Source organism: Maribacter sp. UH1, assembly GCF_056839145.1.
Genome location: NZ_CM166387.1, coordinates 1180172 through 1295514, shown reverse-complemented (window position 1 = coordinate 1295514; position 115343 = coordinate 1180172). Strand labels below are relative to the sequence as shown.

At 33.4% G+C, this 115343-nt stretch carries 110 protein-coding genes and 2 tRNA genes (1 of these 112 cut by a window edge); 40 read left to right on the top strand and 72 right to left on the bottom strand.

The window, feature by feature from the left end; genetic code table 11:
• From UH1x_RS05675 to UH1x_RS05645, 7 genes are all read left to right on the top strand, one after another.
• On the top strand, nt 1-546 hold the 3' end of the coding sequence (locus UH1x_RS05675; RefSeq protein WP_482625700.1) for a PAS domain-containing sensor histidine kinase. The gene continues 1107 nt to the left of window position 1, outside the view; 546 of the gene's 1653 nt are visible here — the last part of the coding sequence; its start codon lies off the left edge, out of view; the stop codon is at nt 544-546.
• A 165-nt stretch (nt 547-711) separates the two neighbouring features.
• Entirely contained in the window at nt 712-2508 is a 1797-nt protein-coding gene (locus tag UH1x_RS05670; RefSeq protein WP_482625699.1) for an alpha-amylase family glycosyl hydrolase, read from the top strand.
• Nucleotides 2509-2686: 178 nt separating this feature from the next.
• Entirely contained in the window at nt 2687-3220 is a 534-nt protein-coding gene (locus tag UH1x_RS05665; RefSeq protein ID WP_482625698.1) for a helix-turn-helix domain-containing protein, read from the top strand.
• Between the two features lie 38 nt (nt 3221-3258).
• On the top strand, nt 3259-3699 hold the full coding sequence (locus tag UH1x_RS05660) for a response regulator (RefSeq protein WP_396633323.1): 441 nt from the start codon (nt 3259-3261) through the stop codon (nt 3697-3699).
• A 131-nt stretch (nt 3700-3830) separates the two neighbouring features.
• Nucleotides 3831-5762 carry a sensor histidine kinase gene (locus tag UH1x_RS05655; RefSeq protein ID WP_482625697.1) on the top strand — a complete coding sequence of 644 codons (1932 nt, stop codon included), beginning with the start codon at nt 3831-3833 and terminating at the stop codon, nt 5760-5762.
• A 123-nt stretch (nt 5763-5885) separates the two neighbouring features.
• Entirely contained in the window at nt 5886-6047 is a 162-nt protein-coding gene (locus tag UH1x_RS05650; protein WP_482625696.1) for a hypothetical protein, read from the top strand.
• The gene (locus tag UH1x_RS05645; RefSeq protein WP_482625695.1) at nt 6038-7033 is read left to right on the top strand and encodes a helix-turn-helix transcriptional regulator; all 996 of its coding nucleotides are present in this window, start codon (nt 6038-6040) and stop codon (nt 7031-7033) included. The genes UH1x_RS05650 and UH1x_RS05645 overlap by 10 nt, the downstream gene beginning before the upstream one ends.
• A gap of 171 nt (nt 7034-7204) precedes the next feature.
• Here UH1x_RS05645 and UH1x_RS05640 read toward each other — a convergent pair whose 3' ends face one another.
• The 4 genes from UH1x_RS05640 to UH1x_RS05625 form a co-directional block, all read right to left on the bottom strand.
• Nucleotides 7205-7648, bottom strand: coding sequence for a response regulator (locus UH1x_RS05640; RefSeq protein WP_482625694.1), 444 nt, complete (start codon nt 7646-7648; stop codon nt 7205-7207).
• A 200-nt stretch (nt 7649-7848) separates the two neighbouring features.
• On the bottom strand, nt 7849-8280 hold the full coding sequence (locus UH1x_RS05635) for a BLUF domain-containing protein (RefSeq protein ID WP_482625693.1): 432 nt from the start codon (nt 8278-8280) through the stop codon (nt 7849-7851).
• Between the two features lie 135 nt (nt 8281-8415).
• Nucleotides 8416-8489 (bottom strand) — tRNA-Arg (locus tag UH1x_RS05630).
• A gap of 104 nt (nt 8490-8593) precedes the next feature.
• Nucleotides 8594-9040: a MarR family winged helix-turn-helix transcriptional regulator gene (locus UH1x_RS05625; protein ID WP_396633328.1), complete on the bottom strand. Its 447-nt coding sequence runs from the start codon at nt 9038-9040 to the stop codon at nt 8594-8596.
• Between the two features lie 120 nt (nt 9041-9160).
• Here UH1x_RS05625 and UH1x_RS05620 point away from each other — a divergent pair, with 120 nt between their 5' ends.
• The 5 genes from UH1x_RS05620 (at nt 9161) to UH1x_RS05600 (ending at nt 14882) form a co-directional block, all read left to right on the top strand.
• Nucleotides 9161-10267 (top strand): pyridoxal phosphate-dependent aminotransferase, encoded by a 1107-nt coding sequence (locus UH1x_RS05620; protein ID WP_482625692.1) that lies wholly within the window; start codon nt 9161-9163, stop codon nt 10265-10267.
• A gap of 64 nt (nt 10268-10331) precedes the next feature.
• Complete coding sequence (hppD, locus tag UH1x_RS05615; protein WP_482625691.1) at nt 10332-11471, top strand: 4-hydroxyphenylpyruvate dioxygenase; 1140 nt, start codon at nt 10332-10334, stop codon at nt 11469-11471.
• A gap of 75 nt (nt 11472-11546) precedes the next feature.
• Nucleotides 11547-12707 (top strand): homogentisate 1,2-dioxygenase, encoded by a 1161-nt coding sequence (locus tag UH1x_RS05610; protein ID WP_482625690.1) that lies wholly within the window; start codon nt 11547-11549, stop codon nt 12705-12707.
• 12 nt (nt 12708-12719) lie between these two features.
• Nucleotides 12720-13955, top strand: a complete 1236-nt coding sequence (gene fahA / locus UH1x_RS05605; RefSeq protein ID WP_482625689.1) for a fumarylacetoacetase — start codon at nt 12720-12722, stop codon at nt 13953-13955.
• Nucleotides 13956-13985: 30 nt separating this feature from the next.
• Nucleotides 13986-14882, top strand: a complete 897-nt coding sequence (locus tag UH1x_RS05600) for a flavin reductase family protein (RefSeq protein WP_482625688.1) — start codon at nt 13986-13988, stop codon at nt 14880-14882.
• 2 nt (nt 14883-14884) lie between these two features.
• On the opposite strand, the gene UH1x_RS05595 is transcribed toward UH1x_RS05600, so the two are convergent.
• Nucleotides 14885-15427, bottom strand: coding sequence for a DUF5655 domain-containing protein (locus UH1x_RS05595; RefSeq protein WP_482625687.1), 543 nt, complete (start codon nt 15425-15427; stop codon nt 14885-14887).
• A 250-nt stretch (nt 15428-15677) separates the two neighbouring features.
• Between UH1x_RS05595 and UH1x_RS05590 the strand changes: the two genes are divergently transcribed.
• The 3 genes from UH1x_RS05590 to UH1x_RS05580 are packed head-to-tail and all read left to right on the top strand — an operon-like array spanning nt 15678 to nt 22467.
• Entirely contained in the window at nt 15678-19001 is a 3324-nt protein-coding gene (locus UH1x_RS05590; protein ID WP_482625686.1) for a transglutaminase family protein, read from the top strand.
• An 11-nt stretch (nt 19002-19012) separates the two neighbouring features.
• Complete coding sequence (locus UH1x_RS05585) at nt 19013-21574, top strand: circularly permuted type 2 ATP-grasp protein (protein WP_482625685.1); 2562 nt, start codon at nt 19013-19015, stop codon at nt 21572-21574.
• 2 nt (nt 21575-21576) lie between these two features.
• Nucleotides 21577-22467: a transglutaminase family protein gene (locus UH1x_RS05580; protein ID WP_482625684.1), complete on the top strand. Its 891-nt coding sequence runs from the start codon at nt 21577-21579 to the stop codon at nt 22465-22467.
• A 191-nt stretch (nt 22468-22658) separates the two neighbouring features.
• Here the strand turns inward: UH1x_RS05580 and UH1x_RS05575 are convergent, their stop codons facing one another.
• From UH1x_RS05575 to UH1x_RS05555, 5 genes are all read right to left on the bottom strand, one after another.
• Nucleotides 22659-23324, bottom strand: coding sequence for a helix-turn-helix transcriptional regulator (locus UH1x_RS05575; RefSeq protein ID WP_482625683.1), 666 nt, complete (start codon nt 23322-23324; stop codon nt 22659-22661).
• A gap of 3 nt (nt 23325-23327) precedes the next feature.
• Nucleotides 23328-24989 carry a tetratricopeptide repeat-containing sensor histidine kinase gene (locus tag UH1x_RS05570; RefSeq protein WP_482625682.1) on the bottom strand — a complete coding sequence of 554 codons (1662 nt, stop codon included), beginning with the start codon at nt 24987-24989 and terminating at the stop codon, nt 23328-23330.
• Nucleotides 24990-25300: 311 nt separating this feature from the next.
• Nucleotides 25301-25969: a bifunctional 4-hydroxy-2-oxoglutarate aldolase/2-dehydro-3-deoxy-phosphogluconate aldolase gene (locus UH1x_RS05565; RefSeq protein WP_036156644.1), complete on the bottom strand. Its 669-nt coding sequence runs from the start codon at nt 25967-25969 to the stop codon at nt 25301-25303.
• A gap of 9 nt (nt 25970-25978) precedes the next feature.
• Nucleotides 25979-27199, bottom strand: coding sequence for a 6-phosphofructokinase (locus UH1x_RS05560; protein ID WP_482625681.1), 1221 nt, complete (start codon nt 27197-27199; stop codon nt 25979-25981).
• A 36-nt stretch (nt 27200-27235) separates the two neighbouring features.
• Complete coding sequence (locus tag UH1x_RS05555) at nt 27236-28282, bottom strand: PfkB family carbohydrate kinase (RefSeq protein ID WP_405400941.1); 1047 nt, start codon at nt 28280-28282, stop codon at nt 27236-27238.
• A gap of 150 nt (nt 28283-28432) precedes the next feature.
• On the opposite strand from UH1x_RS05555, the gene UH1x_RS05550 reads away from it, so the two are divergent.
• Nucleotides 28433-29449, top strand: coding sequence for a LacI family DNA-binding transcriptional regulator (locus tag UH1x_RS05550; protein ID WP_482625680.1), 1017 nt, complete (start codon nt 28433-28435; stop codon nt 29447-29449).
• 55 nt (nt 29450-29504) lie between these two features.
• Here the strand turns inward: UH1x_RS05550 and UH1x_RS05545 are convergent, their stop codons facing one another.
• The 5 genes from UH1x_RS05545 to UH1x_RS05525 all read right to left on the bottom strand — a co-directional run bounded on the left by UH1x_RS05545 (nt 29505) and on the right by UH1x_RS05525 (nt 37207).
• Nucleotides 29505-30266, bottom strand: coding sequence for an SDR family NAD(P)-dependent oxidoreductase (locus tag UH1x_RS05545; RefSeq protein ID WP_482625679.1), 762 nt, complete (start codon nt 30264-30266; stop codon nt 29505-29507).
• A 33-nt stretch (nt 30267-30299) separates the two neighbouring features.
• Complete coding sequence (locus UH1x_RS05540) at nt 30300-31601, bottom strand: MFS transporter (protein ID WP_036156635.1); 1302 nt, start codon at nt 31599-31601, stop codon at nt 30300-30302.
• A gap of 113 nt (nt 31602-31714) precedes the next feature.
• On the bottom strand, nt 31715-32416 hold the full coding sequence (locus tag UH1x_RS05535; protein WP_036156633.1) for a FadR/GntR family transcriptional regulator: 702 nt from the start codon (nt 32414-32416) through the stop codon (nt 31715-31717).
• Nucleotides 32417-32613: 197 nt separating this feature from the next.
• Nucleotides 32614-34143, bottom strand: coding sequence for a RagB/SusD family nutrient uptake outer membrane protein (locus UH1x_RS05530; protein ID WP_482625678.1), 1530 nt, complete (start codon nt 34141-34143; stop codon nt 32614-32616).
• 28 nt (nt 34144-34171) lie between these two features.
• Entirely contained in the window at nt 34172-37207 is a 3036-nt protein-coding gene (locus UH1x_RS05525) for a SusC/RagA family TonB-linked outer membrane protein (protein ID WP_036156632.1), read from the bottom strand.
• Between the two features lie 635 nt (nt 37208-37842).
• Between UH1x_RS05525 and UH1x_RS05520 the strand changes: the two genes are divergently transcribed.
• Nucleotides 37843-38937: a type I phosphomannose isomerase catalytic subunit gene (locus UH1x_RS05520; protein WP_482625677.1), complete on the top strand. Its 1095-nt coding sequence runs from the start codon at nt 37843-37845 to the stop codon at nt 38935-38937.
• Between the two features lie 104 nt (nt 38938-39041).
• Here the strand turns inward: UH1x_RS05520 and UH1x_RS05515 are convergent, their stop codons facing one another.
• From UH1x_RS05515 to UH1x_RS05470, 10 genes are all read right to left on the bottom strand, one after another.
• On the bottom strand, nt 39042-40292 hold the full coding sequence (locus UH1x_RS05515) for an Nramp family divalent metal transporter (RefSeq protein WP_482625676.1): 1251 nt from the start codon (nt 40290-40292) through the stop codon (nt 39042-39044).
• Between the two features lie 90 nt (nt 40293-40382).
• Complete coding sequence (locus UH1x_RS05510; protein ID WP_036156630.1) at nt 40383-40757, bottom strand: cupin domain-containing protein; 375 nt, start codon at nt 40755-40757, stop codon at nt 40383-40385.
• 19 nt (nt 40758-40776) lie between these two features.
• Nucleotides 40777-43005, bottom strand: a complete 2229-nt coding sequence (locus UH1x_RS05505; RefSeq protein ID WP_482625675.1) for an alginate lyase family protein — start codon at nt 43003-43005, stop codon at nt 40777-40779.
• Between the two features lie 5 nt (nt 43006-43010).
• Nucleotides 43011-45347, bottom strand: coding sequence for a chondroitinase-B domain-containing protein (locus UH1x_RS05500; RefSeq protein ID WP_482625674.1), 2337 nt, complete (start codon nt 45345-45347; stop codon nt 43011-43013).
• Nucleotides 45348-45597: 250 nt separating this feature from the next.
• Nucleotides 45598-46431: a hypothetical protein gene (locus UH1x_RS05495; protein ID WP_482625673.1), complete on the bottom strand. Its 834-nt coding sequence runs from the start codon at nt 46429-46431 to the stop codon at nt 45598-45600.
• 18 nt (nt 46432-46449) lie between these two features.
• Nucleotides 46450-48126 carry a sodium:solute symporter family transporter gene (locus UH1x_RS05490; protein ID WP_482625672.1) on the bottom strand — a complete coding sequence of 559 codons (1677 nt, stop codon included), beginning with the start codon at nt 48124-48126 and terminating at the stop codon, nt 46450-46452.
• 83 nt (nt 48127-48209) lie between these two features.
• The gene (locus UH1x_RS05485) at nt 48210-49349 is read right to left on the bottom strand and encodes a Gfo/Idh/MocA family protein (RefSeq protein ID WP_482625671.1); all 1140 of its coding nucleotides are present in this window, start codon (nt 49347-49349) and stop codon (nt 48210-48212) included.
• 38 nt (nt 49350-49387) lie between these two features.
• A complete protein-coding gene (gene manD / locus UH1x_RS05480; RefSeq protein WP_482625670.1) occupies nt 49388-50605 on the bottom strand; it encodes a D-mannonate dehydratase ManD in 1218 nt (405 codons plus the stop codon).
• A gap of 85 nt (nt 50606-50690) precedes the next feature.
• The gene (locus UH1x_RS05475; protein ID WP_482625669.1) at nt 50691-51743 is read right to left on the bottom strand and encodes a polysaccharide lyase family 7 protein; all 1053 of its coding nucleotides are present in this window, start codon (nt 51741-51743) and stop codon (nt 50691-50693) included.
• Nucleotides 51744-51766: 23 nt separating this feature from the next.
• Nucleotides 51767-54097, bottom strand: coding sequence for a chondroitinase-B domain-containing protein (locus tag UH1x_RS05470; protein ID WP_482625668.1), 2331 nt, complete (start codon nt 54095-54097; stop codon nt 51767-51769).
• Nucleotides 54098-54269: 172 nt separating this feature from the next.
• Here UH1x_RS05470 and UH1x_RS05465 point away from each other — a divergent pair, with 172 nt between their 5' ends.
• Complete coding sequence (locus UH1x_RS05465) at nt 54270-55238, top strand: sugar phosphate isomerase/epimerase family protein (protein ID WP_482625667.1); 969 nt, start codon at nt 54270-54272, stop codon at nt 55236-55238.
• 23 nt (nt 55239-55261) lie between these two features.
• Nucleotides 55262-55978 (top strand): ribonuclease activity regulator RraA, encoded by a 717-nt coding sequence (locus tag UH1x_RS05460; RefSeq protein WP_036156608.1) that lies wholly within the window; start codon nt 55262-55264, stop codon nt 55976-55978.
• An 82-nt stretch (nt 55979-56060) separates the two neighbouring features.
• Here UH1x_RS05460 and UH1x_RS05455 read toward each other — a convergent pair whose 3' ends face one another.
• Nucleotides 56061-56570, bottom strand: coding sequence for a peroxiredoxin-like family protein (locus UH1x_RS05455; protein WP_482625666.1), 510 nt, complete (start codon nt 56568-56570; stop codon nt 56061-56063).
• 202 nt (nt 56571-56772) lie between these two features.
• Complete coding sequence (locus UH1x_RS05450; RefSeq protein ID WP_482625665.1) at nt 56773-57069, bottom strand: hypothetical protein; 297 nt, start codon at nt 57067-57069, stop codon at nt 56773-56775.
• 232 nt (nt 57070-57301) lie between these two features.
• On the opposite strand from UH1x_RS05450, the gene UH1x_RS05445 reads away from it, so the two are divergent.
• Nucleotides 57302-57742 carry a BLUF domain-containing protein gene (locus UH1x_RS05445; RefSeq protein ID WP_482625664.1) on the top strand — a complete coding sequence of 147 codons (441 nt, stop codon included), beginning with the start codon at nt 57302-57304 and terminating at the stop codon, nt 57740-57742.
• A 69-nt stretch (nt 57743-57811) separates the two neighbouring features.
• Here UH1x_RS05445 and UH1x_RS05440 read toward each other — a convergent pair whose 3' ends face one another.
• Nucleotides 57812-58087 carry a hypothetical protein gene (locus UH1x_RS05440; protein WP_482625663.1) on the bottom strand — a complete coding sequence of 92 codons (276 nt, stop codon included), beginning with the start codon at nt 58085-58087 and terminating at the stop codon, nt 57812-57814.
• A 203-nt stretch (nt 58088-58290) separates the two neighbouring features.
• Between UH1x_RS05440 and UH1x_RS05435 the strand changes: the two genes are divergently transcribed.
• From UH1x_RS05435 to UH1x_RS05425, 3 genes are all read left to right on the top strand, one after another.
• A complete protein-coding gene (locus UH1x_RS05435; protein WP_482625662.1) occupies nt 58291-58728 on the top strand; it encodes a response regulator in 438 nt (145 codons plus the stop codon).
• Nucleotides 58729-58820: 92 nt separating this feature from the next.
• Nucleotides 58821-59261, top strand: coding sequence for a DsrE family protein (locus tag UH1x_RS05430; RefSeq protein ID WP_482625661.1), 441 nt, complete (start codon nt 58821-58823; stop codon nt 59259-59261).
• 205 nt (nt 59262-59466) lie between these two features.
• Nucleotides 59467-61767 (top strand): type IA DNA topoisomerase, encoded by a 2301-nt coding sequence (locus tag UH1x_RS05425; protein ID WP_482625660.1) that lies wholly within the window; start codon nt 59467-59469, stop codon nt 61765-61767.
• 73 nt (nt 61768-61840) lie between these two features.
• On the opposite strand, the gene UH1x_RS05420 is transcribed toward UH1x_RS05425, so the two are convergent.
• Together UH1x_RS05420 and UH1x_RS05415 are read right to left on the bottom strand one after the other, a co-directional pair.
• Nucleotides 61841-63238 (bottom strand): exonuclease domain-containing protein, encoded by a 1398-nt coding sequence (locus UH1x_RS05420; protein WP_482625659.1) that lies wholly within the window; start codon nt 63236-63238, stop codon nt 61841-61843.
• A gap of 9 nt (nt 63239-63247) precedes the next feature.
• Nucleotides 63248-65308 carry an ATP-dependent helicase gene (locus UH1x_RS05415; RefSeq protein WP_482625658.1) on the bottom strand — a complete coding sequence of 687 codons (2061 nt, stop codon included), beginning with the start codon at nt 65306-65308 and terminating at the stop codon, nt 63248-63250.
• Nucleotides 65309-65670: 362 nt separating this feature from the next.
• Here UH1x_RS05415 and UH1x_RS05410 point away from each other — a divergent pair, with 362 nt between their 5' ends.
• From UH1x_RS05410 to UH1x_RS05395, 4 genes are all read left to right on the top strand, one after another.
• Nucleotides 65671-65958, top strand: a complete 288-nt coding sequence (locus tag UH1x_RS05410; RefSeq protein WP_482625657.1) for a hypothetical protein — start codon at nt 65671-65673, stop codon at nt 65956-65958.
• A 4-nt stretch (nt 65959-65962) separates the two neighbouring features.
• Nucleotides 65963-66328: a S24 family peptidase gene (locus UH1x_RS05405; protein WP_482625656.1), complete on the top strand. Its 366-nt coding sequence runs from the start codon at nt 65963-65965 to the stop codon at nt 66326-66328.
• A complete protein-coding gene (locus UH1x_RS05400; protein WP_482625655.1) occupies nt 66325-67596 on the top strand; it encodes a Y-family DNA polymerase in 1272 nt (423 codons plus the stop codon). Before UH1x_RS05405 ends, UH1x_RS05400 begins: the two co-directional genes overlap by 4 nt.
• Before the next feature lie 84 nt (nt 67597-67680).
• On the top strand, nt 67681-68103 hold the full coding sequence (locus UH1x_RS05395) for a BLUF domain-containing protein (protein WP_482625654.1): 423 nt from the start codon (nt 67681-67683) through the stop codon (nt 68101-68103).
• A gap of 603 nt (nt 68104-68706) precedes the next feature.
• On the opposite strand, the gene UH1x_RS05390 is transcribed toward UH1x_RS05395, so the two are convergent.
• The 4 genes from UH1x_RS05390 to UH1x_RS05375 are packed head-to-tail and all read right to left on the bottom strand — an operon-like array spanning nt 68707 to nt 71540.
• A complete protein-coding gene (locus UH1x_RS05390) occupies nt 68707-69633 on the bottom strand; it encodes a helix-turn-helix domain-containing protein (RefSeq protein WP_482625653.1) in 927 nt (308 codons plus the stop codon).
• A 4-nt stretch (nt 69634-69637) separates the two neighbouring features.
• Nucleotides 69638-70111 carry a DUF1097 domain-containing protein gene (locus tag UH1x_RS05385; RefSeq protein WP_482625652.1) on the bottom strand — a complete coding sequence of 158 codons (474 nt, stop codon included), beginning with the start codon at nt 70109-70111 and terminating at the stop codon, nt 69638-69640.
• Nucleotides 70112-70129: 18 nt separating this feature from the next.
• Nucleotides 70130-70870 carry an SDR family oxidoreductase gene (locus tag UH1x_RS05380; protein WP_482625651.1) on the bottom strand — a complete coding sequence of 247 codons (741 nt, stop codon included), beginning with the start codon at nt 70868-70870 and terminating at the stop codon, nt 70130-70132.
• Nucleotides 70863-71540 carry a hypothetical protein gene (locus tag UH1x_RS05375; RefSeq protein WP_482625650.1) on the bottom strand — a complete coding sequence of 226 codons (678 nt, stop codon included), beginning with the start codon at nt 71538-71540 and terminating at the stop codon, nt 70863-70865. The genes UH1x_RS05380 and UH1x_RS05375 overlap by 8 nt, the downstream gene beginning before the upstream one ends.
• A gap of 828 nt (nt 71541-72368) precedes the next feature.
• Between UH1x_RS05375 and UH1x_RS05370 the strand changes: the two genes are divergently transcribed.
• The 7 genes from UH1x_RS05370 (at nt 72369) to UH1x_RS05340 (ending at nt 78151) form a co-directional block, all read left to right on the top strand.
• Nucleotides 72369-72524 (top strand): DUF4357 domain-containing protein, encoded by a 156-nt coding sequence (locus tag UH1x_RS05370; protein ID WP_482625649.1) that lies wholly within the window; start codon nt 72369-72371, stop codon nt 72522-72524.
• A 599-nt stretch (nt 72525-73123) separates the two neighbouring features.
• Complete coding sequence (locus tag UH1x_RS05365) at nt 73124-74122, top strand: SMP-30/gluconolactonase/LRE family protein (protein WP_482625648.1); 999 nt, start codon at nt 73124-73126, stop codon at nt 74120-74122.
• A 23-nt stretch (nt 74123-74145) separates the two neighbouring features.
• Complete coding sequence (locus tag UH1x_RS05360; RefSeq protein ID WP_482625647.1) at nt 74146-75168, top strand: hypothetical protein; 1023 nt, start codon at nt 74146-74148, stop codon at nt 75166-75168.
• A 35-nt stretch (nt 75169-75203) separates the two neighbouring features.
• The gene (locus tag UH1x_RS05355) at nt 75204-75503 is read left to right on the top strand and encodes a DUF1330 domain-containing protein (protein ID WP_482625645.1); all 300 of its coding nucleotides are present in this window, start codon (nt 75204-75206) and stop codon (nt 75501-75503) included.
• A gap of 69 nt (nt 75504-75572) precedes the next feature.
• Nucleotides 75573-76346 (top strand): SDR family NAD(P)-dependent oxidoreductase, encoded by a 774-nt coding sequence (locus UH1x_RS05350; RefSeq protein ID WP_482625643.1) that lies wholly within the window; start codon nt 75573-75575, stop codon nt 76344-76346.
• 89 nt (nt 76347-76435) lie between these two features.
• A complete protein-coding gene (locus UH1x_RS05345; RefSeq protein WP_482625641.1) occupies nt 76436-77314 on the top strand; it encodes a helix-turn-helix domain-containing protein in 879 nt (292 codons plus the stop codon).
• 33 nt (nt 77315-77347) lie between these two features.
• Nucleotides 77348-78151 (top strand): DUF6503 family protein, encoded by an 804-nt coding sequence (locus tag UH1x_RS05340; RefSeq protein ID WP_482625639.1) that lies wholly within the window; start codon nt 77348-77350, stop codon nt 78149-78151.
• A 78-nt stretch (nt 78152-78229) separates the two neighbouring features.
• Here the strand turns inward: UH1x_RS05340 and UH1x_RS05335 are convergent, their stop codons facing one another.
• From UH1x_RS05335 to xerA, 34 genes are all read right to left on the bottom strand, one after another.
• On the bottom strand, nt 78230-79306 hold the full coding sequence (locus tag UH1x_RS05335; RefSeq protein WP_482625637.1) for a 3-keto-alpha-glucoside-1,2-lyase-like domain-containing protein: 1077 nt from the start codon (nt 79304-79306) through the stop codon (nt 78230-78232).
• A 63-nt stretch (nt 79307-79369) separates the two neighbouring features.
• Nucleotides 79370-80245, bottom strand: coding sequence for an AraC family transcriptional regulator (locus UH1x_RS05330; protein ID WP_482625635.1), 876 nt, complete (start codon nt 80243-80245; stop codon nt 79370-79372).
• Between the two features lie 118 nt (nt 80246-80363).
• Nucleotides 80364-80816 carry a carboxymuconolactone decarboxylase family protein gene (locus UH1x_RS05325; RefSeq protein ID WP_482625633.1) on the bottom strand — a complete coding sequence of 151 codons (453 nt, stop codon included), beginning with the start codon at nt 80814-80816 and terminating at the stop codon, nt 80364-80366.
• Nucleotides 80817-80888: 72 nt separating this feature from the next.
• On the bottom strand, nt 80889-81455 hold the full coding sequence (locus tag UH1x_RS05320; RefSeq protein ID WP_482625631.1) for a Crp/Fnr family transcriptional regulator: 567 nt from the start codon (nt 81453-81455) through the stop codon (nt 80889-80891).
• Nucleotides 81456-81567: 112 nt separating this feature from the next.
• Nucleotides 81568-82392, bottom strand: coding sequence for an oxidoreductase (locus UH1x_RS05315; RefSeq protein ID WP_482625629.1), 825 nt, complete (start codon nt 82390-82392; stop codon nt 81568-81570).
• A gap of 4 nt (nt 82393-82396) precedes the next feature.
• On the bottom strand, nt 82397-82786 hold the full coding sequence (locus UH1x_RS05310; RefSeq protein WP_482625627.1) for a cupredoxin domain-containing protein: 390 nt from the start codon (nt 82784-82786) through the stop codon (nt 82397-82399).
• A 67-nt stretch (nt 82787-82853) separates the two neighbouring features.
• Nucleotides 82854-83441 carry a Crp/Fnr family transcriptional regulator gene (locus UH1x_RS05305; protein ID WP_482625625.1) on the bottom strand — a complete coding sequence of 196 codons (588 nt, stop codon included), beginning with the start codon at nt 83439-83441 and terminating at the stop codon, nt 82854-82856.
• A gap of 234 nt (nt 83442-83675) precedes the next feature.
• Nucleotides 83676-84143: a hypothetical protein gene (locus tag UH1x_RS05300; RefSeq protein ID WP_482625623.1), complete on the bottom strand. Its 468-nt coding sequence runs from the start codon at nt 84141-84143 to the stop codon at nt 83676-83678.
• 197 nt (nt 84144-84340) lie between these two features.
• A complete protein-coding gene (locus UH1x_RS05295; RefSeq protein ID WP_482625621.1) occupies nt 84341-85147 on the bottom strand; it encodes an RNA polymerase sigma factor in 807 nt (268 codons plus the stop codon).
• Nucleotides 85148-85202: 55 nt separating this feature from the next.
• Nucleotides 85203-85613, bottom strand: a complete 411-nt coding sequence (locus UH1x_RS05290; protein WP_482625619.1) for a hypothetical protein — start codon at nt 85611-85613, stop codon at nt 85203-85205.
• A gap of 95 nt (nt 85614-85708) precedes the next feature.
• Entirely contained in the window at nt 85709-86602 is an 894-nt protein-coding gene (locus UH1x_RS05285) for a helix-turn-helix domain-containing protein (RefSeq protein WP_482625617.1), read from the bottom strand.
• Between the two features lie 4 nt (nt 86603-86606).
• Nucleotides 86607-87629, bottom strand: coding sequence for an SDR family oxidoreductase (locus UH1x_RS05280; RefSeq protein WP_482625615.1), 1023 nt, complete (start codon nt 87627-87629; stop codon nt 86607-86609).
• A gap of 190 nt (nt 87630-87819) precedes the next feature.
• On the bottom strand, nt 87820-88107 hold the full coding sequence (locus tag UH1x_RS05275) for a hypothetical protein (protein ID WP_482625613.1): 288 nt from the start codon (nt 88105-88107) through the stop codon (nt 87820-87822).
• A gap of 225 nt (nt 88108-88332) precedes the next feature.
• The gene (locus tag UH1x_RS05270) at nt 88333-88566 is read right to left on the bottom strand and encodes a carboxymuconolactone decarboxylase family protein (RefSeq protein WP_482625611.1); all 234 of its coding nucleotides are present in this window, start codon (nt 88564-88566) and stop codon (nt 88333-88335) included.
• Nucleotides 88457-88690, bottom strand: coding sequence for a carboxymuconolactone decarboxylase family protein (locus UH1x_RS05265; protein ID WP_482626489.1), 234 nt, complete (start codon nt 88688-88690; stop codon nt 88457-88459). Before UH1x_RS05265 ends, UH1x_RS05270 begins: the two co-directional genes overlap by 110 nt.
• The gene (locus UH1x_RS05260; protein WP_482625609.1) at nt 88671-88880 is read right to left on the bottom strand and encodes a hypothetical protein; all 210 of its coding nucleotides are present in this window, start codon (nt 88878-88880) and stop codon (nt 88671-88673) included. The genes UH1x_RS05265 and UH1x_RS05260 overlap by 20 nt, the downstream gene beginning before the upstream one ends.
• A 290-nt stretch (nt 88881-89170) precedes the next feature.
• A complete protein-coding gene (locus tag UH1x_RS05255) occupies nt 89171-90184 on the bottom strand; it encodes an NAD-dependent epimerase/dehydratase family protein (protein WP_482625607.1) in 1014 nt (337 codons plus the stop codon).
• Nucleotides 90185-90245: 61 nt separating this feature from the next.
• Nucleotides 90246-90815, bottom strand: a complete 570-nt coding sequence (locus UH1x_RS05250) for a Crp/Fnr family transcriptional regulator (RefSeq protein ID WP_482625605.1) — start codon at nt 90813-90815, stop codon at nt 90246-90248.
• A gap of 884 nt (nt 90816-91699) precedes the next feature.
• Nucleotides 91700-92134 (bottom strand): hypothetical protein, encoded by a 435-nt coding sequence (locus UH1x_RS05245; RefSeq protein ID WP_482625603.1) that lies wholly within the window; start codon nt 92132-92134, stop codon nt 91700-91702.
• A 77-nt stretch (nt 92135-92211) separates the two neighbouring features.
• Nucleotides 92212-92946, bottom strand: a complete 735-nt coding sequence (locus UH1x_RS05240) for a GNAT family N-acetyltransferase (RefSeq protein ID WP_482625601.1) — start codon at nt 92944-92946, stop codon at nt 92212-92214.
• The gene (locus tag UH1x_RS05235) at nt 92943-93392 is read right to left on the bottom strand and encodes a DMT family transporter (RefSeq protein ID WP_482625599.1); all 450 of its coding nucleotides are present in this window, start codon (nt 93390-93392) and stop codon (nt 92943-92945) included. The genes UH1x_RS05240 and UH1x_RS05235 overlap by 4 nt, the downstream gene beginning before the upstream one ends.
• A 9-nt stretch (nt 93393-93401) precedes the next feature.
• Nucleotides 93402-93869 (bottom strand): DUF1097 domain-containing protein, encoded by a 468-nt coding sequence (locus UH1x_RS05230; RefSeq protein ID WP_482625597.1) that lies wholly within the window; start codon nt 93867-93869, stop codon nt 93402-93404.
• Complete coding sequence (locus UH1x_RS05225) at nt 93869-94492, bottom strand: NAD(P)H-dependent oxidoreductase (protein WP_482625595.1); 624 nt, start codon at nt 94490-94492, stop codon at nt 93869-93871. The genes UH1x_RS05230 and UH1x_RS05225 overlap by 1 nt, the downstream gene beginning before the upstream one ends.
• A gap of 73 nt (nt 94493-94565) precedes the next feature.
• The gene (locus UH1x_RS05220; protein ID WP_482625593.1) at nt 94566-95165 is read right to left on the bottom strand and encodes a Crp/Fnr family transcriptional regulator; all 600 of its coding nucleotides are present in this window, start codon (nt 95163-95165) and stop codon (nt 94566-94568) included.
• 1205 nt (nt 95166-96370) lie between these two features.
• Complete coding sequence (locus UH1x_RS05215) at nt 96371-97390, bottom strand: FAD:protein FMN transferase (protein WP_482625592.1); 1020 nt, start codon at nt 97388-97390, stop codon at nt 96371-96373.
• 50 nt (nt 97391-97440) lie between these two features.
• Nucleotides 97441-97893: a carboxymuconolactone decarboxylase family protein gene (locus tag UH1x_RS05210; RefSeq protein WP_482625590.1), complete on the bottom strand. Its 453-nt coding sequence runs from the start codon at nt 97891-97893 to the stop codon at nt 97441-97443.
• 79 nt (nt 97894-97972) lie between these two features.
• Nucleotides 97973-98542, bottom strand: coding sequence for a Crp/Fnr family transcriptional regulator (locus UH1x_RS05205; protein ID WP_482625588.1), 570 nt, complete (start codon nt 98540-98542; stop codon nt 97973-97975).
• 244 nt (nt 98543-98786) lie between these two features.
• Nucleotides 98787-99263: a cupin domain-containing protein gene (locus UH1x_RS05200; protein ID WP_482625586.1), complete on the bottom strand. Its 477-nt coding sequence runs from the start codon at nt 99261-99263 to the stop codon at nt 98787-98789.
• Nucleotides 99264-99516: 253 nt separating this feature from the next.
• Nucleotides 99517-100212 carry a hypothetical protein gene (locus UH1x_RS05195; RefSeq protein ID WP_482625585.1) on the bottom strand — a complete coding sequence of 232 codons (696 nt, stop codon included), beginning with the start codon at nt 100210-100212 and terminating at the stop codon, nt 99517-99519.
• A 214-nt stretch (nt 100213-100426) separates the two neighbouring features.
• On the bottom strand, nt 100427-101098 hold the full coding sequence (locus UH1x_RS05190; RefSeq protein ID WP_482625583.1) for a DUF4304 domain-containing protein: 672 nt from the start codon (nt 101096-101098) through the stop codon (nt 100427-100429).
• Between the two features lie 230 nt (nt 101099-101328).
• A complete protein-coding gene (locus tag UH1x_RS05185; protein ID WP_482625581.1) occupies nt 101329-101844 on the bottom strand; it encodes a VOC family protein in 516 nt (171 codons plus the stop codon).
• Between the two features lie 60 nt (nt 101845-101904).
• Nucleotides 101905-102630, bottom strand: a complete 726-nt coding sequence (locus tag UH1x_RS05180) for an AraC family transcriptional regulator (protein WP_482625579.1) — start codon at nt 102628-102630, stop codon at nt 101905-101907.
• 66 nt (nt 102631-102696) lie between these two features.
• Entirely contained in the window at nt 102697-103806 is a 1110-nt protein-coding gene (locus UH1x_RS05175; RefSeq protein ID WP_482625577.1) for a PIN domain-containing protein, read from the bottom strand.
• A gap of 62 nt (nt 103807-103868) precedes the next feature.
• Nucleotides 103869-104999: a site-specific tyrosine recombinase/integron integrase gene (xerA, locus tag UH1x_RS05170; protein WP_482625575.1), complete on the bottom strand. Its 1131-nt coding sequence runs from the start codon at nt 104997-104999 to the stop codon at nt 103869-103871.
• Between the two features lie 91 nt (nt 105000-105090).
• On the opposite strand from xerA, the gene UH1x_RS05165 reads away from it, so the two are divergent.
• Nucleotides 105091-105489: a hypothetical protein gene (locus UH1x_RS05165; protein ID WP_482625573.1), complete on the top strand. Its 399-nt coding sequence runs from the start codon at nt 105091-105093 to the stop codon at nt 105487-105489.
• Nucleotides 105490-105531: 42 nt separating this feature from the next.
• On the opposite strand, the gene UH1x_RS05160 is transcribed toward UH1x_RS05165, so the two are convergent.
• The 4 genes from UH1x_RS05160 to UH1x_RS05145 all read right to left on the bottom strand — a co-directional run bounded on the left by UH1x_RS05160 (nt 105532) and on the right by UH1x_RS05145 (nt 108174).
• Entirely contained in the window at nt 105532-105954 is a 423-nt protein-coding gene (locus UH1x_RS05160; RefSeq protein WP_482625572.1) for a hypothetical protein, read from the bottom strand.
• A gap of 37 nt (nt 105955-105991) precedes the next feature.
• Nucleotides 105992-106735 carry a hypothetical protein gene (locus UH1x_RS05155; protein WP_482625570.1) on the bottom strand — a complete coding sequence of 248 codons (744 nt, stop codon included), beginning with the start codon at nt 106733-106735 and terminating at the stop codon, nt 105992-105994.
• A complete protein-coding gene (locus UH1x_RS05150; protein ID WP_482625568.1) occupies nt 106728-108047 on the bottom strand; it encodes a tyrosine-type recombinase/integrase in 1320 nt (439 codons plus the stop codon). Before UH1x_RS05150 ends, UH1x_RS05155 begins: the two co-directional genes overlap by 8 nt.
• Nucleotides 108048-108101: 54 nt before the next feature.
• Nucleotides 108102-108174: transfer RNA gene (locus UH1x_RS05145), tRNA-Met, on the bottom strand.
• A gap of 195 nt (nt 108175-108369) precedes the next feature.
• Here UH1x_RS05145 and UH1x_RS05140 point away from each other — a divergent pair.
• From UH1x_RS05140 to UH1x_RS05120, 5 genes are all read left to right on the top strand, one after another.
• A complete protein-coding gene (locus tag UH1x_RS05140) occupies nt 108370-109734 on the top strand; it encodes an alanine/glycine:cation symporter family protein (RefSeq protein ID WP_482625566.1) in 1365 nt (454 codons plus the stop codon).
• Nucleotides 109721-110605, top strand: coding sequence for a GTPase Era (gene era / locus UH1x_RS05135; RefSeq protein ID WP_303600908.1), 885 nt, complete (start codon nt 109721-109723; stop codon nt 110603-110605). The genes UH1x_RS05140 and era overlap by 14 nt, the downstream gene beginning before the upstream one ends.
• A gap of 220 nt (nt 110606-110825) precedes the next feature.
• Nucleotides 110826-111545: a NeuD/PglB/VioB family sugar acetyltransferase gene (locus UH1x_RS05130; RefSeq protein ID WP_482625563.1), complete on the top strand. Its 720-nt coding sequence runs from the start codon at nt 110826-110828 to the stop codon at nt 111543-111545.
• 64 nt (nt 111546-111609) lie between these two features.
• Nucleotides 111610-112914 (top strand): ribosome biogenesis GTPase Der, encoded by a 1305-nt coding sequence (gene der, locus UH1x_RS05125; protein ID WP_036156478.1) that lies wholly within the window; start codon nt 111610-111612, stop codon nt 112912-112914.
• Nucleotides 112915-112951: 37 nt separating this feature from the next.
• On the top strand, nt 112952-115303 hold the full coding sequence (locus UH1x_RS05120) for a hypothetical protein (RefSeq protein WP_482625561.1): 2352 nt from the start codon (nt 112952-112954) through the stop codon (nt 115301-115303).
• Nucleotides 115304-115343 lie beyond the last annotated feature (40 nt).

Sequence of the window (115343 nt, the reverse complement as noted above, 5' to 3'; positions counted from 1 at the left end):
TCCCTCATTAATGATCTACTTTCCTATTCACGTACAGATACCGAAAAGAGAGTTTTTGAAGTCATAGATTTAAATGAACTTGTTGATGACGTTAAAAATGATCTAGCGGAGGAATTAAAAAAGAAACATGGTAAAATTACCTTATTACAATCATGTGAAATTGAAGTAGTACCATTTCAATTTAGACAGTTAATTTATAATTTGTTATCCAATTCGGTCAAGTATACCAAAAGTGATGTTGAACCAAATGTAACTATAGCAACAGAAATTATAACGAATGCAAAATCTATAGATAGTAGTTTAATTAATAAAAAGGAATACGTTAAAATTACCATTACCGATAATGGTATTGGTTTTGAAGAACAGTTTGCCGAAAAGATTTTTGAAGTATTTCAACGTTTACACTCCAAGCAAGAATACGTAGGTACCGGCATAGGCTTGGCAATTGTTAAAAAAATTGTACAGAATCATAATGGTATCATTAGTGCAAAGGGCAAATTAAATGAAGGTTCCGTTTTTGAAATTGTAATTCCAAAAGCGCAATAGAACTCTTTTAAGTGCTACCTATTTTTTTCATCTTTCAATACTATTTATTTACGTATACCTTATTCATTCATAGGGTTATAAACTTTTTATAAAAAAAATGTTTTAGAGTTAAAGCATCTTTTTTTGAGGATATTACTTACGCCATTTGCAGTCTACTTTTGGGTTATGAATACTACAATAACAAAATCGGCAGGTATGGGCGCTGTCTTAAGTGATGGTGCTGTGACCTTTAGAGTGTGGGCTCCGCATGCGGAAAAAGTTTTCGTTGGCGGAAGCTTTAACAACTGGTCTAAGAATGAAATTTCCCTTGAAATAGAGGATAATGGATATTGGTCCGTAATTACCGAAAAGGCATCTGAAGGAGCTGAATATAAATTCTTTATTGAATATGAAGGAGAAGTTTTGGCCAGAAATGATCCTTATGCTTTTGAAGTGACCAATAGCAATGGTAATTCTATCATAAGAACATTAGATTTTAAGTGGGATGATGAAGACTTTAAAATGCCTAGTTGGAATGAATTGGTTATTTATGAATTACATGTAGGTACTTTTAATCGTTCTACTCCAGATACCGTTGGTACATTTGAAGATGTTATTGCCAAACTAGATTATTTAAAAGAACTGGGTATTAATTGTATAGAGTTGTTGCCTGTGGCTGAGTTTGCAGGAGGAATTTCTTGGGGCTATAACCCTGCACATCCTTTTGCTATTGAACAAGATTATGGCGGTCCAGATGCTTTTGCAAAATTGGTCAATGAAGCACACAAAAAGGGTATTGCCGTGATTATGGATGTAGTTTATAATCACTTTGGACCTTCAGATGTTGATTTATGGCAATTTGATGGTTGGAGTGAAAACGATAAAGGAGGAATCTATTTTTATAATGACCATAGAAGCGATACTCCATGGGGAGATACCAGACCAGATTATGGACGGGAAGAAGTGCGTCAATATTTGCGAGACAATGCATTGATGTGGATAGAGAAATACCATTGCGATGGTTTACGTATGGACGCTACCTCATATATACGTTATGAAGGCGGCGGTTTAGGTTATGATACCGAAATTGAGGAAGGAAATATATTGATGCGCGATATCAATAGTGAGATAAGAGAGAAATATCCGCATGTATTAACAATAGCTGAGGATTTAAAAGGCGATAGTAGGGTTACCGATTCCATAGAGCATGATGGGCTGGCATATGGATCTCAATGGGATATGAATTTTGTACACCCGGTTAGAGAGGTAATAGAAGACACACATGATGATGGTAGAGACTTACAAAAAGTGGTTGATGCCCTTGAGTTTACATATAGCAATGATGCATTTAGCCGAATTGTATATACAGAGTCTCATGATGAGGTAGCCAATGGCAAGGCAAGAGTTCCAGAAGAAATACAGCCCGGAGATGCAGAAAGTGATTTTGCTAAAAAGAGAGCATTGTTGGGCATTGTTTTGACATTGACCGCACCAGGTATACCTATGCTTTTTCAGGGACAGGAATTTATTGAAGATGAATATTTTCAAGATACCGAGGCTTTGGATTGGGATAAGGAAAAGAAGCATAGAGGTATTGAAAAGCTGGTAAGTGATATCATTAAGCTAAGAACAGGGAATACAGAAGGTGGAAAAGGTTTAAGAAGTCAACATATTGAAATTTTACACTTAAATCACCAAACTAAAATACTAGCCTATAAAAGGTTTGATGCAGATGATACTACACAACCGGTGTTGATTGTTTTAAATTTTAGTAATCAAGATTTTGAAGACTATGGTATTGGTTTAAATGAAAACGAGTCTTTTAATCTTAGAATAAATGCAGGAAATAAAATATACGATCCGGCATTTTCGCAATTACCAGTAGATGATTTAGAGGTTGTTGAAGCCAATACTGATGAAAAGCAGTGGACTGGTAAGGTAAATATACCTGCTTACGGTGCTTTGGTATTTACCAAATCTTAAGAATATACCTGTAATTTACTGCTGTAGAGAACATTATTGTAAGTTAAAACTTACAATAATGTTGTTTTTTTTACTCAGGTTCAAAAGTGGTAATATTTTATTGTATTTTGTTATATAATGTATAGTTAAAATAATAATTTTACACGCTAAATGTGGCGAACTAATATTGATTTATTGAATGGAATATAGTTTCATATATAGCCCTGAAAAAATGGTTAATGAAGTATTTCAAAGAACAATGGTCGCTGCAGGTGTTGATTTTGAGATTTTGCAAGATAACACAGTTAAGTTGCCAGATGATTTAAGTGATGATAAGCTTCAATCTATAATAAAGGAACTTAAGTGTTTTGGTATAAAAGTTCAGACGAAGGAGAATCGTGATATCGTTGAGGAAATCAAGATGTATATCAAGAAAATGGTTTATGAGGGTGATATTAGAAATGTAAAAATATCAGAATTGCTATCTGATCAATTGGGTTTTAGTTATCCATATCTTTCTAATTTATTTTCAAGTAAAACATTCACCTCAATAGAGAATTTTTATATTTTAGTGCGCATAGAAAAAGTGAAAGAATTAGTGCTATTAGAGAATACAAGTCTAGGGGAGATTGCCCATAACTTAAACTTTAGCAGTGTTCCTCATTTATCTAATCAATTTAAAAAAGTAACGGGGTTAACCATCACCCAATATTTGAAATTTAGAAAAAAGTAAGAAGAAAGGTTCTTCTTTTCAATACATGAATAGTGAAAATGGATAAATTAAAAATACTTCTCGTTGACGACGATGAAGACGACAGACAATTTTTTGCAGATGCATTGGAAGGAGTTGAACTCAATACAGAGTTACGTCAGTTAGAGAACGGTAAAAGTTGTATGGAATTTTTACTTAGCGACACGGACAATACGCCAGATTTGGTTTTTCTAGATTTGAACATGCCTATTATGAATGGGTTTGAGTGTTTAGAAGCTATAAGACGTACACCTCATTTGAAAGATTTGTTAGTAGCGATCTACTCTACATCTTCTGCAGAAAGAGATATAGAAGAAACTTTTGAAAAAGGAGCCAATATCTATATTAAAAAGCCGTCTAGTTTTAATGAGCTTAAAAAGTCGTTGAAGCAAGTCGTAAAAATGAACTGGGCGTACCACTTAAATGATTTTAAGAAAGAGAATTTTTTATTGAAAATTTAAGCAGTTGTAAAAGCATATATAATTAAAGTTGTTTCGTTAGGAACAACTTTTTTTGTTTTAGCACCAAGTTAATAACATTTTAATTGGTTATTTCGCTGTATCTTAACTTAAGATGTTTAATACAAAATAGTATGACAAATAATTTAGCGGATGATTTTTTTAAAACAATGATAGATGATGCCGATACTGCTATTTTATATGCCGAACCATCAGCTTCAAATTCTATAAACGTCAAAGGATATAGACCTAAATATGCGAACAAAAAAGGGCAACGCTTTTTTGGGATTACTCTAGATAATTGTGAAAGTGAAACCTTAGATGAGCTTGTTCATTATGATGAGGTACTAATTTTGGCAAATAAGGTATTGGAAACCGGCGAAGATGAAAATTTTAATATTATAGTAAGGGAAGAAGCTAGTATTCTAAATTATCATATAAGAATTAGAATTTTTAACAAGGGGCTGTTATTCGCACTAACCTTGGTAAAACCAAAGTTTATTTCAGATAAAGATTCTAAACTTCCGTTAGGTAATCTAGAATCAAGAAATAGAGAACTAGAAATTTCCAATCTTTTTGGAATAAGAGTTTTGGATAGTAACGATAGTATTATTTCATATTTAAAACCCGTGTTTGACAATAAAGGAAAGATAGAAGATTTTCGTATTGTCTATATTAACAATAGAATGGGTGAAATTGCCAATCAAGAAACGGCATTTATCGAAGGTAAAACAATACTAGAATATTACCCTAAAAATGATGAGAATGGAGTTTTAGAGATTCTGACTGATAGTTATGTTTCTGGTGAAAATAAAGAATATACCAAAGAATTCATTTTTAATGAAGAGTCGGTTTGGTTGACCACCAAAGCGGTGAAAATGAACGATGGTCTTATATTATTTTCTAAAGATGTTACACAAGAGAAAAAGTATGAAGCTCAATTATTTATTCAGAATAGGTTGTTGTCAGAAGCTGAGCGTGTGGCTAATATTGGTAGCTTTCGGTGGAATTTGAATGAGAATCACATCAAATATTCTGATAATGTTTATAGATTGTTTGGTTACGATCCAAATGAGTTCGATAATAAGTATGATCGTCTACTTACTTTTTTACACCCAAATGATTTTGAGAAAGTAAAATCTAGTTTTAAAGAGGCAAGAAAAAACAAATCAAAATCAGACCTTGTGTTTCGTATTTATACGAAATCTCAAGAATTACGCTATATGAATACCATAGGTGAATGCTACCAGAAAGAGGGTAATTGGTATATGGTTGGTGTTATTAGAGATGTTACCAAGCAGATAGAGGCAGAATCTATCTTACAAATAAAAAATACGGAGCTAAAACGAACCAATGCAGATTTGGAGGCATTTAACCGTGTTGCAAGTCATGATTTGCAAGAACCATTGCGTAAAATTCAAATGTTCGTTAGTCGTTTGGATGAAGAAGAGGAGGGGCGACTTAGTAACAGGTCCCAAGGCTATCTGTCTAAAATAAAGTACTCGTCGGACAGAATGCGTAAACTAATCAATAACCTACTTTCATATTCTAAAATAGATGAAGTTGGTGAGCAACCAAAACGGGTAGATTTAAATGATGTATTAAAAAATGTTCTTGAAGATTTAGGGGAACGTATTAATGATTTAGATGCCCAGATAGATTCGGTAAGCTTACCGGTAGTAAACGGAATTCAATTTCAGTTAGAACAATTGTTCGCCAATCTTATAGGTAACTCCCTCAAATATGTTAAAGAAGGTGTACAGCCTAATATTAAAATAGTAGGTAGTATAGTAAGCGGTGATAAATCATCTGTAGATAACTTATTGCCCAGTATAAATTATGTAAAGCTACAATTCATCGATAATGGTATTGGGTTTGAAAAAAAGTACGAGGAGAAAATTTTTGAAATCTTTCAGCGCTTACATGGCAAAACAGAATTTTCTGGAACCGGATTGGGATTGTCTATCTGTAAAAAAATAGTTCAATCACATAATGGAACCATCATGGCTAAGGGTGAAAAGGATATGGGAGCTGAATTTACTGTTTACCTTCCTACCTTACTATAAATTAAACTGTATTATAGTATTTTACTATCGCTTCTTAAAATTGTGTAACAGCTTCTAAAAATGTTGTAACACATTTACATGATATAGGCTGCATCTTTGTACCAACAAGAAATGTAAGCCTTTATGAACAATCTTCAATATGCTAGAGTAGGTGCCGTAAGAAGCAAAAACTCCCATAGTCAAGCTTCAAATGTAGAAGCAATTTCTTCTAGTTCATCAGATGCTATAGTAGCACAAGAGAATACATTAAACAATAACCATTTAAACAATATATCATGCAAGTAGTCCATAATCAGTTAAGTTATTTCAATAGTGTTTTAGGAGGTAGTATCTCAAGTTTTCAAGGAGATCGTATACTTCAATATGATAATGAAAAAGGAACAGGTAGAATACAAACCGTTTCTTTAGGATCAGGAATTTCTTATACGGAATATGACTTGGATTTAAATGAAGATTTCAACTTCGATTTAAAATTAGATGAAAACCCTAGTTTATACTTTATTTATTGTTTAGAAGGCAGTTTTAGATTTTCAAAAGGAAAAGAAAATAATAAGGTAGAAGCACTACAGACAGTAGTAGTAGGCGGTTCAAATGAAACTATCAATATAAAATTAAGAGAGGCGACTAAGTCTAACTTGTCTATTATTAAAGTAACAAAAGATAGCGAAGCGCTAACTAAGAATTCTAACAACAACGAGTTGTATGAGAAATTGTTTACTCAGTTCTTGAATGAAGATGGAAGTGCTCATATTGGTACCTTCAACCTTAAAATAAAAGAGCAGTTATTACAGATAAGATCAATAACCCAGGTAGGTTTAGTTAGAAAACTACTTATTGAAGGTATTGTGAACTTTACTTTGGCATTAGAGATTTTACACTGTAAGCAAGATATTGAGAACAGTGGTCAGGTTTCTACTATGTTGACCAAAAAAGAGCTTTTAAGAATAGAGGAAGCGGTTAACGCAATAAAGAGAAAGCCAGAGTTTCCTTATACGGTTACAGATCTAAGCAAGGAATATGGTCTTTCGCCAACAAAATTACAAGAAGGATTTAAAGTGATGGAAGGTACTACGGTAACCAACTTCATTAGAAATGAAAGATTGATACTTGCAGAAGAATTGATACAAACTTCTGACATGAATATATCTGAAATTGTATACTCTATAGGATTTACAAGTAGAAGTTATTTCTCTAAAATCTTTAGAAACAAATTTAAATGTACGCCAAAAGCATATTTAATGAACATTAGAAACGTATCGCTTTCAGCTTAAGAAAATTGTTATGAAAATGGTTGAGCCGGCTCTTTGAGCTGGCTTTTTGTTTTATATAATTAGGGTAATGGTATTTTAAGATGGACGGTGTAAATAAATGTAGAAGAAATAGATAGTCAACTATATAAACTAGTTAATAGCTTGGTACAAAATAGGTTGGTAAGTGATTGTTTAGATAGATATAACGAACTCTCTTTCTGGCTTATTATGTTCAGAATTGTCAACATAACGTAAGCACTTATGCAAAAGTGTTTTTAGCTGATTGTATGAAGAAGGTTTCTGTAAATATAAAGAAGCGCCCATTTCGTTTAAACGTGTAATTTCTTTAGGGTGATACGATGTAGAATAGATAATTACCGGCGTGTCTGCATATTTCTCTAAATCACGAATATCCGCTAGACATTCAAACCCGTCCATCATAGGCATTTTTAAATCCAAAAAGATAACATCTGGTTTTTGGGTATCATTTGCTAGCAAACTTGCCATAAGGTCTACGCCATTGTTAAATTCAGATATTTTGGTTTGTATTGGGATTTCTCTCAATGCATCGGAAAAGAATGTTCTGTCATCACTATCATCATCTGCTAGAAAGACATTAAGTACAGTTTTGCTCATGGCAATTAAATAATTTATAACTCTAAATATGTTTGTTCAAGATTATTTCAATTAAAAATTGAAGAACAATCTAAAAGCAAGTTAAATATTACGGAGCCGATGCTGTAATTCTATTAATTTAAAAAATAGCTCAATACCTAAATGTTAACGCATTAATCTGAACACATGGTATAATAAAAAGAAAAAAATGAATGGTAAAACTACATTGGTGGCTCGGCAATCATGGTTTTGATCTTTATCCAAAACTGTTTTGACGTAACATTTGTAGGTTCAATAAGGTCTGCCATTAAAATTAGGTTTCTCTTAAATTGCTCGTACTCATACTTATTGGTGTTGTTTTCGTCAATTGGGTAGTAAGCCATGCCCCAATTAGGGAAAGTTCTCTTACTAATTTCATCATCGGAAAATAGCGTAACATTTTTATGGCGAGGGTCCTTTTTAATCTTATCGTAAAGGGTTTCAATTTTTTCTTTACTACCCTCAAGTAATTGAACAAAGCCACCTTTGTAATAGATAAGGCAACCAGTTATATCATCACGTAAATTGTTAGCACGTGCCTTTTCAAGTAGCTCTTCCATTTCTGTGCCCGATATTTTATTGGTAGCAACAGATTCATAAGTTAATGTATACATCTAAAATGAAATTGGTCTTAATCGGCAAAATTAATAAAAATGTCAAAAAACGAAAAAGACATTAGAAATTTTTGAAAGGACGTAGAAATGAAAAATGTATATAAAACAAAAAAGCCCCTAAAAGGGGCTTTTGAGTGATCGCAGGAGGATTCGAACCTCCGACCGTCTGCTTAGAAGGCAGATGCTCTATCCAGCTGAGCTATGCGACCGACACCATTTTTTCAAATGTGGGTGCAAACTTAGTGATTTTTATAGACTGGTAAAACCAAAATCAATAAAATTTTAATTATTTCTTTTATATGCTAAAATACAGCTATGAACGACCTTCATATTGGTCAAAGTTTTCCCATAACTGATCAAGAACTTTATAGAAAATTTCAAATTCTTCTTCAGTGATACCCAGTGTACTAACTTTTCTTAAATCGGTAATAAAGGGCATTACTTGTTTTATGAGTGCCGAACCTTCTTCTGTTATAACAAGTTTGTATCTTTTTTGATCATCTCTAAATCTAGACTTTCGTAAGAAGCCTTTTTTGCATAATCCGCTAATAACTCTAGAAGTTGTTGCCCTATTTCTAAAGTTAGATTTGGCAATATCTGCCTGTGAGGCTTCTTTACCTTCTAAATGTACGCGTTGTAAAATTACCCATTGCTCAATGGTCAGATCAATATTATTCTCTGCAAACACTTGTAAAAAAGTACTTTGAACCTTTTTAAGCGTGCGATCAATGTATACTCCAAAGCCTTCCGTCCTGTCCATAATCCAATTGTTATTACTCCAAAAGTAACAGAGTTTATCGTTAATATTGTTGTTAATGCAACAATAATTAAAAAAAAGTGTATATTTACTACGGATAAATTGGTCAAAAGAAGTAGAAATATGCAACTAGGTTTCAAGAAATATATATTAGAGGATAGCACCTATAAAGGTGGCGGAAAGAAAATTGTAATGCCTGATGGTGTTACGGTACACAAGCTTTCTTCTAATGAAAATCCGTTAGGGTATTCCCCAAAAGTGAAAGAAGCATTAGCAAATACCTTAGATGATTTAAGTTTCTATCCGGACAATACGGATATAAGGTTACGTCAAGCTTTGGTAAAGGACTTTGATGGAGCTTTAGTTGCAGATAACTTTATCTCAGCAAATAGTGGTTCAGAAATTATAGATATGATTTCTAAGGCATTTTTGAATGAAGACGATGAGGTAATTGTTAGTCAACCATGTTTTTTGCCCTATACTGCTTTTACCCGTTGGATGGGAGCAAAGGCGATCAATGTGCCAATGACCGAGAATTACGATTATGATTTGGACGGAATTCTTGAAGCTATTTCAGATAACACAAAGCTGGTATTTCTTGCATCCCCTAATAACCCGTCAGGAAACTATATTCCAATGGCAGATTTAAGAAGCTTCATTGAAAAATTACCTGAGCATGTAGTTTTGGTATTAGATGAGGTGTATAGACATTTTGCCGAAGCAGAAGATTATACATCTGGCTTACCATTTGTAGTGGAAGGTAAGAATGTAATAGCAATCAATAGCTTTTCAAAAACATATGGTCTGGCCGGTTTACGAGTTGGGTATTGCTATGCTCCTTTGGAACTTAGTAATTACATGCGTAGAATTTGCAAGCCTTTTTTGTTGTCTACCATGGCTTTAGAAGGAGCAATTGCAGCTCTGGAAGATGTTGATTTTGTGAATAAGACCGTAGCGTTGGTAAAAGAAGAAAGAAGGTTTGTTTTGAACGGACTTGATGCCTTAAACATAAAATACTGGCCTGCACAAGGTAATTTTGTACTAATAGATCCACCTATCAATGATATGGAGTTCACGGCGTTCTTAGAACAGCGAGGTATTATGGTGCGCCCTGTAGGCAATTTTGGAGCTCCAGGAAAAGTTAGGATTTCATTTGGAGTAAGGGAAGCAAATAAAGCACTTTTGGCAACACTAGAGGTATTGATGAAATCTCAAACCACAACAGCATAAAAAAATTTAATATATATGTTGCAGAAGCAACAATAAACGAAATAAAAATATAAAACCCAGAACTATGTCAACAACAACAACAACAACAGTAGCACAAAACGATCATAAAGAGGCACAAGATTTTATGCCTATCAACGGTACGGATTATTTAGAGCTTTACGTAAGTAACTCTAAGCAAGCGGCACACTATTACAAAACTGCATTCGGATTTAAATCTTTGGCATATAAAGGTTTGGAAACCAGTAGTAGAGATTATGAATCTTATGTGGTAGAGCAAGATAAAATTAGATTGGTATTGACCTCCCCTTTAAAAAGTGGTACTGATGTAGGTAGGCATATAGATAAACATGGTGACGGTGTAAAAGTTACGGCGCTATGGGTAGATGATGCTACCTATGCGTATGAAGAGGCTATGAAAAGAGGTGCCAAAAGTTATATGGAGCCTAAAACCGAGAAAGATGATGACGGCGAAGTGGTAACATCTGGTATCTATTCTTACGGTGAGGTAGTTCACATTTTTGTGGAGCGTAAAAACTACAACGGTACATTTTTGCCAGGGTATAAAAAATGGGAAAGTGAGTATCAACCAACATCTACAGGATTAAAATTTGTAGATCATATGGTAGGTAATGTTGAAGAAGGTAGAATGAATTTTTGGGTAGATTTTTATGCCAATGTTATGGGCTTCAAGCAAATCATGTCTTTTGACGATAAAGATATTTCTACGGATTATACTGCTTTGATGAGTAAAGTGATGAGTAACGGTAACGGTCGTATTAAGTTCCCAATCAATGAGCCGGCTCCAGGTATGAAAAAATCTCAAGTAGATGAGTATTTAGAGTTCTATGAAGGTGAAGGAGTGCAGCATATTGCAGTTGCTACCGATGATATTGTAAAAACGGTATCTGATCTTAAAAGTAGAGGTGTCGAGTTTTTGACGATACCTACTACTTATTATGATGTATTGACGGATAGAGTTGGTGAAATTGACGAGGATATTGAGTCACTTAGAAAACTAGGTATTTTGGTAGATCGTGATGATGAAGGGTACTTGTTACAGATTTTTACAAAAACCGTACAGGCAAGACCAACCATGTTCTTTGAGATCATTCAACGTAAAGGAGCTACTTCTTTTGGAAAAGGAAATTTTAAAGCTTTGTTTGAAGCGATTGAGCGTGAGCAAGAATTAAGAGGGACTTTATAAGTTCAACAAATTTCTTAAGCATTTAAGAATAACGTATTTTTAAAAGTAGAGTATTAACTAGAATAACGAACGTATATGCCTATATATCATAAACAGGGAGCGTTGCCACCTAAAAGGCATACGCAATTTAGAAAACCGGATGGCGAATTGTACTCAGAACAATTGTTCGGTACTATTGGCTTTGACGGTATGTCCTCTTTACTATATCATCATAACCGACCAACAATGGTTAAGGAGATATTGAAAAGTACGGATGTTTCACCAAAAATAGCCTTGGAGAAGAATATACGTTCGTTAAAACTAGTGAGTTTTAATACGGCGCCAAAAGATGATTTTTTAGATGCTCGAGAACCACTTTTGGTCAATAGTGATATTATTATTGGGGTAGCTGCACCAAGAAAATCTCTACGCGAGTATTTTTATAAGAATACCGACGCAGATGAAATGCTCTTTATACATAAAGGCACAGGGGTATTAAGAACTATTTTTGGGCAGATTAAGTTTGAATATGGCGATTATCTAATTATTCCAAGAGGAACGATTTATCAAATAGATTTTGATGGTGAAGACAATCGTATTTTGTTTGCGGAATCGTACTCGCCTATATATACGCCAAAAAGATATCGTAATTGGTTTGGTCAATTATTGGAGCATTCTCCTTTTTGCGAGCGTGATTATAAATTACCAGAGAATTTAGAAACGTTTACAGATATCGATGAGCACTTGATAAAGGTGAAGAAACAAGGGGTTATACATGAAATGGTCTACATTGGGCATCCTTTTGATGTTGTAGGTTGGGATGGGTATAACTTTCCGTACGGATTCTCCATTCACAATTTTGAACCCATTACAGGTAGAATTCACCAGCCGCCACCAGTGCATCAGACTTTTGAAACTAATGCCTTTGTTATTTGTTCTTTTGTGCCAAGGTTGTATGATTATCACCCGCAGTCTATACCGGCACCATACAATCACTCTAATATTGATTCTGATGAAATGCTGTATTATGTAGACGGAGATTTTATGAGTAGAAATGGTGTGCAGCCAGGTAATATATCATTGCATCCCGCAGGTATACCCCACGGTCCGCACCCAGGGACCGCAGAACGTAGCATTGGTCAAAAAGGGTCAGAGGAATTAGCGGTAATGATAGATACCTTTAAACCTTTAATGGTTACTGAAAATGCCATGAAATTAGATGATGGCGATTATTACAAATCTTGGTTGGATAAATAAACAAATACAAACTTGACAACACTACATACATGGGTCTCTGTGCCCGAAAAATCTGATTTTTCAATCTATAATCTTCCTTTTGGCATCTTCTCCGTAAATGATGAAGCAGCAAAAGCAGGAGTAGCTATTGGGGAACAGATCCTTGACTTGGCAGCAATTTCAGAGCTGGGTCTAATAGAGGTAGGTGCTGCTTATTTTAGACAGAAAACGTTAAACGATTTTATCTCGTTAGGAAAAAAAATTACCAATAAGGTACGTTTAGATATTCAGAAGTTGTTGGTTATTGAGAATTCTCCGTTAAAGAATCATCCAGAAGTTTTTGTATTGCAGAAAGATGCCAAAATGCATATACCGGTACATGTAGGTGATTATACTGATTTCTATTCTAGTATAGAACACGCTACCAATGTAGGTAAAATGTTCCGTGATCCAGAGAATGCTTTGTTGCCTAATTGGCGACATATTCCGGTAGGGTATCATGGTCGTGCATCATCAATTGTAGTCAGTGGTACAACTATTTACAGACCTATGGGGCAAGTGAAAACTAACGAAATGGAAACTCCTGTTTTCAAAGCCTCTGGTAACTTGGATTTTGAATTGGAAATGGGTTTTGTAGTTGGTAAAAGTACAGCACTAGGCGAACGCGTTTCCACTAAAGACGCAGCTGAGCATATTTTTGGTTTGGTATTGTTCAATGACTGGTCGGCAAGAGACATTCAGAAGTGGGAGTATGTGCCTTTAGGTCCGTTTTTGGGAAAAAGTTTTGCATCATCTATGTCACCTTGGATTGTCACCTTGGAAGCCTTAGAACCATTTAAGGTTCAAGGTCCTGAGCAAACTCCAGAAGTGCTATCGTATTTAGAGTACGAGGGAGAAAAAAATTATGATATACAGTTAGAAGTAGGTATGTCTTCTGCAACTTCAGAAGAAACAACCATCAGCAAATCTAACTTCAAATATATGTATTGGAATATGATGCAGCAGTTGGCGCACCATACTGTAAACGGTTGTAATATAAATGTAGGTGATGTAATGGCATCGGGTACCATATCCGGAAAAGATGAAAGTTCGTTTGGATCATTGTTAGAAATTTCTTGGGGAGGTAAAAAACCGTTCGAGTTAAAAGATGGTAGCAAACGTACTTTTATTGAAGATAATGATACCGTGACCATGCGAGGTTTCGCAGAAAAAGAAGGTAAGCGTGTAGGATTCGGACAAGTAACCGGAACCATTTTACCTAGTAAATAATTAATACAATTCACACTAGAAGTTTATAGCATGTCAAAGAACGAAGAAATCAATTCTATAGATCCAAATAGCATTTCTCAACAAGAATTACATGGGTATTTATTGTCTGCCGTAGCGCCAAGACCTATATGTTTTGCCAGTACAATAGATAAAGATGGGAATATAAATTTGAGTCCGTTTAGTTATTTTAATCTATTCAGTGTTAATCCGCCAATGATGGTTTTTTCACCTTCAAGAAGAGGTCGTGATAATACCACCAAGCATACCTTAGAAAATGTGTTGGAGGTAAAGGAAACGGTCATCAATATCGTGAATTATGATATGGTAGAGCAAATGTCATTGTCAAGCACAGAGTATGGTGACGGAGTAAATGAATTTGTAAAAGCAGGATTTACGCAAGTACCTAGTGATAAAGTTCAGCCTCCAAGAGTGGGAGAGGCACCCGTAGCATTTGAGTGTGTTGTTGATCAAGTAATAGCCTTGGGTGACGGACCGGGAGCAGGTAATTTGGTGCTGGCCAAAGTAGTTCAGATTCACGTAAAAAAAGCATTTTTAGATGCCGAAGGAAAACTGGATACCCCGAAGTTAGATTTAGTGGCACGCATGGGTGGCAATTGGTATTGCAGAGCCAATGGCGATGCGCTATTTGAAATACCTAAGCCAATACGTACCAAAGGTATTGGCGTAGATATGCTACCGGAAACTGTACAGAACAGTACTATATTAACAGGTAATAATTTAGGAAGGTTAGGGAATTTAGAACAGTTGCCAACCAAAGAAGCTATCGCGAAAATCACAGAACACGCTGAGGTGAAATCTATTCTTAATGGCGATGAAAGTATTACTGCATTGCACAAACTAGCACAACAATGGTTGGCAGATGGTAAAACTGAAGATGCATTGGCTTTGTTGCATTTAGGGGTTTAGTATTATTGGGCTTTCATATAAGCCTCCTTCAACCAATCAATTAATTCACCATCAACCTGGCTGGCATCAGTGAGTTGAACTCTATGTGTACACATGCTACCAAATGGTCCAGATGATTCTAGTCGGTCTGTAGTTGGTTTATCCTTTATTTTCAGTCCAAGGTCTATTCTTGTTTTGGTAGCGGGTTTAATAAGTGCAAATTGTTTTTTTCGAATAATACTTACTGTAGTTTTCTTTGGGGTAATGGTAACATCGTCACCAAATGTTTTTACCGTTTTTAAAAGCGCTTCGTAAATAGGAGTTAAATTTTCCTTCCCATTATATTGCTGGACTACTAAATCTGCAGGAGAATTATTTTCTTCTTTTGATAAAGAGACAATAGTATTTGCAAATCCGTGTGTTACACCGTGCTCTTTCTTTAGAAAACTAACTCCTTCAGAATGTTTAGCAAAAGATTTTGTTTTCAAAACGGACTTCCATTCGCTTAAAGATTTCCCGGTTTTCTCGGGCATATTATCAATCATGGTCTGTAGTGCTTTGTCCATATTTTTAGAGTTTGGTATGATAGTCAATTTACAAAAATTAAAATGTTTATCGTGTGTCGCTACCAATTCTTCTTTCTTGATCCATTGCCCTATCCAAAGAAAAACCAACAATTCTAAGTTTACTTTAGGAATCTATCAATAAAATTGGCTGCAACTCTTTTATATATAAAAATTTGGCGATTAAGCAATTGTGTGTTCTTTTTGCTGTTATTAGTGCTTATATTAGTTAGTACTGAAATCCCACTGTATTATGGCATTAAAAGTTGCAATCAAACACAAGACAAAATATATCTATGATAGAAGTATAAATCTATCTCCTCACATATTCCGGTTAAGACCTGCGCCACATAGTAGAACACCAATTGAGGCATACTCTATAAAGATCAAACCAGAGAATCATTTTTTTAATTGGCAGCAAGATCCTTTTGGTAACTATATGGCACGTATTGTTTTCCCGGATAAGACAACCGAGCTTTCTGTCGATGTTGAAATCATTGCAGATTTAAAGACGATTAATCCGTTCGACTTTTTTGTTGAGGAGGCTAGTGAAGAATTTCCTTTTAAGTATTCTGAAGAAGCTAAAAAAGAACTTTTACCATATTTAGAGAAAGTAGAAAGTGGTCCGTTATTGAAAAAATGGGTCGATGATATAGACTTGACTCCGCAACGAAGTATCGATTTTTTAATCGGTCTCAATAGTAAATTATACAATTACTTGGATTATACATTACGTATGGAACCTGGTGTACAGACCTGTGAAGAAACCTTAGAAGCCAAATTAGGTTCATGTAGGGATTTTGCTTGGTTGTTGGTACAAACTCTTCGTCATTTAGGATTGGCGGCACGTTTTGTTTCGGGTTATTTAGTGCAATTGAAATCAGATGAAAAATCATTGGACGGTCCGTCAGGTCCTGAAGAAGATTTTACAGATTTACATGCTTGGGCAGAAGTATATTTGCCAGGAGCGGGATGGATTGGTTTAGATGCCACATCCGGACTTTTTACTGGTGAGGGGCATATTCCGTTAGCATGTACGCCTTCATATGAAAGTGCGGCACCGGTAAGCGGATTTAGTGATTTTGCCGAAACCACATTTGAGTTTGAAAATTCGGTTACTAGAATATTTGAATCGCCACGAGTAACAAAGCCCTACACAGAAGAGCAGTGGAATGCTATATATAATCTTGGTTTTAAAGTAGAAGAAGAATTACAGGCAAATGATGTTCGCTTGACCATGGGTGGTGAGCCAACTTTCGTTTCTATAGATGATATGGAATCTGAAGAGTGGAATACAGCGGCAGATGGTCAGCATAAAAGAGAATTGGCAAGTAAATTGTCTATTCGTTTATTAGAGGTTTTTGGAAAGGGCGGATTGCTACATCATGCACAAGGTAAATGGTACCCTGGTGAAGCATTACCTCGTTGGTTGATCGGTAATCACTGGAGAAAAGATGGAAAACCAATTTGGAACGATCCAAGCTTATTGGCATCTTTTTCTCAGGAATATAAAATGCCCAGAAATATTACAAAGCGATTTTTAAAGACCTTAGGTGGTTATTTAGGTTGTAAGACAAATAGTGTAATACCGGCTTATGAAGATGCATTTTACTTTTTATGGGAAGAGGGCAAATTGCCTATAGATGTAAATCCTAAAAAATATAATAAGGACGACAGTCACCTACGTAGAAAACTAGGTGAGATATTGGAGACGGGAATTGGAGAGGCTGTTGGTCACGTATACCCGTTGACTAAAAAGAACAATAAATGGTTGACCAACAAGTGGAAATTTAGAAATAAGCACTTGTTGTTGACTCCAGGAAATTCTGCTATTGGTCTACGATTACCACTGGCAGCATTACCTAAAGACCCCCCAATACCGTCAGAGCCAACTGCAGAACCAGAGCTGTTTGAGAAAACGCCAGATTTACCTACACCGGGAGATGCATTGCAAAAACGTTTAAAATTAAAATCATCATCGCACCCTAGAAAACATCCGTATGTGCGTACTGCTATTTGTGCAGAAGTTCGTGAGAATAAATTGTTCTTATATCTACCGCCATTAGATAGTGCCGAAGACTTTTTAGATTTGGTATCAAGTATAGAAGCTACGGCCAAAGAATTAAACGTTCCGGTAATATTAGAAGGGTACGAGCCCCCAAGAGATAACAGATTAGAAGTATTGAAGGTTACTCCAGATCCAGGGGTGATCGAGGTAAATGTACATCCGGCTAAAAACTGGCAAGAACTTACAGATAATACGTTAACCCTGTATGCCGAAGCGAAACAAGCACGTTTAGGTACAGAGAAATTTATGTTAGATGGCAAGCACACTGGTACAGGTGGCGGTAACCATGTAACTTTGGGCGGTGTGACTCCGGCAGATAGTCCGCTGTTACGTAATCCGCAATTACTACGAAGCTTGTTGACCTTTTGGCAACATCACCCAGGATTGTCCTATTTATTTTCAGGTGCCTTTATAGGACCAACGAGTCAGGCACCACGTGTAGATGAGGCAAGATTAGAGAATTTGTATGAACTAGAAATTGCATTTTCTCAAATACCCGATGATGAAGAAGTGCCATTCTGGATCACGGATCGGTTATTTAGACATTTGTTGACAGATATCACAGGAAATACCCATAGGGCAGAATTCTGTATAGATAAACTGTATTCACCAGATTCATCTTCTGGGCGTTTGGGTATTTTAGAGCTACGAGCTTTTGATATGCCGCCACATGCGCAAATGAGCTTAATGCAAATGTTATTGGTGCGCACGCTGGTATCTTGGTTTTGGAAAAAACCGTATAAGCATAAGCTGGTACGTTGGGGTACAGAGTTGCATGATAAATTCTTGTTGGAGCATTATGTAAAAGAAGATATTAAAGATATTGTAGAGCAGTTGAACGAAGCGGGCTATCCGTTTAAGTTAGACTGGTTTGATCCATTTTTTGAATTCCGCTTTCCACTTTACGGTATGGTAGATGTTAACTCCATTCAAATGGAATTACGAATGGCTATAGAACCATGGAATGTACTTGGTGAAGAAATGACAGGTGGTGGTACATCAAGGTATGTAGATTCTTCTTTAGAACGTGTACAGGTGAAAGTCAATAATTTCAATAACAAACGTTACACATTAACCTGTAACGGTGTAAAGATCGAGCTAAGTTCTACAGGAACTAAAGGGGAATATGTAGCGGGAGTTCGTTTTAAAGCTTGGGAACCATGGTCGGCCTTACACCCCACAATTGGTGTAGATACTCCTTTAGTTTTTGATATTGTTGATGATTGGAACGATAAATCAATTGGCGGTTGTACCTATTTTGTAGCACACCCAGGTGGTCGTTCTTATGATACCTACCCTGTAAATAGTTTAGAGGCAGAATCAAGAAGAATAAATAGATTTTGGGATATTGGCATGACACAAGATGAGGTTACTCCTACAGAATTGGTCGCTTCAACAAATTTTACGGGTAGAATGGTAGAACCTAAGAAAGGTTCAAATACATTTGCATACAAAGAGATGCCTGTGAATCCTGAATATCCACATGTGACGGATTTACGTAAGAAGTAAATGAAGAGGTAATGCCAACAACAAAAACAAACTGGTTCAATAATTATAGTACCCAACGCGGCAATGATGAAATGTATGCGCTGAACAATGGTATGAAACCTTATTGGACGAAATTATTAAACGGTTTTGATTCTTTAGGAGTCACCGGAATAACCGCTAGACAAAAAGATATTGACTGGTTATTGTCAGAAAATGGGGTGACCTATAATGTGTACAATGACCCTAAGGGAATGCATAGGCCATGGAATCTGAATGTGATTCCGTTTATGTTGCACCAAGATGAATGGACAAAAGTTGAAGAAGGACTAAAGCAAAGAGCAGAACTACTTAATTTAGTTTTAAAAGATGTTTATGGGGAACGTAAACTGATAAAAAATGGAATAGTCCCTTTTGAGGTCATTTATGGGCATCGTGGTTTTCTAAGACAATGTTCAGATATGGAGCTTCAGTTAGAGAAGTACTTATCCATATATGCAGCAGATCTTTGCCGTGGTACAGATGGGCGATTGTGGGTTGTAAATGACCGTACAGAAGCACCTTCCGGTATGGGTTATGCATTGGAGAACAGATCTACTACTAGTAGAATTTTACCCGATATGTATGCTGAAATGAAGGTGAAGCGCTTGTCGGGATTTTTTCAAGAGTTCAATCAAATGCTTATTGATGCAGCACCTGGTAAAAAGGAGAACCCTAATATTGTTATTCTTACGCCCGGTTCACATAACGAAACCTATTTTGAACACGCTTATATGGCTTCTTTTTTAGGTTATCCGTTAGTGCAGGGTAATGATTTGGTGGTGCGTGATGGCTTTCTTTGGATGAAATCACTACAAGGCTTAAAGCAGATAGATGTTGTATTACGAAGAGTAGACGATGCTTTTACGGATCCTTTAGAACTTCGTGAAGATTCACATTTAGGGGTAGCGGGATTATTGGATGTTGTAAGAAGAAAAAATGTTGCCGTTATTAACCCGATAGGAAGCGGTGTAATAGAAAATCCTGGTTTAATTCCATTTATGCCGGCAATTGCCAAGTATTTCATGGATGAGGATTTGAAATTACCGCAAATAGCATCTTGGTGGTGTGGGCAAGAGAAAGAAAGAAATTATGTACTTGAGAATATATCAAAATTAGTAATCAAAAGAATAGATCGTACCAATAGGGAGAGTATCTATTTTGGCGAGCAAATGAGTGAAGAAGAACTAGCAGATCTTATTAAGGTTATTCTAGAACGCCCGTATAGATTTGTGGCTCAAGAACGCATTAATTTTTCTACCGCGCCTAATTTCAGCGAAAAAGAATTAGAACCTAGAAATGTAGTTGCCAGAGCATTTTGCATTGCCTCAAAAGAACAATATGCAGTTATGCCGGGTGGTTTGGTAAGAGTAGCTCCAGATGGCGAAACCGTAAGGGTGTCTAACCAAAGAGGTGGTACTAGTAAGGATTTTTGGATTTTAGATAATGCGGATATAAAAGAGGATAAAAATAGAAACTGGCAACAAAAGTCATCTATTGCTATTTCTGGTCTAGACGATTTACCTAGTCTAACGGCAGAGAATTTATATTGGGCGGGTCGTTATGTTGGTCGTACGCTAGTTAACGCAAGATTTCTACGTACCGTTATGCGCCAAATGGCCATAGATCAAAAAAGAGCGGAAAAACCAGATTCAGAAAAGTTAACGGTACTTTTTAAGGCTGTTACGCAATTGACAGGTACATACCCAGGATTCATAGGCAAGGATAAGGACGGTAAGTTGGCAATGGACAATCCGTATGAAGAAATGTTATCCGTTATTTTAGATAAAAATAGAATAGGTAGTTTGGCACATACCATAAGCATGTTCAGTAATTCATACTACTCCATACGTAACCTTTGGTCTTCAGATATGTGGCGCGTATTTGAAAATATTCAGAAAATATGGAATTCACTGGTAGAGGGTGAAGATCATTCCATTAATAAAATACTTAAGGTTTTAAATCAATTAATTACACGCCTAATAGCGTTTATGGGATTAATTGAAGAGAGTATTATGGTGCAACAAGGTTTGCTATTATACTTTATTGGGTTGCAATTAGAGCAAAGTGCCTTGAATATAACAAAATGTAGGGCTTTGTTGACCATAAAGTATGATGAGCAAGTAGAGTACGATTTGCTTGAGTATTTATTGACCAGTCATGAAAGTTTAAATATATATAGGTACAGTTACCGTTCTCATATAGAGTTGGCACATGTGTTAGATTTGGTGGTGTTCGATCTTGATTACGCCCGTTCATTGACTTTTATGATCAACCGTATTCAGAAAGATATAGCGCGGTTACCACATTCTAAATACGATCATCAATTAAATAATTACCAAAAAAATATTTTTGAGGCATTCTCTAAGTTGAGGTTGGCAGATTCAACAAAATTGGCGAAGACCAACTCAGAAACAGATTTTAAACGAGAAGAGTTAGATACGCTACTAAAGGAACTTTCAGATTTGTTGTACAAAGCATCGCAATCGATCTCAAATACCTATTTCAATCATACAGACAAACAGACCCAATTGTTTACACAGTCTTTTCCTATTTGATTATGATATTCAACGTTACACATATTACGAAGTACGATTACAATGCCCCAGTGAGCTATTGTCATAATATTGCAACGCTTCGTCCTAGGGAATCTAAAGGGCAAGAGTTGATAGTATATAGTATTGATATTTCACCGGAACCCGCGGAAATAAGTGAACGCAAAGATTTCTTTGGAAATTATATAACGCGTTTTTCTATACAGACAGAGCATAAAACATTGAAGGTTACTACTAGGAGTAAGATTAATAGGGAATATGCCAAATTTCATGAATCTTTCAATAGCGATGCCTGTAAAAGCATTACCATGAACGATGCACTTGCTGCATTGAACGGCATGCATCCAGAAATATTGGAGGCCAAGCAATATGTATTAGAATCCATTTTTATAAGGAGAACAGACAAGGCTATACGTGATTACGCGGAGTTATCTTTTAAAGGAAATAGATCGGTTTTTGATGCGGCTTATGAACTGATGCAACGTATTTATACCGATTTTGATTTTGATTCAGAATTCTCAACGATTTCAACACCAATAGAAGAGGTAATGAAAGAGAAAAAAGGTGTCTGTCAAGATTTTGCCCAAATTGCCATTGCTTGTATACGCTCTGTTGGTTTGCCTGCTAGATATATTAGTGGGTACATAGAAACCTTGCCAGCACCAGGCAAGGAGAAATTAGTGGGTGCAGATGCTTCTCATGCATGGTTTGCCATTTATATACCCGGTTTTGGTTGGGTAGACTTTGATCCAACAAATAATCAGATACCAAAAGACCAACATATAGTAGTGGGTTGGGGTAGGGACTACTATGACGTACCACCTTTAAAAGGTGTTGTTTATGGTAGTGGTCAGAGTAAATTAGATGTAGCGGTAGATATTGCTGCGGTAGTATAACGGAACTTAAGGCTTAGTTTATAAATAGGCCATACCCACCAAATCGGTTAGTTCCCCCGAAATACCTCATCAGTAGGATGGCCATAGCATTAATGTTATAGTTATTGAATAGTGTTTAATTTTAAGTATGGCAAACCTAATACCATTCTAAAGAATATGATTACGGTTTTCCGTAACGGTGGCTACTATCTTTAAATAAGTCCTAAATCTTTTACAATGGCCACAAGGTGTATGGCGTTGTTGGCATTAAATTGAACACGTAATTTGTTTAAACGCTTTTCAATAGAACTAAGGCTTGCAGGCGAAATGTTCTCTTTTCTATATAAAGCACTTATTTCATCTTGAGATAAACCTTTGCTAAGATTATCTAATAATGAAATGTCATAATCGTCTATTTCAAGTTCATTTTCACTACTAAATGCATTAGAAACTTCTGGCGATAAGAATTTTTCATCTTTAGCTACCTCACTAATTGCCTGAGTAAGGTTTTTAAGACCGTTTCTACTCTTACAGACATATGCATCTATATCGTGTTGATTAAAGAGTGTACGTACCGCCTGTAGTCGATCTTCGACCGAGTAGACAATTACCTTTAAATTAGGGAATTCAGATTTTAGTTTTTCAACCAATGAATGTCCAGATGGGTAGGTTTGTGATCTGTGGTCTACTTTAAACGAAAGATCAGATATGACCAAGTCAAATGGTACATTATCAAGATCGGCTCTTTTAATTTTTAAGTACGCATCATCACAATACTGCACTTGATCTATTTGTGTAACTCCCAATTCGGTCAGTAAAGAAAACACACCTTTGTTGATGTCTTCCATATCCTCCGCGATTAAAACTTTTTTGAACATGCCTTAAATTATTATTGATGCCTTAAAGCCATCACCTTGCTTAGATTCAAAATTAATAGTTCCATTTATAGAAGCGATACGGGATTCCGTATGTTGTAGCCCATTTTTTTTAAAAAGATCACATCCAACGCCATTATCCTTATAATTAATGCGCATTTTAGAACCTTCTTTTTCAAATATTAAAGTCACGAATGTTGCTTGACTATGTTTTCTCATGTTGGTCATGAGTTCTTGTAATACCCTGTAAATAGTAGTCTTTTTAAGTTCGGGAACGGTATCCCAAGGCATTTTGGAAAGGTTTCTGGTGATTACTTTTACCTTATCGTTCTTATATCCTAAGAGTAAATCATTTAATTGTAATCCAAAATCTTCGCTAAGGTCAATTGCGCTATTTTCTCTAGAAATATCTCGTGTTTTAGTATAAATTTTTTCCATTTCGTCCAAAATAGTATCGTCAACGCCTAAATTATTCTCAAGAGAAGTCATCACTTTATACATATCATTCGCTACTTCATCATGTACTTTTTTAGCAATTCTAGTTTCTGTTTTATAGATTTCTTCAATTTTGGCTTTACGGTATCTGTTGCGATAGATAAAGTAAGAACCAACTAAGATTAGAAAAATGATGAATGCCAGAGCTTGGTAAGCCAGTCGTTTACGAGATTCTATCTCTTGTAGAAGAATACTGGCCTGGGTTTTCTTTTGTTCTTCGGCAACATTGTATTTTAGAAATGCATTTTTGTTTTCCGCTATTTGTTTGGCATAGGTAATACTATCGGTCAGTTTTTTGTATTCATGAACTAAAGGATTTCTATCCATATTCATGAGCGTTGAAATAGCTTCAAGCTTAAAAGAACTGCTATTAATTTTATCTGATAATGTTAGAGCATCCTGAGCATAAGCAACTGCTATAGTGGTATCTTTTCTATCCAAATAAAATTCAGCTAAATGGGTATTGCTTGAATGTTGCCCAATAAAATCATTATTTTGTTTACGTAGCTCTAATGCTTTTTTTAAATTTTGTAAACCTTCGGGTAAATTTAATTTAGATTGTACATACCCCAAGTTGTCTGTTACTAAACTATGTTCGTAAGTATTAAATTGGGTTTGCTTTTTTTGTAATAGAGTATAGATGTCAAGAGCTTTTTTATAATCTAATTGGTCTTTATAAATATTGGCTTTGTTATTAAGAATGACAACACTGTCTTTTAACTTATTTGCTATTTCTAAGGCCTTGTCAAACGTTTTTATGGCTTCGGTAGGGTTGTTAGAGGTTCTGTAAATTCGCCCTAACTGATTGTATAACCCAACTCTAGAATTGATTAAGGTGTCTTTCGCAGACATAGATTCAATTAAGTTTAAAGCTTCTACCACATGGTTTTCACTACTAAAGTTATTTCCTATTTTAAATTCTGCAATAGATAACAGCCTTAAATCGTAAATGGCATTTAGAGTATCGTTTAACTCTAGGTCTAAGGCTTTCTTTTTAGTGTAGTAATGTATACCTGAAGGTAAATCTTGCGGATTGGTAGGTTGTAGTATAGCCTTTCTGTAAATAAGGGAACTATCAGAAGATATTTGTGCATTTAATTTTGATGACGAACAAAAGATAAATATAGCACAGGTGAATAGATGTAGAAAAACTGAAAATTTGTGGTATTTCATTACTCTAATGTATAAACATTTTATGTATTTAATTTTTTGATTTCAGTGTCCACTAAAAGAAAATGGATACATGTGTTTTAAGATATATAGGTATGTACCTTAAAATTAATTGTTTAGTTCATTTTGATTTGGTAATGTAAGTAGACTAAAGAAATAGTAAATTAAGAAAACAGCATTAAAACAAAAAGAGCACCAAACCTCAGCGTAATGCTAAAGTTTAAATGCCCTTTTCCAACTAACAACTTAAATATGCACTTTTAAAAGTTATCAATAGTTAGAGTAAGTCCTTAACTAGTGACACTTTATATCTTCTATGCTCTCAGTTTTTTAATTTTGGCTAGTGTATCTTTAACCAAAGCTTCTAAACCTGCATAATCTTTATTTGCTAAAATATCTTTACTGATCAATTTTGATCCCATACCAACACAAGTAACTCCGGCATCAAACCAACCTTTAAGGTTGTCTTCATCTGTACTAACACCACCTGTTGGCATAATGCTAGTCCATGGTTGAGGTCCTTTTATTCCTTTTACAAATCCAGGTCCGTAAAGAGAACCAGGGAATAATTTTACAATCTCACAGCCCATTTCTTCGGCTTTGTTGATTTCGGTCAATGAACCACATCCAGGAGACCATAATACTTTTCTACGGTTACAAACAATTGCAATATCTTCTCTTAAAGAAGGAGTTACAATGAAATTTGCACCAAGAGACATGTAGTAAGAAGCGGCACCGGCATCAGTAATTGATCCTACGCCCATAATCATACCAGGTAGGTTTTTTATTGCGTATTTGTTCAATTCAGAAAATACTTCGAAAGCGAAATCGCCACGAGCTGTAAATTCCATTAAACGCGCACCACCATCATAACAAGCCTGTAAAATCTTTTTACCTAGCTCAATGTCTGGGTGATAGAATAAAGGTACCATACCAGATTCCTTCATTACATTCGCTACTTCTATTCTTGAATATTGTGCCATTTGAATTTTTTATTTCTCAGTTAAAATTTTGTTGAAATCGTAGTCTGAAGGATTGTCCACATATTTTATTGCATCCTCATAATCATCTTCACCTACATAGAATAAATTTTGAAAACATAATTCTGCCAATTCTGAATTGATATTGACCAAGCGAGGAGTAATTTTACCGTTCTCATCTTGAATTTCCGATAAGAACAACGGAGTAATTTCACCTCTAGAATTTGCGGTGACCATACAGCCACTCTTGCCTTCATCAAATAATTTTTTTACGCCAAGACCTAGAACCGTACATAAAGTAAGGTCAAATCCTATTGGTCTACAGCAGCGTAATTCGTAGCCCAATTCTACCGGTCTACTTTTAATATCTATACCTAGCTCCTTTAATTTCTTTTGAACGAGCATATTAAAAATATGCGCTTTACTAACATTCCCTAACTCTGGGTGTCCATGATCGTCATAAGTGAATTTAATTTCACATTTGTCTAGCTCAGACTCTGGCATATTATGAAAAACACCTTCGCTAATTAGAGCTACACCGTAATGAATATCTTCAATCTTACGTTTGATCATTGAAGAAATGACCATACGAACCACTTTATCAAAAGTGATAGAGGTACGATCAAACATTTCTGGAATGATCATCATAGGGTAGTGGCAGCTTGCCGCAATACCAAATGCTAAATGACCTGCAGATCTACCCATGGTAGACATTACAAACCAGTTTTGGCTAGTACGTGCATCTTCATATGTGGTATTACCAATACGTACACCTTCATCCTTTGCAGAATGAAAACCAAAAGTTGGGTTCCTATCCGGTAACGGTAAATCGTTATCAATAGTTTTAGGTACGTGGATATTAGAAATGGAGATACCCTCTTTCTTTAAGAAACCCGTAATTCTGTTGGCAGTAGAAGCAGTGTCGTCACCACCTATACTTACCAACAGTTTTACATTATTATCAATAAAAAGGCTAGTGTTTAGTTTTTCTTTTTTAGGTTTAAAACGGCTCATTATCAATGTTGAGCCACCCCTACTAAAAATCCGGTCAGCATGGAAGAAATCAAATTCCTTGATCTGCGGATTTTCATCGAAAATTCCTTTAAAACCTTCATGTAAACCTAAAACGCGATAATTATCTTTTAAGAAAGCCTTTGCCACGGTACTGATTACGGTATTTATACCAGGTGCAGGTCCGCCACCGCAAAGAATTAAAACAGATTTTTTCGACATTTTTTTGTTTTTAGAAGGTCTAAAGTGGTTTTCTAATTATCTAGCAACTCTACCAGAAGCATCACCACCCATTAGTTTCTCAACTTCAGAAACCGTTACAAGGTTGGCATCACCTTTAATAGTATGCTTTAAACAAGATGCAGCAACTGCAAAGTCAAGAGCATTCTGATCATCTTCTGGGTATTTCAATAATCCGTAGATCAAACCACCCATAAAAGAATCACCACCACCAACACGGTCAACGATATCGGTAATTTGGTATTGACGAGTTTCGTACATTTTAGTACCGTCCCATAATACACCTGCCCATGTGTTGTGCGATGCAGAAATAGAACCTCTTAATGTTGTAATTACCTTTTTAGCTTTAGGGAATTTCTTCATCATCTGCTTACAAACAGATAAGAAAGCTTCCGCTTTAACATCGGCACCATCTTTATGAACATCAAGTCCTTCTGGGTGAATTCCAAAATGCTTTTCAGCATCTTCTTCGTTCCCTAAAATGATGTCACAATATTCAGTTAATCCTGCCATTACTTTTTCTCTGTGAGCATCGTCACAGTATGTCCAAAGTTTAGCTCTATAGTTTAAATCTGTAGAGATTGTAATTCCTTTTGCACTAGCAGCTTTAACAGCTTCTAAACAAACATCTGCAGCTCCTTGAGAAATAGCTGGTGTAATACCTGTCCAGTGAAACCATTCAACATCTTCAAAAACAGCATCCCAATCAATCATTCCAGATTCTATTTCTGAAATAGCTGAATGAGCTCTATCGTAAACTACTTTACTACCTCTAGATACCGCTCCGGTTTCTAAGAAATAGATTCCTAAACGATCACCACCGTAAACAATTTTATCTACGCCAACGCCTCTTTTACGCATTTCCATCATTGCACATTCTCCAATATCATTTTTTGGTAAACGTGTTACGAAATCTACAGGAACACCATAGTTAGCTAAAGATACAGCTACGTTAGATTCTCCACCTCCGTAAACTACATCGAAATTGTTAGCTTGAGAAAATCTTAAAAATCCTTGTGGTGCTAAACGAAGCATGATTTCACCGAATGTTACTACTTTTTTCATGTTGTTTTATAAGTTTAATAAGTACTGATTTAAAATTTGTTTAATCGATTAACCACTTTAGGTAAAAAATAACCAAAACAGACATTTTTTGTTAAAGCTAATTAAAGTCTTACTTTTGGTTAATCGATTAAACAAATATATACAAACTAATTGAATAAAAAAAGAACAACTTTAAAAGACATTGCAAATGTTTTGAGTATTTCGACTGCGGCTGTTTCAAAAGCTTTAAATGATGATGCGCGTATAAGTGTAAAAACTAAGAAAGCCGTGAAACAGGTAGCAAAAGAATTAAATTATCAACCTAATCATTTGGCAAGTGCCTTAAGGAAAGGGAAAAGTAAGTTAGTAGGTTTAATTGTGCCTAGAACTAATAGTAATTTCTTTTCTTCTGTTGTAGAGAACATGGAAGAGGTTCTTAATAAAGCCGGATACAATATTATAATAACCCAGTCTAACGAGTCTTTTGAAAAGGAATGTGATAATATAGATACGCTATTGTATTTACAGGTTGATGGTATTATCGCATCCATGGCAAATGAAACGGTTGATTTATCTTTCTATGAGAAAATAAAGTCTAACGGAATTCCTTTAGTTCTTTTTGATAGGGGGGAGAACGATTTAAATGTTGATTATATTGGGATTAATGATTATGATAGTAGTCATATGATTATAGAGCATTTGATAGCGCAAGGTTGTAAACGAATAGCCCATATAGGCGGTTACCGGAGAACACGAATATTTAATAACAGAATACGAGGTTATATAGATGCAATTAAAAAGCACAACCTACCACATGATGATGAATTACTTATTGAAAGTAGTCTGACATTAGAAGATGGGCGACATCAAATAGAAAAATTATTGGCGTTAAAAAATAGACCCGATGCAGTTTATGTAGCAAGTGATTATGCTGCATTGGGAGCATTGCAGGTCTTAAAAGAGAGAAATATTAAAGTGCCGGAGGAAATTAAACTAGTAGGTTTTGGTAATGAACCCTTTACTTCTTTGGTTACACCTTCAATTACAAGTATTAGTCAGCACAGTAAGCAAATAGGAAAATTGGCCGCAGAAACTTTTTTGGGTTATGTTGATAATGAGGTGATACGGCAATCTTTGAATAAGATAATTCTAGATTCGGAATTAATTGTACGAGATTCCTCTAAATAGAAAAAGCGTTATTGTGAATTCACAATAACGCTTTTTTATAAAGTATGGACTATTATTAGATACCTAAAGCTTGACCACCACCAATTTGTACAGTTTCGGCAGTAATGAAAGCAGCATCTTTGCTAGCTAAGAAAGAAACAACACCAGCAACATCTTCTGGCTGACCTAATCTACCTAACATTATGTTATTGGCCCAAGAAGCGAAAACTTCTGGTTTTGTAGCTTTAATTTGAGCATGGAAAGGAGTATCAATAGTACCTGGAGATACTGCATTTGCTCTAATACCATATTCAGCTAAATCTTTTGCTAATGCTCTAGTTAACGCATGAACTCCCGCTTTAGAAGTACCGTAGATACCAGCACCTGGTCCACCAGCTGTCCATCCTGCGTTAGATGTATAGTTAATTATAGAAGGGTGATCACCTTTTTTAAGGTAAGGTATTGCAGCTCTTGAAGCAAAGAAAGCTGAATCTAAGTTCAAAGCCATTACACCTCTGTAGAATTCAGTAGTCATTTCTTCGAAACGAGCTCTACCACCTAGACCACCTGCATTATTTATAAGTGTATCTATTTTACCATATTTCTCACCAATAGCTTTAATGTTTTTAGCCACTGCTTCTTCATTGGTAACATCAAATCCTAAGTACTCAGCAGTAATGCCTTCTGCAGTAAGTTCTTTAATTCTTTCGGCACCAGCTGCGTCATCAATACCATTTAAGATAACGGTGTAACCATCTTGTCCTAATCTTTTAGCAACTGCAAATCCGATTCCTCCAGTTGCTCCTGTAATTACTGCTACTTTTCCTTCTGTACTCATGTTATAATTTATTTAATCTATTCTTAATTCAGTTTATTTATTTCCATTTAACGGTTCAATTTTACCGCATAATAACCAGATACTTGCTAGCGCAATTATTGCCATTGTTGCACCTATTACAAATGCAGGTGTATAATTACCACCAGAAGTTAACCAGGGCACTAAATATATTAATGCAGCAGCTGTTAATTTAGCGGCCATTCCTGCTATACCTGATAAAGTCCCAATTGTTTTTCCTCCAAAGAAATCACTAGGTAACGTTTGAACATTACCAATTGCGGTTTGAAAACCAAATAGTATTAGTGCCATAATTAGTACGGCTCCGGTTGGTCCACCAGGGTTGGCCATTGCTAACAAACTTGGCAACATAATCAGACAACCTATAGTAATTATTATTTTTCTAGTTTTATCAACCGTCCATCCCGCTTTTAAACGATTTTGAGCAAATAACCCACCAAACCAAGCACCTAGCATTGCACCTACGTAGGGGACCCAACCATAAATACCAATAGTTTTTACGTCCATTCCATAAACTTCGTTTAGGTAAATTGGAATCCATACTACAAATAACCACCAGATAGGGTCAATAGCTGCTGAGGCAATGATTACTCCCCAACTTTGTTTATGCTTTAATAGTTTACCAGTGTCTGGGTTATATCCATCATCTGGAGTACCGTCGTTATCGATATCTTGATTTTGTTGACCTGTTAAGATATAGTTTCGTTCTTCATCTGAAATCCATGGATGTTTTTTCGGTGGTGCTTTTACTAATATTAACCAAGGTATCAACCATAATAATCCTAAGGCACCAACTATAATGAATATCATTTGCCAACTAAAATAAACGGTCATGAATGCGATAGCAGGTATTGCAATAATACCACCTATGGCAGCACCAGAATTAAATAAACCCTGTGCAAATGCGCGTTCTTCTGTTGGAAACCATTCTGCGTTTGCTTTTGCAGCTCCTGGCCAGTTGCCAGCTTCTGCAATTCCTAAAATTGTTCTAAAGAAGCCAAAGCTTAAAACACCTTGAGCTAATGCATGAAGTGCGGTGGCAATAGACCATACACCAATTGAAATGGCAAAACCAATTCGTGTGCCGACCCAGTCTAGAATTTTACCGAAAATAGCTTGTCCGAATGCGTAGGCAAACATGAAAACTACAGATATAGTGGCAAATATTTCTTTACGTTCATCATTAGTACTTTCTGGAAATAAATCTTCTGCAATATCTGGCCAAAGAACTCCAATGGACTGACGATCGATGTAATTGATAATTGTTGCTATTGCGATTAAAGCTATAACCCACCATCTTAATCCTTTAATTTTCATAATTCTTTGCTTTTTGGTCTTGTATGTTGATGAAAAAAAGAGTCTTTGATTCTTTAAATAATCTAAAAACTTTTGTTTTCACTGGTTGGTTAATAGAGATATACGTGTATCTCTTATATATTGTAACAATATTTATAAAGCTCATTAAAATGTACTTTCATCATTTCTTTGGCTTTTTGAGTATTCTGTTCCTTTATAGCATTAAATATGTCTTGATGCTCTTTAATTCTTTTTGGACCTTGATTCTTGTCACAAACATGATACTTTTCAAAGTTGTTGATTATTTCAGGTGTAATAATCAACATCATTCTATTAATGGTGCTATTTCTACACGCCTGAGCAATTGCTAAATGAAAAAGCAAGTCTTCTTGAACGGCATCTTCATTGTTCAGTACTTTTACTTTGTATGATTCTAATGCCGCTTCTATTTTTTCTAAATCGTCATTAGTTCTACGTTTTGCGGCTAATCTTACTGTTTTAAGCTCTAGTAGAATTCTTGTTTCAACCAATGATTTAAAATCTGGGTCTTCTAAAGCAAGAATGTCATCAATCATACCATTCATAGCTACTAAACCAATATCTGCTACAAAAGTTCCACTTTGTGGTTTTGATTTTAATATGCCGTAAAATTCAAGTTTCTGAATTGTTTCTCGAACATTTCCTCTACTTACTTCAAAACGTTCAGACAACATACGTTCTGAAGGTAATTTATCACCAGGTTCAAGATTTTTATTATTTATTAAATCTCTTATTTTAGCAATGATATCATTGTGAAGTTGCTGGTGGTCGTTTTTAGTTAAAATCTCTAGCTTCATATATCACATTTCATTGTTATAGAAAAAATTGGTTAACCAGATTGGTTTATCAAATTTATGAAAATAAATGTGTTATCAAATTTTTCATGAGATTAATGTCAAAAACTTCGTTCAAATTATAAAGAAAGATGGGCTGGCTCTCTCAAAAAAGCCAGCCATCTTAAAAAACTAACTCAAACAACTTTCTTTATATATTTTTAATACCCTGGGTTTTGTGTTAGGTTAGGGTTTCTTTCTAATTCATCTTCAGGTAATGGTAGTAAATAATCATCTTCAGAGAAAAATGGTTTTTCACCTTCTAATCCAGAGGCTCCAAATACTTCGTTTCCAATTTTTCTTCTAGCAATGTCATACCATCTTATTCCTTCGAACGCGAATTCTAGTCTTCTTTCTTCTAAAATATCATCTACTGTAATAGTTCCTGATAAATCTGCAGGTACTGCACTTGGCTCAACTGTTACTGGAACACCTGCACCAGTTTGAGTTTCACCACCCATTCTAGCTCTTGCTCTAACTTGGTTGACATAGTTTAATGCAGTTCCATTATCTCCTAATTCTACAGCAGCTTCAGCAGCAATCAATAATACTTCAGCATAACGTATCATAGAATAGTTATGGCTAGTTGCTCTTGCGTTTGCACGAGCAAATGGTCCAGGAAAACGTGTGTATTTTGCAACGTAAGGATTGTTTTTAGCAAATTCATGACCACTAATGTCAAATTGCGTGTAATCAACAACTGTTCCTCCAATAGATACTTCGTCATCCATACTTACAGCTCTTCTATAATCATCGGCATCCCAAGTAGTATAGACTTCTAACGTTGGTACAGCTACAGACCAGCCACCACCTAAGTTTCTGTCATCACCTCTAATACCTGTCATTGGGGCAGTTTGATCATAAGCGTTGTCATCAGCTTCAAAATTGTTATAATCTAAAGCGAATATTGGTTCTAAAGATGCATCAATTTCGTTTGCATTAAATAAATTTTGGAAGTTTGATTCTAAAGCTAAGTTATACGTACCAGCGTTATCGATAACTTCTTGAGCTTCAGTAAATGCATTTTGATACTCACCCATTGTTAAATAAACTAAAGAAAGGTAAGAACTAGCTGCAGCTTTAGAAGGTATTGCTCTAGAGGCAACTGTATTTGGCAACCAAGTTTTAGCATACTCTAAATCTGAAATTATGTTTGCATAAACCTCAGCAGTAGGAGTTCTTGTGATTGCTGCAGAAGCATCAATATCTACAATAGGTTCTTCAATGTAAGGTACATCTCCAAATAATCTAACTAAATGAAAGTAATAAAATGCTCTGGCAAAATAAGCTTGTGCCGTAATTGGATTTTTAATTTCATCGGCAACATCTACGTTTTCGGCACCTGCTATTGCATTATTTGCAGCAGCAATTCCTTGGTATGTACGTGGCCAGAATTCACTTATCATACCATTACTGGCAAGTGTAGTAAATTCATTCATCTCAACTCTTCTTGTTTCATTAGATGCAAGACTTACCATATCTGAACGCAGCATTAATGCAATAGAAAGCTTTCTACCCCATATTTTCTCATTGATGGCATGTGTTAGTGCCCCATCTACTGCTGTTTGGATATTTGCAGTAGTTTCAAAGAAACCTTCTGCTGACAATATACCTACAGGTTCTTCTTCTAGATCTGAACAACCCATTATTGATAAACCTATCAATAACAGTAATAATTTATATGTTTTCATTTTGTTTTCTTTTAAATTAAATTTTTTCTTAAAACTTTAAGTTAAGGCTCATGTTTACAGTTCTTACCGTTGGGTAGTTACCAAAATCAAAACCTTGTGCTGTATTGGCAGAAGTATTGTTGTCTCCACCAGAACCAAAGTAGTTTACTTCTGGGTCTAAGCCAGAGTAGTCTGTAATGGTAATTAAGTTTTGTGCACTTAATCCAATTCTAAGGTTATCTAAACCTAATTTCTCAGTAATATCTGAAGGAACGTTATAGCCAATTGCAATGTTCTTTAATCTAATGTAGCTACCATCTTCAACAAAACGAGAAGAAATTTCTCTGTTACTGTTATTACCTACACGTGGAGCATCAGTATCTGTATTAGTTGGCGTCCATGCATTGTTATAATAGTCTGTAGTCGTATTAGCGTCTCCGTTTGTTAACTGAACGTTTGTTAAGTTAAAAATGTCACCGCCTTGAGAACCTTGGAAGAAAATACTTAAGTCTAAGTTCTTATATGAAAAGTTATTTGTAAAACCCCAAGTGAAATCTGGATTTGGGTTACCAATAGTTGTTCTATCACCTTCTGTAATATCACCACTACCATCTATATCTGCAAATAATGGGTCACCTGCAACGCCGCCGGATAAAGTAGCCGTCCCTGCTGGTAAAGCTCCGCCTTGGTAAACACCAGCGTAGTCATACCCCCAGAATAATCCAACTTCTTCACCTACTCTTAATACATAACTTCTGTCATGGCTAAAGTAACTTGGTGTAGCATCGAAAAATAAATCAGCATCGTTAACTAAACTTACAACTTCGTTTTTGTTGAAAGCCATGTTAAAATCTGTTGTCCATCTGAAATTTTCTTTAACAATGTTTTTAGTGCTCAAAGCAACTTCAAAACCTCTGTTGTTAATTTCACCAACGTTTGATAGAATATTGTCACCTGAGAAACCTGCATATTCAGGGATACTGTTGTTCGTTAAAATCAAATCTTTAGTATCAATGTTGTAGTAATCTAGAGAAAGTGTAATTCTATTATTTACAAACCCTAAATCGATACCAAAGTTAGATTGGTAAGATGATTCCCATTTCAAATTTGGATTTTCTGATTGTTCTGGAGTAACAGCACTAACAGTTTGTCCATTGCTAGAAGCATAAATGGTTTCTAGTCTTGATAAAGATTGGTATGCGCTAATAGATGGGTTACCAGTTACACCGTAACTTGCTCTCAGCTTTAAGTTAGAAATAGCTTTGCTGTCCTGTAAGAATTTTTCGTTAGATACTTTCCATCCTAATGCTGCAGAAGGGAATAGAGCGTACTTTTCATTAGCTGCGAAGTTAGAAGCACCATCTCTTCTTAATGTAGCTGTAAGTAAGTATTTATCATCCCAGTCATAGTTAAGTCTACCAAATTGAGATTGTATTTCAATTTCAGATCTAGAAGAATCTGGTTGCAAAATATTTGTTGCCGATCCTAAACCATAAAAAGAAAATCCATCAGAAATAAAACCTGTAGCTTCAGAGAAGAAATTTTCTGCAACTGTCTTTTGGTAAGAGTAACCACCTAATAAAGTTAAGTTACCTTTTCCTAATTCTGTAGTGTATGTTAAGTAGTTTTCACTTAATACACTAGTTTCTTTATCAATATCAACGATAGCTCTACCGCTTTCTCCACCTGCTGTTTGTGTTAAAAGAGATGGTAAGTAAATACCTCTAGTTTGGTTTTCTGTACTTAAACCAAAAGTACTTTTAAAAGTAAGACCTTTTAAAATTTCGTAGTTAGCATAAAAGTTTGCTCTAAAGTTATCAGTTGTTGTTTCGTCAATTCTTTCAGTTGCAACAGCAAATGGGTTGTCTACAGGGTCACCCACAGTGTTACCGAATGTATAAGAACCATCTTCGTTAAAAACAGCTTGATCTGGAGCGTATCTTAATGCTAATGTAATTACATCATCACCACCTGCAGAAACAGAACCGTTTGATTGAGTTGCAGAACCATTTTTAACACCTCTACTCCCAAAAAGGTTCATTCCTAACTTTAATTTATCTGTTACTTGTGCGTCAATGTTAGATAAGAACGTTAATCTTTCAAAATCAGAACCTGTAATTATACCCTCTTGTTTAAAGTAGTTGGTAGAAGCATAAAAATTAATTTTATCGCTACCACCAGAAACCGAAACTTGGTTATTGGATGTACTTCCAGATCTATAGATCAAGTCTTGCCAATCTGTATTTGCCGGTCCTTGAGAATAAGGAGTAGTAACACCATTATTAGCTCTAATTTGATTTTGATAATCGGCAAATTCATTAGCATTCAATAAATCTAATCTGTTAGATATATTTTGAATGGCGTATGTAGTATTAGCTTCTATAGATATTTTCCCACTTCTACCTTTTTTAGTAGTTACAAGTATAACACCATTTGATCCTCTTGATCCATAAATAGCAGTAGCTGATGCATCTTTCAAAACTTCCATAGACTCAATATCATTGGCTTGTGGCATAGATGCTCCAACAAAACCATCTACAACTACAAGTGGAGAACTACTTGCGTTAATTGAAGTGTTACCTCTAATGGTTATACTGATGGGAGCACCTGGCTCGCCACCGTTGTTAGACTGCACAACAACACCGGCTGCACGTCCTTGTAATGCTTGTTCTGCATTTAAAACAGGATATGCGTTTAATTCCTCAGATTTTACAGAAGAAACAGACCCGGTAATGTCACTTTTTTTCTGAGAACCGTAACCAACAACAACAACCTCTTCCAGTTGGCTTGCATCTTCAGCAAGAACAATGTCTAAAGTTTGTTGTCCATTAATAGTTACAGATTTCTTAGCGTAACCAATGTAAGAGAATTCTAATACATCTCCATTTTTAACGGTAATAGAATAATTACCATCAAAATCTGTTGATGTACCTGTCGTTGTATTTTGGATAACAACATTTGCACCGGGTACAGGCATACTCGTCTCATCGGTAACTGTACCGGTCAGGTTATACCCGTCTTGTGCGAATAATGATATGTTGAGTAACAATACCATTATTAATACTAATTTTGTTTTTAAATTCATTTGTAGTCTTGTTATGTTAATTTAAGTTCGACTTGTTAAAGTCTGATTAAAGCATTTTAAAATGAAAATTGAATTGAGTTTCATTTTACATCTGCTAGGGCTTCTTTAATTTCTACTACTTGCTTTTGAAGAAAACACTAACAGTAAATAGTTCATTTTTTTTAATCGCATCCTTATTTCAAATAAGAAATGATAATGTAAATGTGTTAATCTAAATTTTCAGTCATTGAATTGAATTAAAATTAAGTTCGATGTTAATTTGAGTTTAAATATTTTGGTTTTCCAAACTGGTTATCCAATTTGGTTTACCAAATATATGTTATTTAATCGTTAAAAAAAGAGAAATTTACATTTTAACAACTTTTGCTGTGCTGAAATTTTTCAAATCTGCTTTTAACCCTGTGTAATATTGAGGATATGGTATTTAATTAACAAATGGAGTCTTTTTTGAATCAATACTTTTTATAGCTAATTATGCTTTCTTATCGTCAAAAAACTGTATTTAAATTCCTAAATTTGAGCGGTTTTCCTCTCTAAATTTTCAATTATTTTTGGATTTGTAGAAGTAAGTGTGAATTCAATTTTTTGATATTCAATAACTTCTGATGATTTTAATTGATTGTAAACACAGTATTATGAATAACAGTTTTGAACAATACGCATATATTCCTTTAAAGCAATTTTCTAACCGAGTTTGGCGTACTTATGAAGGAGGCGCACTAATAGATAGATGGAAAAAAGATAGTCCAGAAGTTGATGGTAGTATGCCAGAAGAGTGGATAATGTCTACTGTAACAGCTAGAGGAAACGGAAGACCGGAAAATGAAGGACTTTCTCTTGTAGAGACTCCTTCCGGCACTCATTCTCTAAAAGAATTAGTGGATTCTAACAAAGAATTATATCTAGGTAAGTCATTGGCAGATAAATTCGGCGCCACTGGGGTGTTGATTAAAATGCTTGACTCTAAAGAACGACTTACAATACAGGTACATCCAGATAAAGATTACGCAAAGACCATGTTGAATTCGGCTTTTGGAAAAACTGAATCATGGTATGTTTTAAATAAGCGTGAAATAAATGGAGAGAAAAGTGTCATTTATATGGGCTTCAAAGAAGGGGTTACAAGAGCACAATGGGAAACTCTCTTTGTAAATCAGGATATTGAGGGTATGCTTAATAGTCTTCACAAGATAGAAGTACACCCTGGTGATGCATATATGATATATGGCGGTGTACCACATGCAATTGGTAGTGGGTGCTTTTTAATGGAAGTTCAAGAACCTACGGATTATACTATGCGTGTAGAGAAAGTTACTCCTGCAGGATTAACAATTTCCGATGAATTAATACACCAAGGGGTAGGGGAGCAAAATATGCTAGATTGTTTTCATTATGATGGCTGTTCGCATGAAGAAGCAATAAAAAGATGGAAGGTTTCTCCTAAAACTATAGATTCATCTGATACCCATACATTGAATACCATATTTAACGAAACCCATACGGATTGTTTTGGTCTAAATGAACTAGATTTAAATGGTTCATATACGATTAAGGCAAATGGAAGTTTTTTCGTTGCGGTTATTTACTTTGGCGAAGGTACTATCGTATGTGGTGGTAAAGAGTATAGTTTTGCACAAGGTGATGAAATATTCTTTTCTGCAGCAATAAACGAAGTGAAATTTACTTCTACCGTAGCATCCAAGATTTTGTTATGTTATCCTCCAAGTTAAGAGATTAATTTTCAATCCAAACATGATAAAAAAGGGCAAACAAATATTAAGTTATTTGTTTGCCCTTTTTTATTGCAATCTAATTTATTTCTTTAGATGTGATCCTAAAGGAAATCAATAAATCCGTTTAACGCAACATACAGCATGTAACAGTTAAAAATAAAAGTGGCTCCCAATGCTAAATTCATACCAATGCCAATTTTATGTTCTTTCATTATACGCTCCTTATTTAAAAGAATAAGTAGGAACAGTGTAATCAATGGCATTACAAACGGGCTTAATGCTTGTGACGCAATTAATATCCAAACTGGTTTTCCTCCTAGTATTGGAACAATCAAACCAGATAGTGCTACCAAAACTACAATTAGTTTATACAGCGGTTTTTTCATGTCGCGCTCCGTACCTGTGTAATCGGCCACCAGCCAAGGAAATAACAATAGGTTTGGAAAAATTGAAGATAAACCTGCGCCAATAATTCCTAATGTAAAAAGGGTTAGAGCAAAATCGCCTGCCCATGGTCCCAATGCGTGCATCATATCAGTAGCGTCTTCAACAGGTGCTCCTTTAAAGTATAGCGTACCTGTTGCACTGATCATTATGGCAAGACTTATAAAAAAAGTCATTACCATAGAAGACATCGCATCTTTGTTTTCAGTTTTTAAATCTTTTAGTCCCCAGTTTTGCTCTTGAACAAGAATGCTTCGAGATGCTAAACAAACACCTGCCATAGTAGTACCTACTATACCGGCAATTACCAAGCCGTTGTTATCGCCTTTAGGTAATTTAGGAAAAAATTCGGTAATGGAAGTGCCTGCTTCTTTAACCACCATAAAGCTTGTTATAATAAAAGCTAATGCCATAAAGCCAACCATGATACTCATGGCTTTTATGAAATTTTCGTGTTTACCGGTCCAAAAAAGTCCAATAAGTAAGGCTATGAAAAAAATGGAAACTACAGGTTTGTTAAGAAATGAAATGGAGGTTTTTACCGAAATCCATTCCATTGTTACTTCTGCAACTACGCCCATAACGCCAATACAAGAAGAAACTATGGAGACGAGTAATGCAGTAATAATAAAAATAGTGAGCGGTTTACCGAATGTTTTTTTGAAATTGAACATCAGGGTATTTCCGGAAACGATGGTCAATTTACTAATAGATACCAATAAGAAGTAGGTGAAAAAACAAGAAAGCAGTAGCGCCCATGAAAGGCTAAGACCATATTTAGCACCAGAAACTACCATTGAGGTGACACTACCGGTACCTACAACGTAACCAATAATAAAAAATGCTGGACCAAAATCCTTGAGACGTTTTTTAAATTTTCCTGAAAAGGACATATTTTCTGTTGTCATAAGTATTGGTTCAGCATTTAATATGTTATAAAATAGTACTTCAAAAAATCTATTTAAAGTTACTTTTAGTGGCTTTAAACAGATTAGGTCTTATTCTTTATCTCCAAAATAAGATGGGCCCACACCACTTAAGAAATCTTCTCTGACAGGGCTAAAAGTATCAATAAGTTCCCCTTCTTCTAGGCAAACAGCACTATGTAATAAATTTGGTTCAATATAAACTCCGTCACCTGCTTCTACTATTTGCTTCTCACCGTCAATTACAAATTCGAATTTTCCTGAAACGCAATAAGTAGCTTGTGTGTGAAAATGTTGATGAGGGGCACCTAATGCTCCTTTGTCAAATTTTACTCTAACCATCATAATTTGGTTGTCATAACCTAAAAACTTTCTTGAAACTCCTCCTCCAAGCACTTCCCATTCCATGTCTTTTGTAATGACGTATTTTTCACTAAATCTTTTCATAATTTTTATTCTTTAATATTTATTTAAAATAATAAGAACCAGACCACTCATAATTCTCATTGTTGATTTTTAACGTATGTTTTGCCTCCTTTGAAGCATTGGTATTTGCTATTATAAACAGTTTAGTAGTTCCTTTAACAGTTGAAATTGAAATAGCAGTGTAGTCTACAATGTCTAAAACTATTTTTAATGCTGAGATTGAACTATTGGAATTAACAGCTGATTCTGAAACCGGGCTATAGCTTCCATGCGCTTCTATAGTTGAGACAAATAGTGTGTTATCAGTATCTTTTCTACGGATAATAAAACCAGCTTCTCTTCTTAAATTAAACTCAGGGTCATTGGCACCAATTCTTACAAATCTTAACTCGTCATCTTTTGAGGTTGCCGATGTTAAGGTATAGAACTTCCCTTTTTCTAGCCAACTTAATTTTGTGTTTTCTTCTGTTGTGCTTCCGCAACCTTCTGACCATAAATGTTGATAACCGTTGTTGCTACCTAATGGCTCCAGTGTTTTAGGGACTTCATATTCAAAATTTGTTTTCAATACTTGACCCATAAAATAAAAGGGTAGATCATATTGGTTTGTACTATCAGATTTAACTTTTAGAATATCAAGCATAAAAGGCTTTTCAAATTCTCCATCTTTAATGATAGCCATAGTTCTGTGCATTTCAGTCCCAGGATATGCGTTAGATTCTTTGGCACTTACTAATTGTATATTGGCATTAGAATCATCAAAAATATATAAAGTAGGGTTGTGCTTGCTGCCAATATCATATTTGCCTTGGTAGTGAGATTTCTCATTTTGCACAAGAGTATTATGGGCAATGGTTTGCTTGGCCCAGGTTTTATTTTCTTTCAAATAATTGCCGCCACCTTTTTGTTCAATATTTACATAACGTGCAAGACCGTAATCTTGCAATACTTCATCACCATTTTCGTAGTAAGAGTAGGATAGCTTATCATAGTGCCCATGGCTTGATCCTTGCGCCGCATATTTAAAAACCAGTTCTAAGTCATCACTTCGTAAAATACCCACGCCGCCTTGTTTACCGTTAGGTCCATCAGATAAATTAATTGATTTTTTTGCGAATGGTTCTGCTTTGCCATTTTTAACTCCTAGCGCAACAGCTAAGCCTGAATCATCTAATAAGACTTTGTTTTGTTTTTCTGCAATACTTAATAATCCTGGGTCTTGATTTCCGTAATAATAAGAGATGTCTACCGCTGTTACTAAAGCATCAGTATAATAAGACATTCCTTTTTGCCCGTCGTTAAGCGGAAAGAAATCACCATCGGCATCAGATAAATTTAAAAGAGCATTGATTGATTTTAAAAGTACTCCATCTTTGTATTCAAAGATTTTCAATTCTGGTTTTACATTGTGTAATCCTTCTGCAAAAATCAAAAATGGATACATCGCATAACGCTGGTAGTATGGACCCTCATTATAATACCCATCAGGAGAAAAAGGTTCTTCAATATTTGCTAAGAATCCGGCTTTACCTTCTTTATTTATAAAGCCGCCATCATCGTCTTTTGCAGTTTTATCCATTTCTAAATTTGGAATGCCATATAATGCACGATCGATTAATTCTTTATCGTTCATTACTAAACCAATCATACCTACAGCGGCATTACCCCATGTACTATGGTTGTGTACTCTTTGGTAGAATTGCGGACTATCAACTGAAATGTGATCTGCGAATGGTTTAAAAAGATTTTTCTCTAACTTCTTTCTTTCGGCTGCACTTAGGTAATTATAAATGCAATCATAAGCTTGGCTAACGTAAACCAACCAGTTAGAGTCGTTTAAACATTGCCAAAATAATTTACCTCTAGCATAAGATCTAGTTTTAGGGTGCAAGGGTAATGTTTTATACATTCCTTCATATTGCAAAAGCATGTCTTTTACATACTTCGCATATTTCTCATCCTCTAAAATTTGATATAGCACGCCTGCTTGTTGCATTACGATCATGTTCCGTTTGTGACGAACATGAGTATAGCCGCCAGAATAATCTTTTGGTATAGGTGTGTCTATGCCTAGAGCAATTTCCGCATCAATCTCTGCTTTTAACTTTTGTAAAGAGGCATCAAATAAAGGAACAGAACCTAATTCTGCCCTTATTTTTTCAACTCCTTTTTTGGTTAGAATAAGGCTAGGGTGTTCTTGTGCAGCTGCGCTGAACGTTATTAAAATAGCGCAAATAAAAATTTGCAATGTTGTTAAGTATTTGGTCATGCTTGTTATTCGTTTTTTAATAGCCCTAAGTCTTTACCGTCAGTACCTTTTCCCTTTAATGGAGAATCTGAAGGTAATGCGTAGTTGGTGTCCTTTGTAAATTTAGGAACAAGTTGCCATTGATTTTCTACTTGGTATTTCTGATCGCCAGTGACCATAAGTTTTTCTGAATTGCTCAAAGCATTATTAAGAACTTTTACAATTGGCTCACCCACTACCAGATGCATGTTAATGGCTTTACTATCTTTAAAAATATTGTTTTTAATAGCTGTTTCTTGAACTCCATATAATGACACGCTAGCATCATATTTATTTTTAGAACCGTAACCAACATGGTCAAATACATTATGCTCCATTTCTAAAAACGGACCAAAAGTACTTTCATCCTTGCCACCTCTATACAATCTTAAGGCCGCACCTTGTAAATCGTTTATGGCATTATTCTTCATTATAAAGTACTCTACATTGTAGGCACCTATATCATCTGTTTCTTTGTCTAAGGCCGCAATACTGCCAGAAATATTTTTGAAGTTTGAGTTTTGTATGCTTATGGTGTCAGCAAAAGTACCTTTAGAAACGCGCAGCACATCAAAAGAATGATTAACGACCATATCTTTAAATTCACATCTGTCAATGAACAATTTATAATTATCGATCATAGATTTTTTGCTAGTACTGATTACAGAGTTACCAGCATAATCTGGCGATTTGGTGCCATCAAAAGTGATATTTTCTAAAGAAAGACCACCTCCGTTTTCAATTTCAAAAGCCATCATTCTTTCAAATAAGATGGTCGCTTTTTCTTTGCCAAGAGTTTTAAAGGTTAGCGGATGGTTAATTTTTACCGCTTTGGTCAGTAAATAAGTTCCACCATCTTCAAGAATGATGATATCACCAGGTTTTGTTTCTTTTACTTTATCGTATAAGGTATTGATACCAGCAGCTACGTTAATAGTATTACCAGAATTTAACGCAACCGTATTATCTGCTTTAGAATACCATGATGTACCAGTATTCTCTTTAGTTGCGATTTTAGGGCTAATAACAACTTTGGTTTTAATCTTATTAGAAGTAGGAATTGGGAATCCGTTTTTGTCTTTTACCAATTTAATCTTGGCATTCTTAAAACCCTCCTTAATAGTAGTTTCTGAATTTTCGCCAAGAATATTGTTCTTGAAAGTGATACCGCTAATATCATCATCAATAGTAAAAACATCTTTTTTGGTATCGTTGTAAATGATATTATCTGAAAATTCTGAAGTTCTTGGTGCCTGACTTCTTTCTGCATCACTACCTGCACCAAAAAGAATATTATCGCAGTTTACAAAAGTGTTGCTATTTACTTTAGAATCTATAACCGGTACATATCTATTTGGTGGTGAATTAGGTACACCGTTCATCATTACAAAGGCACCTCTAAAACGATATCCCGTTAAGCCAACATGGTAGTTGTTAATTACCGTTTGTGTTTCATTTATGACACGAATACCGCCAGTACTTGGTTTGTTATTACCAATGAATACATTGCCGTCAACCAATGTTTCGTTACCATGGCGCATGGTCAATGTACCTGTACATTCAAAAAATGTATTGTATTTAAAAGTGTTGTTACAAGACTTGTTTGAGATGATTTCGTGTTCACCATTGGTTCTGTCAAAGTAGTTAGATTCCACTAAGGTGTTAGATTTTTCTAATGCGTGATGACTAGTGCCAATTCTTAAAGTTTCTCCACCATTGTTTCCGTATGTAGGTCTTGGTCCAAAATAGTTATGGTCTATTTGGTGGTTGTTGGCTCTACTATCTTCGGTATCCAAACCAACGATCATGGTAACTCCTAAATTCTTTTTACCTGCAATATGGTTATGATCAATTCGGTTGTTTTTTCCGTAAATGGTTATCCAATAATCTTGTACTTGGCGTTCAGGATTATTGAAGTCATCGATTACACATTCGGTAAGGCGAGAATTATTAGCCATTTGTTCCCTGCTTTTTCTAAAAGAAATAACAGCGTTGGTAGGAGTGTACCCATTTTTAAAAACAAGACCTTTGACAATTAAGTGATCACCTGCAATTCTAAGATTAGAAGCTCCGGATAAAATCACTTTTCCCTTTTCTTCTGCTATTAGTGTGATAGGTTTTTCTGCCGTACCATTCGCTTCAAACAGAAGTTCAGAATCCATCCAAACACCATTGGCAAGAACGATGCTGTCACCAGGCTGCACTTTCTGAAGCACTTCTGTAAACTCTGCTACATTTTTTACAATATGGGTTTGCTGCGGTTTGGTGAATGAATATGCTAGGCATATAAAAACAGATAAGAATAGAAGGTGGTATCGTCTCATAAGTCAAAATTGGTTAACCAAATTGGTTGACCAAAAATAAGGATATTTGTAAGACTGGCAAATATTTAACATAATAAGGCGGCTTTTTTTCGGTAATCATTAATTATATAAGTACATAATTAGTGATTCCATAAAAAGTGTTGAACGGCTAAATATTGATATACAGGGTCAATTTATATAACCATTATGAAATACATACCCCTTCATTTTTAGGTGTTTAGTAATGAGGCGTATGATATAAATTCATCTATTAATCTAGTATTTTCAGTATGGAACTCTCAACGGACGTATACTTTTTAGAAGGAAGAAAGCCAATAGAAAAAGTTTGCGGGCTGTTTAGGTGTTTAGTTGTGGATTTTCCATTTTGCCTGCCAAAGCCTAGTACGGTCATATCTGGTCTTTGTACATAATTATCTGGATGTTCGTCATCTTCATGATGCAGCATATAGAGCATGAGCGGTGAATTTTTATCACCAAATGCCATCCATTCAGGTGAAGGTAAATCACCGTTAAATGATTCTGTAATAGCGTGTTTTTTATTGTCTATGGAGGCATACCAAAAATCCGAATCATTCATTTGTCCGCCAGGTACCCCTTCATATTGAATCCAATAGTTGTAGCCTGGACTAATTTTGGTCATGGTGAAATCACACCTATCTAAATAAAAATCCCATTGCCCTTCCCATTGCTTATTATCTGAAGTAAATGTAATACGAATGTGATCATCTGTTTGAAGCTTCACAACAGAATTAGAATTATCCGTACCTGCGTTCATGGCATGAAAGTAGCTTCCGTCTTGCTTATGAATTGCATTAGGAAAGCCTCTGTATTCCCCTTTATGGCGAGAGCCTTCTTTGTTGTGAAAACCAATCCAGTCAACACCGTTGTTGTCGATCATGCTTGATAGACCACCGCCTTCCTTCTCTAGATAATATGTTGCCAGTGGTGTAGAAATAATATAAGAAGGACCGCCACCTGCAGATTCATCGATGCCATGAGATAGTTGAAGTTTTTTTTCCGTACAACTGTTTAATGCTAGTAAGAGCAAAAATAGAAGCGATAATTGTTTGCGTTGTATGGTCATAAAGATTCTTATGAAGTTTTACATGTTTTTTGAAACTGCACTGCGTTTTAATAAAAAGCCTAGAAAAGCTATAATCAATGCGCAAGTGGCAAACATAATTCGCCCCCAAAATGGATTTGGTATCAAAGACATAAGTAAAATACCTAAACTCATGACCATAACCATATTGCCTAGTTTTATTCTTTGTTGACGGTCTACCTCATCTTGTAGGTCATCTGCAATTACAGGAGTTTCTAAATCTTTGAAAAAACTGTCTGTGGCAACTTTATTTTTGTCATTTTCCTCTTTGTAAAATAAGGTGGTTGCCCAGAAAAATCCTGCGGTAATAAAAACATGACCGGCAATGGTCAAAATTATGTTCATATCAATAATTTCTCGCCTGGTAAGGGATTCTATGCCGAATATGGATACAAAATCTTCTGCAGTAAAAATATTGGCAATGAAGTAAGACACAAATAATCCTACCACGATTGTGGCCCATGGTGCCCATTGTGGCGTTCTCTTTATAACGATTGCTAAAAGTAACGGTATCATCATTGGCATCTGTATCATTGTTGATACTGACATCATAAGCTCAAATAAGCTAAGTTCTTTTAGAGAGGCAAAATAAAGTGCAGCTAAAATAACACCTATACCACTAATGAAACTTACAACCTGGCTAATACGTAACAGCTTTTTGTCTTCGGTCTGCTTGTTTCTCTTCGCCAAAAACGGTTGGTAGATACTTCTAATAAAGATACCCGCATTTTTGTTCAACGCAGAGTCCATTGAAGACATTGAAGCTGCAAATAGGGCGGCCATTAATAAGCCTACCGTACCAATGGGCATTGCATTTCTAGCAAATACCAAATAAACGGCATCTGCTGCTTTGTTCCCTAGTTGGGAATAATTGGTAGCTGCATCAGGATAAAGTGTAGCTGCAGCCCAAGGCGGAATAAACCAAATGATAGTTCCAACTCCCATTAGCGTCATTGCTAGCAAAGAAGCCTTACGTGCGTTAAAAGAATCTTTTGCATTTAAAAACCGAAATGAATCATGAAGATTCATCATCGTTATAATTTGTTTTGGTAAAAAAAAGATAAAGGTTCCGATTAAAATTAACGGATAGTTCATATTTGGACCTATAAAGAAGCCGCCTGGAAAATTATTTACCAATTCCGTAGGACCGCCTATTTTTACTAATGCAACAACTGCACATGCAATAGACACCACGGCAACCACCAAGGTTTGCACAAAGTCGGAAGCAACAACTCCCCAAGCTCCAGATAGTACGGATACAAAAAGTACGGTGAGCCCAATTGCTACAATAGTCAATGAAATATCCGCATCAAAAACAGCACTTGTAAAGACTCCCAGTGCATTTAGCCAAACGCCGGCATTCAAGAAAGAAAATACAATTAACGTCCATGAAAAGAAAGTTTCGTTTTTAGGTCCAAAACGATTTTTTATTGCTTCTGTAGGGGTATCTACCCTCATTTGCCTAAATCTGTGGGCAAAGAAAGCCCAGCCACAAAAGAATGCAAATGTATTGCCAATATATACCGCGCTAATTGCAAAGCCATCAGCAAAAGCCTTACCAGCGGCACCCGTAAAAGTAACTGCTGAAAATTGTGCCATAAATGCAGTTGAACCTACCATCCACCATAGCATTCTACCACCACCACGAAAATAATCACTTGTAGATTTGCTTGCCATTCGTGAAAAGACAACACCTATGACAAGTATTAAAACAAAATAAAGGGCAATTACTAGGTAGTCATAAAACATGGTTTTCTTATTTATTGTAAATGACGAACATCTGTCCAGTTGTCATTTGTTCTAATAATATCAATAAGTCTTTGGTAAAGACTACCTTCTTTAAAAGATTGATAATAGGTAAAAGATTCACCTTTAATATCTTTAACAAACTCTCTTGCTAAATACTGCCAATTACGTTCAGTATCTCCTTCAGCTTTTGGTTGATCGTCAATAATTTCTTGCGGTAAAGAGAGTTCTTTCCAAGTTTTATTTTCGTCCCAAATATATAATGGACCCATACCGTAGTGACCCTTAATGTAAATGGCGCCTTTTGTACCGTAGAACACAATATGGTCTTCATTGAACCTAGGGTTTAGTCCGCCATGTTTAAACAGAACAGAAACGGGTTTTTCGGCTATATTGCTTTCTAGCTTAGCCAGTACGGTGTATGACCACTCTACATTACTTTCGCCCCATTTTAGCGATGGGTCGTTAAGATCTTTAGGGATATGATCGCGTCTAGTTTTAAAATTATGTACCCCTTCAACAATGGGTGCTTTTCCTAAATCATCGCGAACTTCGCCAAAAATGGACAGTATGTTTTCGCCAATTACAGAAGTTGCAATAGACATCATGTGGGTAAAGTTATTATTCAATCTTCCGCCACCATCTTCTTTACGGTGAGACCAACCAAAGGGTATGTCTCGCTCAAGATTAAAATGCGATATAAATTCGGCTTCTACCGGTTCGCCAATACTGCCGTTTGCCACTAATTGCTTTGCATAAATAACACATGACATATACCTAAAGCTAGAAGCAAATGCAGTTTTTATATTTTTCTTTTTTGCCAGTTCGTATAGTTCCAATGCTGACTCACCGGTATCCGTTAATGGTTTATCACTGAATACATGACAACCAAATTCAATAGCTTGTTTAATGGTTTTGTAATGTGCCCCGCCTGGTGTTGCAATGGAAACAATATCTGGTTTACAGTCATTTAATGCTTGTTGCCAATCTGTTCCAGAATACGGGATATTCATTTTTTTTGCTACATCACTTACCACATTTGGTGTTCTACCAACAATACCAACAACCTCGGTACCAACAGCTCTAAAGGCATCTGTATGCCCTTGACCGGCAAAACCGGTTCCTGAAATCAATACTTTTAATTTTTTGTCCATCTGTAGCCTTATTAACTATTTATTGTTTATCGGATAATTTACCAGTTCCATAACGTGCCATCTTCTAAACGGCTAACGGGAAGGTATGAGCGCTTGTAAGGGTATTTTGCAGCAGCTTCTTCGTTAAAATCTACTCCCCAACCTGGCTTATCTTCCATATATAACAAGCCATCTTTTAACTCAATGTCATATTTAAAAACTTCATTGAGTTCAGGTGTGCCAAAACCAATAAATTCTTGCACACCAAAATTGGAAGCCCATAGATTAAAATGCATGTGCGCCATTAAGCAAATAGGGGACAGGTCTGGCGCACCATGCGGAGCCATTCTTACATGGTATAACGAAGCAAAGTCGGCTAACTTTTTTAAAGGCGTTAATCCGCCACCATGAGTAATTGCGGTACGCACGTAATCGATCCATTGGTTCTGTATCATTTCTTTCGCGTCCCAAATGGTATTGAATTTTTCACCCGTAGCCAAGGGTGTATCGGTATGTTCTCTAATTATTCTATAGCCTTCGGCGTTTTCTGTGGTAACCGCATCCTCTATAAAAAGAAGCTTGTAAGGTTCTAAAAGTTTACAAAGTCGGGCAGCTTCAATAGGTGTTAATCTACTATGTACATCATGACAAAGGGCAATGTCGTAACCAAATTTCTCTCTAGCCTGTTTAAAAAGCTCGGGAATAAAATTCATGTATTTACTGGTAGACCATTCTTGCTCTGGTGGCAAAGGTCTATTGCCTTGTAGTTCGTAATAGTTTTTTTTGCCTTCCATGGTACCATAAGTACCTTTGGTTTTGGGGATGGTACACTGTAGTCTAACCGCCTTATAACCTTCTTTGATCATAGCGCCAAGGTTTTGAAGTACCTCGTCTATACTTTCACCATTTGCATGACCATAAATAGTAACACCTTTTCTGCTTTTACCTCCCAATAGTTGGTAAACAGGCATATTTGCAAGCTTTGCCTTAATATCCCAAAGAGCCATATCTATTGCAGCAATAGCGGCTATACTTACAGCACCGTTCTGCCAGTAAGCACCTTTGTATAAGTAGTTCCAAATATCTTCAATTTGATGCGCATCTTTTTCTAAAAGACATGGGGTAATGTGTTCTTCTAAATACGTGACTACCGCCATTTCCCTACCATTTAAGGTAGCGTCTCCAAGACCATAAGTACCATCTTCCGTTATGATTTTAACAGTAACAAAATTGCGAGCAGGACAACAAACAAAAACTTTTATATCGGTTATTTTCATGCGGATATCTCTTAGGGTGTCAATTTGTAATTAATTTAAAAAAATAAAGTGATGCAAAGATTTTAAATCAATCTTCAGTTTTAATTTACTCTTCAACAGGTAAAGTTCCTGCGCCTACCGTAGCTTCTCTAAACCACACTTCTGCATAATCGCCATTTGCATATTGCTTTGCGATATCACCATCATAAGTATCGGCACCAGTACTCCATACGATATTATCCTCAGGAGATTTACCATTGGTTTGGTTGTATGCCCCTTGTTTAAAATACTGAATCTCACCAGCATATGCATTTTCGCGTTCCAGACCATCACGACCTATTGAGGCATATAGTGTTTTAATTTGCTCAGGTAAGGTTTTAGTGAATTCAGACGCCAATAGGTTTTTGGTGAATTTTACGGTTTCATGACCTTCACTTGTAAAAGTTAGGTACATGATGCCTTTATAAACATTGATTTCATAGCTGAACTCTTCGCCAAGTTCAATACCATTTTTAGGTTCTTCTGGAGCGGTCGTTGCATCTGGTCCCACAACGGACATGTCATTGCCCCAAACAGCTGATGAGTAATCCCATCTTTTTGAATTGTCACCTTCTGTGTTTATTTCATAATTCCAGAAAACAGAACCTTTTGTATGTCCTGGAAATTTCTTGTAGAATATCTTTATAGGTTCATTTTCGTGACCTTCATCACTATGTATTTGTCCTACAACAACAGCATAGGAGGCTGCAACTCTGGCATCACCGGAGGTAGATACGTGTTGTACTTTTAAAGTCCCGGTTAATTTTCCGCCTGTTTCAGGTATCCAATGTGCTTTTTGACCTAACTCAGTTCTGGTGTTACTAGACGTTCTTGAGGTAATACCACTGTTAGGTGTTTTGTAAACTACCCAATCCGTTTTTCCGTCGTTGGCAACATAAAAGAAATCATCTTTAGCGTAATTCTTAAGATTATCTTCATAGGTGCCATCACCTAAGAGAATTTTCCATTCATCCATAAAAGGGATGACATCGCTAGGGTATGTAGTGGCCATTACACTATCGGTAATGGATGTTTCAGTGGTGCCAGAAGTTTTCTTTGAGTTGTCTTTACAGGCAAATAAAGCTACAACTGCTATGATGGTAATTATTGATTTTTTCATAGGTAATATATTTTTGCGTGGTATTAGTACATAAGTTTAAGAGGAAGGTTTTCCTGTACAACCAGCTCTCCTGAATTTTTTATTTCATTGTTAGAAGCCTTGTTGTTCTTTGCACCCCATAGACGTGCAACAAGTTTTACAGGGTTGTCAATGAATTTATTATTGGCAAGATTTACATTAATGATTCCGTAAGTATTAAGAAGTAGACCTTCTTCAGCTTTTGATCCACAATTTGTAAATGTGCTATTGGTCACTATTAAATTACCGCCAACGGTAGATTCATCGTACCCACCTCTATAGTAATCAATGACGTTCTTGGCAACCCCATCAAATAAGCAATTGTCAATGGTTATGTTCTCAGCATTGTATTCACCTTTGTCATCGGTCTCTTCAGACAGTTCAATTCCATTTCCACAATTCTTAATTTGTGTAGAAGTAAAGGTAATGTACTCTGAAAACGACAGTTTGTATGCTTTCAAAACATAATCGAAATTCGATATTTCACAATCAATGATGTTTAGATTATAAAGGCTGGACATATTGTTCTTTAAACTGACAAAAGCGTACTGTTCTTTGTTCCCTACTAGTTGAATATTCTTAAGGGTAAGTTGCCCTTTAGGATTCATTTCAAATGCAGGAGTTTTAGCTGCTCCCTCATATTCAATAATTGCTTTTACTTCTGGTGTAGCAGCCATTATAGTTATAGACTTATGAATTTTTAATGGAGAAGTTAAACTGTATTGTTGGGCGGTCAAGGTTATGGTATCTCCGCTGTTTGCAGTTGAAAGTACATTTACAAGTTCTGCTGTTGTACCGGCTGAATGCGTTTTACCAGATTCATTTTTAGAAGCTGTGTTAGCATACCAGTCAGTTCCATAAAGAGATACATCCATCATATCCTTTTTGTTCACAGGCTTACCTATAACAGCGCCAACCATATTATTGTCAGCTCTAGAATTACCGAATAAATCTGCCGTGATCTGGTCAAATTCAAATCCGTTATAAAGTTCAAACTCAGCTAATGAATTATCGGGCATTAAAATATCACCATCAGCTATAGAAGTACCAAAATCTTTTTGGGTAAGTCCGTCAACCGCCTTAAACATCACTCCTTGATTATTAATGACATTACTTTTAAATCTAATGCCATCTATAGAGTCATGGGTAACAATAGGCTGCTTATCTCCTTTGTCATTATAAATAAGATTATTTGCCACGATTGTTCGTATAGGTGTTGCGGATCTAATCTCTGACTTAGGTAAAATATCTTTTTGATCTGTGTTCGATCCTACTCCAAATTGCCAAGGCGACACGCAATTTACCCAAGAATTATTGGCAACAACAACATCGGTAACTTGTAAATATCTGTTCAATGGTGATTTTGGAATACCGTTCATTACGGCAAGCGGGCTTCTGAATGTTTGTCCGTTTAAATTGTAGAAGTAGTTATTGGTAACCCAGTGTCCGGTACCAATTAAACGAACACCGCCAATTTGTTCAGAATTTTCATCCCCTATAAAAATATTTCCGTCAATAATACAATAGTTACCATGTCTTGTAACCAAAGAACCTTCACTCTTGTAAAAGACATTATTTCTAAACTCATTAAAATTGGTTTTACTAGAGATAACCTCTACTTCACCGTTACAGTGATCAAAAAAGTTATTGGCTACCAAGGTATGACTAGGTGCCATTGAGGTAAAGCTATTTCCCAGTTGTATGGTTTCTGCACTAGGTCCACCCTTTGGAGGTCTAGGACCAAAATAGTTATTGGTGATTTTATGGTAATTCTTTATACTATTATTACCTGCCAAATCAATTCTAACAGTTGGTCCTCTATTAGATTTTCCGGCAATGTAGCAATGGTCTAGCTCATTGTGTCGCCCTTTGAATAAAACCCATAAATCTGTTTGATTTCGTTGTGCCTTATTAAAATCTATAATAGCACTGTTGGTAATTTTACAATGGTTAGCAACCGAGTCTTCACTAATACCAAAATCGATAACCGCAGAAGAAGGAGACGATCCGTTAGTGAAATACAGACCATTAACGTTCAAATACTCACCTGCAAGTTTTAGATCAGAAGTACCGGTAATTAAAACTTCACCAGGGGTTTCTGCTCTTAATGTAATAGGGTTTTTCTCATTACCGTATGCTACAAATTTAATATTTACGTCTTTCCAATCTCCATTGGCCATAACAATATCATCACCAGGCTTTGCCTCGGCAATTGCTGTGTTCAATTCATTAATATCCTTTACCGTTATTGCGCTGCTACTGCTGTTGCTGCTTGATTGTTCACCACAGGAAAGCAGTAGAAAAACAAATGCTAATAATAAGAAACACTTTTTCATTATATATGTTATTAATCTGGTTTGAAACTAAATGTAGGTTTAGATGTATGATTTACTATGAAATCAGGATAAACTGGTTAACCAGTTTGGTTGACCAAAAATACATATATTTGTAAGAATGGCAACTAATTAACACAAAACCTATTGATAAAATATAAAAGGTATATTAAAAATGAGAGAAGATAAAAAAGGTGTTTCTAGAAGGAATTTCACCAAGAAATCAGCTATGGCATTGGCGGGCTTGCCTTTAGTGCGATTAGAAGGTAGTTTTTTAAAGCCAAAAATTGCTACAAATGATGCTATTGAGGTACACCTTTTTTCTAAGCATTTACAATTTCTTGATTATAATGAGATGTCTGCGGCAGCCGCAGAAATAGGATTTAATGGATTGGATCTAACAGTGCGCCCAAAAGGACACATTTTGCCAGAAAAGGTAAATGAAGATTTACCGGCAGCAGTAGAAGCTATGAAAAAAGTTGGGTTATCACCAAAAATGATGACCACTAACGTTTGGGATATTACAGATGCTCGTCAGCAAGAAGTATTGAAGACGGCTAGTACATTAGGAATTGAATACTATCGTACCGGTTGGTTAAGTTATCCTGAAGACAAGTCAATAGATGAAAGTCTATTACAATATGCCACTGAAGCTAAAAATCTAGAAATCTTAAATAAAGAGTTAGGGATTATTGGTTGCTATCAAAATCATGCAGGTAATCATGTGGGCGCTCCTATTTGGGATCTACCTACAATTTTTTCAAAAACCAATAGTGAATTTTTAGGTTGTCAATATGATATAAGACATGCCGTTGTAGAAGGAGGAAAAAGTTGGGAGTTAGATTTGCGTCGTATTCAATCGTATATAAAATCTATTGTAATTAAAGATTTTAAATGGGGAAAGAAAGATGGTTTGTGGCAGCCTATTAATACTCCTTTGGGGGAAGGTATGGTAGATTTTAATAGATATTTCTCTTTACTTAAAAAATATAAAATCAATGTGCCCATTTCATTACATTTAGAATATGATCTTGGTGGAGCGGAGCATGGTGCAACGAAAATTACAATGGATAAAAAAGAAGTGTTTGCCAAGATGAAAAAGGATTTGACCTTTTTACAAGAAGCATGGAAAAAAGCCGAATAATATAAATTTTCAGATTAAAAATAATGACCAAAATAGCTAAAGCAACAAAAGATAAATTAAGAAAGGTGAGTACGGCGACCGTTGCAACCTGTTTATTTAAAAAAGGACTGAAAAATCAGTTCATACAACATGTAAAGCCATTAAAATTAGGAAGACCTACTATGGTTGGGGAGGCATATACCTTGCGTTACATACCGGCTCGCGAAGATTTAAATCCTATCACTGTATTTAGGGATCCAAAGCATTTACAGAGAGTAGCGGTAGAAGAGTGCCCAGAAGGAGCTGTTATGGTTATAGATAGCAGGCAAAATGCAAGAGCGGCATCTGCTGGATCAATTTTGGTGACTAGACTTATGGTGAGAAATGCAGAAGGAATTGTTACTGATGGAGGTTTTAGGGATTCTGCAGAAATTGCAGACTTAAATTTTTCATCCTATCATAATAGACCTACGGCACCTACCAATTTAACCTTGCATCAAGCAATTGCTATCAACGACCCAATAGGTTGTGGAGATGTAGCTGTTTTTCCTGGTGATATTATTCTCGGCGATGATGATGGTGTAATGGTAATACCAGCGCATCTTGCCGATGAGGTTGCAGATGAATGTATACAAATGACAATGTATGAGGAGTTTGTAATAGAGCAAGTTCAAGGAGGTAGGGCAGTAATAGGTCTGTACCCTATGGTAGATGAGAGTATAAAGGCGGAGTTTGAAAAGTGGAAGTCAGAAAGAAACTAATATTTTTGATATTATAAAGAAAGGTGGACAATTCTTTAAAGAATTGTCCACCTTCTTATTTTTAGAATATATCGAAACGATATTATTCTCCACCTCTGGCAGGGTAATCGTTTTTGTTGACATAGTCAATTGCGTTCAAAATATCGTCCCAATGTGGTCTAGCAAATGGCATTGTTTGAATGGCACTTGCATATAATGTGTTGTCAGGGCGAATTAAAAATAATCCGGGCTCTGAAAATTCATCCGGTTCTTTGTCAGATGTTTTTTTAGAAACATATAATCCCCATTCTCTAGCAGTCTCAATTGGTAAATTATAACCAACAGGTAGTTCAGGTATATTCCATTCTTTGCCTGCTTTTTTTGCTCGTTCTTCACTATCACTACTAATAGCTATTAAGTGAACACCTCTGTCGCTAAAATCTTTTAGTCTTGTGGCAAGGTCTTCTAGGTAATTTTTACAGACAGGACAGTGCAGTCCTCTATAGAAAACGACCATGGTAAAAGATGTACTAGCTTGGTCATATAAGCTCCATTGAGTATCGTTAATTAAAGATATTTTTAAATCAGGTACTTCTGATGTGGGTTTTATCATTTTAATAGTATTTTATAATTAGTTTTTCATAAAGGTATGTGAGCCATGTTTTAATGGTTTGTTGTATACCTTTTAGTATTAGTGCAATACATGATTAGAATAGGTTTCTATTTATTTTCAGCTAACCATTGTTCGTATTTGGCATACTGAGCACTAGACAAAATACTTTCCATCTGTCGTGTTTGCTCACTTTCAATACTACCTAACATTTCTCCACTAGCAGTGGGGCCTGTTTGCTTTTAAAACGATTCATTTCAGAAGTAAAAGTGCTAATTTGGTCTTTGCTCATTTCTAATTTGGTGAACATAGTAGCGTATGTATCATCTAAATTTTTTGAAGTATTTTGAATACCGGCATTTTCCGTGGTGTCAGTTGATCCGTTAGTTAATTCATTTTGTGCAGCTGACTTTTCTGAAGTATTCACTAAGTTTTTTTTAGTGCTTGAGCATGAGGTCAAAATGGCTATTAAGGCTAACGTAACTATGATTCTATTTTTCATGATTTTTATATTATAAAATTCTCTAGAAAATTATGGCTTTAAATAAATTTCAATAGTCGCTATCACATTTAAAATTGACTCTTAGAATATAAGGATCGTTGTTTATTATAGTATTGGAAGAAATCTAACGACTGCTATTTTTTTGTAAGAAAAATAATACTGTTTAGCACATGTAATTGATTTAAAGTCGCTACCTTAATGCTTGTTTTAAGCAATTCAATATTACTTTTATATGTACAATCTTGTGTATAAGTCAATTGCCAATAGCCTAACACCTGCTCAGATTGATGAAATTCTAATAGAATCAAGAGATTTTAATGGCAAACATGATATTACAGGATGTCTTATTTATCATGAAGGTTTTTTTGTGCAATACTTAGAAGGCGATGCTGAAATAGTCTTAGCATTATTTGAGAAGATAAGGGTAGATACGCGTCATTATGAAGTTATTCTTTTATCTCATGGCAATATTTATTCTAGGGAATTTGATACTTGGAGTATGGCTTATTTGTCCAATCAATTACCTAATGAAGCTTTTAAGTACATAAAATTAATGGTGAGTCCAGAAGAGGAGATACCTAATATGTCTGTAGTTCCTAATCCTACTTCAAAAAAATTCTGGCTTGCAGCGAAAAGGTTACTGACCAAAATAGGTCATGAGAATTCTAATTAGAAGTTGATCTTATCTATAGAGGTATTTCTCTATTTGTCCTGATAATCCTATTTTTATTAGAGTTGTCTTTTACTGAAATTTAGAATTATTTACAATTAAAATAAGCCTAAGTAAATTATGTGCAAATTTTTTAGAGTATTCATTAATATCTGTAAGATCCTCAATTCGCTTTAAATTTTTATTTCGTTGGTGAAATTCCAATGAGCAATCTTCGCTCTTAAATTTGATAACGGGCTGTACTGCTTTTAGTATATTATGAACTTTTAACGCCTCTCCTTTAGTATAATAATCAAGCTGATAATGCTGTAATATTGTTAAAAGTTCGTTACGGTTTTTAAATGCCATAAATAATTAAAGAATAATGGATTGCAAAGCATCTTTTATTTTATGCAATATATCAAATGTAAGTAATTTACTACAAATTTATATTTTATTGAGTTCATATCCTGTTATAAAATGGTATTGAGTTAGTAATCATTTTTATTGGCAGAAATTTATGTGGTATTCGTGCATAATTTTGATAGCCATACTGATGTTATATTGAAAAAATGAAGGACTTAAGAATATATATTGCAGATGACGATTTTGATGATCGCGATTTTTTTATGGAAGCTTTAAGCAGTATTCCAATAAAAACAGAAGTGTTTCAATTTGATAATGGGGTTGATTTAATGGATAAATTGTTTTCTGATGTCACTTTGCCCCATGTAATCTTTTTAGATTTATATATGCCAATTATGGATGGCTTTGAATGTCTTATGGATATAAGAAATTTTAAAAAATTCAATAACATTTATATCATAGCATATTCTTCAATTTATAGAGATAGGGAAGTAAACCAACTTAAACAAGAAGGGGCCAATCAGTTCTTAAAAAAGTCTTCTTCTTTTAAAGAATTAAAGGAGCTGTTGCTAAAATCATTAAAATCAGTACCTATCAATAATAGAGAAGTCTTGCCTAAAGAAGAGTTCATTGTGTTGACTTAATTAAAATTGCCATTTTTCTTGTGCCTTGAAGGAGTGTTTGGAGATTAATTTCATTAATTTAGATAATCAATTTACACATCAAAATATAACCCATGAAAAATATTCTTAGAACTCTTTTAGTAGTAATGTTAATGATTGCCAGTGGTTCCCAAGTTAATGCTCAGAAAAAACTAGACCAAGAAACTGTAGCGGATTTACAGAAAACCCCTAAATATGGTTTTATACTTACTACAGAAAGGCATTTTAAGGGTGTATTAAGTATGTATGACCTTTTGATTGAAAACGGTGTTGAAATTGAGGAATATGAAATCGTAGTCAAAGGAAAGGTGGTTACACAATTGGTCAAAGATTCAGAGTTAGAAAAGTTCTTTCAAAAGTATAAAGGAAAAGTAAAAGTAAGTGTTTGTAGTGTTGCCATGGAAAAATTAGGTGTGGCAGAAGAAACACTTTTTGATGGTCTTGATGTTACCCCGACTGCATCGGTTCGCATGTTGCAACTACAAGCCAATGGTTATAATACGTTGACGTATTAAAAAAGTATATCGGCAACTAAATTGTTTATTTCAACAAGCTAGTGTCAATCAACTAAGATTCTCCATTAAGATATAATAGTAATATGATATCAATAGCCGCTAAACAGAGTTTAAGCGGCTTTTTTTATAATGGTTCTTTCATTAAACAATTTCTATATTTGTTGGTCGAAAACTCAAAGCTAAATCTTAACATTTAACACCTGAAATGAAAGTCTGTATTGCCGAAAAACCATCTGTGGCACGTGAAATTGCATCTGTTCTTGGTGCAAGTGCCAAGCATGACGGGTACTACGAAGGCAATGGTTATGCGGTTACCTATACTTTTGGACATCTTTGTACATTAAAGGAGCCAAACGATTACAAGCCACATTGGAAAAGTTGGGATTTGAATAATCTTCCAATGCTACCAGATCATTTTGGAACAAAAGTTTCCGGAGATTCGGGCATTAAAAAACAGTTTAAGATTATAAAGCAATTATTTGACAATGCAGATGTTGTAATCAATTGTGGGGATGCTGGTCAGGAAGGAGAATTGATACAACGTTGGGTATTGAACGAGGCAAATTATAAAGGTAAGGTAGAGCGGCTTTGGATCTCTTCGCTTACTACAGAGGCTATAAAAGAAGGTTTCAAAAATTTAAAACCTTCTACAGATTATGACAATTTATATTATGCGGGTTTTTCGAGAGCTATAGGAGATTGGCTCTTAGGTATGAATGCCACGCGTTTATATACCTTAAAACATGGTGGTTACAAGCAAGTATTATCTGTAGGGCGAGTACAAACCCCCACTTTGGCAATGTTGGTACATAGGTTTAAAGAAATAGAAAATTTTAAGCCACAGCCTTACTGGGAGTTACAAACTTTATATCGAGATACTTTATTTAGCTACGAAGAAGGTCGTTTTCTAAAAGTAGAGGATGGCGAAAAATTGGCAAATATTGTAAAAGAGCACGATTTTGAAATTGTTTCTACTACTAAGAAAGCCGGTAATGAGTATGCGCCCAAGCTTTTTGATTTAACGGGCTTGCAAGTATATTGTAATACTAAATTTGGCTTTAGCGCAGATGAAACTTTAAAGATCGTACAGAAGTTATATGAGCAAAAAGTAGTTACGTACCCAAGGGTAGATACCACATTTTTACCTAATGATGTATATCCAAAAGTTCCGGGAATACTTAATAATCTTTCGAATTACGATACGCTAACGAAACCTCTTAATGGTAAAAAATTAAAGAAAACCAAAAAGGTTTTTGATGATAGTAAGGTTACGGATCACCATGCTATTATACCAACAGGTCAACAAATGAACTTGCAATACAATCAGCAGCAGGTTTATGATATCATCGTCCGTCGTTTTATTGCCGTATTCTATCCAGATTGTAAAGTTTCCAATACTACCGTAATCGGTAAAGCGGAAAAAGTACAGTTTAAAACCACCGGTAAAGAAATAGTAGAAAAAGGATGGCGTGTAGTTTTTGAAACACCAAATAGTACTGCTAAAGAATCAGGAATATTACCCACATTTAAAAAGGGGGAAAAAGGACCTCATGAACCTTCTTTTCTTGAAAAGCAGACAAAACCACCAAAGCAATATACAGAAGCATCCCTCTTACGAGCCATGGAAACAGCAGGGAAAAAAGTTGAAGATGAAGAGTTACGTGAGTTAATGAAGGAAAATGGTATAGGTAGACCTTCTACGCGTGCCAATATCATAGAAACCCTGTTCCGTAGAAAATATATAAAAAGGAATAAAAAGCAAGTTATACCTACTGTTACCGGTATTCAGTTAATTGATACCATACAAAATGAGATGCTGAAATCTGCCGAGCTTACAGGTAAATGGGAAAAGCAGCTAAAAGATATTGAAAAAGGTACTTTCAATGCGGGTAGTTTCATTAAACAAATGAAGCAAATGGTAGATCAGCTAGTTTACGAGGTACGCAGTGAAACTAGAAAGGCAAATATATCTTCTGTAAATAATAAACCGGCAGTTGCGAATTCTAAAAAGAAAGCGGTTAAAAAATCGACTACATTGACTTCTGAGGTTTGTCCTAAATGCAAAACGGGCAGTATACGAAAAGGAAAAACGGCCTATGGTTGTTCTGAGTTTAAGAAGACGTGCGATTTCGTAATACCCTTTAAGTTTGAAGGCAAGACCATATCGGAAAAACAATATATTAGGCTGTTTCAAAAAGGATCAACGGTAAATTTAAAAGGCTTTAAAGTTGATGGAACTTTAGTAGAAGGTCTGGTTAGATTCGATGAAAATTTCAAGTTGAAACTAGAGCCGAAGAAAGCAAAGATTCAAGCAAAGTCCGCTAGCGAAGAAAATAGGTGTCCTAAATGTAATAAAGGCACTATAGTCAAAGGAAAAACTGCGTATGGCTGTAGTGAGTACAAAGCAGGTTGTGATTTTAGGTTTAGTTTTGAAACTATTCGAGAAAAAGCAAATGGTCAGCCTTTGACCAAGGATTTGGTTTTTCAAATATTTAGGGGAGCATAAAAATATCCATCAGTTTTCTAAACAGCTTTTAATCGAGAACAAAACTCCGTCCGGTGACTTTCGGGTTATGATTTCAAAAAAGTCCTACTTTTTCTAGTGTTCTAATTTTCCATGGATTTCGCTGAGTATAACTTGAAATAATTTTAGCGGTATGGTACGAATGTTTTTTAGGGTCAAGCATATCCTTTAAATCTTCTAGACTTGATACGGTTTGAGAATTATCAAGAAAACCGAAGCCTTGATAAACACCATGAAGAATCAACACAAAACTACGTTCGTCTTTTGTACGTCCTTTTTCGAAAATTACATAATTGTCCTTTTCATTATTGAGGAAGTCTAAGGCATTTTCAACTTTCTCATTATATAATCCTACGGCTTCTTCTCCAGCACAGACACTATCACATTCATTATATTCCCCGTGGGTACATCTACCTAACTTGCTTTTCAAACCTGTTTGTAACGGACATAATCTAAACTTTTTAGTCAGTTCTAGTAAGCGTTTAACGGCATCACCTCTTTTTAAGAAAATTTCGGTAGGGGAGTGTTGAAAAGGCCTTCTTTCAATCTTTAATTGCAAAATGCCCTTTCTGTTTTTTTGCGGTACAATGTGGTAGGTGATATAACTTTTCTTTTGAATGTAATTAAACGGTGGGTCTAATTTATCGATCAGGTCTGCTTCTCGTAATAAGGCAATCAGTTCGCTACCGGTAGTTTCAAAATCTATATGGTAAGTAGCATCACAAAGAGTTATTTCTTTCTCGCTCGAGTTATAGAAATGGCTCAATACCCTTTTTTTAATATCCTTGGCCTTACCCACATAAACTACTTCACCTCTTTGGTCCTGGAACTTATAAATACCGGGGGAATTAGGTAAAGAGTTTAGTTTTTGATAAGCTATATTTTTGGGTGTTATATTTTCTTTCTCAACTTTAGGTTCTAAGAATTTAGAGATGACCATTTCTTCATCATCAAGTAAAATCAATCTTTGAAATAGTATTTCAACTGCAGCATTATCATCATCTAAATCATTTGATTCTATGTATGGTATATTAAGAACACCGCTCAAATAAGGTAATTCATAACTGGTCATATTCGGTATTAGCTTCTTTGCCAACCGCACGGTGCATAGCTGGGGAATTTTAAAAGAATATCCTAAATATTTAAATTCAGATTGTAAAGCATAATGTAGAAATGATGCGTTATGACCAACCAATATGTGATCTTCAAGTTCTGTTAGTAAATTATGAGCAATTTCTGAGAAGGTAGGTGCCTTTAACAACATGGTATCGGTCAATCCTGTTTTTTGCTGAATGTAATTTGGTAAGCGTTCTTCTGGGTTAATGTTCGTTTGAAATATAGGTTCGTAATAATCACCCTGAAGTTTACTTATAGTCAGTTGAACTATTCTTAAAGGATTTGGTTTGTAGCCAAAAGTGGTCATGGAAATAATAGCAAATTTTCTTTCTCGCATTTCTATTGTCTAGCTAAAATCCATACCTGAAGATAAATCCATTTTGTTCGGTTCTGCGGCATCTTTCACTGGCTTAAATTCATAGCCTACGGTTTCTTGTTTTACCAATCCTTCAGGTATGGCCGTTAAAAAATAGATTTCTGCGTCATCTGCTTGCTGACCTGAATTTTTGGAAATTGATTTACCATGAATTGCCGATATGGAAGCAGTGTTTCTAGTAATGATCAATCTGTTCTTAGCACGTGTTAATGCAACGTACAATACCCTACGGTCTTCTTCAATGGCATCTACATCATCTAATGACCAAGCGGAAGGAAAAGCTTTAGGCGATACATTTAAAACAATACAAACATCGGCTTCCAGTCCTTTAGCAGAGTGGATGGTAGATATAACAACATGGTCTTTTTCTTCATCGGTCTCTAATTTTGATTCACTTAAAACAGGCGCACCGTTCATCTTTTCGGCATTATCTAATAGTCCTTCACCAATAAATTCACCTAAGCTTGAGTAGCTATTTGCCAAAAGTTTTAAAACGGGGAAATCTCCTTTACGTTTCTCAATCCAGTCTTTTCGATATCTAAAAGCCAGCCCTAATGACATGGCATCATAAGCAATGTCTACCATTTTACCCACTTTGCCCTTCTCTTTTTGAACGGCATTGTATAGTTCTGCAATTTTAATTCCGTCTTTGCCGGGAATGGCACCTTGCAAAAGGGTAGGGATATCGGTTTTACCCTCATCTGCCAAGATTACCGCCATAATTCTAGAAGCCCTTACTTCTCCTATTCCTTCCCAAAAAGTCAGGAATCTCACCCAAGCAATTTCATCGTATGGGTTGTTGACTATTCGTAATAAAGAAACCAGATCTTTTATATGTGCAGCCTGTAGAAATTTACGTCCGCCATAGGTGACATAAGGTATTTTTCTTCTTATAAATACTGCCTGTAGTGTTTTGGTGTAATATTGAGAACGTGATAAAATAAGGTGATCGGCAAACTTACGGTCCTCATCTGTATAGTTTTTTAAAATTTCATCTGCTACCCAATTGGCTTCTTGCCATTCATCACTTACATTTAATAATATAGGTACCTCTCCGCTTCCTCGTACAGACTGTAATTGTTTTTTATAATCAATGGGCGACTTGTCTAATACCCAATTTGAAATATCTAAAATCTCTTGTGTAGAGCGGTAATTTTTTTCAAGTTTATAAACCTCAGAGTTGGGTACACGTTCTTTAAATTGATGCACATTTCTAAAATCCGCACCTCTAAAAGAATAGATCGATTGTGCATCATCACCAACGCAGAACAAACTGCAGATATCTATGAACGGCGAAAGTAGTTCCCATTGCAAGGGGTTGGTATCTTGCATTTCATCAACAAGAAGATAATCGAGATCTTGAGATAATAGCTTTCTAGCCTCAGGGTTAGATTTTAGTTGAGTGGATACCACTAACAGCAGATCATCATAATCTAAATAACGCTGCTCCATCTTTTTCTTTTGATATGCTCTAAGTAATATTTCTACATTAGGCTTCATGGCGGTTATCTCATACTCCGTATCCTTATCTTCTTTCCCCTTATAAACTAGGGTACGTATAGATTCGGTCAAATTCTTTTTGGTGTTTCTGGCATAAGAATAGACATCTAATAACTGCTGCGGTTTTATACGAAGTTTACCATAAACATCGCTATGGCTGCCAGAAACCATTTTCATTAAACCTAATTGATCATCTGGGTCAATTACCGTAAAATTAGCGGCACCGAATAAATTAGGATATTTAATGATGAGTTGATTACACCATGAGTGGAATGTGGCGCCGTTAAGCGTACGCCCGCTAGATTGTGGTAAGCTTGCTTTTACACGCTCAACAATTTCATTGGCGGCTTTTTTGGTAAATGTGAGTATTTGAATTTTAGACGGGTTTGCACCATTTTCGATCAAATAGGCGGCTCTCGCAATTATGGTACGCGTTTTTCCAGTACCCGCACCGGCAAGTACCAGAAGATGTTTACCTGAAAATTCAACAGCTCTTAACTGTTGTTTGTTAAGTCCTTCTTTTAAACTCATGTAGTCTTAATATTAAATAGAGTTCTCATATTACTTGCCTCATTACTAATGGTTAAGGTTCGAATGAGATACTAAATCGTTTATAAATTACTGCGGTCTTGCCTAAAAGCATAACTCTAATTGTTTAATGATTAACCTTATAAAAATAGCAGTAGATGTGGTTGGTATTTTTAATAGTTATAATATTTTCTTTATGTAGACTTTCCTAACGTTTTTTAGCCTCGATTTTTTAACACAAAGTCCTCAATATGAAAGTGTTCCTATATCTTATTTCTGGAGCGATTTTCCTCATTTCTGCCCATTGTTAATAATATTTTCAAATTTACATTAAATTATTTGGATAATATCCTGAAATTTGGACAATGTCCAAAACAGTATTTAGAAATTATGATCTTAAGTGTATAAAAGCACTCCTTAAAGAGATAGGGAAAGAGCGCTATGAAGCTGCATTGAAAGATAATGGGCTTTTTGAAAGCAAGCCAATAGCTATGGATGGTTTTTTTGTGGAGTACGAGACCGATACCCAAGATGTTAATCTGTATTATAAATACCCTTCTAGAGTAGTTTGTTTTATAATGCCGGTACTAGGCTTTTGGAACGTTCCGCATGATCATTGGGTTAGGGAACGAAAAAATAAGGATAGGATTTAAAGTTATGATTGTAGAAGATAAATATTTGATTAAAAAATCTGATAATAACTATAGGGTTAAAAGTCCGACACAAACAGGATTTTCTAGTCCGGCAACACATTATAGTGAACCACAAATCGATTTGAACGAAGTACTGGTTTCCAATTCTTCGTCTACATTTTTTATAAGGGTAGTAGATGAAGAATTTAAAGAGTTCGGTATTTTTAGCAACGATGTTTTAATTGTTGACAAATCGTTGACTCCGAAGTTAAATCAACTCGTATTAGCTACTGTAGACGATAGTTTTAAAATTGTTAGAATAGATAATACCCAAAACGCTGAACTAAATATTTGGGGAACCATAACCTATATTATTAAGTCGGTATTATGATAGCGTTGGTAGATTGTAATAGTTTTTATGCCTCCTGCGAACAGGTCTTTAGACCAGATTTAATGAGGAAACCTGTTGTAGTTTTAAGTAATAACGATGGTTGCGTCATTGCGGCGAACAAAGAAGCAAAAGCCTTGACGGATATTCCTATGTTTCAGCCCATTTTCAAAATAAGGAAGTTGCTAGATGACAATAATGTCACCTATTTCTCTTCTAATTATACGTTGTACAGTGATATGTCAAGAAGGGTGATGGATACCTTAATGACATTTTCACCTAGAGTAGAGGAATATAGTATTGACGAAAGTTGGGTTGATCTAGGATGCATTAAGGTGGATGATTACAATACAATTGCTCATACAATTAAAAACACGGTCCATAAAAATACAGGCATACCGGTAGGTGTGGGTATTGCAAAGACAAAATCATTATCGAAATTAGCGAATAAGTATGCTAAGAAAATACCTCAAAACAATAATGTGTATGTGGTTGATAACGAACAAAAGAGACAACATTTATTGCGGAATCTTCAAGTGAAGGATATTTGGGGAATAGGGAAGAAGCATGCTATTCGACTTCAAAACAACGGCATACACACGGCTTTAGACTTTGCCAACATGCCCGTTGCATGGGTACGCAAAGAAATGACGGTGATAGGAGAGCGATTATGGCGAGAACTGAATAATGTGCCTTGTTTGGAACTGGAGACAGAAGCAAATGCGAAAAAAGGGATAGGAACAGCCAAATCATTCGGATTCAAGCTCTCGGATTATTCACTTATAGAGGAAGCCTGTAGTTATTATGTAGCCGAAGTAGCGGATTTATTAAGGCAGCAACATAGTCTAGCCGCTCAATTGGAAATCTCATTGCAGACCAATCAACATAGCGCGGTTGATAAGCAGTATAGAAACAGCATCAGCATAAACCTAGATACACCGACCGATAGTACCATCAAACTAACAAAAGAAGCATTAAAAGGTTTGCAACAGATATTTAAACCAGGCTACCGGTATAAAAAAGTTGGTGTAAACTTGACTTCATTGGTACACCGAAACGAGGTGCAGACGAATATGTTCTATGATCCTCATAAGAGCGAGAGTGATGTGATTACCAATCTAATCGATAATTTAAATGGTAAGTACGGCAAGAATAAAATCAAGGTCGCTACGGTTGGCAATCGCAGCAAAGAATGGGCGCTTATCAAAGAACATCGCAGTCCGCGGTTTACCACGCAATGGGGAGAACTGATGACGATAGGTAAAACATAAAATGACTATTTTTTGGTTAAGAGAATTAAAATAATCAACTTTTTCATTAACTTAAAGTCTGTATAAATGTATGTGCAAGAATAAATGTTCCAATTAACCTACCGTTCTAAGATATCACCAGAATTAACTATAGCTGAAATTGAGAACATTCTCATTGATGCACGGAAGAGAAATAACGCACGAGGAATAACCGGATGCCTAGTGTACTTTGAAGAAAGTATTGTTCAAATTTTGGAAGGTGAGGAGAGTAATGTACTTCAGTTGTTTGATAAAATCAAAAGTGATAATAGGCATCATGGGTTAGATTTATTGTGGGAAGGTCTGTCAAGACAAAGATATTTTCCGAATTGGGATATGGCGTTATATGCCCCAGCTGATGATGCTGAGTATTATGATTCAAAAGAAATCTTTATTACCAATATGACCTTGCTTGCCGATCTTTCCAAGAAAAACACTTCTGCATTATTGTCTTTTTGGTCTGCCGTTCGTAAGAATTTGAATGGGTAACCTTTATTATGATGTACTTGTTCTGACAACTAAAACAAATACCTATTGTGCGTATTGAGCATAAAAAAAAGCCACTGGATTTTCAGTGGCTTCTTTCTTAGTAGCGGGGACTGGACTCGAACCAGCGACCTTCGGGTTATGAGCTCCTCGTATGGAAAATTACCAACGGTTTTATTGGGCTCAGCCGCTATCAAATTATAAAATCGTATGCAAAAACGTATGCAGTTTTAGTTTTCTGATTAGTTGGCAATTTAGTAAAAAAAGAAATTGATGTTAGTGCTTCGATTTTTTTATTCCAGGCATTTTTTTTAAAATAATAAGCATAGAGGGTTATAAATATGGACTGGGACTAAATTGTTAAGTAGGTTATTTTTTTAAAACAAAAGCCATAACATTTATTATTAAGTTCAAGTTCTTTGCAGATATTCAGCCTTCATTAATAAGTTTAATCAGGAGTGAAATCTATTTAAACATGGATTGGTGAAAAAGTTTAAAAAAATCGGGACTTACGTCCCTAAGCGGACTTTATAAACAAACACGGAACTTTGGAGTTAGAACAAACGCCCTATGTTTTTTAAACATTGTCGGCAGTAGTATCTTTTTCTAATTAAAATTTTTCCTGAATTCCAAAGGTGACATTTCTGTTTTACTCTTAAACAATTTGTTGAATGACGAAGGATATTCAAAACCTAATTTATATGCAATTTCACTAATAGGAGATTGAGTTATAGATAATTGTTCCTTTGCTTTATCAATTAGTTTGTTGTGAATGTGTTGTTGCGTACTCATTCCTGTTAAAGATTTAAGCATACTACTTAAATAATTTGAAGAAAGATTAAGTTCATTTGAAATATATTCAACAGTTGGTAAACCAAACTCAATTAAATCACTTTGATTAAAATAGTTCGATAATAAATTTTCAACTCGCTCTAAAAGTTGATGACTTGATTTATTCCGAGTAATAAATTGGCGTTCATAAAATCGTTCGGCATAATTTAATAATAGCTCTAATTGTGAAACTATTATTTTCTGACTAAACTTGTCAATATTTGCTTGGTATTCTTTTTCAATGTTTTTTAAAATATCAATCATCATAAGTTCTTCTTTTTCAGAAAGGAATAATGCTTCATTGATAACGTATCCAAAAAAATCGTACGTTTTAATTAATTTTGATAAAGAAGTATTCCATAAAAAATCTGGATGAATACAAAGTAACCAACCTGAAGGTTTCAATTCCTTATTAGAATTAACATTTGGATTACTTTCCATATTCAAAACTTGATTCGGAGAAATAAAAGTCATTACTCCCTCATCAAAATCATATTCTTGTTGACCATAAAAAAATTTGTAAGGAACATTTCGTTTTAAACCAATAGTATAATATTCTTGTACAAAATTTAATTCTTTAATGTCTTCAGGGTATTTAACTTCACTATAGTTTATTAAACTAATTAAAGGATGTTTAGGAGTGCTAAGATTAGCAAAGTTATGGTAATCCTTAATGTTTGAGAATTTTTTTAGGTTTGCCATATTATTATTTTAAAACTGATTTTTTTTGTATTCTATCTGCTGTTATGTCGTTTAAAAAGGCAAATAAAAATCCAACAATTATTGGAATAAATAAACTTAATATTGGTTTAAATTCTATCGGTGGATGATTACCAAAGAAAATAATTAATCCAATAAACCAAGCAGGAATATTACTTAATAATTTAATTTTTGCCAAATAAGTTAATGATGTAATAAATATGAATACTGCTATAGGAAAACCAATAGCTCCAAGATATTTACTGAGAAAACCTCCTAATATTTGTATTGAAATCCCCATAAATATTCCTGTTGTAATAGGTATTAATGTATAGAAAGCAGATTTTAAAGATTTACCAAATATATAATAGCTTAGCCAAGCAATAAAGAGTGTCCAAGTTAGCCAATGGAATGAAAATGATATAAAAACGGCTAATGCACCCAAAGCACCCATTGTTATGGCTGTTAAAAATTGTTTCATAATAAATTTGTTTTTAAGTTATGCCATAGCTCCGTTAGCACCAATATTTTGAGCTGAAATCCATTTTGCTTCATCACTGGCTAAAAAAGCAACTATTTTTGCAATATCACTTGGAGTTCCTAATCTCTTAAAGGCATTATTATTTGCGAGTTGTGATATTAATTCTTCCGATTTTCCTTTTAAAAATAATTCTGTACTTGTTGGTCCAGGTAATACGCAGTTTACGTTTATACCTCTATGACCTATTTCTTTAGCAAAAACTTTACTCATCTGTTCTACGGCTATTTTAGATGCAGAATAAATGCCATAAGTTGGAAAAATTGTACGTGTTACTGTAGATGAAAGATTGATGATACTTCCGTTATCAGCTAATTTGGTTGATGCTTCCCGAAATGTATTGAACACTCCTTTTACATTAATATTTATTTGTTTGTCAAATAAATCGTCTGTAGTATCTCTAATTAAAGAGTTAAGCATTACTCCAGCGTTGTTTACTAGAATATCAATCTTACCAAAATGATTAATTGTTTCATCAAATAAACGACTTACATCTTTTTGAAGGCTGACATCAGCCTGTATACTGATTGCTTCAGAGCCATTTTGAATAATTTCGTTAACAACTCTTTCTGCTGAATCTTTATTCGTTGTGTAGTTGATTACTATTTTAGCTCCTCTTTTTGCTAGTTTTTTGGCAATTTCAGCTCCTATGCCTCTTGATGAACCTGTTACTATCGCAATTTTTCTTTTTAGATTACTCATAATTCTTTGTTTTATATTTAATACAAAGTTGAGATATCTTTACTCTTAAAACTTTTCCAAATCTGTGTTTTACTTGTCCTTTTGTTGTATTACTGCCAACGGACTTGTGTATGAAACGTAGCGTGCAAAAAGACACTAACTTTTTGGATTTACACAGAGCCAAATTTTTATATTTAGCTTCTTTCCAATCATATTTTGGGTGTTGCTCCATTACCCTAATGTTACTTTCTCTAATTCTTATATAGTATGTCTCTCCAAAAACAATTAGTTTGGTTCCGTTATGATTAGCATATTGTTGATTAGTGTGCACGACTAAAGAATGTCCTCTTCTTTTCAATAGCTTAATTAGTGCATCAGTGAAAATTAAGGCTCTTCTTTCTAATGCATTAGAAACATTTATAGATAATACTCCTTTTTTTGGCGTTTCAATTCTGGTTTGTTTTTTAGCCTTTTTGGTTTTATTTAGATACTCTCTAGCTGATATAATTAATTTATCTGGTATGTCAAGTTTTGTTGTTATTATTTGAGCTAATTTACTATCACTTTTTATATCCCTAATTAATAAATCTAACTCAGTTAATTTACTTAAAACTGGTTCTCCTGAAATACGTTTAGGTAATATTATATCGCTATTGTCAATAGAACCTTCTGATAGGGGAATTGGAGCCACTATCTTTCCGTATTTTATCTTAGACCAATGACCTTTTAGAGGTAAAGGGATATTTTTTTTTTTGCATAATTCTTTAAAAGCTTTATTAGTTATCGCAAATTCTTGAATAATTTTTGAGATTGGTTCCGACCATACTAATTCGTATAATTCTAATCTTGAAATTTTTTTTATTCATTGGGTTTAATATATCTCAACTTATAATTGATGTTGGTACATTTTATTTTTTATCAAAAATTGAACGACTATATTTAAACTCTCCCCCGTGAAATGAAATTTACGTCATATATATGACATAGCTGTTTAGAGAAAAATAACATATTTAATGCTGATTAAAGAACTAATTTAATGTCCGAAGACCAAAAAAAATACTAGAATCCCAACTTTGGGGAATTGCCAATTTATTACGAGGAAAAATTAGTGCGACGATTATCACGATTATATATTCGGATTTATTTTTTACAAATACCTTTCAGAAAAACAATACTTATATGCTAACGAATTACTAGTTGACGAAGAAGTAACCGACTTCAAAGAAGTAAAAGACAAAGACACTTAAGAAGCCATTAGAGAAGAATCGCTTTTAAAACTAGGTTACTTTTTACAACCTGCGGAATTATTCTCAGCAATTGCTGCCTAAGGATACGCAGATATAGAAGATGAAAGCAATTACATCTTAGAAGATTTACAAGCTGTAATGAATCATATTTAGGAAAGTACCTTGATGATGGTTTCTTGGTTTACAAGGGTAGTACATCCGTTTTGGAGGAAACATTGAAAGCTCCAAATTGGATACGTAGTTTGAGAAATACCTTGTAAGAACAAAATATTTTGAAAGAGCAAGATGATAAACTTGTTTTTCAAGAAGATTATATTTTTAATTCACCAAGCGCAGCAGCTGTTGTAGTTAAAGGAAGAACTTCTAATGGTTGGACTGCATGGAAAAATATTGACGGAAAAACATTTAGTGACTTAAAAAGGATATAGTGACTATTGGTTTAATTGAACGTCAAGAAACAATTATAATTAAATTATTTTTTTGCTCTAAGAATATAGTAGTAAGATAGATAAAAGCTAGGAAAAGTAAATTCTCTCCGCCTGTACTAAAAGCTCTCAAGAAATTGGGAGCTTTTTACATTTAAAAATAGCCTTCTTTTTTACTCAGGTACAACATAGGTACAACATTTCATTATTTTATTAAGGAATTTTAATTTGATATCAAATGTTTCTGTTTCAAAATAATTGCTATTTGTTTTTATTATAATTTATTGTGAAATAGCAGTTATAATTTTTTAATTAGATTTTTTGAGTCCTGTTGTGGATAATAAAATTTACTCGTCTACTTCTAATATTCGTCTTTCTGAGATGAAATTTCAATCCACTACCGTATTTAAAATAGCCAGATTTTCTTAATATCAGAAGAAATTCAGTTCTAATTGTAAATGATAGTATTATTTATAGGTAATTGAAATGACGATTTTTATTTAACTACTCTTGAACTTAATAAACTGTTTTTTGAACTATATGCGATACCCAGTAAGCCTTCTTTCAGTCTAATTTTGTGCTTTAATTTAAAAATAATAATAATGAAATTTTTAGAAAACGTACAAAAGATATTATTACAATTAACAATTATAGTTAGTTTATCATCGACAAGTTTATTGGCTCAATCTCCAAACCAAATAGTAATTAAAGAATCAGGTTTGTACCCAGAAGGACTAGTTTATCATGATGAAACTGGGGCTTTTTATACCACATCTATTGCAAAAGGTAAAATAGTTAAAGTCACAAAAGATGGAACTGTTACTGTTTTTGCAGATGATAAAGATTTGATTTCAACTGTTGGACTTGAAATTGACATTAAGAGAAATAGATTAATAGTTTGTAATGCAGACCCGGGAGCAAGTATAAAGAGTAGTGCTATTACAAAAGGAGTATTGGCGTCTGTTGTATTTTATAATCTTAAAACAGGAGAAAGAGAAAAATATATAGATTTAGCTTCTTTAGCTCCAATAGGAGGAGCTCATATGGCAAACGATGTAACGGTAGATGAAAAAGGGAATTTTTATGTTACAGATAGTTTTTCTCCTATAATTTACAAGGTAACTAAAAAAGGTAAGGCTACTATATTTCTTAATGATGAAAGGTTAAGAGCAGCTACAGGTACTTTTGGATTAAATGGATTGGCTTATCATCCTGATGGATTTTTACTTACAGCAGTATATAATGGAGGTAAATTATTTAAAATTCCAATTAAAAATCCATCTAATTTAATTGAAATTGAATTAGGTAATAAAGCTTATCCAACAATAGATGGGGTATTACTTTTAGATAATAACACTATAGCATTAGCAAGTAACAACTTAACTGGGGAAGATTTTTTGAGTGCAGTTTATAAAGTTTCCACTAACGATAATTGGAAGTCTGCACAAACAATTTCGGCATTTGAAACAGGAAAAACATTTCCAACAACTCTAACAACATGGGAAAATGATGTATTTGTAGTATATGCTAAACTTCCAATGCTTTTTGGTGGAAATAAGCCAATGGCCCAGAAGTTTGAAATAACTAAAGTTAAATTTTAATAACACCTAATATAAAATTTAAGATGAAAATAATAAATATATTCAGTTCAATACTAGTTTTAGGACTTACAGCTTTGTTTACCTCTTGTAATGATAATGATGATACTACTGCAGTGCCATCTATAAAACTTCCAGATACAATTACAATTAATGGCTCTAACTTATATCCAGAAGGTATTGTATATAGTGAGAACCAAGAAGTTTTTTATGCAGGTTCAGTAGGAGAAGGAAAAATAATTACGGTTGATATAAATGGAAATCAACAAGATTTTGCAGAAGATGAAACGTTAATCTCCATTCTAGGTCTTATCATTGATGAAACAAATAATAGGTTAATTGTATGTAATTCAGACCCTGGTACAGGTGTAAAGACAAGTTCTGCTACGGCAGGACAACTAGCTCAAATTATTATGTATGATTTATCAAATGGAGATAAAATTAATACAATTGATTTAGGGAGTTTAGTTGAAGGTGCTCATATAGCAAACGATCTAACTTTAGATGCTGAAGGAAATATATATGTTACAGATAGTTTTTCACCTGTAATTTACAAAGTAGATACTTTAGGTAATGCCTCTGTTTTAATAAATAACCCTTCGTTGTTTTCAGTGCCTGCAGGTGCTTTTGGGTTAAATGGTATTGTTTACCACTCAGATAATTATCTTATTGTAGGAAAATATAACGAAGGAAAATTGTTTAAGATTTTATTAAACGATCCAAATGATATTACAGAAATAACCTTAGATGGAGTTGTTAACACTGTAGACGGTTTGTTACTAAGAGATGACAATACATTAATATTAGCTAGTAATAATATAACGGGAGAAGATTTTGAGGAAGCTATTTATGAAATATCTACTATAAATGATTGGACTACAGCTGCTATAATTAATACTTCTATTATTCCGTTTGGAACTTTCCCAACAGCACTTGAAATTATTGAAGATGATTTATATGTTATATATTCTTCATTAAGTACATTATTTGGATTATTTGAAGGCGCTGCAATAGTAGATGAGTATCCAATCCAAAAAATTACATTCTAGAAGCTTTATTAATAAATTAATTAAAAAATAAAATTATGTCAGAAAAATCATTAATGATTGTCAATGCAGTTTTAAATCCAGACGAAAAAGAAGCATTTGCTTATTATTCAGGGCATTCTGCTCCATTATTTAAACAAGCTGGAGCTATTCCTGTTGGAAAATATAAAGTATCTGAAAGTATTATTGGAGAAAGAAAACTACAAGTAGTCGCTATTATGGAGTTTCCAAGTAGTGAAGTAATTAACAATGTTTTTGAATCGGAAGCTTATAAAGAGTTACTTCCATACAGAGATAAGGCCTTTATGGAATTAGATGTGTTTATAGGAAACCAATAAATAGAAAATAATATGTAGTAGTAAGAGTTAATTTTATTACTACATATTTTAATTTATAATAAGTAAGTTATGAAACTATTAGAAGGTAAAAAAGCTGTAATAACAGGAGGAAGTGAAGGAATTGGGTATGCAATAGCAGAAGCTTTATTGAAAAGTGGAGCAGAGGTTCTTCTAATTTCAAGAGACAAAGAGAAATTAGAAAAAGCTGTAGATAAATTATCTATTTACAAAGGTAGAGTACATACAATTTCTTTTGATTTATCAAGCCTTTTAAAAATTACTGATTTAGTACAACAAATACATACTGTTTTTGATGAGTTAGATGTTTTGGTAAATAATGCTGCAATGGGATTATTTAAAAGAATAGAAAATGTTGAAACATCAGAATTAGACCAAATTATAACTTTAAATGTGAAGTCACCCTATCTTTTAAGTAAACAATTACTTCCTTCATTATTAAAAACTAAAGGAAATATTATAAATATTACCTCTTATTTTTCTCATAAAATGATTGCAGGTCGTTATAGTACAGCTTATTCTATAACTAAAGGAGCAATGGATTCTTTTACAAAATCGCTAGCTTCTGAGTTAGGATCAAAAGGTGTTAGAGTTAATGCAATAGCTCCTGGGAGTGTAAAAACGCCTCTTTTTAATAAAGCTTTAAGTAAGATGAATACTGAGGAGAGAGAAATATTTACAAGTAGAATAAAAGTATTATACCCTTTAGAACGAATAGGAGAGCCAGAAGATTTGGGAGGGATGGCTGTTTTTTTAGCATCTGAACAAGCTAAATGGGTAACAGGTGCTATTATGAATGTAGACGGTGGTTTAACAATAAACTAAAATGAACCATATAGAATGTTATTTGAACAAAATGGAGTGTGTTAAATCAAGTGTTTTTATAATTTTGCATATATAAACAATTCAATATTATGGTGTTAACTATTCCCCGTGATTTACATAAAGATTCTGTAGAAAATGACGTTGTTTACTCAATAAATGATGCTACAATTGCTTTGTTAGATAGAAAAAATGATACAAATAGATCTAAAATAAATCTAACGCAACATTTAATTGCTTTCGGAATTGAAGGGAAAAAGCATTTCCATTCTTTTAATGATGATACTGTTTTGTGTAAAAACGAGGCTATTTTTCTTAAAAAAGGGTTGTTTTTAACAACCGAAAAAATAATGAAAAGCAATAATTATAAAAGTATTTTATTTTTTGTTGATGATAATTTTTTATTAGATTTTTTCAAGAGAAATGGAAAATATTTTCCATTTGTAAGTAGTTCAAAAGATGAAATAAAGGCATACTTTAAGTTTGATAGTAGCCCTAATTTAGAAGCTTACATTAATTCTCTTTTACCTTATTTTGAAAATGGGACACTATTAACAGAACCCCTTTTTAAAGTAAAGTTTGAAGAGCTTTTATTAAATTTAGTATTAAATGACAAGCATCATTCTTTTAAAAATTTCTTAACCAATTTAAACAAGAAAAACACTTATAATTTAAGTGAGTTTATGAAAAATAATTTCACTCGTAATTTACGAGTAGAAGATTTTGCATATTTAAACGGAATGAGTGTTTCTTCTTTTAAAAGAAACTTTGAAAAAGCTTTCTTTTCATCACCAGCAAAATGGTTAAAAGAAAAAAGAATAGAAAAAGCTGAATTTCTACTTCAGTCATCGGATAAAAATATCAGCGAAGTAGCAATGGAAGTTGGATTTGAAAACCCATCACATTTCATCCAAATTTTTAAATCACAACATGGACTTACTCCAAAAAAATTTCAGCAACAATTTAGTTAAAAAATAATTTTAATAACCTTAAATAATTTCAATATGAAAAAAATAATTTTAAATATAATAGTTGCACTATTTGCAATCTTAATTTTATCTGCTTTTACAATGAGTGAAGTAGAAACAGACCCAAAATCTAAGAGTTTACTAGAGGCCCTTGCAAGTGTAAATGGCGGTTGGAAAAAAATAGCCTCAAAAAAAGATGTTGAAATCACTTATAGATACCATGACCTTACAAAAGGGACTGATTTATCTACAGAAAGATACATATTTGATGGAGAAGCTTCATGGGCTGAGTACCGTAATTTACATACAGCAAATATAATGACGGAGAGTAAAGGTGTTGTTAAACAAAATACTATAAAAGGAATAACTAATATTACTTTAAATGATCAAAAAGTAACTGATGAAAAAAACGTAGGAACTGCTAAGTTTTTTAGATCTGTTAATTTCTACTGGTTAACAATGATGTATAAATTAGAAGACCCAGGTACTGTGCATAAGTATTTAGGTAAAGAAAACGTTAACGGAATTGATTACGATAAAATAAGCCTTACTTATGATGCAAAAATCATAGGGAAAGAGGTGAATGATGAGTATATTCTTTACTTTAACCCTGAAACGCATTTGGTGGATCAATTCTTCTTTTCTTTACCTGCTTGGGGCATTGATAAGCCTGTTTTAAGAATGGAACTAGGGTATAATAAAATTGAAGATGTACTTGTTGCAACTTCAAGAAAAGTTTTTGCTCCAAATACACAAGGAAAATATTCTCTACTAGGTGTATTTACAACTTCTGATATTAAATTTAATAATGGCTTTACTTTAGAAGATTTTAAACTATAGTATTCCAATTATAAATTGGGGATTTTAAAAAGAGACAAAAGGTTAATCTAATCTTTTATCTCTTTTTTTTATCAGTAACTATTCAATTTTTCCAATTAATCCCCAACCGTTTGCTTTGTCAATAACAGCACAATGAAGAGTGTTCTTACCTTTTCTTAAATTTAAATATAATTTGTTTGCATTTATATCTATATGGCCTTGATATTGTGTTCCTTTTGATCTAAATGCATTATTTCCTTTAAAAAGGACTATTCCATTTAGATAGACAATTATTTTATCACTGTAGTCAAATGAAAATAGTTTTGTTTCATTAGTGTCTGATTCAATAGTTGTTGAAGCTACTGTATAGGCTTCAGAGTTTTTCTCGAAGTTACCAGCGGAAGGCTTTTTAATATATTTTGAAAATGGAAGTAATCCAGATTTTTCGGTTGATACGGTTGTATAATTCTCTTTTGAAAAATTGTTGAAGTCTAATTTTCCTTCAACAAATGGAAATCCTTTCGTAATATTCCATTGCGATATTATGTTAGGTTCTTTATCGTTTTTAGCTTCTATCATCTTAGCATTATGACTAATTTCTTTACTGGTAAATCTAAAATTAGAAAACCTATTATTAAACAATGCAAACAAACCTATTTCTCCTGTATTATGAACTGTCCTAAGATTATCTACGGTAAGTTTCTTTTCATTATTAACAAAAATAATTGCTTGTCTACCGTTGACTTCAATACGTAAGTTATTCCACCCTTTCGTTTTAAAGCTAACATTGGCTTGGTATTCTTTATATAATTGCCAAGTTAATTCTTCATTGTAAGTCGGTGAATATTGTATAGCATCAACTTGATTCGATTTGTGAAGTCTCATATAAACTTCTTCCATAGCATTTTGCTCCTTTCTAAAAATTATACCTGCAAAACTTCTATTTTCATTGGCATAAACATCAACTTCAATAGTTCCGTTTGAGAATTGTTTATTTTTTAAAAAAGCTTTACCATCTAAAAGAAGTGTTTCTCTATTATCAAAGGTTTCAAAATAAGAGGTTCCTTTTTCTACCCGCCAATTTGAAGTATTCATTGAGATGTTTGTAGTTTTATTTTGCGCTTGAGATAGCTGTAAACTAAGTAAGGAAATAAACAAATAAAATAAATTTTTCATAGTATTATTGAATTTATAATCCTTGCAAAGATTTCAATATATTACAACTTGTAACATATCATTTTACCATGAATGGCTATCATTTTGGTAATTTTGACGATACATACTAGGCGGTATACCTTCATGTCTATTAAAAAAACGTGTAAGATTATTAGCTTCACTAAAATTTAGGGCATCCGCAATTTCTGAAATAGTTTTGGTAGAATACCTTAGTTCCATTTTAATCTCTTGCAGTAATCTAAAATGAATAATTTCTTTAGATGTACAGCCAAAAGACTCTTTTATGTTTTTATTTAGTTGTTGTCTGGAGATTTTCAATATTTCACAATACTCTTCTACGGTATGAAATTTTCGAATATTTAATTCTAATTTCTCTTTAAATAAATAAACAACAGAACTGTTTTGTATCTTATTTGAAAGTTTATAGTATCTTGAAAATAATCTATTCATTTTTGATAAATAGAAATATAATAGTGACCTAATAATATGAAGACTATCACTTTGAAAATCTGTTATTTCAGATATAATTTCATTTAAAGAAAATTGAACTTTATGATATTCATTTTTTGTTAACTGTAAGTATTGCGGGTATTTCGAATTATAAAAATATTGAAGCTTATACACAAAAAGCTTATCATCAAAAAAATCAGATAAAAAATTATTTTGAAAAACCAAGTGAAAGCCTTTAATATCTAAAGGGTCAATTTTGCATCTTTTTTTCTGGAAAGGAGAAATAAAAAACATAGAGTTCTTTTCAATATTTAAACTATGTCCATTTAAATCTATATAGCCTTGCGCTTTTTCAAAAATAAAAATTTCAAAAAAGTCTGTTGTATGTGTTGAGGGGTCAAAATAAATATTAGGATTGGTTTCAAACCTATGTAAGTCCATTTGAAGCTCAAAGCCATATTTTTCTTTTTCGAAATAGAAAGTGCGCAAAATATTATTTTTAAAACAGTAAATTGTAGGCACAATTTACTGTTTTATTCTCAATCGTTTTGATTCATATACTAGTTAAATGTGATACCTCTATACTGCTATATAAAGTAAAACGAAACTAGTTGTTAACTTTATAGTTGCCTGGAGTAAACTGAAACGTTTTCATTAATCTAGTCCAAGTATTTATTTGAGAGATAGCTAAGGTTAATATGCAAATCTCTTCTTTAGAAAAGAATGTTAATAACGGATTATAAATTTCGTCAGCAATAAGATTTTTAGATAGTTGTGTTAATGTATCGGTAAACTTAAGAATGGCTCTTTCTTTATCTGTAAAATAAGGGGTTTCTTCCCAAACACATAAAGAGGATAATCTTAAATCTGTTTCGTTTACATTTTTTAATTCTTTATGATGCATATCTACACAATAGGCGCAACCGTTGATTTGTGCAACTCTAAGTCTTATTATTTCGAGTAAATTAAATTCTAGAGTAGATTCATTAATGAAATTTTCAACTTTCAATAAAATGTCAAGCATTCCTTCAGGAATATCTTGGTAATTAATTCGTTCCATAATTATGTTTTGAAATTATGGTGTAAAGATATATTTAGCACTACTCAAAAATCCTTAAGATATCTTAAGAAACTATTTGTTTTTTCTAATTTCACTTAAATATTCAGGAGTAATATCAAGATAAGAAGCAATCATATATTGAGGAACTCTTTGCGCAAAATCAGGAATTTTTTCAATCATATAATTATAACGTTCTTTACTGCTCTTTTTCATATAAATATCATTTCGTCTTTGAAGTGCAATTATCATATTCATATAAATTTTTCTGAAGGTTTGTTCTAATTTTGGAACTTCATGATATAAGTTTTCTAGTTCTTTTTGATTAATTTGAAGAACTGTAGTTTCTTCTATTGCTTGAATAGAATTTGAAGCAGATGTATTATTGATAAAACTATCTAAATTAGTCATCCACCAGTTTTCTATACCAAACGCACTAATAGCTTCATTCCCATTGTCTTCAATCCTAAACTGACGAACTAATCCTTTTAGAATAAAAAAATTGTAAGCACATACAGTACCTTGCTCTAATAAATATTCTTTTTTTTGATAGGTTTTAAGAACACATTTATTATAAAATTTCTTTGTTTCCAATTCATTAAAATCAGAATAACGATTTAAATATTTATATAGTTTTTCCACTATTTTAATTATGGTTGTTGACAATCATCAAGGTACATAATAAAAACAAAGTAGCGATTTAGAACAATATCCAAATCGCTATTATTTTAGTTAGTTTTATAATACAATTTTATTAGTAGACAGCATTTTCTGCTATAACTTTATTTGTTTCTAAATCTGATTTTACACTATCTAACTTCATGCCAATGGTCATTAAGGCTATTTTACCCAAAGGTAATCTAAGTGAAGGTTTTTCAGAATAAACTAAATCTATAATTGCTTCAGCAGCTTTTATAGGGTCACCTTCTTGTATACCATCAACACTTTTTAATTTTGTTCTAAAAAGACCAGCGGTTTCATTGTAATCATCAATGATATTTTCAGCCTCCCCAAGTCCTTTTCCTGCAAACTCTGTTCGGAAAGGTCCTGGTTCAACCAAAGAAACTGTTATACCTAATGGAGCTACTTCTTGAGCCAATGCCTCGCTAAAACCTTCAACTGCAAATTTACTGGCATTATATATTCCAAACCCAGCAAATGCTTTAATTCCTCCGTGAGATGAAATTTGAATAATATTTCCGTCTTTTTCTTTTCTCATAAAAGGTAAAACAGTTTGTGTAACCTTTAGAGTTCCAAAAAAATTGGCATCGAAAACTTCTTTAACTTCTTGTATGGAAGTTTCTTCGATAGCGCCAACAAATCCAATTCCAGCATTATTTACTAAAACATCAATTCTGCCAAATTCAGAGATAACTTTCGAAATACAAGTTTCTATATGCTCTTCATTAGTTACATCTAATAAAACAGCAAAAGCTTTATCCTTATATTGCTTGTTAAATTCCTCTACTTGAGATTGATTTCTAAAAGTACCAATTACAAAATCACCTTTTTCTATTACAGATTGGGCAAGAGATTTGCCCAATCCGCTAGAAATACCTGTTATAAACCAATATTTCATAAAATTATTTTACAGTTAAGTTGTAATAAGGTGTTGGGTTTAGAGGACAAAAATAAACATACTCCCCTTTTTTAAGTTCTACAATTCCTGAATACTCTGCCTTTCCTTTTTTTACATATGCAGAAGTAAAAGCAGTAGGAATGGCAGTCTTCATTAAATTTTTACCTTTATCTTCTTTCTTTTGTATTGCTAATCCTAAGTCTTTGTCAACATCTTTGTTAACGACTCTAAATTGATATTTACCCGCAGTAAGTTCTAAGTTTTGCGTTTCAAATTGACCTTCTGTTTGCGTTAATTCAATAATTGTTACATTTTTTTCCATAGCCTGTGCTTTTACATTTTGATTCATAAATAATGCGCAAATAATGATTAGCGCCGAAATTATTTTTTTCATTTTATAAAGTTTTTAAATATTACTTTACAAAAGTCTATGAAACACATTAGCTGAAAAATGAACTAGTTCAAGATTTTAAAGAAATCCGTTTTTTTATTTTACTTAAAAATTCGGCAGACATTCCAAGATAGGAAGCCAAAGCATATTGAGGTACTCTTTTTACTATGGAAGGATAACGATCATTAAATTCTAAATAACGTTCTTCTGCAGTCATACTTAAATTAGATAGAGCCCTTTTTCGTGAAAATGCAAATGCTTTTTCTGTTGTGATCCTAAAAAACTCACTCAATCCATGAATTTTTTTACAAAGTCCTTCTATATCATCATAAGTCATTTGTAAAATGATAGAATCTTCTAAAGCTTCGACAAAAAGTGTAGCGGGTGTTTGTGTAATATAACTATAGAAGTCACTCACAAACCAATCTTCAATAGCAATTTGTATAGTATGTTCTTTTCCTTGATTATCTATAAAATAGGAGCGGAATGAGCCTTTTACAACATAATTCCGGTATTGGGAAATTTGATTTGGTTGGTCTATAAATTGTCTACGTTTAATTTTTGTAGTTTTTAGAATAGAGATAAACTCTTTTTCTTCATTTTGATTTAAGAAAACGTGACGTTTAATATTGTTTAAAATATTGGTGTAATCAATCAATTTTTTCGATGCTTAATTCTATGAATCTCAATGTACACAAATTTAAGTATTATATATAAAAACTTTTATGTCTTAATTAAGACGATTTATATTTTATATAGCTATATGAATCATTTTATGAAATATTAGTTGGAGTTCTTACCAGTTTAGGCAAAACAACTAATGTTGTATTATATATCAGAAAAGCCAATGAAATTAACTTCATTGGCTTAAATTAAAGATTGTTACGCTACTTTATTCAGATAACATTACTTGTAATTTTTTTAGTTCTTCTTTAAGTTGACCTATTTGAGCAGCTAAAGCCCCTTCAACTTGTTCTAAAGGTACTGGGGGAGCAATTAATGTAAAAGAATAAATAGCTTTACCATCTGGTCCGGTAGTTACTCGTGAATAAGCAATACCTATACTATTATCTGGCATTGTCATATACCAATCTATGGTTCCTAATTTTTTATTAGTTTTTGTTTCTAAACCAATTCTAAGTTCTCCTCTTGGCGTTACTAATAATGCTGATTTTTCATCAGCTTCTTTAAAAGCACCGGTCCATTTGTTTAGGTTGTTAGGATTTGAAATGTAATTAAACGCTTTTTCTTTAGATGTTTGTAAGTTAACGCTTTGTACATCGTGATTTTTTACTTGACTACTTGCATTTGAAACAATTCCAAGAGTTAACAGTACTAATAGGACACCTGTTTTTTTCATAATTATAAATTTAATAGTAGATGATTAAATTCATCTATATCTAATTAGACAGGTAAATAAGCGAAGTGTGAATTTTTTAAGCTTTTTTATTTTTAACACCAATTTTTTAGATATATACAGCTATAGGCGTAAAACATAAAACTTGTTATATTTATAAAAAACAAGAGGACGAAATAATGTTTTAATTTTAGAAGGTTTTAAATATTTTGTATACCATCAATAATTCTTTTATTCATTACTAAGTTAGTTAGTTCCAGATGAAAATCAGTTTTACTTTTAAAAGTTCCATGATTGTGATATATTCCAGTCATAGAGTTTAACTCTTCCATTTCATCATTATATATTTCAACATCAGAAACGAAACTAAGGTTGTTCTTTACAATTCTTTTACAGGTTAAAGCAGTATTAATTTTCTTATTACACCTACAAGCATTTTTAGGATTGTAAATCCCACAATTAGAATTCATAAAGCCTTCTATCAATTTTCTTGCTTTCTGCAATCTTTTTCTAAAGGTTTCAGGTGTAATTTCAATAATTTCACAAGCTACATTGCTTTTTATTTTTAAAACACTGCCAAGTATAAAGACAATTCTTAAGTCTCTATTTAAACATTGTAGCATAGCCAAGGTGCAACCTGTTTTCATCTCTTTTTCTAATAGGTCTCTGTCAGGCAAATCGTAGCTTGCAGGTTCTGTTATGGTATTTAAGTCTTCTGAAAACTGACTAAACGTTATAGGTCTTTTTTCAAAAGTGCTCTTTTTTTGATTAATTAAATAATTTGTGGCTAAACGATACACCCAGGTATTAAATTTACTTTTTCCATGAAACTTACTTAGATTGGTCATCACTTTTAGTAAAATTTCTTGTGTTGCATCCTCAGCATCTTCTTTAGTCCATAAAAAGCGTAGCGCTAAATTATAGACTAAACCTTCTATGGATTTTATAAGTTTTTCAATGCTTTTTCTGTTTCCTTCTAAGCACGATTTAATGAGTAGGTCTTCCATATTTTTAGGTAATTTAAATAAAAAAGGTTAGGCTTGTGCCTAACCTTTTATGAAATTATTCTGCTAAAATAGTCTGTAAACTAAGTAGTTCCTCCTTTAATTGCCCAATTTGAGCATTCAACGTCCCTTCTATTTGTTCTAAAGGAACAGGTGGGGCGATTAAAGTAAAAGAATAAATAGCTTTGTCATTAGGTCCTGCGCTAACTCTAGAATAAGCAACACCAACACTTCCATCTGGCATAGTCATATACCAATCTATGGTTCCTAATGCTTTGTTTATTTTGGTTTCTAAACCAATCTTAAGTTCTCCATTCGGAGTTACTAATAAAGCAGAAGTGTCATTTGCTTGTTTAAAAGCACCTGTCCATTTCTCTAAATTGGCAGGGTTTGCAATATAATCAAATGCTTTTTCTGTTGAGGTTGCTAAATTGATGCTTTGTACATCGTGATTCTTAATTACGTCCATTTTATATTTTTTAAAGTAACCAATGAATTTTGGTTATGTTAGTTTAGACCGTAAAAAAAGTGGACTGTGAATTTTTTATGCAGTTTTTTATAAGATTAAGATTTAACTCGATATTCACTAGGGGTAACACCAGTTTTCTTTTTAAATAATCGACTAAAATAATGAGGGTATTCAAAACCAAGCTCAAAAGCTATTTCTGAAATAGATTTGTCAGAGGTCATTAAATCAATTTTAGCAGATTCAATAATGTAACTATGGATATGTTCAATAGCAGATTTTCCTGTCGTATTTTTTAGGGAATCACTAAGATAGTTTGTCGAAATACGTAATTGCTCTGCAAAAAAATCTACCGTAGGTAAGTGATTGTTTTCTTTGCTATTGAAAAAAGAATGAAGTGCTGTTTTAAAGTTTGAATATATAGAGTTATCTATGTCATTTCTAATGGTAAACTGTCTTGCATAATATCTAAAGGAATATGTAAATAGTAATTCTAGATTAGATAATACCACATTTTTACTGTATTTATCTATAGGTAACTCATATTCCTTTTCAATATTAATTAAAATATTTTCAATAGATTCTTCTTCTGTTCTTGATAAATGTAAGCCCTCATTTATTTGATATTCAAAAAATCCATATTGGTCAATCCTATTTTGTTGATTAGCGTTATTCCACAATTCTTTATGAAAAAATACAATCCATCCTCTGGCATTTTCAAGTAAAACATTACTGAACTCCATAAGTTGCAAAGGAGCTGTAAACCCTAGAACGCCTTCTTGAAAATCATAATTGGTTCTACCATACTTTACATAACCATTTAAATTCTTTTTAAAACCAATGGTGTAAAAATCATAGGTGATTTTTTCAGGGCAACTAATACCCTTTAAGTCCTCTAATCGTTGAATACTAAACAATGGATGTTTGGGGGGGTCTAAACCCATTAATTGATGTAGTGTAGAGATAGATGGTATGTGAACTGTTTTTTTCAATAGCTTATATGATGTTTAAAGCAATTAGACTTTGAGCAGTGGTTTTTATCGATTCAGTTAAAGAAATGGGACTCCAATTCAATTCTTTTTTAATTTTAGAATTATCAACAAGTCGTTTGGAACCTAAATCGTTTAAAATAGGTTTGGTTTCTTTATCAAATGTACTAAACAACTTTACCATAAAGTTTGGTAACGTTTTAGAGGGTATTTTATAGTTTGGAAATTCTTTTGTTAATATTTCAGCTAGTCCTTTAAAATCCATATATCCGCTAGTGCATAAGTAACGGTTTCCTGATGCATTTGGGTTTTCTAAAGCCTTAATATGAGCATCTGCAACCGCTCTAACATCTACCATTGCAAAACCTATTCTTGGTATTGCTGGCATACTTCCATCCATTAATTTTTTAATAAGATTCGCAGATGTGCCATAATCACTCTTGTCAAGGATAGGTCCTAATATGGCACCTGGGAGTATGGTTACCAATTCAGGAGCATTTTTGTTATTTTTCACATAATCCCAAGCTGATTTTTCTGCTATAGTTTTACTTCTAAAATATGGAGTTGTATCTTTTTTATTGGATACGTTCGTCCAATCTTTCTCAGTAAAAGTTCCATTTTTACGTTCACCGTAAATAACAGAACCTGTTGAAGATGTAACTACCACTCTTTTGATTCCGTTAGCGGTAGCGGCTTTTAAAATATTTAATGTTCCGTTTTTTGCAGGAAGAATAATATCGTTTTCATGTTCTGGTAAAACAGTAGGGAAAGGAGAAGCAATATGAATTACATAATCCACATCTTTAATAGCATCTTTCCATTTGTCAACAGAATCAGAAAGACTGATTTCATAAAAACTCAAATTATTTATATAATCACTTTCTTTGCCTATAATTGCTTTTATAGCATCGCTTCTTTTCAAGTCTCTTAAAGTTCCTTTTACATCATATCCTTTGTTTAAAAATTGAATAGCAGTATGAGAACCTAAAAAACCTGTAACACCTGTTAATAATATTTTTTTATTTTGCATCTTATTTCTTTTTATACAAAGTTGAAACATTAATACAACGTATTTTAATACGTATTCCCTTAATACTAACACATATTACAGATAACCTTAAGAGATAGTCGTTATTACCAAATAAAAATGCCTTTTGATTTATTCAAAAGGCATTTTAGGTTACATTTTTTTAATATATAATACTTTATTTTATGGTTTTTTATTCTCTCCAATAATATTTAGAAGTGATGATAGCAATAGGTAAACCAACTAAAACCATATGCCAAACAATACCTACAATAACCAAATTTAAATCAAAAGGACCTTTTGGAAAATTGGATTGAGGTAGCACAACCAAGTTCATTACCAACCAAATAGCTAATCCGAATAGTAATCCCATTAAAGATACGTTTGTTCTTAATAGTTTTACTTTAGGAAAAAGATAGAAATAGATAATAGCAACTACAAAAGCAATAATAAAGTGATGAAAAGTTCCAGCTGCCGCCATTAAAAACCCTCCTCCAATTGCTTCTAGCCCATGTTATCCAGCTCCTATAAACTGTAATACTTGCATTGGATTAAATCCGAAGAAGATAAAATAAACAATAACTCCTGCTATGGCATCTAATATCCCAGCTACTAACCCAGACCACAATATTGTCTTTGTAGGCGAATTAGATTTTGTAAAATCGAATGATAAAATTGAATTACTCTTAATCTGTTTTTTTGCAATTTATAGTTGAGGTACTTCAGGGAAATCAATAGTAACTTGAGTTACATTATGTAAGTAATTAGTGATTGTTTTTTCACCAACCTGTATAATTACATCAACTAAATGACCTTTACTATATCCTTCATTAAAAAATAATTCCAAAAACTTTGAATTTATCCTTCCACGTGTTTGTGCTATATCTTGACTTAATTTTATCAAAGTATTCAATTTTTTTGTCAAAAGTTGCTTTTCCACTTCTAATTTCTAAAGCTTCCGCCTCTGTAAATCCGTTCATTTTACCAATAGCGGTATACGCGGCTCTACAGTAGTTACAGTCATTTACTTCACTAGCTACTAAATTAATAGCTTTTTTTTTTATTGGTTAATACAGAACTAGCGTTTTGAAATGTAATGTATCTGTTTAACCCATTCTCAGACAAACCTAAAGTTGCAAAAAGGTTGGGCATAAAACCTACACCATCTACAATAGTATCGTATACAGGTAAATTGTTTTCTGACATTTGTTCTCTCGTAGGAGCATCGAACTTAATTTGTGAATTTGATTCCATTTTCTTTGGATTTTAAAGTTTACTTATAAGTATCCCTATTTATAAAGATGTAAAATCCTTTCAAATGGTTGCCTGATGATTTTTTATTTTTAGGTAATCTGTGATTTGATGTCGTTCAATTCCAGTTTTCCAAATTTTCTTGTATGTCCAGATTTTTATTTAGCTCGTTGCCAACGTTCAGTATAAGACACGTAGGGCAGGTGATAAGCCATACGTTTCGGTTTGGCGACTTTTTAAATAAATACAGACCTTTCGGAAAGCCTAAACTGCCCAATGTTTTTTATACCTTGTTATATGCCGTTTTCTTTTTTCCAATCGGTTTTCAAATATTTCAAAGCATCTTCCAAAGCTTTTCTTGAAGGTTTAGGATTAAAATCTAATTCTTTTTTTGATTTACTAATATCATAATCTTGTTTTAAGCCATAAAACATATCCAAGTAATGTCTTTGTAATAAAGGTTCTTTACCTGTGAGTTTACTGCTAAATTCCATTAAACCAGCAACAGAGTACAATAAACATTTTGGTGCTTTTTTAGGTGTTTTTAATTTTAGTTCAGGATATAATTCTGACGCTATTTTTACTGTTTCTTGTAGCGTAGTGTGTTGCTCGTTCGATAATATATAACGTTCTCCATTTCTACCTTTTTGCATAGCATTATATAGACCAGAAGCTACATCTTTTACATCTACCCAATTTAAAGTTACATTGGTGTCTACAGGTATTTCTCCATTTAAAACTTGTAATACAAGGTTGTTAGAATAACTTAATTTATAAGCTTTGTCACCAATCATAGCAGAAGGTAAAACAAGAACAGTCCTAATACCATATTTTTCACCCAATTCTAATGCTAGCTTATCTGAATCATTTTTAGAATTGTAATACCAATTTCTTCGGTCTTTGTTATATCCATTGTCCACATTAGCTGGTAATTTTGTAAAATCCAAACTAGCAACTGAACTTACATAAACGATATTTTTGATGCCACATTCTTTAGCAATGTCAAACACATTTTGTGTTCCTTGCATATTATTATCATAAATTTCAGTTTTAGGATTTTTAGCCCACATACTAAAATTAGCAGCTACTGCGTATAAATTTGTGACTCCTTGAAATGCCTTTTTAAGAGATTCTCTGTCGGTAATATCAGCTTGAACAACTTCACAGTCTAGTCCTTTAAAAGGTTCAGTGTTATTAATGTTCCTTATAGTTGTTTTTACTTTCTGGTTGTTGGAAAGTAATAGTCTAACTAGGTTGTTTCCTAAATGTCCGTTTCCGCCAGTTACTAATGAAATTTCGTTGCTCATGATTCTTAAATTTTGTTTGAGCAAATTTCAAGACTTTTTAAGAGGTTAGAAATAACATTTGTTAGAAAGCGATTTGTTTTCTAATACGACTTAGAGATTGAGGTTCCATTCCTAAAAAAGAAGCGACATTGTCAATAGATACATTCAAAGCTAATTTTGGATATTTATTTACAAATTTGAGATAACGTTCTTTTGCAGTTAAAATTTGAAAATCTTTAACACGTTCTAATTTGCAACTTAAATGCTCATTGGTTACTTCTTTGACAAATATTGCCCAAAATTTTGTTTCTTTTTGTAAAATATCAAAATCAGGTTTCGATATTTTTATAAGACTACAATCTGTGATAGTTTCATAATAATCTAATGATGGTGTTTCTGTCATAAAACTATCTAATGATGTAAAAAAATCTTGTTCCGCTACAAGGTGCTGTACGACAATCTTTCCGTCAGCATTTTGATATCCCTTTACAATTCCAGTATCTAAGAAATAAATATATCTCTCAACTTTTCCTGCTTTTAAAAGATTAGTTTGAGCTGGTACTTCTTCAGAAACAAAGTACTTTTTGATTAAATCAGTATCATTTTGAGTTAAAGTAATTTTTGATTGTATGTAATTAATTAGATTTTTCATTGTTGAGCGGTAATGGTATATAACGTTTAAGCTAAGATTAGTTGCGTTGTGAAATCCGACAGGATTTCCCATCGCGAACTAAGATAGCAAAATTGCTCTAGATTTTCCATCGGAAAATCCGGAGCAATTAATTTTAGGTATTGTTAGCAAAATGTGGCGACACGCACGAGTAAGCACGAACGATTACATTATCCTAAATCCCCTGCCTGAGTAGAGTCCATTTGCGTAACGATTGGGTAGGAGTGAGGTCCATTTGAGCAAACAAGCTAAAAAATCCATTTGCGTAAAGTTGCTCAAGCCCTTTGTATAATAATTGACACGGTTTATTCAAAATCTACCCATATGGTAAATAGTAGAATTATTATGAAAATCACAACTATATATTTTGAAAAAGAGCCTTTCTCTTTCGAGAAAAACCATGAAGATTTTTTCGCTAACCATGGATTAACTTTTTCAAGTCTATTAATAAAGCGCTTATCATTTATCTCTCCTAATTTCAGCCAAATAGGAACGCCTATTATAAATGCGATAGAAACAATTATTTTCGTCTTGAACTCCAATTAATTTTCGTTTTGAGTCATTTTTGCTAACGGTTGAGCTATGAACATTACGGGGGCAAACAGACGTTTACTTTCCGGTTTACAATTAGCCAAAACCTTTTGTTTTGGTTTTATTTTTTTCTTTTAAGATCCCAAAATCCTAATGTTTTGGCGGACTTTATAAATATACACAAACCTTTTGTTTATGCCCGAAGCCCGTATTGTTTTTAGGTATTGTTAGCTGCTGGTACGACACGTACGAGTAAGCACGTTCTATTTTCGTTTCCGTATTTTTCCGTCCGAGTCAAGTCCATCTGCTCAAACTAGCTAAGAATTCCATGAGTTTCATTTGTTTATATTTTCAACTCGTTCAACTATATTTTCTTCATTCAAGAAAATAACAAATTCGTAGTGGTCTAATGTTGCGTAATTATCAGGGTCGGGAGATATGTAACAAATTGTGTTTTTTGTCCAACAATCAGTTGTGTATTCAGTTCCTAATAATGCTATTATCTCATCTTTTGTTTTTCCTAGGAGTAAGTCATTTTCTGCTAAATCATTTACCATTCTATATCTAGAATCAATATTTTGAATCCAGTCAGTTGAATTAAATTCCTTTGACCTTAATAAGGGATTTATTATTCCGTAACAAATTCCAATCATTGCTGTTGTCAAGAATATTGGCGTTAAAACCGTTGCTAATATTGAGCGTTTTTTTATGTTTTTATTCCCGTAATTCTTAAGTAAAAATTTTCTGTACAAGTAGAAGGATGGAATCAAGAAAATAATTTACAGTACAATAAAAATAAATATCAGTTTAATCATTTCTATATTTTGGAGTACTTGCAGCTAACGTTTTATACACGTTGTTGTAAGGCGTAATTTTTTATAGTGAATTGTTCTTCAAAGCCTAATTTCAAATATAATCCTTTTCCCATATTAGATGATTGTAAAGTAATATAATCACTATTAACTTCAATAGATTGATTTATTAAAAGTTTCATTATTCTTTCTGCATAACCTTTTCTCCTTTGTTCTGGTATTATTCCGACAGAATGAATACCTGTAACTTTGTTTGTTATATGTAGAATAGCTGTCCCAAGAGCTTCATTCTTATGATAAGCAATATAATAATCAGTATTCTCTTGATATTTGTTTAATAAAATAGGGTTTATGAAATATCCAAAAGACTTAGAAAATAATACAGACCATAATTCAGTTTCTTTTTTTGTTGACACCTTTTTTAAACTTAAGCCACTTGATTCAATAAATGAATGGTCAGGTTTTAATGACATTCCTATTTGTTCAAATTTAAGTTTGAATCCATTTTCTTCTAATAATTGAAAAGAATTATTATTGTGAATATTCCAATAAGGAACTATTAGGTTTGTAGAAATTGAAGATAGTTTTTCTTTTGCAATACCTATCTTAGTTTCATTAATTTCGTTATGAAACCACAACCTATTTGGCCATTCCGAATCTTTAATTAAACAATAATCAAATTCTTTTTCTTGAAAACTTGAATCAAATGGTTTGCTTACCGTTTGCCAAAGAGAAATTAAGTTTTCGATATTTAATTTTATACTGTTCATTTTATATTGATTAATACGATTCCTAGAATCATTGATAATATTCCGATTGCCTTTTTCATTGTTATTGGTTCTAAAGGTAAATTTAACCAACCATAATTTCCTGCAATTACAGCAAAGATTAATTGACCACAAAGTCCAATAGAAATCATTGTAGAAATTCCAAGTTTAGGAATAGTATAATAATATAAACTTATTCCTAATACACTAAAAAAGCCACCCGTAAACCATAAATAAATAGGAACTTCTTTTATTTGTATTATTGTCGGTAAGGATTTGTAATTAACAAGTACAAATACGAAAGAAAATAAAGTACTGCTGAAAAATGCAATCAAACTTGCTAATAAAGGGTTGCTTAGTAAAGCACCTAACCGAGCATTTAAACCACCTTGCATAGCTAAAAATACACCACCAATAAAAGCTAAAATTAATAAAACAGAATTATTCATATGTTATAATTATTGGCTTTTGGATTCAATTCGCTCACTAATACTTACGTTTATCCAAGCAAAAATATAACCAGAGAGTAGGGTAATGATTAATAAAAGAAAGAGATTTATATCTATTTGTGTTTTTGAACCAAACCAAACAATCATTCCTAAAAAGTAAGCAGGAATAGTATTTAAATATTTTAGTTTGGAGATATAAAATACGCCAATCATAACAATAAATACGATTAAAGGAAATCCTAATGAGCCAAGAGTTTCTGAAAAATAAGTGCCAAAGTATTGAATAATCATCGCTATTAAAATTCCAAAAACTTGTTGTAGAAGAATCAACAATACTGTTTTAATTTTTGTGCCAAATAGATAATAACTTACCCAAGCCATAAATAAAACCCAAGTAGGTAATCCGAGAAAGGATGCTATAAAAACAGCTATTGCTCCGGTTAACCCCATTGTTAATGCTTGTTTTAATGATTTCATTATGCAAATAGAGATTTGATTGACTTTCTAACTTTTGGTGTGTGTTGGGTAGTGTCATTATCACAACGATAACCAATAGTAGCAATAACAGAAGTATTTAGCCCTTGTTCTTTAAGTGCTAATATGTCGTTGTATTTTTTTCTTTCAAAACCTTCCATAGGACAAGCATCTATTTTTAATTCTGCACAAGCATTCAATAAATTTCCTAAGGCAAGATATGTTTGATTAGAAGTCCATTTGTCTTTCTCAATTTTAGATTTATTGTTAACATCTGCTTTAATAAAGTCTGAATAATCTTTTAAATCAGAAATATCAACTTGTTCTATTTGAGATTTTAAGGCGAAGTACTCATCTATATGTTCTTCTGTTACTTTTGAGTAGTTACAAAAAATAACCAAATGAGACGCTTCTGTTATTTGAGTTTGTCCGTAAGAAGCTGATTTTAGTTTTTCCCTTAATTCTTTACTTTCTATAATAAGCACTTTATACAATTGAAGACCATAAGAAGATGCTGATAATTGAATAGCTTTCTTTATTTGTTCTAAGTTTTCTGTAGAAACCTTTTTGGAATTGTCGAATTTTTTAGTGGCATATCTCCACTCTAAATTATTAATTAAGTTCATAATATCTTTTTTATATTGATTAACAGTACAAAGATAAAATGAAGAGTAAAGTTGTGCCTTTACATATGTTGATTTAGGAATCTTTCTTTATATTTTTTCTTATTCTACTTAATTGAGTAGGTGTAATTCCTAAATGAGAAGCTATATGTAATTTTTGTATTCTTTGGTCAATGTTTGGGTGTTTTTGTAGTAGTTTTATATATCTTTCTGTTGCATTTTCCATTACTAAAGAAACTTCTCTTTCTTCTTTTTCAATAATCCAATTCTTTTCCAAATAGGCGATATAGAAATTCTTTAAGTCTATATTTTCCTCAATGAATTGTCTGTATTTGCTATAATTAAAATTGATGAGAATAGTTTCTTCCAAAGCCTCCAGTGTGAAATTAGAAGGGCTGTTTAGAAGATATGAAACGGTGGAGCCTGCAAAATCGGTTTCAAGAAAGATGTTCTTATTATAAATGTTACCATCATAGTCTGTTACATATGCTCTTAAAGCTCCCATGCATACAAAATGCACGTTTTTTGCAACTTGCCCATTTCTTAATAAGATTTCATCTTTTTCTAATTCTTGAAATGTAATTATTGATTCAATTAATGACCAAGACTCTTCTGAAATTACTATATAGCTTTCAAACTTAGATTTTAATTCTGAAATGTATTTTTCTTTTGTCAATAGTGAGTTTTTTTATGACTTACAACGTTTCAGCTATAGTTAGTTGCGTTATTGAAATCCGACGGATTTCCAATAGCGAACTAAGATAATAATTTTACGCTAGATTTTCCATCGGAAAATCCGTAGCAATTAATTATAGGTATTGTTAGAAAATGCTAGCTAGCCAAGCCATACTCAAAAAGACAAGTTTTAGATTAGTTTCGCGTGGTTTTGCCACTTTTAACGTCCGACTGCGACCTTTTGGATGGAAACCTGACCACACGATTAGCTTGCTCTTAGAAAACAGGAAAAGCCAATAGTCCGACTACATATCGATTGCGCAACAGTTGCATACTGGTGGCAAAAGGAAAAGCCCCAAAAGCTGCTTTGATTTTAAGAAGCCCAAACCATAAAATTGGACAACCTTAAACTACTAAAACCGTAGATTTTTTACTTTTCTGATAAACGTGACTACTTACGATAGTTGTTTTTTTTTCTAACACGCAAAAAGTAAAAAATAGGGAAGAACCGAAGATGCTTTTTTTTAATAGCTAGTTTTTTCTAACGTTTCAGCTATTGTTAGTTGCGTTTTTGAAATCCGCCGGATTTCCAATAGCGAACTAAGATAATAATTTTACGTTAGATTTTCCATCGGAAAATCCGTAGCAATTAATTATAGGTATTGTTAGAAAATGCTAGCTAGCCAAGCCATACTCAAAAAGACAAGCTTTAAATTAGTTTCGCGTGGTTTTGCCACTTTTAACGTCCGACTGCGACCTTTTGGATAGAAACCCAACCACACGATTAGCTTGCTCTTAAAAACAGGAAAAGCCAATAGTCCGACTACATAACGATTGCGTAACAGTTGCGTACTGGTGGCAAAAGGAATTAGCCCCGAAAGCTATTTTTTTATTAAGAAACCCAAACCATAAAGTTGGACAACCTTAAACTACTAAAACCGTAGATTTTTTACTTTTCTGATAAACGTGATTACTTGCGATAGTTGGTTTTTTTTCTAACACGCAAAAAGTAAAAAATAGGGGAGAACCGAAGTTACTTTTTTTTAATAGCTCGTTTTTTCTAACGTTGTTGTATATGGTTTGTTGCGTGTTTTAAGCAACTAATTTAGTAAATAATTACCGACCACGAAAGTCCGCGAGGACTTTCGTAAGTAGGCAATAAGCCAGCAATAAATTATATACGGTGTTACCACACGTTTTTTATTCCTATTTTATTATTAATTTTTCAAAGCCTTTGGTAATATATGTTTTCGTTTCTCCCAAAGAATCTGAATAAACCAAATAAGCGTCTATTTCCTTTAATTCAGATAGCAACTTTTTTGATTTCTTAATTCCCATAGCCATAAATGCAGTCGCATAACCATCTGCTTTGGCACAAGTATTTGCAATTACATACGAACTTAAGACATCACTTTGTTCTGCTCTTCCGTTTAGTGGGTTTATTGTATGAACATATCTCTTCTTAGTTATAGAATCAATTCTATATTTTCTAAAATTTCCAGAACCAGCTATTGATTTGTCTATTAGTTTTAATCTAGCTCTGACTGTTCTATTATTAATTTTAGATTCAATACTTTCAATTCCAATAGTCCAATTATCATTATAATTCAAGTTTTTTCCAATTACTCTAATTTCTCCACCAAGTTCTACTCTTAGATTTTCAATACCTTCATTTGCAATTGATTCAACAATTTTATCTATTGTATAGCCTTTTGCAATTGAATTAAAGTCAAGATAAATTTTAGAGTTTTCTTTAACAATTTTACCATTGTCTAATAACTTAACTTTATTGAAACCAACGTAATTCATCATAGAATCTAATTTATAATCAGTAATTAACTTAAGAGGTTTAGTATCTCCAAATCCATATGCATTTCTTAATGTTCCAACAGTTGGGTCAAAAAAGCCTTTAGATTTTTTATATAAATCTTTAGAAAGTTTAAATACATCTTGAAAAAGAATATCTGTGTTGATGTTTGAATTTCCTTTGTTAATTTGAGATATGTCACTATTAGGTATATAAGTGCTCAAAGATTTATTCATTGAATTAATGACAGAGTCAATTCCTTTTTTGATTTTCGGGTTATCATTATTACTATAATATTCTATTTTGTAAGAAGTTCCGATAGCTAATCCTTTTAGGACAATTAATTTTTGTTTTTTTGTTTGACATCCTAAAAGAATTGTAGTAAGTATATAAAGTGAAAATAATTTTAAAATATTCATTTTGTTTTTGATTTTTGTCAAATGTGTGGTAACGGTTTTTGGCAACAGTATTATTTTTTTACTTCATAATTTCCTGCTGTAAATTTAAACGTTCTGACTAATCTTGTCCAAGTATTTAATTGAGAAATAGCAAAAGTTAAGTTGCAAATTTCTTCCGTGTCAAAGAATTTAGTTAGAGAATTGAAAATTTCATCTGAAATATCTTTTTCATTTATTTCTGTCAACGCTTCTGTAAATTGAAGAACTGCTTTCTCTTTTTCGGTGAAGAATGAAGTTTCATTCCAAACACTAATTGTTGACATACGTAATTCGGTTTCTCCTGTATCTTTTAATTCCTTATAATGCATATCAATACAGTAGGCGCATTTGTTAATTTGAGCTACTCGTAAACGCATTAACTCTAAAAGTTGTAAGTCTAATGTTGATTTTTTAATATAATTTTCAATTCCCATTAATTTTTCTACCATTCCTTTTGGGATTTGGCTAAATGTAATTCGTTCCATAATTTATATTATTTTAATTATGTAACAAATTTATTATATACCTGTATCTTAAAAATTAAGATATATTAAGAAATGAAAATCAGTTAATTTTTCTCAGCTCACTTAAATATTCAGGTGTAATTTCTAAATATGAGGCAATCATATATTGAGGAACTCTCTGACTGAAATTTGGGAAATGTTTTATTAAATCATCATGTCTATCTTTGCTTTTCATTTGCAAATAGATGTCGTTTCTACGTTGAATAGCAATTAGCATATTTTCCGTGATGATTCGGAATAGTCTTTCAAGTTTAGGAATAGAAATGTAGAGGTTTTCTAAATCTTCTTTGTTAAGCATTAATATTTGAGTTTTCTCAAGAGCTTGAATAAATGAAAGAGAAGGTGTTTGGTTGATAAAACTTTCCATATTTGTTACCCACCAATTTTCAAGAGCAAATTGAGTTATTTTTTCATTCCCTTTGTTATCAATGTAAAAAGAGCGAACTAATCCATTTATGATGAAATAGTTTTTTTTACATACTTGTCCTTCTCGAAGTATATAATCTTTTTTTTGAAATGTTTTTGGTATTAATTTAGAATAAATTTCGTCTATTTCGGTGTCTTTAAACTCAACATATCTATTGAAATATTTTTTGATTTGTTCTTTCATTTATGTTGAGTTTTTTTATGTGTGGTAACGGTTTAGCTATGAACAGTACGGGAGCAAATTAGCTTTTACTTTCCGTTTGGTACTTAGCCAAAGCTTTTTGTTTTGCTTTTTCTTTTTTATTTAATGCCAAATCCAAAAGGTTTGGCGGTTTTTGTTGATATACCAGGTTTATAACTTAAGCAGCGAAGCCCGTATTGTTTATAGGTTGTGTTGTACGCTGGCATTTCCGTCCGAGTGTGTTATTTCAATTACTTTTTAGTTTTTCAGCTACTTCATCATAATATTCCTGAGTAACTACTTCAGTCCAAGAAGTTGGTTGTCCACCACCATATAAAGCCAAATATGTTACATCACTAAGCTTTGAAGAGGAATGCCAATGTTCGATATCTTTCTCACATTTAATTACATCTCCTTCTTTCAAAATTACAGGCTCATTTCCTTTCTCTTGATAATAGGCTTCTCCATCCACAATTATTAAGACTTGCGCCGTTCCATGTTTATGCCAGTCCAAGGTTGAGTTTGCTTTAAAAGTTGCTTTTGTAATATTATATCCCAATTCCTCATCATCGTGAATAATGGCATTCAACCAAGCTTCTCCGATATAATGAGTATTTGGCGCTTTTGTTCCATCTGTTAAATATGAGGATACCTTGTAATCTGAGTTTTGGGAAAATACAGATACAGAGGTTAAAATTAATAGGAGGAAAATTGATTTTTGCATTTTCTTGAAGTTTAAATATTTCTTGTTTGTTCCGATTTTCATGCTTGCGTACAACGGTCAGGCTATGATTAGTGTGGGGCGGTGATTTACGATTCCCATGCCGTCACAGCTCGAAGCCAAATCTTTTTGTTTTGTTTTATTTTTTCTTGTCTAAAGCAAAATCCCAAAGATTTTGCGACCTCATAAATATACACAGACCTTGGCGTATAAACCTTAACCCCACATTAATTATAGCCATTGTTGTAAAACGTACTTATTTTTCCGTGTCGATTAACCATGGGTAAGTAAATTCCGTTGCTTTTGTCAATTCCTTTTGTAATTTTTCACGGTCTAAATCAAATTCAGAATATTCTACTCGTTTATAGAGTAGATTATAAGCCGATTGATGAAGTCCATATTTTTTTAGAGTTAGAAAGTCCAATTTCGCTTTTTTCGAATCCAGATTGTCATTGTCAAATTCAATTTTTAAAAGGTCAACCAAAGTGTCATTCACAAACTCGTTTTCGTAACTCAGACGTTCTTTATTCGATTTCATAGAGTTGAATTCTCGGATAATTTCATAAACGATTGAATCATTTTTATCGATTCTTCTGCGATTCCAAAATTCAGCGTAATATTTAGCTTGTATTTCTGGTTTGTTGTAAGTCAGTTGTAAACTGTCTAAAACATCCTCAAAATTTCGTTTTATATAAATATCATGGACAATGAATATATTGTTACTTTTAAAAATCAGATTTTCGAGTTTTTCATATCCGACTTTTTTAAATGATTCATGAACCATTTTAAGATTTTCGGGTTTTCTAATCCATGCACTTTTTGTCCATTCCGTGTTGTTTAAACCGAAAAATGAAATCTGTTTTTCTACATAAACTTCCGATTCATTTTTTTCTTTGCTAGCGCAAGAAATTAGTAATAAAACCAGAATATTTAATGTTAGCAGTTTGTTCATTTGTATGTTTTACAACGTCTACGTATAAGAAACGTAGGGCAGTTAACAAGCACTATCGTTTCAATATATAACTTAGCTAAATATAAATATTTTGCTTTTATCTTTTCCTCTTTAAACGCCAAATTTTATATTTGGCGGACTTTGTAAATATGCCCAAACTTTCGATTAAGCCACAAATGCCCTATGTTTTTTATACAATGTTGTAGGTAGTTTTTTATTCAACTGTTAGTTTTTTTATTTGATTTTCAATGAATCTTTCAGTTTCTCTATACGATTTGGTTTTTCTGCCAACTAACAATCTTTTTCCAAGTTCATTAACTCCTTCAATTCCGATTTGAGAAAATTCTTTGGCTATAGTTTTATTACCAATTATAAGATTTATTTCTTTTAAAAGGTTCGCCAATTCTATGTGATTTCCAACAAAATATTTTCCAAGGATTTTATAATTATTACTGTTTCGTAAATCATTCGGTTTTATTTTATCAAAAGGATGAGGAAAGTCAGCAAAATCATTATAGAATTTTGTTCCGTGTTTTTCAAACGCATTCCAAATTGAGTTTACCGATTCAATATTCTTTTCGAGGTCATTACTGAAATTCCAATGGTAGTCTCCATCTCCTTTTGGCGATAATCTTTTTCTAATTAAAGAACTCGCATATGTGCTTTTGTCAAAATTCAAACTAGCTAAATCTGGTATAAAATCAAAATGAATGGCAGTTTCACAACAAACTGAACCTCCATACCAACTGCCTTGAATTCCAAAAAGATTTCCAATATGATTTTCTTCCATTTTTCTAAAATGAAATCCAGAACCTTTCCAGCCTAATTCACGAATTTTTGGTGAAAAATGTTTTGCTACTAATTTTTTAAATTCAGCTGCATTCATTGTCGTTATACTGTTTGTTTAAATTACCTACAACGTTCAGTATAAGAAACGTAGGGCAGGTGATAAGCACTTTCGTTTCGGTATATTACTTAGCTAAATATAAATATTTTGCTTTTATCTTTTCTATTATAAATGCCAAATTTTATATTTAGCGGACTTCATTAATATTCACAAACCTTTCGGTTTAGCACAAACGCCCTATGTTTTTTATACATTGTTGGCGGTAGTTTTTATTCCGCAGTTTGAATTGGTGTGCAAATCTCAATAATAAATCCGTTTAAATCTCTCAGATAACCAACTTGTTGTCCCCAAGGCTTTGTTACTGTTTCTTCCAAAAGTACTGCTCCGTTTTTAATTGCACTTTCCATTACTTTTTCAACTTCTGATGTCGTAAATGCTAATTCAATTCCAAATGGCTTTTCATTCAAATTACTTTCTAAAAAACCTTTTTTTAAGTTCGAATTACCAAGCTCAATATTGGCAAATGCGATTGTTGTGTTTCCTGATATGATTTCGCCATAGTCATTTTCAGGTGTCAGGAATTTTTGTTCAAATCCAAATGCTTTCTTGTAGAATTCTATTGTTGTAGGTATGTCTTTTACGTAGAGGATTGTGTATGCGTACTGAATGTCCATTTCTTTTGTTTTAAGTTCGTGATTATCAACAATACTTTTTTCTGGGTTATTGACCTTATTTTTACAAGAGATAACCATAATTAAACTGATTGATATAACCCAAAATTTCATATTGTTATTTTGTTACAAAGTTACTCGACTTTAAAAATATTACTTTGTAAAAAAACGACATTATCTAAAGAAGCTTGGATTTTCTCCTGCAATTCGGTTGAATTCATAATTCATATGAGAATGGTCAAAAAAACCTGTATCAAAAGCAATTTCTAAAAGGCTTGTTTCGGTAAAGGATTTAATTAGTTTTTTAGCATTTTTGAAGCGTACCACATTTGAAAATTCCTTTATAGTCAAACCGATGTAACTTTTAAAACGTCTCTCTAATTGTCTTAAACTTATGTTGTTCGACTTTGCTATTTCGCTAATATTGATATTTCCTTTTAATAACCTTATTTTTTGTGCTACCGACAGAACCAATTTATCTTGTCTTTGATAGTTTTTTTGAAATGATGTTGCTATAAAATTTTCAAGGAAATTAACTTTATCTACTGTTCGCTTTAAATTATTTAATAGGCTTAATTTATCTTGTTCGCAGACAGGAAATATTTGTGATAATTCAACTCGTAAGTTTTTAGTTTCGTTTAGCGGAATTTTTGATAGAGAACCAAATTTTTCGGCTTTGAAACGAACTCCGATTAAATCCGATTCGGTTGATAATTCCGGAAGTTGATAATTTGTCATAATTCCCGATATAAAACCTTTATTTTGGTTAATGTCAAATATAATATCGGTACAAGTATCAGGTAATACTTTGAAGTTTTCACTCGCTTTATTATTCGAGAATGTCCAAAATGAGTCGATTAAATGCTTAAGTCTTTCTGATGGTTTTATCTCTTGGTACATTGTTTTTTGAATTACCGCCAACGTTTAATGTATGGTGTCGTAGCTATCCCGCAGGGTAGCTATGCACTATACATAGTGTTGTGAATAGTTTTCATTTATTTTATTTATCTGACAGCTTTTTACATTCAAATTACTGTCTATAATCAATGACATTGATAGCGGTACCAAAACTTCTGTTTCAGCTAACATTACCCATTTGTTCCAATCAGAGTCTTGAATTGAAATGTGTTTATCATCATTCATAGACCAATAATCACTTTTGTCAATGAAAAAATCAATCACTGAATTAACTTCAAACTCTACGTCTACCAAGAAATCAGTAGCATTCAATTTTTTAACTGAAGTTATAGTCTCTTCAAAGTCCTCATAAATACTACTTACCGTAGGTTCGTTTTGTTCTTCTCCAAAATCTACGTCATAGTGGTATAACTCAGAGCCGACATAGTTTTTAAATAAATAGTTTGTTATGACAGTATGTATGTCTAAGTCCCAAAGTTCTTTTTGAACTAATTTCTTTTCGAAACTCTTAGACTGTTCGAAAAACAACTTGGTTTGCTTGTCATTAAATTCACTCAGGCTTGGGTAAACAATTACAGATTTGGAATCAAAATCTTCATCTTCTAGTTCTGATATTAAATCCGGGTGTAATTCATATTCGTTGGTTGCGAAATCTTTGTAATTATTAGAGATAAAAACCAATTCAGGTTGAGAAACGGCACTTTCACTCTCCGTTAATAATCCTTTTATATTTTCCCAAATCAGACAATCTCGATAACCTTTTTCATTTGCATTAAAGGGTTTTAGTTTGTTGATTGCCTTATTAGCTAAAAATTTATGGTCAGTTTCTGGGTATTTAATTATTTCAATAGAGTTGTCCTTTACAATTTTTCTTAAATGTTTCTGATAATCTGAAACAGATTTTTCAATTATGTTTGTCGTAACTGGATTCTTTTCTTCTTTCCTCGATAACTTTTTAAATGTTTTCAATTCAGAGTCAATTTTTCGTTTAGAATCTTCGAGTCTTTTACTGTATTTGTTGACTACTTCGTCCAAAACAACTTCTGGTATATAAATCTTGATATCATCTTTTTTCGCACTTTCAAATAGAAGCTTGAAGTTGGTCGATTCTAACCAAAAATCAGCGATAATAATATTTGAATCAAGTACGATTTTCATTTATTCCAATTATTCACAACGTAGGTATAATGAACATATGTTCATTATATAACATATGTTTTTCACAAATCTAAAGGATTTTTAATTGAGCTGAAGGTTGAAGTAGCTACATGAGTGTATATTTCAGTTGTTTTACTTGAACTATGTCCTAATAAAACTTGAATTTGTCTTAAATCTACTCCGGCCTCCAATAAGTGTGTTGCGAAACTATGCCTTAACATATGCGGTGTAACCCTTATTCTAATTCCTGCCTTTTTTGCTGCCCTTGTTACAATTACAGCAATGCTTTGTCCTGAATATTGACCTCCATATTGTCCTTCAATAATATATTTTTTTGGCCTCCATTTTTTATAATAAATTCTTAGGTCATCAAGAATTTGATTTGAAAGAAGACTATATCTGTCTTTATTGCCCTTACCAGATTCTATTCGTATCAACATTCTATTACTATCAATATCGCTCAATTTTAAGTTTATTAATTCATTTCTGCGAAGTCCAGCCGAATATAAAAGCCCTACTATACACCTATGCTTAAGGTTATTGGTGTTGTCCAATATTTTCATTACTTCCGATTTTGAAATTACCTGAGGTAATTTTTTCTCTTTTCTTGGTCTATCGATAGAATAAAATCTGTTTGGCATCCCTAAGACTATCTCATAATAAAATTTTATACTATTAATAGACTGGTTTATATATGAGTTAGATCGGTTTTCCTGTACTAATTTTTGAAGATATAGTCTAATATCTTCATCATTGATAGTCGATAACTTCTTTTCATTAAAGAAATTTATAAATGCCTCAAATAGTGAGACATATGATTTTACTGTATTATTAGCATACTTTTTAATTTCAAGTTTAACCAGATATTCTTCAGGGCAGCTTCGGTAATTTTGTTTTAATTCTCGTTTTCTAAACCATTCGACATTAACAGGTTCGTTATGATTTTGAAATAGATTTTTTTCATAAAAAAAATTACAGTTAACCCAGACAACACCTCTAAAGATTTGAAAAATTTTATCTAAATGAGATTTTGAATTAGGTAGATATGCCATGTTGAACTCATTGCTCCATTTTATTCCTGGTATTTCTTTAAGTAAGGCTTGTATTACCTTATCTGTATAAAATTGAATACCGATACACTTTTTATCGTTGATCAAAAGATGTTTTAATGTTATACTTCTTTTTCGTTCCATGAATAATTCTACTAGTAAATTAAAACTTATAAACGATTTAACCGTATCTTATGTGTATAGTATACGTATAATAAACAGTTAATTAACTAACGTGAGATTACATAAAGAATGTGTTCATTGTAATAAAGAATTGGAAGGAAGAACGGATAAAAAATTTTGTGATTCACATTGTAGAAGTGCTTATCAATACAAGAATGAAAAGCAACATCCTGAGCGTTTTTATAATCAGGTAGATAATCAATTGAAATTGAACCGTAAGTTACTTAAAGAGTATAATAAAGGAGGAAAGGTTACAATAAGAAGTAATGTTTTGCTAGAATCTGGGTTTAATCCAAACTTCTTCACGCATTATTGGAAAAACCAAAATGGTCAAGTTTATTTTTTTATTTATGAGTATGGTTTTTTAATTAGGAAAGAAAATGGCAAAGAAAAATATGTTTTAGTGCTATGGCAAGATTATATGGCTAAGAATATGAAATCTACTATCTGAACTGTTTTTTTTGCTGATTAAATAACAGCTGATTATACAGTTTTATTTATAAATTAAATTGCCGGTAACAATATCATAATATGCTGATCTTCCATGAATATCCCTATTTATATTTTTGATTATATAATAACGTGATTTCAAAAATAATTTTAAATCTTCAATATCTTTTTTAGTAGCAGGTTTGTTAGCGTTTGGGGTTATAATGTTTTTTGCTATTTCTGCAACAGCAGCTCCTGCGGCAGCATTTCCAATTCCTGCTAAAGACATTTTTTCATGTAAGCTTGGGTTTTGAACTAAAACAGGTTTCTCATCTATAGAGTTTATAGCTGGTACCTTCAATTCTTTAATCTGTTGGTTGTTTTTCCAGTTTAAACTACGGCAAGAGTTGCTACAGAACTTTTGCGCACCTCTTCTTTTTGGAACATAGTCACCACCACAATACTTGCAAATTTCAGTTTTTGTCATAATTATGCGTAAATTAAACGTTTAATTTACGCATAATTTATTTAAGTACTTTTGAATCAATATTGAAAATACGTTTTAATAGAATCGTTTCTGCCTCAGAATCAGAAATCAGAGGTTGTTTTTTATTTTTGCTGTCCTGTGTTTTTTTATTTGTAGAAGTGGGAAGGTTTTCATGCAGCTCTTCTTGTAAATCTAATACTCCCGGTATTACATTTTGTGTATCCCTAGTATAAAAAAGCTTGGATATATGTGGGAAAGATGACTCTAACGATTTTCCGATATTAAAATTACCTTTCGGCAAAGATTGCATATCGGGATAAAACTGTTTTAGAATAGTTTTAAAATGTGACTTGTGAAAATTATATTGGAGTTTAAACAAACCTAAAATAGTGTCCTCTTGAGGAAGTACTTGGGTTATATTTTTATTCAGCCAATTTGTAATAAAATATAAGCACTCAACCTGCTCGAAATATAATTCTAGAATGTAATTAAATTCCTGTGGATTGGAATTTGCTTTTGCATTTAATAATTGACGAGTACTTTTTTTTAATGTACTGTCTTTAAGTAATATCATGCTATTGTCCCTATCTAATTCGTAAAATGTAGGTCCCTTGTGATAATCTATAACTAATATTTTATTACGAAATTTTTCAAATTCTATTTCTTCATGATTTTCTAAGAATTCATTTGAAATTTCATTGTCTGGGACGAAAAATAATAGTTCTTCCCATAGCCTTGAAATCAGGTTCTTATATAATATTTCTAAAGGCGTATTATTCATGTACATTTTTTAACATTGTTGAATAATCTTCGGGTAGTTCTGCATCTATATCCCTTAAATACTTTTCTAAGGCAGTCATGGAAGAGTGGCCTGTTATCAACATCAACTTACTTTTAGCCTCAAAAGGGGAGGAGTCCTTCATTAAAGCCCTATAAACTTTAGTAATGTAAGTGTGCCTAAAACTATATAGCCCATAATTTATTCCTAATTTAAAATGCTCTTTAACGACTTTTCTAAAACGTTTGCTGAAATAGTCTCGCCTATTATCTACAAGGGTATCCCATTCGCCGCCAATTTTTTCCGGTGTAAATAAGACGGCTTCTTTATCCAATTTCGTGAGGTCTGGCAAGTCGTTCCATAACAGCTCTGGTATAATTTTGGTTTTTAATGGGCTGTTCTTTGCTTTAAATTGTATTCGTCTATTTTTTATATCAATATCTTTTACTCTAAGTCGGCAGACTTCTATTGGTCTTAAAAAGTTATAAGAGATAAATTTAATGTAGAGTAATAGAATTGGGTCTTGAATTTCTAAATATTCAAAAATTTCCTCTTGAATATTCTGGGAATATGTTTTATTACGTTCTGGTGTAGATTTTAGTTTAGGTATTTTCTTTACGAAATTTTGTTCTATGATTTCATTATCGACAAGTACTTGTATAATACTACTTAGGTCGGTTTTGTAATTATTTCTTGTTCGAGCGCTATTCTTTAGTAGAACATCGTTCAAAAATCCTACAACAAGCTTTTTGTTAAGCTCAGGTATGAACTTTATTTCGGGGTGATTTACTGAAAGCCATTCCAAAAGGTTTTTTATTTTGCTTTCATAATCTCTTTTGGTACTAGGGCTCACCAATTTTTCTTTTAGCTTCATTCCAAACTCAAAAGCTTCTTTAACGGTCATTGATGTATTCTCCTGTAGTGGTGCGGGTTTTTCTAAATTATTATTGGATAGATCAACAGGAGCTGCAACATTGTTTTTGCGATTTAAACTTTGATATAATTCTAAGTTATTGGAATAAGGATTATAACCTTGGTTCAGTAGTCGTAATAAAACTTTTCTATAGATGACCAAAACGGACATTCTATCTTCCTTGGTTTTATATTTATTTGCATCTCCGTAAAAAGGAGTATGCCGCTTTAATCTCCCGCTTTTTGGATCACGAAAAGAGAAATATACATACCAGCGCTTTTTTAAATCGCCGTTGGCAGAATATATTTTAGGGATGGAGAAGTTTCTCTTTACAGACAAATCGTATGCACTTTCGTATTCATTTTCGTATTCAAAGGTAACTAACTCCTTAAAATTAGGCATAAAAAAACGGTTTAGCGAAAACTAAACCGTTGTTTTTAAATACTTTAAACTTAGTAGCGGGGACTGGACTCGAACCAGCGACCTTCGGGTTATGAGCCCGACGAGCTACCTACTGCTCTACCCCGCGATATGGGTTTTTTATCTCACTTGTCTTGCGACTTCAGGTCATTAAGCTGACGAAATAAAGGTGCGCTACTATTTGTAGCGGGGTGCAAATATACAACACATTTTCTCTTAATTCCAAACTTATTTAAATAATATTTTTCAAGAGCATTATCTTTTAAAAAACATTAAATCCATAACTTCGGTTTTTTACAATTCTATGGATACAATTAATGACTTTATAGCAAGCGCATTGCCATATACTGAGTGGCCAATGTTTCTTTTATTAATAGGCGGTGGACTCTTTCTTGTCTTTTATTCAAAACTAATGCCTTATCGTTTTTTTGGTCATGCAATCGCAATTACTGCGGGTAAATATGATAATAAAGACTCAAGGGGAGATGTTAGTTCTTTTCAAGCCTTGTCAGCAGCTGTTGCGGCAACAGTTGGTTTAGGAAATATTTCAGGAGTTGCGATCGCAATACATGATGGCGGGCCAGGTGTGGTTTTTTGGATATGGATGACTGCATTGATCGGTATGTGTATAAAGTTTTATTCCTGTAGTTTGGCAATTATGTATCGTGGAACGGATTCGGATGGTAAGTTGCAAGGTGGTCCTATGTACTATATCACAAAAGGTCTGGGTGAAAAGGCTAAACCTTTAGCTGTATTTTTCGCAATTTGTGGACTATTTGGATTTTTAGGTGTGTTCACTGCTAACCAGTTTACGGAAACTTTTATGAGTGTAGTTGATCCTGGGGCTACCATCATGGATATGAGCGACGAGAATTGGAAATGGACTATAGGTCTTATATTGGCTGTCATAACCTCATTTGTGATTTTCGGCGGATTAACCAAGATAGCGAAAGTTGCATCTGCAATAGTTCCGTTCATGGTAGCTGTATATTTAGTAGCTGTAATAGCTGTAATGGCTATGAATTCAAGTCAAATAGTCCCAGCTTTGAAAATGATATTTACAGAAGCTTGGAACTTTAAATCTTTAGCTACTGGAGGATTCTGGGGCTTGGTCATCATTGGTGTTCGTAGGGCGATGTTTTCAAATGAAGCAGGTTTGGGTAGTGCGCCAATGTACCATGGGCAATCTAAGAATGATGAACCAATTCGAGAGGGGTTGGTTGCCATGTTAGGTCCGTTTATAGATACCATTCTAGTATGTACATTTACTGCAATAGTTATCATATTAAGCGGTGCATATTTAGAAGATTCTAGCGGAATCGTAATGACGTTATCGGCTTTTGAAAGAACCTTATTTGGTTGGGGAGATGTATTGTTAATGGTCATTGTAACTGCCTTTGCATTGTCTACCTTGTTTACCTATTCGTATTACGGCGTTAAATCTTTGTCTTTCTTGACCAATGCTAAAATCGGTAAGTTTTACAATTGGTATTTTGTAATAATGATTGTCTTCGCTGCAGTAGCATCATTGGAGTTGGTAAAGAATTTAATTGATTTGTCGTACGCACTAATGGTGATACCTAATATGATTGCCGTACTTTTGTTGGCTCCAAAGGTAAATGTGGAATTGAAGAAATATATATTAAAGTATAGAGATGGCAGATCATAAGGCAGGCTTCGTAAATATTATTGGTAATCCTAATGTTGGTAAATCAACTTTGATGAATGCTTTTGTGGGTGAAAAATTATCCATAATAACATCAAAGGCACAAACAACAAGGCACCGTATTTTAGGTATTGTAAACGGAGATGATTTTCAGATGATTTTGTCTGATACTCCAGGTATCATAAAACCTGCATATCAGCTTCAAAGTAGTATGATGGATTTTGTGAAATCTGCTTTTGAAGATGCCGATGTACTTTTGTATATGGTTGAAATAGGGGAGAAGGCATTAAAAGATGAGGCTTTCTTTGAGAAAATTAAAAATAGTAAAATTCCTGTTTTATTATTGTTGAACAAGGTAGATACCGCTACTCAAGAATTGTTGGAAGAGCAGGTTCAGTATTGGCAAGAAATGTTGCCGAGTGTTGAGTTGCATCCTATATCTGCATTATCTAATTTTAATGTTAAAGGTGTTTTTGAGCGTATTATAGAATTGTTGCCAATGTCACCGGCATATTATCCTAAAGACCAATTAACGGATAAGCCAGAACGTTTTTTTGTAAATGAAACTATACGCGAGAAAATCTTATTGAACTACAAAAAGGAAATTCCTTATGCAGTTGAAATAGAAACTGAGGAATTTTTTGAAGATGAGGATATCATACGTATGCGAGCCGTAATTATGGTAGAGCGCGATTCTCAAAAAGGTATTATTATTGGTCATAAAGGTTCGGCTCTAAAAAAAGTAGGGGTAGAAGCTAGAAAAGACTTGGAGAAATTCTTCGGCAAACAAGTCCATATAGAATTATATGTAAAAGTGAATAAAAACTGGCGTAGTAATGCACGTCAACTGAAGCGATTCGGTTATAATAAGTGATTAATAAATTTATTGAACCAATATCATTTGTCTTTTTTTTGATTTAATCATAGAATTTCATTTTTAATGAACATTTAATTGTTAGATGTTTGCTTACGATTTCTAATGCTTATGTATCTTTTTCATAAAATTATTAATTCAAAATAAGATTTAATTCTTGCTTTTAAAAAGAATAGTCTATTTTTGTTTTATCGATTAAGTGTATAAAATCCCCGATGAAATGCAAAATGTAATTATATTTGGTGCCTCTGGTCATGGTAGTGTCGTTTTGGATTGCATAGAAAAAGAGGGTAAATACAATGTTGTTGGTTTTGTTGATTCTTTCAAGCAAAAAGGAACTAATATTAATGGATATCAAGTTTTAGGTTCGGAAAAGGATTTACCGTACTTAATTGATAGTTTTAATATTGCTGGTGGTATTGTAGCCATTGGGGATAATTGGGTGAGAAAATTTATAGTAGATAAAATTTTTAAAATTGTTCCAAATTTTTGTTTCATAAATACTATCCATCCTAAAGCTATTCTTGGAAAAGATATTCTACTGGGTTGTGGTAACGTATTTATGCCAGGTTCAATAGTAAATGCAAATTCTATTGTCCATGACTTTTGTATTATAAATACAAATTCTTCCTTAGGTCATGATGGTATTATGGATTCATATTCAAGTTTGGCGCCATCGGTATGTACAGGTGGAAATTTAAAACTGGGCAGGTTTTCTGCCATTAGTCTAGGGGTAAATATTGTAAATGGTATAGAAATCGGTCAACATACGGTAATTGGAGCTGGAGCTTTAGTTGTTGATCATTTTGGAGATAATATAGTTGCTTATGGTTCGCCAGCAAGAATTGTTCGACAAAGGGTAGTAGGGGAATCTTATCTATCTACTCTTAAAAAGCAACAACTTCCTAAATTAGAATCTTTTAAAGAGATTGAAATCTAATCTCTCTAATTAACTTATAGTGTAGTTGCCACTTTAAATATTACCTTTGCACCAAATTTAAGCTATGGGTGCTATTGTTGCCATTGTAGGGAGACCTAATGTAGGAAAATCAACATTTTTTAATAGATTAATTCAAAGACGCGAGGCTATTGTTGATGCCGTTAGCGGCGTTACTCGTGATCGCCATTATGGTAAGAGTGATTGGAACGGTAAAGAGTTTTCAATTATCGATACTGGCGGATATGTTGTTGGTAGTGATGATGTCTTTGAGAAGGAAATTGATAGGCAAGTTGAACTGGCAATAGAAGAAGCTGATGCCATAATATTTATGGTAGATGTGGAGACCGGGGTAACCGGTATGGATGAAGATGTTGCTAAATTATTAAGACGAGTTAAAAAGCCGGTTTTTTTAGCGGTGAATAAAGTGGACAATGCTAAAAGAGCGGAAGATGCTGTTGAATTTTATTCTTTAGGTCTTGGTGAGTATTTTACATTGTCCAGTATAAATGGTGGTGGATCTGGGGAACTGCTAGATGCTTTGGTAGAAAAATTGCCAGATGTAGTTGAGGAAGAAAGTGACTTACCAAGGTTTGCGGTAGTTGGTAGACCCAACGCAGGAAAGTCTTCATTCATCAATGCTTTGATTGGTGAGGATAGATATATAGTAACGGATATCGCCGGTACTACAAGAGATAGTATCGATACAAAATATAATAGATTCGGATTTGAATTTAACCTCGTAGATACGGCAGGTATTCGTCGTAAGGCAAAGGTGAAAGAAGATTTGGAATTTTATTCTGTAATGCGTTCTGTAAGAGCGATTGAGCATTGCGATGTCTGTATTTTAATGTTGGATGCAACAAGAGGATTTGATGGTCAAGTAGAAAATATATTTTGGCTTGCTCAGCGTAATCATAAGGGAATAGTAATTCTTGTGAATAAGTGGGATTTGGTCGAGGATAAAGAGACCAATACCATAAAACACTATACCGATAAAATTAAAAAAGCCATTGAGCCATTTACAGATGTGCCTATTCTTTTTGTTTCTGTATTGACAAAGCAACGTATTTTTAAGGCAATAGAGACTGCAGTTGAGGTGTATAATAATCGTAACAAAAAGATTATTACACGTAAGTTCAATGAAACGATGTTGCCAATAATTGAAAACTATCCTCCACCGGCATATAAAGGGAAGTTTGTTAAGATTAAATTCTGTACACAATTACCGACTCCGTATCCGCAGTTTGCATTTTTTTGTAACCTTCCACAATATGTGCGTGAGCCATATAAGCGTTATCTAGAGAATAAAATTCGTGAAGAATATGATTTCTCTGGTGTGCCTATCACTGTGTTTATGAGAAAGAAGTAAAGATTTTGTATTTTTCTGTAGTTCAATTAAATGTTTGATGCAGAAAAATACATTTTTTATATTTTGTCTTTTTTTTACTTGGTTAGGTCTTTCGCAGGAAATTAAGTTGTCTTTGGGGGCTATAACTGGCTCTTCAGGTCAGTTATTAGAAAATATACATCTACATTTAAATAAGACTTCATTTGCTTCTGGTGAGCATGTGTGGTTTACTGCCTATATTCAAAATCAAAAAACACTACTCCCTTCCGTCGTTACCGAAAATCTTCATGTGGGTATTTATGATGATTTTGGAAAGGAAATAAGTCGAAAATTATTAAGGGTCGATAAAGGAATCGCACATGGTGATTTTGAAATTGACAGTACTTTTAAGAGAGGGTCATATCATATAATTGCTTGGACCAATTATTCAAGAAATTTTGAAAAGTTAGAATCCTTTCACCAGCAAATCGAAATTCTTGGCAATACTAGTGACAATGAAATTAAAGGTACAGCCAAAATTGAATTGAATACTTATACGGAAGGTGGGGCTTTAATAAGCGGAGTATTTAATTATATAGGAATTCACTTAAAGAATAATTTTAAGGACCATAAACCAATTATTAAATTATTAGATGATAATGGAGAGGTTTTGTTTTCTAACATAAATATTAGTGAAGAAGGTTTTGGTAAAATTGGATTCTTTGTAAAAGAAAATCAAAATTATTTTTTTGAAATTCAGAACTCGGATGGAGAGATATCTACAATTCCCCTTAAAAAGTCTCTTGGTCTAATTGGGTTAAGTATTGATAATACGGGTGATAATCAGTTATTGGCTAAATTTGTATTATCAGATGAATCACTCATTAAGAATAATAATAAAACCTATTCTCTAGCAATTGTTCAAGAAGATTCTGTTTTTATGCAAGCTTGGGTTGTAAATAAGAATCAACTCGCATTGTCTATAGATAGGAGGTCAATTCCGTATGGTGTTAATAAAGCTATTTTGTTTGATGAACGACAAAGACCAATAGCATATAGAATGTTTTTTAATCATATAGATAAGTCAAGTAGGGTCAAGGAAATCAACGTTAGACATCGATTAAATACTTCTGGAGATTCACTAGAATTGTCTTTTTCGACGTTACGGCCTCAGTCTTTAGAGTATAATTTAAGTGTCTCTGTTTTGCCTTTATATACCGAAGCAAATAATCCTCAAAACTCTTTAGCGAGTTCTTTTTTGATAAAACCTTATGTAAGTAGTGGGGCAAAATACAAATATGAGTTTTCCAATTTTAATGGATTTCAGAATTATGACCTCGACATTAAATTAATGATTGAAGGTTGGGGTAAAAATGAATGGGAAGATAGGTTAGTAATTAAAAGTAATGAAGATTTTGAATTAGAAAAAGGTATTGCTGTAAGTGGAAGAATTTTGGATGCTGATTTAGCTATAGAAAATCAAGTGCTATTAATGACTGATAAATCTAAGACTATCGCTTTTGAAAAACTACAAAGAGATAAGACATTTAGAACCCATATGATGTTATATGAAAATGATTCTTTAGAAATATCCCTAATTGGAAAGAAAGGCATTTTGCGAAAGCCTAAACTTGAGATAAAAGTTGATTCTAGTTGGATGGAGAACCAGATAAATGTATTAAAATTATTAAAGAACTATAGGGGTGTTGATATTGTTTCAAACAATTATGATGATGAGATATCTATAAGTTTTAAAAAGAATGATGAGGTCATTGTCTTGGAAGAAGCCATCGTTAAGGCTGATAAATGGAAGGACAATAGCTTAAAAATTAATTCTGCGGAAATAGAGGGGAGGCAGATTGGAGATTATGAGATAAAAAGATATCTAAGTGTATCTAATTACCTTCGTAAATTAGGATTTCTTATAGGTGGTGATTTAAAAAATGGTAAAACCGTAGTGAAGTCTAAGTCAATAGATTTAAGAACAGGCTCAAATCTTATAGTTCCACTCTATATTGTTGGTATAGGTAGAGGTGAAGAAATTGCATTAAATATGCCGCTAAGTAGAGTTCAAACTATTGTGCATGACGCTAGAAAAAATGCCTTTGTTACAATCATGCTTAAAGATGACGTATATGTTTTCCCTGAGAATAGAAATAAGTATATAAGGCAATATATTCGTTACGGATATGCAAAGGTAAACGAGTATTTCAATCCTGGTTATGAGGATTATGAATCAATGGCATTTAAAAGGTACGGAGCTTTATATTGGAAATCGAATATTCCAGTTAGCTCAAAAGAGCCTTTTACTATTAAGGTACCTTTAAAAAATCAAGAGGGTGTAAAAGTATTTGTGGAAGGCATTAGTGAAGATGGTACTCTTATTTCTCTAGAAAAGAAAATTGATTTTAAATCAGAGGTAAATAACTAGTATTTTTTTTTGAGTTTCAACCAACAACCAACAACCAACA

Bases quoted from the DNA above. Each gene is read 5' to 3' on its own strand.
- UH1x_RS05670 (WP_482625699.1), top strand. From the start codon at position 712: ATGAATACTACAATAACAAAATCGGCAGGTATGGGCGCTGTCTTAAGT.
- UH1x_RS05665 (WP_482625698.1), top strand. From the start codon at position 2,687: ATGGAATATAGTTTCATATATAGCCCTGAAAAAATGGTTAATGAAGTA.
- UH1x_RS05660 (WP_396633323.1), top strand. From the start codon at position 3,259: ATGGATAAATTAAAAATACTTCTCGTTGACGACGATGAAGACGACAGA.
- UH1x_RS05655 (WP_482625697.1), top strand. From the start codon at position 3,831: ATGACAAATAATTTAGCGGATGATTTTTTTAAAACAATGATAGATGAT.
- UH1x_RS05650 (WP_482625696.1), top strand. From the start codon at position 5,886: ATGAACAATCTTCAATATGCTAGAGTAGGTGCCGTAAGAAGCAAAAAC.
- UH1x_RS05645 (WP_482625695.1), top strand. From the start codon at position 6,038: ATGCAAGTAGTCCATAATCAGTTAAGTTATTTCAATAGTGTTTTAGGA.
- UH1x_RS05640 (WP_482625694.1), bottom strand. From the start codon at position 7,648: ATGAGCAAAACTGTACTTAATGTCTTTCTAGCAGATGATGATAGTGAT.
- UH1x_RS05635 (WP_482625693.1), bottom strand. From the start codon at position 8,280: ATGTATACATTAACTTATGAATCTGTTGCTACCAATAAAATATCGGGC.
- UH1x_RS05625 (WP_396633328.1), bottom strand. From the start codon at position 9,040: ATGGACAGGACGGAAGGCTTTGGAGTATACATTGATCGCACGCTTAAA.
- UH1x_RS05620 (WP_482625692.1), top strand. From the start codon at position 9,161: ATGCAACTAGGTTTCAAGAAATATATATTAGAGGATAGCACCTATAAA.
- hppD (WP_482625691.1), top strand. From the start codon at position 10,332: ATGTCAACAACAACAACAACAACAGTAGCACAAAACGATCATAAAGAG.
- UH1x_RS05610 (WP_482625690.1), top strand. From the start codon at position 11,547: ATGCCTATATATCATAAACAGGGAGCGTTGCCACCTAAAAGGCATACG.
- UH1x_RS05600 (WP_482625688.1), top strand. From the start codon at position 13,986: ATGTCAAAGAACGAAGAAATCAATTCTATAGATCCAAATAGCATTTCT.
- UH1x_RS05595 (WP_482625687.1), bottom strand. From the start codon at position 15,427: ATGGACAAAGCACTACAGACCATGATTGATAATATGCCCGAGAAAACC.
- UH1x_RS05590 (WP_482625686.1), top strand. From the start codon at position 15,678: ATGGCATTAAAAGTTGCAATCAAACACAAGACAAAATATATCTATGAT.
- UH1x_RS05585 (WP_482625685.1), top strand. From the start codon at position 19,013: ATGCCAACAACAAAAACAAACTGGTTCAATAATTATAGTACCCAACGC.
- UH1x_RS05580 (WP_482625684.1), top strand. From the start codon at position 21,577: ATGATATTCAACGTTACACATATTACGAAGTACGATTACAATGCCCCA.
- UH1x_RS05575 (WP_482625683.1), bottom strand. From the start codon at position 23,324: ATGTTCAAAAAAGTTTTAATCGCGGAGGATATGGAAGACATCAACAAA.
- UH1x_RS05570 (WP_482625682.1), bottom strand. From the start codon at position 24,989: ATGAAATACCACAAATTTTCAGTTTTTCTACATCTATTCACCTGTGCT.
- UH1x_RS05565 (WP_036156644.1), bottom strand. From the start codon at position 25,969: ATGGCACAATATTCAAGAATAGAAGTAGCGAATGTAATGAAGGAATCT.
- UH1x_RS05560 (WP_482625681.1), bottom strand. From the start codon at position 27,199: ATGTCGAAAAAATCTGTTTTAATTCTTTGCGGTGGCGGACCTGCACCT.
- UH1x_RS05555 (WP_405400941.1), bottom strand. From the start codon at position 28,282: ATGAAAAAAGTAGTAACATTCGGTGAAATCATGCTTCGTTTAGCACCA.
- UH1x_RS05545 (WP_482625679.1), bottom strand. From the start codon at position 30,266: ATGAGTACAGAAGGAAAAGTAGCAGTAATTACAGGAGCAACTGGAGGA.
- UH1x_RS05540 (WP_036156635.1), bottom strand. From the start codon at position 31,601: ATGAAAATTAAAGGATTAAGATGGTGGGTTATAGCTTTAATCGCAATA.
- UH1x_RS05535 (WP_036156633.1), bottom strand. From the start codon at position 32,416: ATGAAGCTAGAGATTTTAACTAAAAACGACCACCAGCAACTTCACAAT.
- UH1x_RS05530 (WP_482625678.1), bottom strand. From the start codon at position 34,143: ATGAAAACATATAAATTATTACTGTTATTGATAGGTTTATCAATAATG.
- UH1x_RS05525 (WP_036156632.1), bottom strand. From the start codon at position 37,207: ATGAATTTAAAAACAAAATTAGTATTAATAATGGTATTGTTACTCAAC.
- UH1x_RS05520 (WP_482625677.1), top strand. From the start codon at position 37,843: ATGAATAACAGTTTTGAACAATACGCATATATTCCTTTAAAGCAATTT.
- UH1x_RS05515 (WP_482625676.1), bottom strand. From the start codon at position 40,292: ATGACAACAGAAAATATGTCCTTTTCAGGAAAATTTAAAAAACGTCTC.
- UH1x_RS05510 (WP_036156630.1), bottom strand. From the start codon at position 40,757: ATGAAAAGATTTAGTGAAAAATACGTCATTACAAAAGACATGGAATGG.
- UH1x_RS05505 (WP_482625675.1), bottom strand. From the start codon at position 43,005: ATGACCAAATACTTAACAACATTGCAAATTTTTATTTGCGCTATTTTA.
- UH1x_RS05500 (WP_482625674.1), bottom strand. From the start codon at position 45,347: ATGAGACGATACCACCTTCTATTCTTATCTGTTTTTATATGCCTAGCA.
- UH1x_RS05495 (WP_482625673.1), bottom strand. From the start codon at position 46,431: ATGACCATACAACGCAAACAATTATCGCTTCTATTTTTGCTCTTACTA.
- UH1x_RS05490 (WP_482625672.1), bottom strand. From the start codon at position 48,126: ATGGCAAGCAAATCTACAAGTGATTATTTTCGTGGTGGTGGTAGAATG.
- UH1x_RS05485 (WP_482625671.1), bottom strand. From the start codon at position 49,349: ATGGACAAAAAATTAAAAGTATTGATTTCAGGAACCGGTTTTGCCGGT.
- manD (WP_482625670.1), bottom strand. From the start codon at position 50,605: ATGAAAATAACCGATATAAAAGTTTTTGTTTGTTGTCCTGCTCGCAAT.
- UH1x_RS05475 (WP_482625669.1), bottom strand. From the start codon at position 51,743: ATGAAAAAATCAATAATTACCATCATAGCAGTTGTAGCTTTATTTGCC.
- UH1x_RS05470 (WP_482625668.1), bottom strand. From the start codon at position 54,097: ATGAAAAAGTGTTTCTTATTATTAGCATTTGTTTTTCTACTGCTTTCC.
- UH1x_RS05465 (WP_482625667.1), top strand. From the start codon at position 54,270: ATGAGAGAAGATAAAAAAGGTGTTTCTAGAAGGAATTTCACCAAGAAA.
- UH1x_RS05460 (WP_036156608.1), top strand. From the start codon at position 55,262: ATGACCAAAATAGCTAAAGCAACAAAAGATAAATTAAGAAAGGTGAGT.
- UH1x_RS05455 (WP_482625666.1), bottom strand. From the start codon at position 56,570: ATGATAAAACCCACATCAGAAGTACCTGATTTAAAAATATCTTTAATT.
- UH1x_RS05450 (WP_482625665.1), bottom strand. From the start codon at position 57,069: ATGAAAAATAGAATCATAGTTACGTTAGCCTTAATAGCCATTTTGACC.
- UH1x_RS05445 (WP_482625664.1), top strand. From the start codon at position 57,302: ATGTACAATCTTGTGTATAAGTCAATTGCCAATAGCCTAACACCTGCT.
- UH1x_RS05440 (WP_482625663.1), bottom strand. From the start codon at position 58,087: ATGGCATTTAAAAACCGTAACGAACTTTTAACAATATTACAGCATTAT.
- UH1x_RS05435 (WP_482625662.1), top strand. From the start codon at position 58,291: ATGAAGGACTTAAGAATATATATTGCAGATGACGATTTTGATGATCGC.
- UH1x_RS05430 (WP_482625661.1), top strand. From the start codon at position 58,821: ATGAAAAATATTCTTAGAACTCTTTTAGTAGTAATGTTAATGATTGCC.
- UH1x_RS05425 (WP_482625660.1), top strand. From the start codon at position 59,467: ATGAAAGTCTGTATTGCCGAAAAACCATCTGTGGCACGTGAAATTGCA.
- UH1x_RS05420 (WP_482625659.1), bottom strand. From the start codon at position 63,238: ATGCGAGAAAGAAAATTTGCTATTATTTCCATGACCACTTTTGGCTAC.
- UH1x_RS05415 (WP_482625658.1), bottom strand. From the start codon at position 65,308: ATGAGTTTAAAAGAAGGACTTAACAAACAACAGTTAAGAGCTGTTGAA.
- UH1x_RS05410 (WP_482625657.1), top strand. From the start codon at position 65,671: ATGTCCAAAACAGTATTTAGAAATTATGATCTTAAGTGTATAAAAGCA.
- UH1x_RS05405 (WP_482625656.1), top strand. From the start codon at position 65,963: ATGATTGTAGAAGATAAATATTTGATTAAAAAATCTGATAATAACTAT.
- UH1x_RS05400 (WP_482625655.1), top strand. From the start codon at position 66,325: ATGATAGCGTTGGTAGATTGTAATAGTTTTTATGCCTCCTGCGAACAG.
- UH1x_RS05395 (WP_482625654.1), top strand. From the start codon at position 67,681: ATGTTCCAATTAACCTACCGTTCTAAGATATCACCAGAATTAACTATA.
- UH1x_RS05390 (WP_482625653.1), bottom strand. From the start codon at position 69,633: ATGGCAAACCTAAAAAAATTCTCAAACATTAAGGATTACCATAACTTT.
- UH1x_RS05385 (WP_482625652.1), bottom strand. From the start codon at position 70,111: ATGAAACAATTTTTAACAGCCATAACAATGGGTGCTTTGGGTGCATTA.
- UH1x_RS05380 (WP_482625651.1), bottom strand. From the start codon at position 70,870: ATGAGTAATCTAAAAAGAAAAATTGCGATAGTAACAGGTTCATCAAGA.
- UH1x_RS05365 (WP_482625648.1), top strand. From the start codon at position 73,124: ATGAAATTTTTAGAAAACGTACAAAAGATATTATTACAATTAACAATT.
- UH1x_RS05360 (WP_482625647.1), top strand. From the start codon at position 74,146: ATGAAAATAATAAATATATTCAGTTCAATACTAGTTTTAGGACTTACA.
- UH1x_RS05355 (WP_482625645.1), top strand. From the start codon at position 75,204: ATGTCAGAAAAATCATTAATGATTGTCAATGCAGTTTTAAATCCAGAC.
- UH1x_RS05350 (WP_482625643.1), top strand. From the start codon at position 75,573: ATGAAACTATTAGAAGGTAAAAAAGCTGTAATAACAGGAGGAAGTGAA.
- UH1x_RS05345 (WP_482625641.1), top strand. From the start codon at position 76,436: ATGGTGTTAACTATTCCCCGTGATTTACATAAAGATTCTGTAGAAAAT.
- UH1x_RS05340 (WP_482625639.1), top strand. From the start codon at position 77,348: ATGAAAAAAATAATTTTAAATATAATAGTTGCACTATTTGCAATCTTA.
- UH1x_RS05335 (WP_482625637.1), bottom strand. From the start codon at position 79,306: ATGAAAAATTTATTTTATTTGTTTATTTCCTTACTTAGTTTACAGCTA.
- UH1x_RS05325 (WP_482625633.1), bottom strand. From the start codon at position 80,816: ATGGAACGAATTAATTACCAAGATATTCCTGAAGGAATGCTTGACATT.
- UH1x_RS05315 (WP_482625629.1), bottom strand. From the start codon at position 82,392: ATGAAATATTGGTTTATAACAGGTATTTCTAGCGGATTGGGCAAATCT.
- UH1x_RS05310 (WP_482625627.1), bottom strand. From the start codon at position 82,786: ATGAAAAAAATAATTTCGGCGCTAATCATTATTTGCGCATTATTTATG.
- UH1x_RS05300 (WP_482625623.1), bottom strand. From the start codon at position 84,143: ATGAAAAAAACAGGTGTCCTATTAGTACTGTTAACTCTTGGAATTGTT.
- UH1x_RS05295 (WP_482625621.1), bottom strand. From the start codon at position 85,147: ATGGAAGACCTACTCATTAAATCGTGCTTAGAAGGAAACAGAAAAAGC.
- UH1x_RS05290 (WP_482625619.1), bottom strand. From the start codon at position 85,613: ATGGACGTAATTAAGAATCACGATGTACAAAGCATCAATTTAGCAACC.
- UH1x_RS05280 (WP_482625615.1), bottom strand. From the start codon at position 87,629: ATGCAAAATAAAAAAATATTATTAACAGGTGTTACAGGTTTTTTAGGT.
- UH1x_RS05275 (WP_482625613.1), bottom strand. From the start codon at position 88,107: ATGGCGGCAGCTGGAACTTTTCATCACTTTATTATTGCTTTTGTAGTT.
- UH1x_RS05260 (WP_482625609.1), bottom strand. From the start codon at position 88,880: ATGGAATCAAATTCACAAATTAAGTTCGATGCTCCTACGAGAGAACAA.
- UH1x_RS05255 (WP_482625607.1), bottom strand. From the start codon at position 90,184: ATGAGCAACGAAATTTCATTAGTAACTGGCGGAAACGGACATTTAGGA.
- UH1x_RS05250 (WP_482625605.1), bottom strand. From the start codon at position 90,815: ATGAAAAATCTAATTAATTACATACAATCAAAAATTACTTTAACTCAA.
- UH1x_RS05240 (WP_482625601.1), bottom strand. From the start codon at position 92,946: ATGAACAGTATAAAATTAAATATCGAAAACTTAATTTCTCTTTGGCAA.
- UH1x_RS05235 (WP_482625599.1), bottom strand. From the start codon at position 93,392: ATGAATAATTCTGTTTTATTAATTTTAGCTTTTATTGGTGGTGTATTT.
- UH1x_RS05230 (WP_482625597.1), bottom strand. From the start codon at position 93,869: ATGAAATCATTAAAACAAGCATTAACAATGGGGTTAACCGGAGCAATA.
- UH1x_RS05225 (WP_482625595.1), bottom strand. From the start codon at position 94,492: ATGAACTTAATTAATAATTTAGAGTGGAGATATGCCACTAAAAAATTC.
- UH1x_RS05215 (WP_482625592.1), bottom strand. From the start codon at position 97,390: ATGAATATTTTAAAATTATTTTCACTTTATATACTTACTACAATTCTT.
- UH1x_RS05210 (WP_482625590.1), bottom strand. From the start codon at position 97,893: ATGGAACGAATTACATTTAGCCAAATCCCAAAAGGAATGGTAGAAAAA.
- UH1x_RS05205 (WP_482625588.1), bottom strand. From the start codon at position 98,542: ATGAAAGAACAAATCAAAAAATATTTCAATAGATATGTTGAGTTTAAA.
- UH1x_RS05200 (WP_482625586.1), bottom strand. From the start codon at position 99,263: ATGCAAAAATCAATTTTCCTCCTATTAATTTTAACCTCTGTATCTGTA.
- UH1x_RS05195 (WP_482625585.1), bottom strand. From the start codon at position 100,212: ATGAACAAACTGCTAACATTAAATATTCTGGTTTTATTACTAATTTCT.
- UH1x_RS05190 (WP_482625583.1), bottom strand. From the start codon at position 101,098: ATGAATGCAGCTGAATTTAAAAAATTAGTAGCAAAACATTTTTCACCA.
- UH1x_RS05185 (WP_482625581.1), bottom strand. From the start codon at position 101,844: ATGAAATTTTGGGTTATATCAATCAGTTTAATTATGGTTATCTCTTGT.
- UH1x_RS05180 (WP_482625579.1), bottom strand. From the start codon at position 102,630: ATGTACCAAGAGATAAAACCATCAGAAAGACTTAAGCATTTAATCGAC.
- UH1x_RS05175 (WP_482625577.1), bottom strand. From the start codon at position 103,806: ATGAAAATCGTACTTGATTCAAATATTATTATCGCTGATTTTTGGTTA.
- xerA (WP_482625575.1), bottom strand. From the start codon at position 104,999: ATGGAACGAAAAAGAAGTATAACATTAAAACATCTTTTGATCAACGAT.
- UH1x_RS05160 (WP_482625572.1), bottom strand. From the start codon at position 105,954: ATGACAAAAACTGAAATTTGCAAGTATTGTGGTGGTGACTATGTTCCA.
- UH1x_RS05155 (WP_482625570.1), bottom strand. From the start codon at position 106,735: ATGAATAATACGCCTTTAGAAATATTATATAAGAACCTGATTTCAAGG.
- UH1x_RS05150 (WP_482625568.1), bottom strand. From the start codon at position 108,047: ATGCCTAATTTTAAGGAGTTAGTTACCTTTGAATACGAAAATGAATAC.
- UH1x_RS05140 (WP_482625566.1), top strand. From the start codon at position 108,370: ATGGATACAATTAATGACTTTATAGCAAGCGCATTGCCATATACTGAG.
- era (WP_303600908.1), top strand. From the start codon at position 109,721: ATGGCAGATCATAAGGCAGGCTTCGTAAATATTATTGGTAATCCTAAT.
- UH1x_RS05130 (WP_482625563.1), top strand. From the start codon at position 110,826: ATGCAAAATGTAATTATATTTGGTGCCTCTGGTCATGGTAGTGTCGTT.
- der (WP_036156478.1), top strand. From the start codon at position 111,610: ATGGGTGCTATTGTTGCCATTGTAGGGAGACCTAATGTAGGAAAATCA.
- UH1x_RS05120 (WP_482625561.1), top strand. From the start codon at position 112,952: ATGCAGAAAAATACATTTTTTATATTTTGTCTTTTTTTTACTTGGTTA.